Annotated in this window: 105 protein-coding genes and 1 riboswitch (1 of these 106 running past the window's edge); of the genes, 46 read left to right on the forward strand and 59 right to left on the reverse strand. The window is 64.9% G+C overall.

All coding sequences use genetic code 11. The annotated features are described in order from the left end of the window. The 4 genes from ACGYK7_RS00005 to ACGYK7_RS00020 all read left to right on the forward strand — a co-directional run. On the forward strand, positions 1–2,001 hold a 2,001-nt coding region (locus ACGYK7_RS00005), incomplete at its 5' end, for a DEAD/DEAH box helicase (RefSeq protein ID WP_394397827.1). A 201-nt stretch (positions 2,002–2,202) separates the two neighbouring features. After that, the gene (locus tag ACGYK7_RS00010) at positions 2,203–3,600 is read left to right on the forward strand and encodes an aspartate aminotransferase family protein (RefSeq protein ID WP_394397829.1); all 1,398 of its coding nucleotides are present in this window, start codon (positions 2,203–2,205) and stop codon (positions 3,598–3,600) included. Between the two features lie 206 nt (positions 3,601–3,806). Further along, positions 3,807–4,070 carry a glycine zipper 2TM domain-containing protein gene (locus tag ACGYK7_RS00015; protein ID WP_394397831.1) on the forward strand — a complete coding sequence of 88 codons (264 nt, stop codon included), beginning with the start codon at positions 3,807–3,809 and terminating at the stop codon, positions 4,068–4,070. 143 nt (positions 4,071–4,213) lie between these two features. Beyond that, positions 4,214–4,975: a sulfite exporter TauE/SafE family protein gene (locus tag ACGYK7_RS00020; protein WP_394397833.1), complete on the forward strand. Its 762-nt coding sequence runs from the start codon at positions 4,214–4,216 to the stop codon at positions 4,973–4,975. On the opposite strand, the gene nagA is transcribed toward ACGYK7_RS00020, so the two are convergent. Both nagA and ACGYK7_RS00030 read right to left on the reverse strand, forming a co-directional pair. Continuing rightward, entirely contained in the window at positions 4,972–6,102 is a 1,131-nt protein-coding gene (gene nagA, locus ACGYK7_RS00025; protein WP_394397835.1) for an N-acetylglucosamine-6-phosphate deacetylase, read from the reverse strand. The genes ACGYK7_RS00020 and nagA overlap by 4 nt on opposite strands. Further along, a complete protein-coding gene (locus ACGYK7_RS00030) occupies positions 6,102–6,989 on the reverse strand; it encodes a BadF/BadG/BcrA/BcrD ATPase family protein (RefSeq protein WP_394397837.1) in 888 nt (295 codons plus the stop codon). Before ACGYK7_RS00030 ends, nagA begins: the two co-directional genes overlap by 1 nt. A 118-nt stretch (positions 6,990–7,107) precedes the next feature. Here ACGYK7_RS00030 and ACGYK7_RS00035 point away from each other — a divergent pair, with 118 nt between their 5' ends. From ACGYK7_RS00035 to ACGYK7_RS00060, 6 genes are all read left to right on the forward strand, one after another. Next, positions 7,108–8,571, forward strand: a complete 1,464-nt coding sequence (locus ACGYK7_RS00035; protein ID WP_394397839.1) for a PLP-dependent aminotransferase family protein — start codon at positions 7,108–7,110, stop codon at positions 8,569–8,571. 96 nt (positions 8,572–8,667) lie between these two features. Further along, positions 8,668–10,443, forward strand: a complete 1,776-nt coding sequence (xsc, locus tag ACGYK7_RS00040) for a sulfoacetaldehyde acetyltransferase (protein ID WP_394397841.1) — start codon at positions 8,668–8,670, stop codon at positions 10,441–10,443. Positions 10,444–10,446: 3 nt separating this feature from the next. Then, entirely contained in the window at positions 10,447–11,541 is a 1,095-nt protein-coding gene (locus ACGYK7_RS00045) for an acetate/propionate family kinase (protein WP_394397843.1), read from the forward strand. Beyond that, complete coding sequence (locus ACGYK7_RS00050; RefSeq protein ID WP_394397845.1) at positions 11,538–14,354, forward strand: molybdopterin oxidoreductase family protein; 2,817 nt, start codon at positions 11,538–11,540, stop codon at positions 14,352–14,354. The genes ACGYK7_RS00045 and ACGYK7_RS00050 overlap by 4 nt, the downstream gene beginning before the upstream one ends. A gap of 40 nt (positions 14,355–14,394) precedes the next feature. Then, a complete protein-coding gene (locus ACGYK7_RS00055) occupies positions 14,395–15,153 on the forward strand; it encodes a 4Fe-4S dicluster domain-containing protein (RefSeq protein WP_394397847.1) in 759 nt (252 codons plus the stop codon). Continuing rightward, positions 15,153–16,028, forward strand: a complete 876-nt coding sequence (locus ACGYK7_RS00060; protein WP_394397849.1) for a dimethyl sulfoxide reductase anchor subunit family protein — start codon at positions 15,153–15,155, stop codon at positions 16,026–16,028. Before ACGYK7_RS00055 ends, ACGYK7_RS00060 begins: the two co-directional genes overlap by 1 nt. A 60-nt stretch (positions 16,029–16,088) precedes the next feature. Here the strand turns inward: ACGYK7_RS00060 and dapA are convergent, their stop codons facing one another. Then, positions 16,089–16,964 carry a 4-hydroxy-tetrahydrodipicolinate synthase gene (gene dapA, locus ACGYK7_RS00065; RefSeq protein ID WP_394397851.1) on the reverse strand — a complete coding sequence of 292 codons (876 nt, stop codon included), beginning with the start codon at positions 16,962–16,964 and terminating at the stop codon, positions 16,089–16,091. A gap of 124 nt (positions 16,965–17,088) precedes the next feature. On the opposite strand from dapA, the gene ACGYK7_RS00070 reads away from it, so the two are divergent. Continuing rightward, complete coding sequence (locus ACGYK7_RS00070) at positions 17,089–19,053, forward strand: transglycosylase SLT domain-containing protein (RefSeq protein ID WP_394397853.1); 1,965 nt, start codon at positions 17,089–17,091, stop codon at positions 19,051–19,053. Here the strand turns inward: ACGYK7_RS00070 and ACGYK7_RS00075 are convergent. Further along, on the reverse strand, positions 19,018–19,896 hold the full coding sequence (locus tag ACGYK7_RS00075) for a DMT family transporter (protein ID WP_394397855.1): 879 nt from the start codon (positions 19,894–19,896) through the stop codon (positions 19,018–19,020). The two genes, ACGYK7_RS00070 and ACGYK7_RS00075, sit on opposite strands and share 36 nt — an antisense overlap. Then, complete coding sequence (mnmD, locus tag ACGYK7_RS00080) at positions 19,893–20,567, reverse strand: tRNA (5-methylaminomethyl-2-thiouridine)(34)-methyltransferase MnmD (protein WP_394397857.1); 675 nt, start codon at positions 20,565–20,567, stop codon at positions 19,893–19,895. The genes ACGYK7_RS00075 and mnmD overlap by 4 nt, the downstream gene beginning before the upstream one ends. Before the next feature lie 57 nt (positions 20,568–20,624). On the opposite strand from mnmD, the gene ACGYK7_RS00085 reads away from it, so the two are divergent. Beyond that, positions 20,625–21,662, forward strand: a complete 1,038-nt coding sequence (locus tag ACGYK7_RS00085) for an NAD(P)/FAD-dependent oxidoreductase (RefSeq protein WP_394397859.1) — start codon at positions 20,625–20,627, stop codon at positions 21,660–21,662. 56 nt (positions 21,663–21,718) lie between these two features. On the opposite strand, the gene ACGYK7_RS00090 is transcribed toward ACGYK7_RS00085, so the two are convergent. Together ACGYK7_RS00090 and ACGYK7_RS00095 are read right to left on the reverse strand one after the other, a co-directional pair. Beyond that, positions 21,719–22,375 carry an OmpA family protein gene (locus ACGYK7_RS00090; RefSeq protein WP_067265672.1) on the reverse strand — a complete coding sequence of 219 codons (657 nt, stop codon included), beginning with the start codon at positions 22,373–22,375 and terminating at the stop codon, positions 21,719–21,721. A 98-nt stretch (positions 22,376–22,473) separates the two neighbouring features. Then, positions 22,474–23,376 (reverse strand): methylated-DNA--[protein]-cysteine S-methyltransferase, encoded by a 903-nt coding sequence (locus tag ACGYK7_RS00095; RefSeq protein WP_394397861.1) that lies wholly within the window; start codon positions 23,374–23,376, stop codon positions 22,474–22,476. A gap of 111 nt (positions 23,377–23,487) precedes the next feature. Here ACGYK7_RS00095 and nth point away from each other — a divergent pair, with 111 nt between their 5' ends. Genes nth through ACGYK7_RS00110 form a run of 3 tightly spaced genes read left to right on the forward strand, consistent with a single transcriptional unit; the run spans position 23,488 to position 25,714 of the window. Further along, positions 23,488–24,132 (forward strand): endonuclease III, encoded by a 645-nt coding sequence (gene nth / locus ACGYK7_RS00100; RefSeq protein ID WP_394397863.1) that lies wholly within the window; start codon positions 23,488–23,490, stop codon positions 24,130–24,132. Then, a complete protein-coding gene (locus ACGYK7_RS00105) occupies positions 24,129–25,118 on the forward strand; it encodes an adenosine kinase (RefSeq protein ID WP_394397865.1) in 990 nt (329 codons plus the stop codon). Before nth ends, ACGYK7_RS00105 begins: the two co-directional genes overlap by 4 nt. A gap of 2 nt (positions 25,119–25,120) precedes the next feature. Then, positions 25,121–25,714 carry a GNAT family N-acetyltransferase gene (locus tag ACGYK7_RS00110; RefSeq protein WP_394397867.1) on the forward strand — a complete coding sequence of 198 codons (594 nt, stop codon included), beginning with the start codon at positions 25,121–25,123 and terminating at the stop codon, positions 25,712–25,714. Positions 25,715–25,727: 13 nt separating this feature from the next. On the opposite strand, the gene ACGYK7_RS00115 is transcribed toward ACGYK7_RS00110, so the two are convergent. Continuing rightward, on the reverse strand, positions 25,728–26,210 hold the full coding sequence (locus tag ACGYK7_RS00115) for a hypothetical protein (RefSeq protein ID WP_394397869.1): 483 nt from the start codon (positions 26,208–26,210) through the stop codon (positions 25,728–25,730). Next, on the reverse strand, positions 26,207–26,689 hold the full coding sequence (locus ACGYK7_RS00120) for an RNA pyrophosphohydrolase (RefSeq protein WP_394397871.1): 483 nt from the start codon (positions 26,687–26,689) through the stop codon (positions 26,207–26,209). The genes ACGYK7_RS00115 and ACGYK7_RS00120 overlap by 4 nt, the downstream gene beginning before the upstream one ends. Positions 26,690–26,870: 181 nt before the next feature. Between ACGYK7_RS00120 and ACGYK7_RS00125 the strand changes: the two genes are divergently transcribed. The 4 genes from ACGYK7_RS00125 (at position 26,871) to zapE (ending at position 32,370) form a co-directional block, all read left to right on the forward strand. Continuing rightward, positions 26,871–28,898 (forward strand): FAD-dependent oxidoreductase, encoded by a 2,028-nt coding sequence (locus tag ACGYK7_RS00125; protein ID WP_394397873.1) that lies wholly within the window; start codon positions 26,871–26,873, stop codon positions 28,896–28,898. Between the two features lie 81 nt (positions 28,899–28,979). Continuing rightward, entirely contained in the window at positions 28,980–29,921 is a 942-nt protein-coding gene (locus tag ACGYK7_RS00130; protein ID WP_394398899.1) for a zinc transporter ZntB, read from the forward strand. A gap of 144 nt (positions 29,922–30,065) precedes the next feature. After that, positions 30,066–30,971, forward strand: coding sequence for a LysR family transcriptional regulator (locus ACGYK7_RS00135; protein ID WP_394397875.1), 906 nt, complete (start codon positions 30,066–30,068; stop codon positions 30,969–30,971). Between the two features lie 340 nt (positions 30,972–31,311). Next, positions 31,312–32,370 carry a cell division protein ZapE gene (gene zapE, locus ACGYK7_RS00140; RefSeq protein WP_394397877.1) on the forward strand — a complete coding sequence of 353 codons (1,059 nt, stop codon included), beginning with the start codon at positions 31,312–31,314 and terminating at the stop codon, positions 32,368–32,370. Between the two features lie 18 nt (positions 32,371–32,388). Here the strand turns inward: zapE and ACGYK7_RS00145 are convergent, their stop codons facing one another. The 4 genes from ACGYK7_RS00145 to ACGYK7_RS00160 all read right to left on the reverse strand — a co-directional run bounded on the left by ACGYK7_RS00145 (position 32,389) and on the right by ACGYK7_RS00160 (position 35,854). After that, positions 32,389–32,574, reverse strand: coding sequence for a hypothetical protein (locus tag ACGYK7_RS00145; protein ID WP_271688452.1), 186 nt, complete (start codon positions 32,572–32,574; stop codon positions 32,389–32,391). Positions 32,575–32,670: 96 nt separating this feature from the next. Then, a complete protein-coding gene (locus ACGYK7_RS00150) occupies positions 32,671–33,942 on the reverse strand; it encodes a bifunctional folylpolyglutamate synthase/dihydrofolate synthase (protein ID WP_394397879.1) in 1,272 nt (423 codons plus the stop codon). Next, on the reverse strand, positions 33,939–34,898 hold the full coding sequence (accD, locus tag ACGYK7_RS00155; RefSeq protein ID WP_394397881.1) for an acetyl-CoA carboxylase, carboxyltransferase subunit beta: 960 nt from the start codon (positions 34,896–34,898) through the stop codon (positions 33,939–33,941). Before accD ends, ACGYK7_RS00150 begins: the two co-directional genes overlap by 4 nt. Before the next feature lie 56 nt (positions 34,899–34,954). Beyond that, positions 34,955–35,854 (reverse strand): CPBP family intramembrane glutamic endopeptidase, encoded by a 900-nt coding sequence (locus ACGYK7_RS00160; RefSeq protein ID WP_394397883.1) that lies wholly within the window; start codon positions 35,852–35,854, stop codon positions 34,955–34,957. Between the two features lie 188 nt (positions 35,855–36,042). Between ACGYK7_RS00160 and ilvD the strand changes: the two genes are divergently transcribed. The 4 genes from ilvD to ACGYK7_RS00180 all read left to right on the forward strand — a co-directional run bounded on the left by ilvD (position 36,043) and on the right by ACGYK7_RS00180 (position 39,667). Continuing rightward, the gene (ilvD, locus tag ACGYK7_RS00165; RefSeq protein ID WP_394397885.1) at positions 36,043–37,809 is read left to right on the forward strand and encodes a dihydroxy-acid dehydratase; all 1,767 of its coding nucleotides are present in this window, start codon (positions 36,043–36,045) and stop codon (positions 37,807–37,809) included. Next, the gene (locus ACGYK7_RS00170) at positions 37,790–38,389 is read left to right on the forward strand and encodes a hypothetical protein (protein WP_394397887.1); all 600 of its coding nucleotides are present in this window, start codon (positions 37,790–37,792) and stop codon (positions 38,387–38,389) included. Before ilvD ends, ACGYK7_RS00170 begins: the two co-directional genes overlap by 20 nt. Before the next feature lie 120 nt (positions 38,390–38,509). Continuing rightward, complete coding sequence (locus ACGYK7_RS00175) at positions 38,510–39,283, forward strand: DUF6478 family protein (RefSeq protein WP_394397889.1); 774 nt, start codon at positions 38,510–38,512, stop codon at positions 39,281–39,283. Positions 39,284–39,292: 9 nt separating this feature from the next. After that, positions 39,293–39,667 carry a hypothetical protein gene (locus ACGYK7_RS00180; protein WP_394397891.1) on the forward strand — a complete coding sequence of 125 codons (375 nt, stop codon included), beginning with the start codon at positions 39,293–39,295 and terminating at the stop codon, positions 39,665–39,667. An 84-nt stretch (positions 39,668–39,751) separates the two neighbouring features. Here the strand turns inward: ACGYK7_RS00180 and ACGYK7_RS00185 are convergent, their stop codons facing one another. The 3 genes from ACGYK7_RS00185 to gpmI are packed head-to-tail and all read right to left on the reverse strand — an operon-like array spanning position 39,752 to position 43,746. Then, a complete protein-coding gene (locus ACGYK7_RS00185) occupies positions 39,752–41,092 on the reverse strand; it encodes a S41 family peptidase (protein WP_394397893.1) in 1,341 nt (446 codons plus the stop codon). Between the two features lie 3 nt (positions 41,093–41,095). Further along, complete coding sequence (locus ACGYK7_RS00190; protein WP_394397895.1) at positions 41,096–42,232, reverse strand: murein hydrolase activator EnvC family protein; 1,137 nt, start codon at positions 42,230–42,232, stop codon at positions 41,096–41,098. Beyond that, positions 42,229–43,746, reverse strand: coding sequence for a 2,3-bisphosphoglycerate-independent phosphoglycerate mutase (gene gpmI / locus ACGYK7_RS00195; protein WP_394397897.1), 1,518 nt, complete (start codon positions 43,744–43,746; stop codon positions 42,229–42,231). Before gpmI ends, ACGYK7_RS00190 begins: the two co-directional genes overlap by 4 nt. Before the next feature lie 168 nt (positions 43,747–43,914). Here gpmI and ACGYK7_RS00200 point away from each other — a divergent pair, with 168 nt between their 5' ends. From ACGYK7_RS00200 to ACGYK7_RS00215, 4 genes are all read left to right on the forward strand, one after another. Beyond that, a complete protein-coding gene (locus ACGYK7_RS00200) occupies positions 43,915–44,094 on the forward strand; it encodes a zinc-finger domain-containing protein (protein ID WP_394397899.1) in 180 nt (59 codons plus the stop codon). Between the two features lie 123 nt (positions 44,095–44,217). Then, positions 44,218–47,016, forward strand: coding sequence for a DNA polymerase I (gene polA / locus ACGYK7_RS00205; RefSeq protein WP_394397901.1), 2,799 nt, complete (start codon positions 44,218–44,220; stop codon positions 47,014–47,016). Further along, positions 47,016–47,225: a YdeI/OmpD-associated family protein gene (locus tag ACGYK7_RS00210; RefSeq protein ID WP_394397903.1), complete on the forward strand. Its 210-nt coding sequence runs from the start codon at positions 47,016–47,018 to the stop codon at positions 47,223–47,225. Before polA ends, ACGYK7_RS00210 begins: the two co-directional genes overlap by 1 nt. A 246-nt stretch (positions 47,226–47,471) precedes the next feature. Then, positions 47,472–48,089: a glutathione S-transferase gene (locus ACGYK7_RS00215; RefSeq protein ID WP_394397905.1), complete on the forward strand. Its 618-nt coding sequence runs from the start codon at positions 47,472–47,474 to the stop codon at positions 48,087–48,089. Here ACGYK7_RS00215 and ACGYK7_RS00220 read toward each other — a convergent pair. Then, the gene (locus ACGYK7_RS00220; RefSeq protein ID WP_394397907.1) at positions 48,078–48,842 is read right to left on the reverse strand and encodes a hydroxypyruvate isomerase family protein; all 765 of its coding nucleotides are present in this window, start codon (positions 48,840–48,842) and stop codon (positions 48,078–48,080) included. The genes ACGYK7_RS00215 and ACGYK7_RS00220 overlap by 12 nt on opposite strands. An 18-nt stretch (positions 48,843–48,860) precedes the next feature. After that, positions 48,861–49,436 carry a DUF1285 domain-containing protein gene (locus ACGYK7_RS00225; protein WP_394397909.1) on the reverse strand — a complete coding sequence of 192 codons (576 nt, stop codon included), beginning with the start codon at positions 49,434–49,436 and terminating at the stop codon, positions 48,861–48,863. Positions 49,437–49,506: 70 nt separating this feature from the next. Here ACGYK7_RS00225 and ACGYK7_RS00230 point away from each other — a divergent pair, with 70 nt between their 5' ends. From ACGYK7_RS00230 to ACGYK7_RS00245, 4 genes are read left to right on the forward strand one after another with little or no spacing between them, the layout of a single operon-like run. Further along, positions 49,507–50,514, forward strand: coding sequence for an AAA family ATPase (locus ACGYK7_RS00230; RefSeq protein WP_394397911.1), 1,008 nt, complete (start codon positions 49,507–49,509; stop codon positions 50,512–50,514). After that, a complete protein-coding gene (locus tag ACGYK7_RS00235; protein WP_394397913.1) occupies positions 50,511–51,398 on the forward strand; it encodes a DUF58 domain-containing protein in 888 nt (295 codons plus the stop codon). The genes ACGYK7_RS00230 and ACGYK7_RS00235 overlap by 4 nt, the downstream gene beginning before the upstream one ends. Next, positions 51,395–54,163 (forward strand): DUF4159 domain-containing protein, encoded by a 2,769-nt coding sequence (locus ACGYK7_RS00240; RefSeq protein WP_394397915.1) that lies wholly within the window; start codon positions 51,395–51,397, stop codon positions 54,161–54,163. Before ACGYK7_RS00235 ends, ACGYK7_RS00240 begins: the two co-directional genes overlap by 4 nt. Next, positions 54,160–56,202, forward strand: a complete 2,043-nt coding sequence (locus tag ACGYK7_RS00245; protein WP_394397917.1) for a hypothetical protein — start codon at positions 54,160–54,162, stop codon at positions 56,200–56,202. Before ACGYK7_RS00240 ends, ACGYK7_RS00245 begins: the two co-directional genes overlap by 4 nt. Here ACGYK7_RS00245 and ACGYK7_RS00250 read toward each other — a convergent pair. The 5 genes from ACGYK7_RS00250 to ACGYK7_RS00270 all read right to left on the reverse strand — a co-directional run bounded on the left by ACGYK7_RS00250 (position 56,199) and on the right by ACGYK7_RS00270 (position 61,064). Next, a complete protein-coding gene (locus tag ACGYK7_RS00250) occupies positions 56,199–57,080 on the reverse strand; it encodes a nickel/cobalt transporter (RefSeq protein ID WP_394397919.1) in 882 nt (293 codons plus the stop codon). The two genes, ACGYK7_RS00245 and ACGYK7_RS00250, sit on opposite strands and share 4 nt — an antisense overlap. Continuing rightward, positions 57,065–57,715, reverse strand: coding sequence for a DUF1007 family protein (locus ACGYK7_RS00255; RefSeq protein ID WP_394397921.1), 651 nt, complete (start codon positions 57,713–57,715; stop codon positions 57,065–57,067). Before ACGYK7_RS00255 ends, ACGYK7_RS00250 begins: the two co-directional genes overlap by 16 nt. Before the next feature lie 91 nt (positions 57,716–57,806). Further along, positions 57,807–58,586: a peroxide stress protein YaaA gene (gene yaaA, locus ACGYK7_RS00260; protein WP_394397923.1), complete on the reverse strand. Its 780-nt coding sequence runs from the start codon at positions 58,584–58,586 to the stop codon at positions 57,807–57,809. 30 nt (positions 58,587–58,616) lie between these two features. Further along, complete coding sequence (gene recQ, locus ACGYK7_RS00265) at positions 58,617–60,662, reverse strand: DNA helicase RecQ (protein WP_394397925.1); 2,046 nt, start codon at positions 60,660–60,662, stop codon at positions 58,617–58,619. 114 nt (positions 60,663–60,776) lie between these two features. Further along, complete coding sequence (locus ACGYK7_RS00270; RefSeq protein ID WP_067267829.1) at positions 60,777–61,064, reverse strand: YggT family protein; 288 nt, start codon at positions 61,062–61,064, stop codon at positions 60,777–60,779. A gap of 132 nt (positions 61,065–61,196) precedes the next feature. Between ACGYK7_RS00270 and ACGYK7_RS00275 the strand changes: the two genes are divergently transcribed. The 6 genes from ACGYK7_RS00275 to arfB all read left to right on the forward strand — a co-directional run bounded on the left by ACGYK7_RS00275 (position 61,197) and on the right by arfB (position 66,516). Next, complete coding sequence (locus ACGYK7_RS00275; protein WP_394397927.1) at positions 61,197–61,775, forward strand: acyl-CoA thioesterase; 579 nt, start codon at positions 61,197–61,199, stop codon at positions 61,773–61,775. Positions 61,776–61,877: 102 nt separating this feature from the next. Next, positions 61,878–63,251 carry an MFS transporter gene (locus ACGYK7_RS00280; RefSeq protein ID WP_394397929.1) on the forward strand — a complete coding sequence of 458 codons (1,374 nt, stop codon included), beginning with the start codon at positions 61,878–61,880 and terminating at the stop codon, positions 63,249–63,251. Then, positions 63,248–64,192, forward strand: a complete 945-nt coding sequence (mepA, locus tag ACGYK7_RS00285) for a penicillin-insensitive murein endopeptidase (RefSeq protein WP_394397931.1) — start codon at positions 63,248–63,250, stop codon at positions 64,190–64,192. Before ACGYK7_RS00280 ends, mepA begins: the two co-directional genes overlap by 4 nt. After that, positions 64,165–65,079 (forward strand): esterase-like activity of phytase family protein, encoded by a 915-nt coding sequence (locus ACGYK7_RS00290; protein ID WP_394397933.1) that lies wholly within the window; start codon positions 64,165–64,167, stop codon positions 65,077–65,079. The genes mepA and ACGYK7_RS00290 overlap by 28 nt, the downstream gene beginning before the upstream one ends. A gap of 63 nt (positions 65,080–65,142) precedes the next feature. After that, positions 65,143–65,763, forward strand: coding sequence for a queuosine precursor transporter (locus ACGYK7_RS00295; RefSeq protein ID WP_394397935.1), 621 nt, complete (start codon positions 65,143–65,145; stop codon positions 65,761–65,763). A 330-nt stretch (positions 65,764–66,093) separates the two neighbouring features. Further along, complete coding sequence (arfB, locus tag ACGYK7_RS00300; protein ID WP_394397937.1) at positions 66,094–66,516, forward strand: alternative ribosome rescue aminoacyl-tRNA hydrolase ArfB; 423 nt, start codon at positions 66,094–66,096, stop codon at positions 66,514–66,516. 3 nt (positions 66,517–66,519) lie between these two features. Here arfB and cobF read toward each other — a convergent pair whose 3' ends face one another. The 7 genes from cobF to cbiT are packed head-to-tail and all read right to left on the reverse strand — an operon-like array spanning position 66,520 to position 71,946. Continuing rightward, positions 66,520–67,269, reverse strand: a complete 750-nt coding sequence (gene cobF, locus ACGYK7_RS00305; RefSeq protein WP_394397939.1) for a precorrin-6A synthase (deacetylating) — start codon at positions 67,267–67,269, stop codon at positions 66,520–66,522. After that, a complete protein-coding gene (locus ACGYK7_RS00310) occupies positions 67,266–67,568 on the reverse strand; it encodes a DUF1636 family protein (protein ID WP_394397941.1) in 303 nt (100 codons plus the stop codon). The genes cobF and ACGYK7_RS00310 overlap by 4 nt, the downstream gene beginning before the upstream one ends. Further along, positions 67,565–68,290 (reverse strand): uroporphyrinogen-III C-methyltransferase, encoded by a 726-nt coding sequence (gene cobA, locus ACGYK7_RS00315; RefSeq protein ID WP_394397943.1) that lies wholly within the window; start codon positions 68,288–68,290, stop codon positions 67,565–67,567. The genes ACGYK7_RS00310 and cobA overlap by 4 nt, the downstream gene beginning before the upstream one ends. Further along, positions 68,290–69,612: a cobyrinate a,c-diamide synthase gene (locus ACGYK7_RS00320; RefSeq protein ID WP_394397945.1), complete on the reverse strand. Its 1,323-nt coding sequence runs from the start codon at positions 69,610–69,612 to the stop codon at positions 68,290–68,292. The genes cobA and ACGYK7_RS00320 overlap by 1 nt, the downstream gene beginning before the upstream one ends. Further along, a complete protein-coding gene (gene cobM, locus ACGYK7_RS00325; RefSeq protein WP_394397947.1) occupies positions 69,609–70,394 on the reverse strand; it encodes a precorrin-4 C(11)-methyltransferase in 786 nt (261 codons plus the stop codon). The genes ACGYK7_RS00320 and cobM overlap by 4 nt, the downstream gene beginning before the upstream one ends. Before the next feature lie 5 nt (positions 70,395–70,399). Continuing rightward, positions 70,400–70,768, reverse strand: a complete 369-nt coding sequence (locus tag ACGYK7_RS00330; protein ID WP_394397949.1) for a cobalamin biosynthesis protein — start codon at positions 70,766–70,768, stop codon at positions 70,400–70,402. Then, positions 70,765–71,946 carry a precorrin-6Y C5,15-methyltransferase (decarboxylating) subunit CbiT gene (cbiT, locus tag ACGYK7_RS00335; protein WP_394397951.1) on the reverse strand — a complete coding sequence of 394 codons (1,182 nt, stop codon included), beginning with the start codon at positions 71,944–71,946 and terminating at the stop codon, positions 70,765–70,767. Before cbiT ends, ACGYK7_RS00330 begins: the two co-directional genes overlap by 4 nt. Between cbiT and ACGYK7_RS00340 the strand changes: the two genes are divergently transcribed. Next, positions 71,945–72,694 carry a cobalt-precorrin-6A reductase gene (locus ACGYK7_RS00340; protein ID WP_394398901.1) on the forward strand — a complete coding sequence of 250 codons (750 nt, stop codon included), beginning with the start codon at positions 71,945–71,947 and terminating at the stop codon, positions 72,692–72,694. The two genes, cbiT and ACGYK7_RS00340, sit on opposite strands and share 2 nt — an antisense overlap. On the opposite strand, the gene cobJ is transcribed toward ACGYK7_RS00340, so the two are convergent. The 10 genes from cobJ to ACGYK7_RS00390 form a co-directional block, all read right to left on the reverse strand. Continuing rightward, a complete protein-coding gene (cobJ, locus tag ACGYK7_RS00345; protein ID WP_394397952.1) occupies positions 72,670–73,404 on the reverse strand; it encodes a precorrin-3B C(17)-methyltransferase in 735 nt (244 codons plus the stop codon). The two genes, ACGYK7_RS00340 and cobJ, sit on opposite strands and share 25 nt — an antisense overlap. Further along, entirely contained in the window at positions 73,401–74,132 is a 732-nt protein-coding gene (cobI, locus tag ACGYK7_RS00350) for a precorrin-2 C(20)-methyltransferase (protein WP_394397954.1), read from the reverse strand. The genes cobJ and cobI overlap by 4 nt, the downstream gene beginning before the upstream one ends. 2 nt (positions 74,133–74,134) lie before the next feature. Further along, positions 74,135–74,764, reverse strand: coding sequence for a precorrin-8X methylmutase (locus tag ACGYK7_RS00355; protein WP_067265689.1), 630 nt, complete (start codon positions 74,762–74,764; stop codon positions 74,135–74,137). Beyond that, on the reverse strand, positions 74,754–75,902 hold the full coding sequence (gene cobG / locus ACGYK7_RS00360) for a precorrin-3B synthase (RefSeq protein WP_394397956.1): 1,149 nt from the start codon (positions 75,900–75,902) through the stop codon (positions 74,754–74,756). Before cobG ends, ACGYK7_RS00355 begins: the two co-directional genes overlap by 11 nt. Next, positions 75,899–79,141, reverse strand: a complete 3,243-nt coding sequence (gene cobN / locus ACGYK7_RS00365; RefSeq protein ID WP_394397958.1) for a cobaltochelatase subunit CobN — start codon at positions 79,139–79,141, stop codon at positions 75,899–75,901. The genes cobG and cobN overlap by 4 nt, the downstream gene beginning before the upstream one ends. 6 nt (positions 79,142–79,147) lie before the next feature. After that, positions 79,148–80,182, reverse strand: coding sequence for a cobalamin biosynthesis protein CobW (gene cobW / locus ACGYK7_RS00370; RefSeq protein ID WP_394397960.1), 1,035 nt, complete (start codon positions 80,180–80,182; stop codon positions 79,148–79,150). Continuing rightward, positions 80,179–80,553, reverse strand: a complete 375-nt coding sequence (locus tag ACGYK7_RS00375; protein WP_394397962.1) for a DUF1636 family protein — start codon at positions 80,551–80,553, stop codon at positions 80,179–80,181. Before ACGYK7_RS00375 ends, cobW begins: the two co-directional genes overlap by 4 nt. A 73-nt stretch (positions 80,554–80,626) precedes the next feature. Then, a complete protein-coding gene (locus ACGYK7_RS00380; RefSeq protein WP_394397964.1) occupies positions 80,627–81,139 on the reverse strand; it encodes a hypothetical protein in 513 nt (170 codons plus the stop codon). Between the two features lie 11 nt (positions 81,140–81,150). Further along, entirely contained in the window at positions 81,151–81,834 is a 684-nt protein-coding gene (locus ACGYK7_RS00385; protein ID WP_394397965.1) for a CbtA family protein, read from the reverse strand. A gap of 214 nt (positions 81,835–82,048) precedes the next feature. Further along, complete coding sequence (locus tag ACGYK7_RS00390; protein WP_082849519.1) at positions 82,049–82,219, reverse strand: CbtB-domain containing protein; 171 nt, start codon at positions 82,217–82,219, stop codon at positions 82,049–82,051. A 33-nt stretch (positions 82,220–82,252) separates the two neighbouring features. Then, positions 82,253–82,470: riboswitch (cobalamin riboswitch) on the reverse strand. Positions 82,471–82,635: 165 nt separating this feature from the next. Between ACGYK7_RS00390 and ACGYK7_RS00395 the strand changes: the two genes are divergently transcribed. Then, positions 82,636–83,646 (forward strand): PAS domain-containing protein, encoded by a 1,011-nt coding sequence (locus ACGYK7_RS00395; protein ID WP_394397967.1) that lies wholly within the window; start codon positions 82,636–82,638, stop codon positions 83,644–83,646. Between the two features lie 3 nt (positions 83,647–83,649). Here the strand turns inward: ACGYK7_RS00395 and pncB are convergent, their stop codons facing one another. Continuing rightward, positions 83,650–84,942, reverse strand: coding sequence for a nicotinate phosphoribosyltransferase (pncB, locus tag ACGYK7_RS00400; protein WP_394397969.1), 1,293 nt, complete (start codon positions 84,940–84,942; stop codon positions 83,650–83,652). Between the two features lie 70 nt (positions 84,943–85,012). After that, positions 85,013–85,609, reverse strand: coding sequence for a bifunctional nicotinamidase/pyrazinamidase (gene pncA, locus ACGYK7_RS00405; protein ID WP_394397971.1), 597 nt, complete (start codon positions 85,607–85,609; stop codon positions 85,013–85,015). A 98-nt stretch (positions 85,610–85,707) separates the two neighbouring features. Between pncA and ACGYK7_RS00410 the strand changes: the two genes are divergently transcribed. Then, entirely contained in the window at positions 85,708–86,607 is a 900-nt protein-coding gene (locus tag ACGYK7_RS00410) for a rhodanese-related sulfurtransferase (RefSeq protein ID WP_394397973.1), read from the forward strand. A 9-nt stretch (positions 86,608–86,616) separates the two neighbouring features. Here ACGYK7_RS00410 and ACGYK7_RS00415 read toward each other — a convergent pair whose 3' ends face one another. The 5 genes from ACGYK7_RS00415 to ACGYK7_RS00435 all read right to left on the reverse strand — a co-directional run bounded on the left by ACGYK7_RS00415 (position 86,617) and on the right by ACGYK7_RS00435 (position 91,939). Next, on the reverse strand, positions 86,617–87,945 hold the full coding sequence (locus ACGYK7_RS00415; RefSeq protein WP_394397975.1) for an NAD(P)/FAD-dependent oxidoreductase: 1,329 nt from the start codon (positions 87,943–87,945) through the stop codon (positions 86,617–86,619). Then, positions 87,942–88,763 (reverse strand): ABC transporter permease, encoded by an 822-nt coding sequence (locus ACGYK7_RS00420; RefSeq protein WP_394397977.1) that lies wholly within the window; start codon positions 88,761–88,763, stop codon positions 87,942–87,944. Before ACGYK7_RS00420 ends, ACGYK7_RS00415 begins: the two co-directional genes overlap by 4 nt. Then, positions 88,760–89,635, reverse strand: a complete 876-nt coding sequence (locus tag ACGYK7_RS00425; RefSeq protein ID WP_394398903.1) for an ABC transporter permease subunit — start codon at positions 89,633–89,635, stop codon at positions 88,760–88,762. The genes ACGYK7_RS00420 and ACGYK7_RS00425 overlap by 4 nt, the downstream gene beginning before the upstream one ends. Positions 89,636–89,637: 2 nt before the next feature. After that, positions 89,638–90,765, reverse strand: a complete 1,128-nt coding sequence (locus tag ACGYK7_RS00430; protein WP_394397979.1) for an ABC transporter ATP-binding protein — start codon at positions 90,763–90,765, stop codon at positions 89,638–89,640. A gap of 88 nt (positions 90,766–90,853) precedes the next feature. Further along, positions 90,854–91,939 carry a polyamine ABC transporter substrate-binding protein gene (locus ACGYK7_RS00435; RefSeq protein ID WP_394397981.1) on the reverse strand — a complete coding sequence of 362 codons (1,086 nt, stop codon included), beginning with the start codon at positions 91,937–91,939 and terminating at the stop codon, positions 90,854–90,856. A 145-nt stretch (positions 91,940–92,084) separates the two neighbouring features. Here ACGYK7_RS00435 and ACGYK7_RS00440 point away from each other — a divergent pair, with 145 nt between their 5' ends. Further along, positions 92,085–92,786 carry a GntR family transcriptional regulator gene (locus tag ACGYK7_RS00440; RefSeq protein WP_394397983.1) on the forward strand — a complete coding sequence of 234 codons (702 nt, stop codon included), beginning with the start codon at positions 92,085–92,087 and terminating at the stop codon, positions 92,784–92,786. A gap of 75 nt (positions 92,787–92,861) precedes the next feature. Next, the gene (locus tag ACGYK7_RS00445; protein ID WP_394397985.1) at positions 92,862–94,256 is read left to right on the forward strand and encodes an aspartate aminotransferase family protein; all 1,395 of its coding nucleotides are present in this window, start codon (positions 92,862–92,864) and stop codon (positions 94,254–94,256) included. 33 nt (positions 94,257–94,289) lie between these two features. Here ACGYK7_RS00445 and ACGYK7_RS00450 read toward each other — a convergent pair whose 3' ends face one another. The 7 genes from ACGYK7_RS00450 to dapD all read right to left on the reverse strand — a co-directional run bounded on the left by ACGYK7_RS00450 (position 94,290) and on the right by dapD (position 101,358). Further along, complete coding sequence (locus ACGYK7_RS00450; RefSeq protein ID WP_394397987.1) at positions 94,290–95,588, reverse strand: lytic murein transglycosylase; 1,299 nt, start codon at positions 95,586–95,588, stop codon at positions 94,290–94,292. 101 nt (positions 95,589–95,689) lie between these two features. Then, the gene (gene rnr, locus ACGYK7_RS00455; protein WP_394397989.1) at positions 95,690–97,960 is read right to left on the reverse strand and encodes a ribonuclease R; all 2,271 of its coding nucleotides are present in this window, start codon (positions 97,958–97,960) and stop codon (positions 95,690–95,692) included. 32 nt (positions 97,961–97,992) lie between these two features. Next, entirely contained in the window at positions 97,993–98,562 is a 570-nt protein-coding gene (locus ACGYK7_RS00460) for a TIGR04282 family arsenosugar biosynthesis glycosyltransferase (protein WP_394397991.1), read from the reverse strand. Further along, positions 98,559–99,704: a succinyl-diaminopimelate desuccinylase gene (gene dapE, locus ACGYK7_RS00465; protein WP_394397993.1), complete on the reverse strand. Its 1,146-nt coding sequence runs from the start codon at positions 99,702–99,704 to the stop codon at positions 98,559–98,561. The genes ACGYK7_RS00460 and dapE overlap by 4 nt, the downstream gene beginning before the upstream one ends. Before the next feature lie 101 nt (positions 99,705–99,805). Further along, positions 99,806–100,144 carry a hypothetical protein gene (locus ACGYK7_RS00470; protein ID WP_394397995.1) on the reverse strand — a complete coding sequence of 113 codons (339 nt, stop codon included), beginning with the start codon at positions 100,142–100,144 and terminating at the stop codon, positions 99,806–99,808. 74 nt (positions 100,145–100,218) lie between these two features. Continuing rightward, positions 100,219–100,473 carry a GlsB/YeaQ/YmgE family stress response membrane protein gene (locus tag ACGYK7_RS00475; RefSeq protein ID WP_394397997.1) on the reverse strand — a complete coding sequence of 85 codons (255 nt, stop codon included), beginning with the start codon at positions 100,471–100,473 and terminating at the stop codon, positions 100,219–100,221. A 57-nt stretch (positions 100,474–100,530) separates the two neighbouring features. Beyond that, positions 100,531–101,358: a 2,3,4,5-tetrahydropyridine-2,6-dicarboxylate N-succinyltransferase gene (gene dapD / locus ACGYK7_RS00480; protein ID WP_067261075.1), complete on the reverse strand. Its 828-nt coding sequence runs from the start codon at positions 101,356–101,358 to the stop codon at positions 100,531–100,533. 173 nt (positions 101,359–101,531) lie between these two features. On the opposite strand from dapD, the gene ACGYK7_RS00485 reads away from it, so the two are divergent. Beyond that, positions 101,532–102,395 carry a TIGR00730 family Rossman fold protein gene (locus ACGYK7_RS00485; RefSeq protein ID WP_394397999.1) on the forward strand — a complete coding sequence of 288 codons (864 nt, stop codon included), beginning with the start codon at positions 101,532–101,534 and terminating at the stop codon, positions 102,393–102,395. 26 nt (positions 102,396–102,421) lie between these two features. Here the strand turns inward: ACGYK7_RS00485 and ACGYK7_RS00490 are convergent, their stop codons facing one another. From ACGYK7_RS00490 to ACGYK7_RS00500, 3 genes are all read right to left on the reverse strand, one after another. Then, entirely contained in the window at positions 102,422–103,387 is a 966-nt protein-coding gene (locus ACGYK7_RS00490) for an NAD(P)H-dependent flavin oxidoreductase (protein ID WP_394398001.1), read from the reverse strand. 3 nt (positions 103,388–103,390) lie between these two features. Next, entirely contained in the window at positions 103,391–105,004 is a 1,614-nt protein-coding gene (locus tag ACGYK7_RS00495; RefSeq protein ID WP_394398003.1) for a GMC family oxidoreductase, read from the reverse strand. Between the two features lie 66 nt (positions 105,005–105,070). After that, positions 105,071–105,439 carry a hypothetical protein gene (locus ACGYK7_RS00500; protein WP_394398005.1) on the reverse strand — a complete coding sequence of 123 codons (369 nt, stop codon included), beginning with the start codon at positions 105,437–105,439 and terminating at the stop codon, positions 105,071–105,073. Between ACGYK7_RS00500 and ACGYK7_RS00505 the strand changes: the two genes are divergently transcribed. The 3 genes from ACGYK7_RS00505 to ACGYK7_RS00515 all read left to right on the forward strand — a co-directional run bounded on the left by ACGYK7_RS00505 (position 105,434) and on the right by ACGYK7_RS00515 (position 110,677). Next, positions 105,434–108,487 carry a CHASE domain-containing protein gene (locus ACGYK7_RS00505; RefSeq protein WP_394398007.1) on the forward strand — a complete coding sequence of 1,018 codons (3,054 nt, stop codon included), beginning with the start codon at positions 105,434–105,436 and terminating at the stop codon, positions 108,485–108,487. The genes ACGYK7_RS00500 and ACGYK7_RS00505 overlap by 6 nt on opposite strands. A 153-nt stretch (positions 108,488–108,640) precedes the next feature. Continuing rightward, entirely contained in the window at positions 108,641–110,293 is a 1,653-nt protein-coding gene (locus ACGYK7_RS00510; protein ID WP_394398009.1) for an ATP-binding protein, read from the forward strand. 12 nt (positions 110,294–110,305) lie between these two features. Next, on the forward strand, positions 110,306–110,677 hold the full coding sequence (locus ACGYK7_RS00515; protein ID WP_067261066.1) for a response regulator: 372 nt from the start codon (positions 110,306–110,308) through the stop codon (positions 110,675–110,677). Between the two features lie 86 nt (positions 110,678–110,763). Here ACGYK7_RS00515 and ACGYK7_RS00520 read toward each other — a convergent pair whose 3' ends face one another. After that, positions 110,764–111,123: an Hpt domain-containing protein gene (locus ACGYK7_RS00520; RefSeq protein WP_394398011.1), complete on the reverse strand. Its 360-nt coding sequence runs from the start codon at positions 111,121–111,123 to the stop codon at positions 110,764–110,766. Continuing rightward, a protein-coding gene (locus ACGYK7_RS00525; RefSeq protein ID WP_394398013.1) for a PleD family two-component system response regulator crosses the window boundary here: on the reverse strand, positions 111,120–111,866 show its 3' portion. The gene runs 225 nt beyond the window's last position; only the last 747 of its 972 coding nucleotides appear in the window; its start codon lies off the right edge, out of view — the gene reads right to left on this strand; the stop codon is at positions 111,120–111,122. Before ACGYK7_RS00525 ends, ACGYK7_RS00520 begins: the two co-directional genes overlap by 4 nt.

A 111,866-nucleotide genomic window follows, 5' to 3' on the forward strand; every position in this document is an offset into this window, starting at 1 on the left:
CTGAACGATCAAGACCTTCTGGTTTCGGCCCAAACCGGGTCGGGCAAGACGGTGGGCTTCGGCCTTGCCATCGCGCCGACGCTTCTGGGCGAGGACACGCATTTCGGCCAAGCGGGCGCACCGCTGGCGCTGATCATCGCGCCCACGCGCGAATTGGCCATGCAGGTTAGCCGCGAGCTCACATGGCTGTACGGCAAGGCGGGCGCGGTGGTCACCACCTGTGTCGGCGGCATGGACAGCCGCACCGAGCGCCGCGCGCTGGAGCGGGGCGCGCATGTGGTCGTCGCCACGCCGGGGCGTCTGTGTGACCACATCAAGCGCAACAACATCGACCTCGATTCCCTGCGCGCCGTGGTGCTGGACGAGGCCGACGAGATGCTCGACCTCGGCTTTCGCGAAGACCTTGAGTTCATCCTGTCGGAATCCCCCGAGGAGCGCCGCACGCTCTTGTTCTCGGCCACCGTGCCGGCGGCCATCGCCAAGCTGGCGCAATCCTACCAGCGCGACGCGCAGCGGATCACCACCGTGGGCGAGACCAAGCAGCACAGCGACATCGAATACCGCGCGCTGAACGTGCATCCGCGCGACACCGAGAACGCAATCATCAACGTGCTTCGCTTCTACGAGGCCAAGAACGCCATCGTCTTTTGCAACACCCGCGCCGCCGTGGCGCGGCTGACCACGCGCTTCACCAACCGCGGCTTCTCGGTCGTGGCGCTCTCGGGTGAGCTCACGCAATCCGAGCGCACCAATGCGCTGCAGGCGCTGCGCGACGGGCGCGCCCGTGTCTGTATCGCGACGGATGTGGCGGCCCGCGGCATCGACCTGCCGAACCTCGAACTGGTGATCCACGCCGACCTGCCCAGCAACTCCGACACGCTGTTGCACCGTTCGGGCCGCACCGGACGCGCGGGGCGCAAGGGGGTCTCGGCGCTGATCGTACCGCCCAAGATGCGCAGCAAGGCGAACCGGCTTCTGGGCTGGGCCAAGCTGAAAGTGGAATGGGCCGCCCCGCCCTCCGCCGCCGAAGTGAACGCCGCCGATGAGGCGCGCCTGCTGGCCGATTCCGCATGGGTTGAGCCTGCCCCCGAGGATGCGGCGGAATTCGTCACCTCGCTGGTCGAGAAGTTCAGCGCCGAGCAATTGGCCACCGCCTTCGTCAACCTCTACCGCAAGCGGCAATCCGCCCCGGAAGAGCTGAGCGACCCCGGCGCGCCGGGCGAGGACAAGCCGCGCCGCGACTTTGGCCCATCGGTCTGGTTCTCGGTCTCTACCGGGCGCAAGGACGGGGCCGAGCCGCGCATGTTGCTGCCGATGCTCTGCCGCCGGGGCGACCTGACCAAGGACGACATCGGCGCGATCCGCGTGCAGGACAGCCACAGTTTCGTGGAGGTGGCCGAAGCCTCGGTGCCCGGCTTGCTCGACACGCTCGGCGGCGACATGAAGCTGGAAGACGGCGTGGTGCTGACCAAGCTGGACAAAGCGCCCGATCTGCCGCGCGGCCCCAAGCCCGGCGGCAAACGCGGCCCGAAACCCGGCGGCTTCAAAGGCGACCGCGGCCCCCGCAAACCGCGCGGCGATTATGACCCGGATGCCGCCCCCGCCCCGCGCAAACCCCGCGCGAAATCCAGCGATGGCCCCGGTGCCGCGTCTTTCGACAAGCCCAAATTCGACAAGCCCAAATTCGACAAACCCCGCGCGCCAAAAGGCGAACGCCCACCAAAGTCGCACAAGACTGAGCGTAGCCCGATGAAACCCGGCGCGACGCCCAAGCCCAAATCGGGCGGTGACACGAGCGGCAAGCCCAAGGCAAAGGCCGTTTGGAAAAAGGAAAAGCCCGCGGGCGCTGCGCCGCGCAAGGGCAAAGGCAAACCGACCACCTCGGCCACCACGCCGGGCGGCGAAAAGACCTACAAACGGGCCTCCGACCCGTCCAAACGTTTCACCCCGCCGAATAAGATCGGCAAACAGGGCGGCAAGGGCGGCCCGAAATCGAAATAAGATCAAACGCCGGGGCCTCACCCCGGCGTTTTTGCATCCCGCGCCATTTCCTGAAAGAAATCGCCCCCTCTGGCCTCACCGAAGGGGGCAAACTGGCACTACTGGATCCTATCCATTCGCGGTGTTCTTGGAACAGTATCTCCCGCCTTTGCGCGGGCTTCATTCGTGGGCTCGCCCCACCCGTAGAGAAAGGTTTGCCCCATGGACGGCAATTTCAACGAGAACGACATCTCCCGCGTTGTCGAAGCCGACCGCGCGCATATCTGGCACCACCTGAGCCAGCACAAACCCTATGAAACCACCGACCCGCGCATCATCGTCGAAGGCCGCGGCATCCGGGTCTGGGACCAAAAGGGCAAGGAACACCTCGACGCCGTCTCGGGCGGGGTCTGGACGGTGAACGTCGGCTATGGCCGCGAGAGCATCGCCAACGCCGTGCGCGACCAGTTGATCAAGCTGAACTATTTCGCGGGCTCCGCAGGCTCGATCCCCGGCTCCCATTTCGCCGAGAAGCTGCTCGACAAGATGCCGGGGCTGGACCGCGTCTACTATTGCAACTCGGGCTCCGAGGCGAATGAGAAAGCCTTCAAAATGGTCCGCCAGATCGCGCATAAGCGCTACGGCGGCAAGAAGCACAAGATCCTCTACCGCGACCGCGACTACCATGGCACCACCATCGGCTGCCTCTCCGCCGGCGGTCAGGACGAGCGCAACGCGCAATACGGCCCCTTTGCGCCGGGCTTCGTGCGGGTGCCGCACTGCCTTGAGTATCGCGCCTTCGAGCAGGACGGCGCCCCGCAGGAAAACTACGGCATCTGGGCCGCCGATCAGATCGAAAAGGTGATCCTCGCCGAAGGACCGGAAACCGTCGGCGCGCTCTGCCTTGAGCCGGTCACGGCAGGCGGCGGCGTCATCACCCCGCCCGAGGGGTATTGGGAGCGCGTGCAGGAGATCTGCCGCAAATACGACATCCTGCTGCATATCGACGAGGTCGTCTGCGGGGTGGGCCGCACCGGCACGTGGTTCGGCTACCAGCAATACGGCGTGCAGCCCGACATGGTGACCATGGCCAAGGGTGTGGCCTCGGGCTATGCCGCCATCGCTTGTCTGGTCACGACCGACGCCGTCTTCGACATGTTTAAGGACGATGCCAGCGATCCGCTGAACTACTTCCGCGACATCTCGACCTTTGGCGGCTGCACCGCGGGGCCGACCGCGGGGATCGAGAACATGCGCATTATTGAGGACGAGGGCCTGCTCGAGAACACCACCAAGATGGGCCACTACATGCTGGAGCAGCTTCACGCGCTGGCCGACAAGCATAAAGTAATCGGCGACGTGCGCGGCAAGGGGCTGTTTCTGGGGGCCGAACTGGTGACCGACCGCGACAGCCGCGCCCCGGTCGAGGAAAAGCGCATTCAGGCCGTCGTCGGAGACTGTATGGCCCAAGGGGTGATCATCGGCGCCACCAACCGATCCCTGCCCGGCAAGAACAACACCTTGTGTTTCTCGCCCGCGCTGATCGCCACCCGCGATGATATTGATGAGATCATCGCCGCTGTGGATGGTGCATTGGACCGGGTTTTCACTTCGGCGTAAAACCGCGCTTTCAGGCGTGTGACAGGCGGCATCGGTTGACCCGGTGCCGCCTTCGTCTATCTAAACCCCTGTCTTGCCCGAACATGACAACAGATGGAAAATTTCCGCGCATATCCGCGTTGAAAATTTTTCTTAACATCCATCGCTTTCGCGGGAACCTCTTCCAATCCCCCCGCGTTGGCAAATGAGTAACTTGGGAGAAAGACATGAAGAAATTCCTTATCGCCGTTCCGCTGGTCGCCACGCTTGCCGCTTGTAACGGCACCACGCCCAGCCAAGGCGCCCTGACAGGTGCAGCCCTCGGCGCAGCAACAGGTGCTGCTGTTTCAGGCGGTGACGACAAGGTTCAAGGCGCAATCATCGGCGGTCTCGCAGGTGCGGCAGCTGGCAACTACATCGGCCAGACACAATCCGGCAAATGCGTTTATCAGAACGCCAATGGCCAGCGCTACGTCGCGGCTTGCCCGTAATCGGCTGACATCGCGCGTTTTCGCGTTATCAGGGCTTCGACCATCGGTCGGAGCCCTTTTTCGTTTCCGCCTCTCCCCCATCTTGGCATCGGCATGATTTGATCCTAACAGGGGTCAAGCGCCCAAGGGCGTGGGGAGGAACCATGACCACATTAACCGATATCGCGATCCTGCTGATCGCGGCCTTTGGCGCGGGGGTGTTGAACACCATCGCCGGGGGCGGCACCTTTCTGACCTTTCCCGCACTGGTCTTTACCGGCATGCCCCCCGTGGCCGCCAATGCGACCAGCGCCGTAGCGGTGTTTCCGGGCTACCTTGCGGGCGCTCTTGGCTTTCGCCGCGAGCTTGGCTGCATCGACCGCCGCGCCCTGCTGCGGTTGTGCCTTATCACGCTGGCGGGCGGCGTGGTCGGCTCGGGCTTGCTTCTGATCTCTTCCAACGCGGCCTTTTCCGTCGTCGTACCTTTCCTGCTGCTTGCGGCGACGCTGGCGTTTCTACTGGGCGACCGCATCCGCGCCTTCGCCGCCGCCCATGCCCGCTCTGTGACGCCTCAGGGCGCGCTCGGCCTTTTCGTGGTTAGTGTCTATGGCGGCTATTTCAACGGGGGTTTGGGCATCGTTCTGCTGGCCCTCTTCGCGCTTTGGGGGATGACCGATCTACACGGGATGAACGGGCTCAAGACCGGGCTGAGCTTCGTGCTCTCCTCGATTTCCGTGGCGGTCTTTGCTCTGGCCGGTCTGGTCGCATGGCCGCAGGCGCTGCTGATGATGCTGGCGGCCACGGCGGGCGGCTATGCTGGCGCGCCCTTGGCGCGGGCCTTGCCGAAACAGACCGTCCGCTGGCTGATCGCCGCCATCGGGTTCGGCATGAGCGCGGTGTTCTTTTGGCGCCTCGTGGCGGGCTAGCCCACCACCCGCGCCGCGCCGCTTTCGGGATCGAAAAGCACCAAGGGGTGATCCGCCCGTTCGATCCGGCCCAGCCCCATGTCATTGCGCAACAGCGCGACCGGCCCCGAGGTGGCCCGCGCGAGCGCCCCCTCCAGCGGCTCCCCCACCGCATGGGTCAGCACATGCACCGCGCGGCCCATTTCAAGATCCGCCCCCGCCAGCGTGCCATCGGCCAAGGTCAACCGCCCCTCGGCACGGTAAACCTCCCGCTCGTTGAGGGTGAAGCCCGTGATATCCGACCCCGCCGTCGCCATCGCATCGCTGACAAGGAAAATGCCCGAAGGTTTGGCCGCCAGCGCGGTGCGCATGGTCGCGGGATGCACGTGGATACCATCGGCGATCAGCCCCGCATGGCCCCCCTTCCGAGACAGCGCCGCCCCGACCAGCCCCGGCGCGCGATTGCCCATCTGGCTCATCGCGTTGAACAAATGGGTCACGCAGGCCGCGCCCGCGTCGAAGGCCGCCATGCAAGTCTCGAAATCCGCATCGCTATGACCAAGCGAGACCATGACCCCCGCCTCGGCCATCGCGGCGATCTGCGCGGTGCTGGTGTTCTCCGGCGCGACCGTGACCATAAGGTTCGGCAGACGCGCGGCGGCGCGTAGGATCAGGGCGAGGTCCGCCTCACGCATCGGGCGGATCAGCGCCCCGTCATGCGCGCCCTTGCGCGAAAGCGCCAGATGCGGGCCTTCCAGATGCAGCCCAATGATGCCCGGCACCCCTTCTGCGATGGCATCGACAGCGGCCTCGATGGCCGCTTCGGTCTTCTCGGGCGTGTCGGTGATCAATGTGGGCAGCAGCGCCGCGACACCAGTGCTGCGATGCGCGTCGGCCATCCGCCGCAGGGTCGCCACATCGGGGCTGTCATTGAACATCACCCCGCCGCCGCCGTTGACCTGAAGATCGACGAAGCCGGGGCAGAGCACGCCGCCCGCACACCGCTGCTTTACAACGCCCTGCGGCACCTCTTCGGCGGTGAGGATGCGGCGGCTGCCGTCCTGCATCTGCGCCAGCACCTTGCCGGGGTGCAACCGCTTGCCGTCATGGATCTGCGCCCCGGTGAAAACCTTTGCGATCTCGCTCATCACAGAACCTCTTCCGCCGCGGCCTTGCAGGCCAGATGAAACGCCCCGTCCAGCGCCGTGCCCCGCGCCGCGATCCGGCCAGCCAAATGGTCTTCCGGCAGGAAAGGCGCGTAATGCGGGCCGACCCCGCCAAGCAGACAGAGCGGATCGCCGGGCGCAAAATCCAGCGCCTTCAACGCGCGGGTGTAATAGGCGGCACCCTCACGTATCAAGGCCTGCGCGTGATCGTCCCCGGCCTCAGCCGCCGCGATGACCTTGGGCGCGAATGCCGCGTAATCCCCCGGCTGCGCCGTCAGGCTGAAGGCCACGAAAACCTCAGGATCGTCTCCGAAATCCGCCATCAAGGCGCGGGTCAGGTCGCTATGGGGCAACACCCCATCATGACATTGCAACGCCAGATCCAGTGCTCCGCGCCCCAGCCAAGCGCCCGATCCCTGATCCGCCAGATGAAACCCCCAGCTGCCGACATAGCGAAACGCCGCGCCATCCGTGGCGGCGACGATCGTGCCGGTGCCGATGGCCAAGACCCAGCCCCTGGCGCCTTCGCCAAGCGCGCCGACCACGCAGGCGGGGCGGTCATCCTCCGCGATGATCCGGCCATAGGGCAGCGCCGCGCGCAGCCGCGCTGCGTCGCGGGCGACGTTCATCCCGGCGAGGCCGAGAAAGGCGGTGGCCCCGGCAAGCGCCGCGGCAGGCAGCCCAGCCGAGGCCGCCGCCGCTTCGACCGTGGCGCGGATATTCACAAGTGTCTGGTCCGGGTCATTGCCGATATTCGCCCGCCCGCCAGAGGCCCGGCCAAGGATACCGTCGCGCTGCGTGCCGATGGCCGCACGGCAACCGGTGCCACCGCCGTCCACGGCGATCAAAAGGGGGGCGGAAATGCTCATGCGATCGTTTTAGGCGAGGGGCCAAGCGAACGGAAGTGGGGCGCGGCCCCGGGGGATAAATTGGGCCAGCCGTAATGCCAGATTGAACTCCCCCTAAGGCCAGCTTAACCTCGGCCCCATGGCCCTGCCCGTCGAAACCTTTTTCCTGCGCCCCGATGCGCAAGGCACCCTGCAACAGCAGATCCAGCAGATGATCGCCCAAGGCATCCTCTCGGGCCGGTTCCAGCGGGGGGAGAAGCTGCCCTCGACCCGCAGACTCGCCGCGCATCTCGGCGTCAGCCGGATCACCGTGACCATCGCCTATACCGAGCTTTTGGCGAATGATTACCTCACCTCGCGCGGGCGGTCGGGGTATTTCGTCTCGGACAACGCGCCCGCTCCGCCCGCTTTCGCCCCCCGGGCCGAGGCGGATGACGCCATCGACTGGACCCGCGCCATCGGGCAGCGGTTCAGCGCCAACGGGCTGGCCGCCAAACCGCAAGATTGGGCCAGCTACCGCTACCCCTTCATCTATGGCCAAGCCGACCCGACGCTCTTTGACCATGCCAACTGGCGGCTTTGCGCCCTGCAAGCCCTTGGCCAGCGCGATTTCACCTCGATGACGACCGATTACTACGATCAGGACGACCCGCAACTGATCGAGTTCATTGCCCGCCATATCCTGCCCCGGCGCGGCGTCTCGGCCCGGCCCGAGCAGATCCTCATCACCCTTGGCGCGCAGAACGCGCTTTGGCTGACCGCGCAGGTGCTGCTGACCCAACGCCGCCGCGCCGTGCTCGAAGACCCGTGCTATCCGGCGCTGAGCGGTATTCTCGGCCAATCCCGCTGCCACATCACGCCCGTGCGGGTGGATCAAGACGGCCTCCCGCCCGAGGCGATCCCCCCCGATACGGATGTGATTTTCGCAACCCCAAGCCATCAATGCCCGACCAATGCGACCATGCCGATGGACCGCCGCCGCGCGCTGCTGTCCCGCGCCCGCGCGCTGGAGGCGCTGATCGTCGAGGATGACTATGAGTTCGAGATGTCCTTTCTCAAACCCGCCTCGCCCGCGCTTAAATCGCTCGATGACGAGGGGCGGGTGATCTATGTCGGCAGCTTTTCCAAATCGCTCTTTCCGGGGCTGCGGCTGGGGTATCTGGTGGGGTCCGAACCCTTCATCCGGGAGGCCCGCGCGCTGCGCGCCTCGGTCCTGCGGCACCCGCCGGGGCATATCCAGCGCACCGCCGCCTATTTCCTGTCGCTCGGCCATTACGACGCCCAGATCCGCCGCATGGGGCTCGCGCTGCACGAACGCCGCCGGGTCATGGACGCGGCGCTAGAGACCCATGGTCTGCGCGTGTCGGGCCGAGGGGCCTATGGCGGATCGTCCTTCTGGATGCGCGCACCGGAGGGCGTGGACACGGCGGAACTGGCCGAGAACCTGCGCGCGCAGGATGTGTTGCTGGAGCCGGGACATGCCTTTTTCGCCGGGGCTGAAAGGGCCACGAATTACTATCGGCTGGCCTATTCTTCGATCCCCGCCGCGCGGATCGAAGAGGGCGTCGGGCTGATCGCGCAAGAGATTGACCGCCTGCGCTGATCTGGCCTTAGGGCTGGCGCATTTCTGGCCCTAACCCCGGCCTGCACCTGCCCGTAATTTGCCGAGAGCTTTGCCCCATGCCCAAAGGATCACGCGATGAAAATGACCACCGAAGAAGCCTTCGTCAAAACCCTTCAGATGCATGGGATCGACACGGCCTTTGGCATTATCGGCTCGGCCATGATGCCGATTTCCGACCTCTTCCCCGCCGCCGGGATCACCTTTTACGACGGCGCGCATGAGTGCAATTCGGGCATGATGGCCGATGGCTACACCCGCGCCTCGGGACGGATGTCGATGATGGTGGCGCAAAACGGGCCGGGCATCACCAATTTCGTGACGCCGGTGAAAACCGCCTATTGGAACCACACGCCGCTTTTGCTGGTCACCCCGCAGGCGGCGAACAAGACCATCGGCCAGGGCGGCTTTCAGGAGGTCGAGCAGATGGCGCTGTTCCGCGACATGGTCGCCTATCAGGAAGAGGTCCGCGACCCCAGCCGCATCGCGGAGACGCTGAACCGCGTGATCCTGCAGGCCAAGCGCCACTCCGCGCCCGCGCAGATCAACGTGCCCCGCGATTTCTGGACGCAGGTGATCGACATCGAGTTGCCCGCCATCGTCGAGTTCGAGCGCCCCTCGGGCGGTGAATCGGCGATTGCCGAGGCGGCGGAACTGCTCTCAAAGGCAAAATTCCCGGTGATCCTGAACGGGGCAGGCGTGGTGATCGGCGGAGCCATCGACGACGCGAGGCAGTTGGCCGAGCGGCTCGATGCCCCGGTTTGCTGCGGCTACCAGCACAACGACGCCTTCCCCGGCTCGCACCCGCTCTCGGTCGGACCGTTGGGGTACAACGGGTCCAAGGCGGCGATGGAGTTGATCGCCAAGGCCGACGTGGTGCTGGCGCTTGGCACGCGGCTCAACCCCTTCTCGACCCTGCCGGGCTACGGCATCGACTATTGGCCGCGGGATGCCAAGATCATTCAAGTCGACATCAACCCCGACCGCATCGGCCTCACCAAGCCAGTGAGTGTCGGCATCGTCGGCGATGCGGGCAAGGTGGCCCGCAGCCTGCTCGACCAGCTGGGCGAGAGCGCCGGTGACGCGGGCCGCGAGGAACGCCGCAACTTGATCGCCCAGACCAAATCGGCATGGGCGCAGGAACTGACCTCGATGGACCACGAAGAGGACGACCCCGGCACCACATGGAACGAACGCGCCCGCACCCGCGAGCCGCAAAAGATGTCGCCGCGCATGGCATGGCGCGCGATCCAGAAGGCGCTGCCGACCGAGGCGATCATCAGCTCCGACATCGGCAACAATTGCGCCATCGGCAATGCCTACCCGACTTTTGAGGCGGGCCGCAAATACCTCGCTCCCGGGCTCTTCGGCCCCTGCGGCTACGGCTTCCCGGCGATCTGCGGCGCCAAGATCGCCTGCCCGGACACGCCGGTGGTGGGCTTTGCCGGCGACGGTGCCTTCGGCATTTCGATGAACGAGATGGTCAGCGTGAACCGCGACGACTGGCCCGCCGTGACCATGGTGATCTTTCGCAACTACCAATGGGGCGCGGAGAAGCGGAACACGACGCTTTGGTTCGACGACAATTTCGTCGGCACCGAACTGGCGCAGGAGGTGTCCTACGCCGGAATCGCCAAGGCCTGCGGGGTCGAAGGCGTTCAGGTCTCGACCATGGAGGAACTGACCGAGGCGCTCGACCGCGCGATCAAGGCGCAGATGACGGAGGGCAAGACCACCTTCATCGAGGTGCTGCTCAATCAGGAACTGGGCGAGCCCTTCCGCCGCGACGCGATGAAGAAACCCGTCTCCGTCGCCGGGATCAGCCGGGATGACATGCGCCCGCAACGGGTCTGAGCCATGGCGCTGGTGCTCGTCGTCAATGCAGGGTCGTCGTCGATCAAGGCGGCGGTCTTTGACGGCGGGCTGTTTGAAACCCTGCGGATCGAAGCGCAGGGCATCGGCCAGACCGGCGCGCTGCGTGTGGGAAAGGCTCCGCCAAAGCCGCTTGCGCTGCCCGATCATCGCACCGCCTTCACCGCCATTCTGGCGGGGCTGCGTGACGCGGGGATCGCCTCCGCTGACCTCAGCGCTGCCGCGCATCGCGTGGTGCATGGCGGCCCGGACTTGGCCAAGACGACGGAGGTCACCCCCGCCGTGCGTGCCGCCATCGCCGCCGCCGTGCCACTGGCCCCGCTGCACAATCCGCATCACCTCAGCGCCATCGACGCGCTGACAGCGCTGATGCCCGAGCTGCCGCAATTCGCGGCCTTCGACACGGGTTTTCACCGCACCAACCCGGCAGTCGCGCGGCGCTACGCGCTGCCCGAAAGGCCCGCGACCGCCGATCTGCGCCGCTACGGCTTCCACGGCATCAGCTACGAAAGCCTCGTGCGGAATTTCACCGCCCAAACCGGCGCCCCCCTGCCCGACCGCCTGCTGGCGCTGCATCTGGGCAATGGCGCCTCGCTTTGCGCGATCCACGAAGGGCAATCGATGGCCACGACCATGGGGTTCTCGCCCTTGGGCGGGCTGACGATGGGCACCCGCGCGGGTGAAATCGACGCGGGCGCGGTCCTGCATCTGGTGGGCGATCTCGGGCTGGAAGCCACGCAGCGATTGCTGCACCACGAAAGCGGGTTGCTCGGACTGTCAGGCCAGACCGCCGACATGCGGAAATTGGCGGAGAGCGACTGCGAAAGTGCCCGCTTCGCCCGCGAACATTTCTGCTACTGGATCACCCGTCAGGCCGGGTCGATGATCGCCGCCATGGGCGGGGTCGATGGCATCGCCTTCACCGGTGGCATTGGCGAGAACGATTCCGAGGTGAGGGAAAAGGTTCTTGCAAACCTTCGCTGGGCGGGAAATATTCCCTTATGGGTCCTCCCCGCCGCCGAAGAGAAACATATCGCGCGTCAAGCGCTTGCCCTGCTGAAAGCCCCCGCCCCCTCATGACGCATTCCCAGCCGCCGCTCGATCTGTCGCCAAAGGTCTCGGACGAGGTCCGCCGCACGACCTGCTACATGTGCGCCTGCCGCTGCGGCATCAACGTGCATATGAAGAAGGGCAAGGTCGCCTATATCGAGGGCAACCGCGACCACCCGGTGAACCGCGGCGTGCTCTGCGCTAAGGGCTCGGCCGGGATCATGCAGCACAATTCCCCCGCGCGGCTGCGCAACCCGATGAAACGCGTGGGCCCTCGCGGCTCGGGCGAATTCGAGGACATCAGCTGGGGGGAGGCGCTGCAGATCGCCACCGACTGGCTGGAGCCGCTACGCCATGAGGCGCCGGAGAAACTCGCCTTCTTCACCGGGCGCGACCAGTCGCAAAGCTTCACTTCGCTTTGGGCGCAGGCCTTCGGCACGCCGAACTACGCGGCACACGGCGGCTTCTGCTCGGTCAACATGGCCACGGCGGGGATCTACACCATGGGCGGCGCCTTCTGGGAGTTCGGCCAGCCCGATTGGGACCATACCAAGCTTTTCATGCTGTTCGGCGTGGCCGAAGACCACGACAGCAACCCGATCAAGATGGGGCTGGGCAAGCTGAAGGCGCGCGGCGCGCGGGTGATCGGGGTAAATCCCATCCGCACCGGCTACAACGCCATCGCCGACGATTGGGTCGGCATCACGCCGGGCACCGACGGGCTGTTCATCCTGTCGCTGATCCATTGCCTGATGAAGGCCGGGCGCATCGATCTTGACTACCTCGCGCGCTACACCGACGCGCCGGTGCTGCTGAACGGCGACCCGAAGTCGCCCGAATTCGGCCTGCAACTGCGCGACGCGGAGGGCAAGGCGCTGGTGATCGACCGCAAGACCCGCAAGCTCACCCCCTTCGACCAGCCCGGCGTGCGCCCTGACCTGTCGGCCACCTACCGCGCGGGCGGGATCACGCATCGCCCGGTGTTCCACCAGATGGCCGAAGAATACCTCGGCGAGACCTACACCCCCGAGGCCGTGGCAGATCGTTGCGGCATCCCCGCCCCCCGCATCCGCGCCATCGCCGCCGAACTGGCGCGGGTGGCCTTCGACGAGGCTTTCGAGATCGACCAGCCCTGGACCGATTTCCGTGGCGAACGCCATGAGAAGATGACCGGGCGCCCGGTGTCCTTCCACGCCATGCGCGGCATCTCGGCCCATGCCAACGGGTTCCAGACCTGCCGCGCGCTGCATGTGTTGCAGATCATCCTCGGCACCGTGGAAGTGCCCGGCGGCTTCCGCTTCAAACCGCCCTACCCCAAGCCCGCCACGGCGCATCCCAAACCCCATTGCAAGGCCACGCCGGGCGGGCCGCTCGACGGGCCGCATCTGGGTTTCGTGCAAGGCCCCGAGGATCTGGCGCTGTGCCCTGATGGCAGCCCCGCGCGGATCGACAAGGCGTTTACATGGGAGAACCCGATGTCGGCCCATGGGCTGATGCATATGGTGATTTCCAACGCCCATGCGGGCGATCCCTACAAGATCGACACGCTGTTTCTCTATATGGCCAACATGTCGTGGAACTCCTCCATGAACCCCGGCGGGGTGATGGAGATGCTGACCGATACGGATGAGAACGGCGACTACGTGATCCCGCGCATCATCTATTCCGACGCCTATTCGTCGGAAATGGTCGCCTATGCCGACCTGATCCTGCCCGACACGACCTATCTGGAGCGTCACGACTGTATCTCGCTGCTGGACCGCCCGATCAGCGAGGCCGACGCCGCCGCCGACGCGATCCGCTGGCCGGTGGTGGAACCCAACCGCGATGTGCGCGGCTTCCAATCGGTGCTCTGCGACCTTGGCGCGCGGCTGGACATGCCCGGTTTCGTGACCGAGGATGGCAGTCAGAAATACCGCGACTACGCGCATTACATCACCACCCACGAACGCCGCCCCGGTGTCGGACCGCTGGCCGGTTTCCGAGGGGAAGACGGCAGTCAAAGCGGCCGCGGCGCCCCGAACCCCGAGCAGATTGACCGCTACATTGAGAACGGCGGCATCTCGACCCATCATATTCCCGCCGAGGCGCAGTACTACAAACCGTGGAACGCCGCCTATCAGGACTGGGCCGTGGGCATGGGGATTTACGACGCGCCGCAACCCTATCTCTTCTCGCTCTACGTGGAGCCGTTGCGCCGTTTCCAGCTCGCCGCCGAGGGTCACGGCGACCGCCAGCCCCCCGAGTATCTGCGCGCGCGCATCAAGCAGTTCATGACGCCGCTGCCGCATTGGTACGAAAGCGACCCCGAGGGCACGCAGGGCTACGATGTTCACGCCCTCACCCAACGCCCCATGGCGATGTACCATTCATGGGGCAGCCAGAACGCTTGGCTGCGCCAGTTGCATGGGCGCAACCCGCTCTACCTGCCCACCGCGATCATGCGGGCAAAGGGTCTGAAGGACGGCGATTGGGCGCGCGTGACCTCGCCCCATGGCGGGATCACCGTGCCGGTGATGGAGATGGCCGCACTGAACCCCCATACCGTCTGGACGTGGAACGCCATCGGCAAGCGCAAGGGGGCTTGGGCGCTGGACCGCGACGCGCCAGAGGCGACGAAGGGCTTCCTGCTCAACCACCTGATCCACGAGCTTCTGCCGCCCAAGGGCGATGGCCTGCGCTGGTCCAACTCCGACCCGATCACCGGACAGGCCGCGTGGTTCGACCTCAAGGTCCATATTGAAAAGACCCCGGCCCCGGCGGAGGCTCAACCAGAAATCCCGCCGCAACGCTCCCCTGTGCCGCCTGCGCCGCGCGACATCGCGTGGAAGGTAGGCAAATGACAACCCACGCCGCGAGAACGGCCCTTCAGGACCGCCAGAGATGACGACGCTACCGCAACAGACCGACCGCAAACTCGGCCTCGTGATCGACCTCGACACCTGCGTCGGCTGTCATGCCTGCGTGATCTCCTGCAAGGGCTGGAACACCGAGAATTACGGCGCACCCCTGTCGGACCAAGACGCCTATGGCAGCGATCCTTCGGGCACCTTCCTCAACCGCGTGCACAGCTACGAGGTCCAACCCGAGGCGGGCGCGGCGCAGCTGGTCCATTTCCCCAAATCCTGCCTGCATTGCGAGAACGCGCCCTGCGTCACCGTCTGCCCCACGGGGGCGAGCTACAAGCGGGTCGAGGATGGCATCGTGCTGGTCAATGAAAGCGATTGCATCGGCTGCGGCCTCTGCGCTTGGGCCTGCCCCTACGGCGCGCGCGAGATGGATCAGGCCGCGGGCGTGATGAAGAAATGCACCCTCTGCGTCGACCGTATCTACAACGAGAACCTGCCCGAAGAAGACCGCCAGCCTGCCTGCGTGCGCACCTGCCCCGCCGGCGCGCGGCATTTCGGCGACCTGGGCGATCCCGACAGCGCGGTCAGCCAGTTGGTGGCAGAGCGTGGTGGCGTGGACCTGATGCCCGAACAGGGCACGAAACCGGTCAACAAATACCTCCCGCCGCGGCCGCGCGACACGCTTGGCCCACCCGAGGGCGAGATCGACGTGCTGGCCCCCTTCCTCGCCCCGATCGACAGCGGCCCCAAGGGGTTCCTCGGCTGGCTCGACCGCACTTTGGAGAAGCTCTGATGCATCCGGCGCCTTCCGTTATCCTGTTCAGCAGCCTGTCGGGCATGGGCTTTGGCCTGCTGGCGTGGCTCGGGATCGGCCTGCCTGCGGTGACCGGCTGGGTCGCTTTCGTCTTCTTCGCGCTGGCCTATCTCTTGGCCGTGGGCGGGCTGATCGCTTCGACCTTTCACCTTGGCCACCCGGAGCGTGCGCTCAAAGCCTTCACCCAATGGCGCAGCTCTTGGCTCAGCCGGGAGGCTTGGGCCTCGGTCGCGGCCTTGCTGACCATGGCAGCCTATGGCACGGGGTTGGTGTTTTACGACACGCAGCTCTGGCCCTTGGGGGTGATCGGTGCGGCGCTGTCGCTACTGACGGTGCTGACCACGGCAATGATCTATACCCAGATGAAAACCGTGCCGCGCTGGCATAGTGTCATGACGCCGCTGAATTTCCTATCGCTCAGCATCGCGGGCGGTGCCTTGCTGGCGGGGCAGGTGACGGCGGCGATGGTCCTGCTGGCGCTCGCCGGGGCGGTGCAGATCGCCACATGGTGGCGCGGGGATCGGGCGTTTGCCGCCTCCGCCAGCGATATTGCGAGCGCGACGCGGCTGGGAGCGCGGGGCAGCGTCCGCGCCTTTGAGCCGCCCCATACCGGCACCAACTACCTGTTGCGGGAATTCGTCTATCAGATCGGGCGCAAACATGCGCTGAAACTGCGGGTGATCGCGATTGCGCTGATGGTGCTGCTGCCGCTACTGTTGCTCTTGTCGCCCGTGTTTCACCACCTTGCCGCCGGTCTTGCGGTGCTCAGCCATGTGGCAGGGGTGCTGACCGCGCGCTGGCTGTTCTTTGCCCAAGCCGAACATGTGGTCGGCCTCTACTACGGCAAACGCTGAACGCAAAAGAGGGGGTGTCTCCACCCCCTCTTCGTATCGGCCAGCCCGTTTAGATTAGGCTTAATTCATCAGACCCGCATGGCGCAGGGCCGCATCGACCAGTTCCTTGGTCGGGTCGGTCAGCTCCGTGAGCGGCAGGCGCACCTCGTCCGAGCAGAGGTCGAGACGCGACATGGCGTATTTCACGCCCACGAGCCCCGGCTCGGTAAAGATCGCCTTGTGCAGCGGCATCAGACGGTCCTGCAATTCAAGCGCCTTGGCATAGTCGCCCGCAAGGCAGGCGGCCTGCATCTGCGCCACAAGGCGCGGCGCGACATTGGCGGTGACCGAGATGCAGCCGACGCCGCCTTGAGCGTTGAACCCATGCGCCGTGGCGTCTTCGCCGGAGAGTTGGCAGAAATCCGGGCCGCAGGCGAGGCGCTGATCGCAGACGCGCGCCAGATCGCCAGTCGCGTCCTTGACGCCGACGATGCGCGGCAACTGGGCCAGTTCGCCCATCGTTTCGGGCATCATATCCACCACCGAACGGCCGGGGATATTGTAGATGATGATCGGCAACTCGCAGCAGTCATGCACGGCGGTGAAATGCGCCACCAGCCCGCGCTGCGTCGGCTTGTTGTAATAGGGCGTCACCACCAACAGCGCATCCGCGCCGACTTTCTCGGCATGGCGGGCAAGACGGATGCTTTCGACCGTGTTGTTCGACCCGGCGCCCGCGATGACCGGAATGCGGCCCGCGACGGCTTTGACCACCTCTTCGACGACGGTCTCATGCTCGGCATGGCTCAGCGTTGGGGATTCGCCGGTGGTGCCGACGGGGACAAGCCCGCTCGACCCTTCGCCGATGTGCCATTCGATAAGTTTCTTGAGCGTATCCAGATCCAGCGCGCCGTTGCGAAACGGCGTGACGAGGGCAGGCAGAGAGCCTTTGAACATGTGCACGCTCCTTAAGTGCTGGCCGGCGGAAACCGGACTGGATGAGGGCTTTTGCGGGCGCTACCGTTTGATAAACGGTGCCCAAGCCATATGTTGCAAGGCTCTAGCCTCGGAGACGTAGGAAATGCAAGCGATGACGCGCCTGATGGCGATCCTCATGAGTGTTTTTGTCCTGACCGTGCCTGCGGAGGCGCAGCGGCCACGGCCTTTGGGCTGGGCGATGGATGCGATGCGCAGCGGCAATTGGGACGCCGCCGCGGCACTGGCCGCCCGTGATGGGCAGGTCGCCGCCGATGTGATCGAATGGCACCGGCTGCGCGCCGGGCGCGGCACCTACGCCGACACGCGCGACTTCCTGAACCGCAGACCCGATTGGCCCGGTGAGGCATATCTGCGCAAACAGACCGAAGAAGCGGCCATCGAACAATCCGAAAGCGATATTCTGGAGTTCTTCTCGGCCATGGCGCCACAGACCCCGCGCGGCGTGCTGGCCCATGCCGCGGCGCTGATCAACAGCGGCCAGCGCGGTGAGGCCGAGGCGAATCTCGTGTTGGCGTGGCGCACCATGCCGATGAACGCCACCAGTCAGGCGCTGTTTGTCGAAGCGCATGGCAGCCTATTGGCCCCGCATCACGCGGCTCGGCTGGAAGAGATGCTCTGGCAGCGCGAGCATTCCGAAGCGCGGCAGATGTTCGATCTGGTCTCAAGCGCCGATAAGGCGCTGGCCGAAACCCGCATCGCCCTGCAAAAGCTGGAAAGCGACGTGAACGCCAAGATCGACGCGCTCCCCGCCTCCAAAGCCGATGCACCGGGGTTGGCGCATGACCGCTTTGAATGGCGCATCCGCAAGGGGCTGCGCGAGGATGCCAAGGATTTGATGCTGGCGCGCTCGACCTCGGCTGCCGCTCTGGGCCAGCCCCCCAAATGGGCCAACCGCCGCCGCGCCTTGGCGCGGGATGAAATGCGCAATGGCGATGCGCAGAGGGCCTACCGGCTCGCGTCGCAGCATTTCCTGACCGATGGCTCGGACTATGCCGATCTCGAATGGCTCTCCGGCTATATCGCGCTGCGGTTCTTGGACGATCCCACCACCGCTCTGGGCCATTTCCAGAGCCATGACACTGCCGTGGACTCCCCCATCAGCCAAGGCCGCGCAGGCTATTGGCAGGGCCGCGCGTTGGAGGCGATGGGCGATGCCGAAGGCGCGGCTCAAGCCTATGCCATGGGAGCCAAATACCAAACCTCCTTCTACGGGTTGCTGGCCGCCGAACGGGGCGGCATTCCCTTTGACGAAAAGCTCGCAGGCGCGGCACCTGATCAGGACTGGCGCAGCTCCCCGCTGGCCCGTGCGCCGCTGTTCGAGGCTGGATTGCTGCTTCAAGCCTCGGGCGAGCTTTCCACCGCCGAACGGTTCTGGACCCATCTGGCCGAGCAACTCGTCCCGGAAGACATCGCCCTGCTGGGGCAAGCCGCCATCGACGTGGGCCAGCCTCATATCGCAGTGATGATCGGCAAACGCGCGGCGCAGCGCGGGCTGGAGGTGCCCGCCCCCTATTATGCGCTGCACAGTCTGGTGGAGAAAGACCTGCCAATGGCGACCGAGATGACCCTCGCCATCGCGCGGCGTGAAAGCGAATTCGACCCCAATGTGCAAAGCGGCGTCGGCGCGCGGGGTTTGATGCAGATCATGCCGGCCACGGCGCGGGACGTGGCGCGCGATCTGGGCATCTCAGGCCAGCACACGACGGACCGGCTGACCGCCGACCCCGATTACAACGCGCGGCTCGGCGCGACCTATCTGTCGCAGATGGCCGGACTTTTCGACGGCAATGTCTCCATGATGTCGGCGGCCTATAACGCCGGCCCCAGCCGCCCGCGCCGCTGGATGTCGACCTATGGCGACCCGCGTAAAGGCGAGATCGACATCGTCGATTGGATCGAGATGATCCCTTTTCGAGAAACGCAGAACTATGTCATGCGGGTGACCGAAAGCCTGCCGGTCTATCGCGCCCGTCTGGGCAAAGACCCGCTGCCGATCCCCTTTAGCGAAGAGTTAACCGGGTCGACGTTGAAGGCGTTCGCGCCATAGGGTGAACAGCCCCGCCGCCACGATCATGCCCGCGCCCAGCACCACGCTGGGGCGCAGCACCTCGTTGAAGACCGACAGTCCGATGATCACGGTAAAGATCAGCTGCGTATAGGCAAAGGGCTGCACCGCGCTGGCCTCGGCCACCTCGTAGCAGCGGATCAGCAGCCAATGGCCCGTGACCCCGGTGATGCAAAGCGTGCCCATCAACAGCCAGTTGCCCGGCGTCATCGGCTCCCAAAACCAGATGCCCACCGCCGTCATGACCGCCGCGCCGGTAACGCCGGTCCAAAAGAAACTCGTCGCCGTCGTGTCGCGCCGCGCGACATAGCGGGTCAGCAGGCCATAGACCGCGAACATCGCCGCCCCAGCCAGCGGGATCGCGGCGGCCGGTTCCACCACCCGAAGCCCGGGTTGCAGGATCACCAGCACCCCGACAAAGCCCACACCAATCGCCGCCCACCGCCGCCAGCCGACTTTCTCGCCCAAGATCGGACCAGAAAGCGCCGCCACCAGAAGCGGGTAGCAGGTAAAGACCGCATGGCTCTCGACCAGCCCCAGAATGGTGAAGCCCAGCACCATCGTGCAAATCTGCGCCGAAAGCAGCACGCCGCGCAGGATTTGCACCGCAGGCTGTGTCGTGGCGGCGGCGCGGCGGATGCCACCCGCCTTGCGCAGCGCCAGCGCGATGACGAAGGCCGCGAAAAACCAATAGCGGATCATCACCACCATCAGCACGTTGTAATTCTCGGCCAGATGGCGCGACAGCCCGTCTTGAACGGCAAAGACCATCGTCGTGGCGATCATCAGCATGATGCCGAGCGGGATGTTGTTGGACTGGCTCATGCGGGCATCCGCGCGCGGGTCATATGGCGTTTGCGGCCATAGCCGGGGATGCGGGCAACCTCGAAACCGCCCGCGGCGAGCGCCCGGCGCACGAAGCCTGCGGCGGTATAGGTCGCCGCACTGCCGTCCGGTGCGGTATGGCGTGCCACCTCGGCCATCAGTTCATCGCCCCACAGTTCCGGGTTCTTGGCCGGTGAAAACCCATCAAGGAACCAAGCATCGGCCAGACCCTGCCACGCAGGCAGGGTCTGGCGTGCGTCTCCGATGATGATCTCGGCCCGCAGGCCGGGCAGTTCCAACACGCCACCCGTGCCATCCCACGCCGCCGTCAGCGCATCGCGCCGCCCGTCGAGCGCGGGAAAAGCCGCATGGGCCTGCGCCATATCCTCAGGCCGCATCGGGTAGGCTTCGAAACTTGTAAAATGCAGCGGCCCGTCATGGCCCGCCCGCCTCCAAGCATCCCAAGCCAGCAGCAGGTTCAGCCCGGTGCCAAAGCCAAGCTCGGCGATGTGAAAGCCGGGGCGGAACCTTTCAGGCAGGTCATTGCCCGCCAGAAAGACATAGGCCGTCTCAGCCGCGCCATCCTCCAAGCTGAAGTAGGGGTCATCGAACTGGGTCGAGACGGGCACTTGGCCCGCGCGCCACGTGATTTGGGCATTCTGGTCTGGCACGGCACGTCCTGCTAGAGGGGGAAGAAGTCGCGCAGACACTGCGCAAGCTGGCGAGGAATGGCAATGGTGGATGTAACCGTAAGAGGGGCCGGGATTTTTGGCCTGTCGGTGGCTTGGGCCTGCGTCCAACGCGGCGCGACAGTGCGGGTGGTCGATCCGTCAGGACCGGCGGCGGGGGCGTCGGGCGGGATCGTGGGCGCGCTGGCGCCGCATGTCCCGGAAAATTGGAACGCCAAGAAAGCCTTTCAACTGGAAAGCCTGCTCAGCGCCGAAACCTTCTGGGCCGAGGTCGAGGCCGTGGGCGGTCGCGCGCCCGGCTATATCCGCAGCGGGCGGTTGCAGCCGGTGGCAGATGACGCAGCCCTCGCGCTGGCGCGGCAGCGGCAGGACACGGCAGCCGAGCTTTGGCAAGGCCGCGCCCGGTGGGAGCTGATCCGCGCCAAGGGCAGCGACTGGGCCCCGCAGAGCCCCACGGGCTGGCTGATCCGCGACACGCTAAGCGCCCTCGTCCACCCGCGCCACGCCTGCGCGGCACTGGTCGCGGCGCTGGCGGCCAAAGGCGTTGAGATCGTGGCCGAGGTGCCCGAGAAGGGTCTGACCCTCTGGGCCACTGGGGTCGCGGGGCTGGAGGCGCTGAATGCGGGACATCCGCGTTTGGTCGGCGCGGGCATCAAAGGGCAAGCCGCGCTCTTGCGGCTGGACCGGAGCGGCGCGGCGCAGCTTTTTGCCGATGGGGTCCATGTGATCCCGCATCTGGATGGCACGTTAGCCGTGGGCGGCACCACTGAGCGAGAATACGACAGCCCCGACAGCACCGATGCACAGCTCGACGCGGTGATCGCCAAGGCCCGCGCGGCGGTCCCCGCATTGCAAGACGCGCCGATCGTCGAACGCTGGGCCGGGCTGCGCCCGCGCAGCCGCAGCCGTGCGCCGATGCTGGGGGCGTGGCCGGGCAAGCCGGGGCATTACATCGCCAACGGCGGCTTCAAAATCGGCTTCGGCATGGCCCCGAAAGTGGCAGGGGTGATAGCCGATCTTCTGCTCGAAGGGCGCGATGCCATCCCCGAGGGTTTCAGGGTCGAGGACAACCTTTAGGCCAACAAAAAACCCCGGCCAGTGGCCGGGGTTCTCTGTCACTCGCAACGTGCGGTTTAGCGCGCGTTGGGCAGGATCACGATCTCGACCCGGCGGTTTTGCGCTTTGCCAGCGGCGCTCAGGTTGCTTGCCACGGGCTGGCTTTCGCCACGGCCAAATGTCTGCAAACGCTGCTGCGGCACACCGTTGGACAGAAGGATGTTTCCCACGGCCTGCGCGCGACGCTCGGAAAGCTGCTGGTTATAGGCCGCTTCGCCATCGCTGTCGGTGTGGCCGACGACTTGCAGGGTGGAGTTTTGATAGATGTTCACGTTCTGCGCCAGCGCGGCCAGATCGTCGCGCAGGGCGGGCGATACGCTGGTGCTGTCGGTCGCAAAGAGGATGTCTTGCGGCAGGGTTACGATCAGACGGTCGCCGGTGTTGGTGATCACCACACGGCTGTCCATCGCGGCGCGCAGCTCGGCCTCTTGTTTATCGAGCGAATAGCCGACGCCTGCACCGATGGTGCCCCCGATCAAAGCGCCCTTCAGCGCGCCTTTGCCGTCACCTTCGGAAATCGCACCGGCAAGGGCCCCGACGCCCGCACCGATCAAAGCGCCATTCTTGGTCCGCTGGTTGGGATCGCCATTGCCGGGTTGCATCGGCTGCGTACAGGCACCCAGTGTCATCGCGCCAGCCAGAGCGGCGGCCAAAGTCATCTTCGAAGAAATCATGTCTACTGCCTTCATGTTTGCGGCCCCGTTCGGGCGGGGCATCTTGACGTGAACGCAATATAGGCACGCAAAGTTCCCACGAACATTACATATAACCGTTATTCGGCAGAAACCCGCCCAGAGGGAGCCGTTTGCGCCTCTGCCCGCGCCGCTTCGAAGGCGAGCATGGCGCGTTTCACCGGCAAGCCCCAGTGGTAGCCGCCCAAGCCCCCGCTTTTGCGCAGCGCCCGGTGACAGGGGATCAGCCAACTGACCGGATTGCGCCCAACTGCCGTGCCCACGGCGCGCACGGCGCGGGGGCTGCCGATGCTCTGCGCGATTTCGGAATAGGTGGTCACCTGCCCCGAGGGAATGCTCAGCAACGCCTCCCAGACCTTGATCTGAAAGGGCGCACCGATGAGGTAGAGCGGCGCCTTCGCCACGGGGTCTTTCCGCCGCCCAAAGGCCGCGTCGACCCATGCCTGCAACCGCGCGGGAGCCTTCACGAAATCGGCGAGCGGCCAGCGGCTGCAAAGATCCGCCATCGCCGCATCCTCCCCCACTTCCGACGACAGCGCGAGCCCGCAGATGCCCTTGTCGGTGCCCATCACCAGTGTCGGACCGAAGGGGCTGTCGAACCAACCCCAGTAGATCGTCAGCCCCGCGCCCTTGCGGGCAAACTCACCGGGGCTCATCGCCTCCCAGCGCAGGAAGAGGTCATGCAACCGCCCGCTACCCGAGAGCCCCAGTTCATGCGCCGCCGCCAGCGTGGTGAAACGGTCGCGCAGCATGACCTTGGCCTGATCCAGCATCAGATACTGCTGGTAACGCTTGGGCGAGACCCCCACCCAGCGCGAGAACAGCCGTTGGAAATGCGCGGCGGACATGCCCATTTCGCCCGCGATCCAATCGAGTTGCTTGGGGTCTTCGGCCTCGTCGATCAGGGCGATGGCGCGGCGCATCACCTGATAGTGGTATCCCTGATCTTCGGGCGCGGGAGAGAGTTTTGCGATCTGTGTCATGCCGCAAGATTAGCCGCGCCCCTGCCTCCGCGCGACCCGTTTCTTGCGCCATCGCAGCCCAAGCCCCGCCGCCGCTTGCCCTGCCGCGCCATTCATCGCATACCCTGAGCCATGGCCCGCCAACTTGATTATCATACCATCCGCGAGATCTTTGCACGTTTCCAACAGGCCGAGCCTGAGCCCGAGGGCGAGTTGGAACATGTGAATGTCTATACGCTTGTCGTCGCCGTGGCGCTGAGCGCGCAATCGACCGACGCGGGCGTTAATAAGGCGACGCGCGAGCTGTTCAAAATCGCCGACACGCCGCAAAAGATGCTCGATCTGGGGCTCGAGGGGCTGATTGACCATATCAAGACCATCGGCCTCTACCGTCAGAAGGCCAAGAACGTCATCAAGCTGAGCCAAATCCTTGTGGATGACTATGGCGGCGAGGTGCCGAACTCCCGCGCCGCGCTGCAATCGCTTCCGGGCGTGGGGCGCAAAACGGCGAATGTGGTGCTCAATATGTGGTGGGGCCAGCCCGCGCAGGCGGTGGACACGCATATCTTCCGCGTCGGCAACCGCACCGGGATCGCACCGGGCAAGACGGTCGACGCGGTCGAGCGCGCTATCGAAGACAACATCCCCGCAGACTTCCAGCGCCATGCCCATCACTGGCTGATCCTGCATGGCCGCTATCATTGCAAAGCCCGCAAACCCCTGTGCCGCACCTGTATCATCCGTGACCTGTGCCAATACGAGGACAAGACAGAATGACCCAATACGAAGTGGTTGGCATCGGCAACGCCGTCGTCGACGTGATCTCCCATGCTGATGACAATTTCCTTGCCGAGAACGGTATCGAGAAAGGCATCATGCAGTTGATCGAACGTGACCGCGCCGAAGACCTCTATGCCGCGATGCAAGACCGGGTGCAGACGCCGGGCGGCTCGGTCGCCAATACGGTCGCGGGCGCGGGCGCGCTGGGCCTCAAGACCGCCTTTATCGGGCGGGTGCGCGATGATGAGTTGGGCCAGTTCTATGCCAAGGCGATGACCGATATCGGGATCGACTTCGTCAATGCCCCCGTGGCCGAGGGGGAGAACCCAACCTCGCGCTGCATGATCTTCGTCACCCCCGATGGGGAGCGGTCGCTGAACACCTACCTCGGCATCTCGACCGGGCTGACCTCGGCAGACGTGCCGCAGGCGGTGACGGAGAAGGCCAAGCTGATGTTCCTCGAAGGCTACCTCTTCGACCACGCGGCGGGCAAAACCGCCTTTCGCGAGGCTGCCCGGGCGGCGACGGCAGGCGGCGGCATGGCGGGTATCGCCATCTCGGACCCCTTCTGCGTGGAGCGTCACCGCGACGACTTCCTCGCGCTGATCGAAAACGATCTAGGCTATGTCATCGGCAATGAAGCCGAGATTCGCGCCCTCTGGGAAACCGACGATACCGAAGCGGCACTGGCCAAAACCGCTGAGATTTGCCCGCTGGTGGTCTGCACCCGGTCAGGCGACGGGGTCACATTGGTCCGGGGCGCGGAACGGGTCGACGTGCCGGTCGAAAAGGTCGTGCCGGTGGATGCCACGGGCGCGGGCGATCAATTCGCGGCGGGCTTCCTCTATGGCCTCGCCACGGGCCGCGACCTGGAGACCTGTGGCCGCATGGGCAACATTTGCGCAGGCGAGGTGATCCGCCACATCGGCCCCCGCCCCCAGACTGACATCATGGCCCTGTTCAAGGCCGAAGGGCTGGTCTGACCATGATCGAGAACGGTTTTCACGATGTCCCCCCCGGCAAACTCGCCGTGGTGGTGACGCATCTTGAGATGGACGCCAAACCCAGCCTGCGGGAGGTGCCCCTGTCTGAGGGTGTCGCCTTTCGGAAGGTCACACCGACGCCCGACTGGTTCCGCGACATTTTTCGGCGCGTCGGGATGGATTGGCTCTGGTACGGGCGGCTCAAGCTGGATGACGCGGCACTTACCGCGCTGCTGCAAGACCCGGCGCGGGACTTCTATACGCTGACCCGCGATGGCAAGGATGAGGCGCTGCTCGAATTGAACTTTGCCGAAGACGGCAGCTGCGAGTTGGCCTATTTCGGGCTGACCTCTGCGCTGATCGGCAGCGGCGCGGGGCGGTATCTGATGAACCAAGCGATCACGCTGGCATGGGAAAAACCAATCACCCGGTTGCATCTGCACACTTGCACCAACGACAGCCCGCAGGCGCTTGGCTTTTATGTGCGCTCAGGTTTCACCCCGGTGCGCCGTCAGGTCGAGATTGACGACGATCCGCGCCTTACGGGGTTGTTGCCGCGCGACGCGGCACCGCAAGTGCCTCTTATCGAGGCATGAGACTGCCGCCGGATCACCGAACCGGCGTGCACTCCGCCCCTTGGAAACAGGCGATCACCTTATCCACCACGGCAGGCTTCGGAGAGCCGAAGAGGTCGCCCCCACAGGGGTTGCTTTCCAGCGCATAGGCCCCATCCGGCTTGCGTTCGAGAAAGGCCAAAACATCCCCCTCTTCGGCAGAGCCGCACCACGGGCCGAAACACTGTACGTTGAGCGTCAAGGGCTGGTCAAAGGGCACGTCAAAGCCCCCTTCCGACAGTGCCTTGCAACTGATCTGTGCCCGGATCGGCGTCTCTTCGGGTGGGTTGATCCCAATGGAGCCACCCTTTGGCAGGGCGCTGGCATCAAAGGTCAGACGCCCCTGCACCACGACATAACTTTCCTCGGCTTTGGCCGCGCGTTGATAGGTCGCCTCGACCGAATGGGGCAGGCAACTGAGCGCAAGCGCGGGCAGCGGGGCCAAAGTGGCGAGGGTGCAGGCGATAATCCGTCTCATAACTTCTCCTCAAACTCTTCAAGAACCGCCGCATAGACCGCGCGTTTGAACGGCACGATATTCGCAACCAGTTGATCTGCGGGCATCCAGCGCCATTCCGAGAATTCAGGTTCGGCCGTCTGGATATTGACCTGATCGTCCTGCCCCAGAAAACGCATGAGGAACCATTTCTGTTCCTGCCCCCGGTAACGGCCCCTCCAGATGTTGGGCACCAGATCATGGGGCAAATCATAGGGCAGCCAGCTTGTCGTCTCGGCTTCGATCCGCACCAGATCGCGCGGGATGCCGGTTTCCTCCTCCAACTCGCGCAGGGCCGCATCGCGCGCGGCCTCGCCCTTGTCGACCCCGCCTTGGGGCATCTGCCACGCGTCCTGATCCCGGTCGCGCCGCTGGCCGACAAAGACCTCCCCCTCGGCATTCACCAGCATCACGCCGACGCAGGGGCGGTAGGGCAGTTTGGCAATCTCTTCGGGGGTCATGAAGGCTGGTCTCCTAAGTGGTGTTCATGACGGAGTTAGCACGACCACGGGGCGGCTCAAAGCGATCACATTGCGGCTTTGACGTTTCGGCAGCCGCATCCTTGACGCGGCGTTTCGCGTGACTTGCCCTGCCGTTTCCGATGGTGTCACAGTGACCCAGCCCACCCAGAAAGGTAAAGCCATGTCCGACTATCCCCACCTGCTTGCCCCGCTCGATCTGGGTTTCACCACGCTGAAGAACCGGTTGCTGATGGGCTCGATGCACACCGGATTGGAAGAGACTGGCGACTGGAACCGCGTGGCCGAGTTCTACGCAGCACGGGCGCGGGGCGATGTGGGGCTGATGGTCACCGGCGGCATCGGGCCGAACCGCGAGGGCGCCGTGGCCCATGGCGCAGCGATGATGGTCAGCCAGAAGGACGTGGACAACCACAGCATCATCACCCGGCGGGTGCATGAGGCGGGCGGCAAGATCGCCATGCAGATCCTGCACGCGGGCCGCTACGCCTTCACCCCCGAATGCGTGGCCCCGAGCGCGGTAAAATCCCCGATCTCCATGTTCGCGCCCAAGGAGTTGGACGAGGAAGGCATCGAGAAACAGATCAGCGACATCGCCGCCTGCGCCCTGCGCGCCCGCGAGGCGGGTTACGACGGGGTCGAGATCATGGGGTCCGAAGGCTATTTCCTGAACCAGTTCCTCGTCACCCATACCAACAAGCGCGAGGACCGCTGGGGCGGCTCCTACAAGAACCGCATGCGCCTGCCGCTCGAGGTGGTGCGCCGGGTGCGCGAGACGGTGGGCGAGGATTTCATCCTGATCTACCGCCTGTCGATGATCGACCTCGTGCCCAACGGCTCGACCTTCGAGGAGGTCGTGCAACTGGCGCAAGAGGTCGAAAAGGCGGGCGCCAATATCATTAACACCGGCATCGGCTGGCACGAGGCGCGCATCCCCACGATCGCCACCTCGGTCCCGCGAGCGGCCTTTGCTTGGGTCACGAAAAAGCTGATGGGCAAGGTGGGCATCCCGCTCATCACCTCGAACCGGATCAACACGCCGCAAGTGGCCGAGGAGGTGCTTGCGACGGGCTGCGCCGACATGGTGAGCCTCGCCCGCCCGATGCTGGCCGATGCCGATTTCCTCGCCAAGGCGAAGGCGGGTAGGTCCGCCCAGATCGCCCCCTGCATCGCCTGCAACCAAGCCTGTCTCGACCATACTTTCGGCGGCAAGATCTCGACCTGCCTTGTCAACCCGCGCGCCTGTTACGAAACGGAACTGCGGATCGAACCCGCCGCGAGCCCCAAATCCATCGCCGTTGTCGGCGCCGGGCCTGCCGGTCTCTCGGCAGCCATTACGGCGGCGGAGCGTGGCCACAAGGTCACCCTCATGGACCGCGCCTCCGAGATCGGCGGTCAGCTCAACCTCGCCAAACAGGTGGCGGGGAAGGAGGAGTTCTGGGGTCTGGTCGATTGGTACCGCACCATGCTCGACGTGCATGGCGTGACCGTGCAGCTTGAGACCGAAGCAACGGCCGAGGCGCTGTCGGGTTTCGACGAGGTCATCATCGCCACCGGCGTCATGCCGCGCGATCCGCAGATTCCCGGTCAGGACCGCGACAACGTGGTCAGCTACATCGACGTGCTGAACGGCTCGGCGAAGGTCGGCGATCGGGTCGCCGTGATCGGCGCGGGTGGCATCGGCTTCGATGTTTCGGAGCATTTGGTCCACGACGGCGAGAGCAGCACGCTGAACCTGCCCGAGTGGATGCGCGAATGGGGCGTTACCGATCCGGGCGCGCACCGCAGCGGCCTCGCCCCCGAAGGGCCGCAACCCCCGGCGCCCGCGCGGCAGATCACCATGCTGCAACGCAAGACCAGTAAGCCCGGCAAGGGTCTGGGCAAGACAACGGGCTGGATTCACCGCGCCTCGCTCACCATGCGCAACGTCAAGATGATCGCGGGTGTGAACTACGAACAGATCGACGACGCGGGCCTGCATATCTCCTTTGGCGAAGCGCGCGAGAACCCCACGCTGATCGAGGCCGACACCATCGTGCTCTGCGCCGGGCAGTTGTCCGAACGCAGCCTTGCCGATGCACTGGAAGCGCGGGGCCAGACCTGCCACGTGATCGGCGGCGCGGATGTGGCGGCGGAACTCGACGCGAAACGCGCGATCAATCAGGGCACACGTCTGGCCGCGACCCTCTGACCTTCGCTCTGCGCGCGCCCTTGCACCCGGCGCGCGCAACCCGCAAAATCACCTGACCGCTTTGCCAGCCGATAGGTGACCATGCCCCTCTGCGTCTTTGACATATTCGATGACGGCACGACCACGGTGCCCGAAGATACCCAGCTTACCGGGCCTGCGCGCTACCGTTGGTGGCATTTCGACATGGCTGACCCGGCGCTGGAACCATGGCTTGCCGAACATCTGCCCGAGATCCCGGCGGGCGCATTGCTCCAACCCGAAACCCGCCCGCGCTGCGACGAATATGACGACGGGCTGATCCTGAACCTGCGGGGCATCAACCTCAACGAGGGGCAACAGGCCGACCAGATGGTCTCGGTCCGGATGTGGGTGACGGATGCGGTGGTGATCACCGTGCGGATGCGCCGGGTCTTTGCCATAGATGAGCTGCGCGCGCTGGCCGCCGAAAGCAACGCGCCGTCCCGGCCTTCGGCCTTTGTCGAGGCGCTGGTCTCTCGGCTGACCGCGCGGGTGCAGATCGAAGTGGCGCGGCTGGCGGACCGGACGGCCTTTTACGAGGCCGATCTGGAGGACCATAGCACACCGCCCCCCAAAGACCTGCCCGTCACCCGCCGCAGTGCGATTCGGCTGGAACGCTACCTCGCGCCGCAGCGCCATGCGCTTGAGCGGCTTGCCACGCTGGACCTGCCGCTGGTGCCGGACGTGGACGCGATGAAGCTGCGCGAACTGGCCAACCGCACCGCCATCGTGGTCGAGGAATTGGACGCCCTGCAAGAACGCATCGTCACCGTACAGGACGAACACGACAACCAAGTCGCGCAGCGACAGGCGCGGCATGGCTACGTATTGTCCATCGCTGCCGCCGTGTTCCTGCCGCTCGGGTTCTTAACGGGGCTCTTCGGTGTAAACGTCGGTGGGATGCCGGGGGTGGACGACCCGCGCGCCTTCGCGATCCTGTGCCTTGCCATGGTCGGCCTCGCCGCCATCATGCTGGCCGTGCTGAAATGGCTGCGCTGGCTGTGACGGGCGGGGAAACGGATTGTTCTGCCGTTTCCATGCCATGAACGATCCCCGCAAAGACCACGGGACTGTCTTGCCTCCGCCCCGATCCTGCCCGAATTGCCGCCCATACCTGAACGCAACAAGATCAATGCGAAGGGACAGGCAATGGACCGCCTTACGGAAATGGAAGCGTTTGCCACTGTGGTGGATCAAGGCGGCTTTACCGATGCTGCCAAGAAGATGGGGATCTCAAAATCCGCCGTCTCAAAGCATGTCTCCTCGCTTGAGGCGCGCTTGGGCGCGCGGCTGCTGAACCGCACCACCCGCCGCGTCTCGCCCACCGAGATTGGCCTTGCCTATTACGACCGCGCCCGCCGGGTGCTGAACGATGCAGGCGAAGCGGATGCGCTGGTCACCTCGATGCAATCCGCGCCTTCGGGACTGTTGCGCATTTCAGTGGCGACGGATTTCGGGGTCAATCACCTCTCTCCCGCGCTGTCGGACTTTTTGCAGGACTTCCCGGACATCACCGTGAACATGGTGCTGAACAACCGCTACGTCGAGTTGATCTCCGAAGGCTTCGACATGGCCGTGCGGATCGGGGAGCTGGAAGACAGCACCCTGCGCGCGCGCAAGCTGACCGAGACCACCAAACGTATGATCGCCAGCCCGAAGTATTTCGAGCAATACGGGCGGCCGGAAAAGATCGACGATCTCAACAATCACAAGCTGCTGCATTACTCGAACCAGTCGTCGGGCAACGTGTGGAAACTGACCGCCCCCTCGGGTGAAAAGCGGCAGGTGCGCACGGCGGGCTGGCTGTCGGTCAATGACGGGCAGAGCCTTTTGAACGCCGCGATTTCGGGGCTGGGGATCGCCTATCTGCCAAGCTTCCTCTACGCCGATGCGATGGAGAAAGGGTTGGTCGAGGACGCGATCCCCGATCTGCCGCTGGAAACGCAGGGCATTTACGCCGTCTATCCGCCGGGCCGGTTCACCCAGCCCAAAGTCCGGGCATTTATCGACTTTCTAGTGCATGAGTTCGCCGAGAAGGGGCCTGCGGCCTGGTAAGGGTAGCGCGTGCCACCCGGCCGGAACGAGTAGCAGGCGCCGGGCCATCACATGACTGCCCCCCCGGCCGATATTGCCACCCGGCCCGGAATCAAGCCGCAGGCGCCGGGCCATCGCCTGCCCGCCCGTCACGCCAGAGGCGTGCCAGAATATGCTGGGCGCACCTTTGGTGCGACCGGGTAGGCGTTTGGGTGAGGCCGGGTCTGCCTTCGCGAGCGCAGATCACGGTTGCACCATAAAGTGGCCCCCCGCACCGCCTGATCGCCAACCCGCGGGCAGGCGATGGCCCTCTCACAAGACCACCTTTCCTCTCCCCCACCAGCACGCTATCTCTCCCGCCATGAGCAACATGCGCGAAACCTATGCCCGGCTTGTCGCCGGGGGTAAACTACAGGCCGACCCGGCCCAAGAAACCGTCATGGCCGAGTTCGACCGCATCCGCGATGCGCTGGCCAACCCGCCGAAGAAAAGCTTCTTCCGCAAGGCTCCAGAGCCGCCCAAGGGCCTGTACCTATGGGGCGGTGTCGGGCGCGGCAAATCCATGCTGATGGACATGTTCGTGGCGCATCTGCCCGACGTGCCTGCGCGGCGGGTGCATTTCCACGCCTTCATGCAGGAAATCCACAACGCCATGCATGAAGCCCGCAAGACCGGCGTTGACGATGCCATCGCGCCCGTGGCCCGGGACGTGGCGGAAAGCGTGCGCCTGCTTGCTTTCGACGAAATGCAGATCACCGACATCACCGATGCGATGATCGTGGGCCGCCTGTTCGAAGCGCTCTTTGCCGCGGGCGTCGTGGTGGTCACCACCTCGAACCGCCTGCCCGATGACCTCTATAAAAACGGCATCAACCGCGAGGTTTTCGTGCCCTTCATCGACCTTATCAAAGAGCGGATGGTGGTGCATGAACTGGCCAGCCCGACCGACTACCGCCAGGACCGGCTGGCAGGGTCGCAGGTCTATTTCACCCCCGTCAACGCCGAAAGCCGCGCCGCGATGGACGCGGTCTGGGACGATCTTGCAGGCGTCGAGGGCGAACCGCTGACCTTACACGTCAAGGGCCGCGAAGTGACCATTCCACAGTATCACAACGGCATGGCCCGCGCGGGTTTTCACGCGCTCTGCGGCCAGCCCTTGGGCGCGGCGGACTACCTCGCGCTGGCGCAGGCCGTGCGGGTGCTGCTGCTAGACAACATCCCCACCCTTGGCCGGTCGAACTTTAACGAGGCCAAGCGTTTCGTCACCCTGATCGACGCCCTTTACGAGGCAAAGGTGCGGCTGATCTGTTCCGCCGCCGCCGCGCCGGAAATGCTCTACCTCGAAGGTGAAGGCACCTTTGAATTCGAGCGTACAGCCTCCCGCCTGCGAGAGATGCAAGGTGAAGACTGGGGGCGCTGACCGCCCCCTCCTGCCCGATCAGGAATCACTGACCGGCTGCATATGCAGGTCATTGCCCTGCAGGAAAGGGTGGTAGGGCCGTTCGACCTCATAGAGCCACCACAGGCCGCCCGCGATAATGGCGAGACCTACGGCCATGAAGATAAATTGAAATTTCCGTGCATCGTCCTGATCGTGACGCGCGGACCGGCTGAAATTGCGCATGGGGACACCTCGGTCAAATTCGAAAGGGGAGACTTCCGTGGACCAAGATACACCACATCTGCACCTCGCAGCAGCGGCACACCCAAATATGGTTAATTAGACGTTTTCACGCAACACGCTACCGGCCAGGTAGAGCGAGCCACAGATCAGCACACGCGCATGGGGTTCGCGGGCGATGATCGCCTTAAGCGCCGCCGTGACGGTCTCGGCCGCTGCCGTCTCAAACCCCACATCGCGCGCCGCTTTCGCCGTCGCCTCGGCGGGCAGGGTCGCCGCCTCGCCGGGGATCGACACGGCGGTAAGGCTAGCCGCCTCTGCCGCCAACGGGCGCAGGTATCCGGCGATGTCCTTGGTGTTCAACATGCCGCATATCAGATGCGTGGGGCGCTTCGGCAGGGTGGCCAGTGTGGCCGCCAAAGCCGCCCCCGCCGCGGGGTTGTGGCCGCCGTCGAGCCACAATTCACCCTCGGGCGCCATACGGGCAAGCGGGCCGTCTGACAGCCGTTGCATCCGCGCGGGCCACTGCGCCTGCGTCACGGCAGCCTCACAGGCCTCTGCATCGACGCCAAGTTGGCGCAGCGCGGCCAGCGCGGCTCCGGCGTTCATGATCTGGTGGTCACCGGGCAGATTGGGGCGCGGCAGATCAAGCAGGCCGCGCTCATCCTGATAGACCATGCGCCCGGCTTCGGGTGCGACATGCCACTGCTGACCATAGGCCAAGAGCGGTGCGCCAAGTTTCGCAGCGCGGTCTTCCATCACCTCAAGCGCGGGGTCTTCCTGCGGGCCGACCACACAGGGCACGCGGCGCTTGATAATGCCCGCCTTTTCGCCCGCGATTTCGGCCAGAGTTTCCCCAAGATACTGCTGGTGATCGACCGACACCGGGGTGATCACGGTCAGGGCGGGATCGACCACATTCGTCGCGTCGAGCCGCCCGCCAAGACCCACCTCAAGAAGCGTGTAATCGGCAGGCACCCGCGAAAAGGCAAGGATCGCGGCGCAGGTCGTGATCTCGAAATAGGTGATCTCTTTGCCGCCATTGGCCGCGTGACATTCGTCCAGCACGGCGGCGAGGTCGGGCTCCGAGATCAATGCCCCCGCGACCCGGATACGCTCATGAAACCGCGCGAGATGCGGCGAGGTATAGGCGTGCACCGTCTTTCCCGCCGCCTCCAGACCTGCGCGGATCATCGCTTGGGTCGAGCCTTTGCCATTGGTGCCCGCGATATGGATCACCGGCGGCAGGTCATTCTGCGGATTGCCCAGAGCATCAAGCAGCCGCCACATCCGGTCAAGCGTCAGGTCGATGATCTTGGGGTGCAGCGCCATCATCCGTTCAAGGATGACATCGGATGAAGGCGTGCTCATTTCTTCTTGGGCGTCTCGGCGGGCAGGTCCGCTGCGGCCTGAACGGCGGCGGCGGCTTCGGCCACCTCAAGCTCTTCGGGGGCGGGCAGGTCGCCGCGCACGACAGGCGGCAGGCCCATCAGCATACGGATGATGGTGATCAACTCATCGCGCATCTCGGTCCGTTTGGTCACCCGGTCGAGCATCCCATGGTCCAGCAGATATTCCGCCCGCTGGAACCCCTCGGGCAGTTTCTCGCGGATGGTCTGTTCGATCACGCGCGGCCCGGCAAAGCAGATCAGCGCATTCGGCTCGGCGATCTGCACGTCGCCCAGCATCGCATAGGACGCGGTGACGCCCCCGGTGGTGGGATGGGTCAGCACGACGATATAAGGAAGCCCCGCCTCTTTCAGCATCTGCACGGCGACCGTGGTGCGCGGCATCTGCATCAGGCTGAGGATGCCCTCCTGCATGCGCGCGCCACCGGCGGCAGAGAACAGCACCAGCGGGCGTTTCAGCTTCACCGCCTCTTCGGCGGCGGCAATGATCGCATTGCCGACATACATGCCCATCGACCCGCCCATGAAGGAGAAGTCCTGCGCGCAGGCGACGACCGGCGTGCGGCCAATATCGCCGGTGACGACCAGCATCGCCTCATGCTCACCGGTCTGCTTCTGCGCGGCCTTCATCCGGTCGGGGTAGCGCTTCTGGTCTTTGAAATGCAGCGGGTCGGGCGTGGGCGCAGGGACCTTTACCTCGGTAAAGATGCCACCGTCGAACAGCGCCTTGAAGCGCGCGCGGGGGCTGATGTGCATGTGGTGGCCGCAGTTGGTGCAGACGTTCAGATTGTCCGCCAACTCGCGGTGAAACAGCATGGTGCCGCATTCGTTACACTTGGTCCACAGATTGTCCGGCGTCTCGCGGCGCGAGAAGATCGAGTTGATTCGCGGGCGGACGTAGTTCGTGATCCAGTTCATTGGCAGGCCTCTGCTGTGGTTCCGTCCCAGATAATCCCCGCATGGGGAAATTGCAATCAGCGGCGTATCGCCAGCCGCGCCGCCAGCCATGAGACCAGCATCAAGGCGAAGTCCACCGGCAACCATGAGCGCAACGCCGCGGCGTCATCCATCGAAAAGGGCGTAAGATAGAGCGCCAGCCCCGAGAGATCATCCGGCAGAGAGACAATGAGAATGGCCGAGACATTGTTCCACAGATGCACCGCGATGGCCGGCCCAAGCGAGCCGGAGCGCGCGGTAAGGTCCGCCATCAGGATGCCGAAGACCCCGGCCCAAAGCGCCACCATCAGCGCATTCTCCCCCGCCTCGGCAGGCAGGTAATGGCCCGCCGCGAACAGCGCCGACGGCAGCACCATCCAGATTAGCGGCGAGTTGAACCGCGCCGCCAGTTGCTGTTGCACATAGCCGCGAAAGACGATCTCTTCGGCGCTGACCTGCACCAGCACGCCCAGCAGCGACAGCGGCAAAAGCAGCAACCAGCGGCTTAGGGGCAGGTTCGGCGTCAACTCGCCGCCCATGTCCCAGGGCGGCAGGACCGCCAGCGCAACGCCCAGCAGCAACATGGCCCCGGAGACCGCGCGAAAGCTGGGCCAGAGCCGCCCCGGGAGACCAAAAAGGCTCCCTGCGTGGCGTTGGTGCACGATCCGCAGGGTCACGGCAACGGCCATCGCCATGGTGCCAAAGCTGAACAACAGCAGATACATGGCCTGCGGCGTAGCGCCTTTCAGCAGGTTGCCATGCAGCGAGGGGGCCGCCGCCCCCGCCAGCGCATAGACCGTCTGAAAGTAAAGCTCGTTCAGCGCGACATAGGCCACCACCGCCACGAAAAGCCCCAGCAAAAACCGCCACAGTGCCGAGGCGCTCCGCGCAGGCGCGACAAAGGCCGCGTGAGCGCTGTAATCGGGCCGCCAGTTCATCAGCAGCGCCGTTCAGATCGGGGGTGGTGCTTGCAGAGCATATGCCGGGCCTTCACGCTTGCCAGAAGGTCAGAACCTATGCCCTAACACGCTGCAATACAACAGTTCCCCCGCCTCATACGCGCCAAAGCCTTGCAGCATAGCCGCCGCCCCTCTATTCCATTCGAGACGTTTCAAGGAGCCCACCGATGTCCACCACGCCCCGCTTCGACAAATCCCGGCTGCCCAGCCGCCATGTGACCGAAGGCCCGGCCCGCGCGCCGCACCGGTCCTACTACTATGCCATGGGCATGACCGAGGAAGAGATTCACCAGCCGCTGGTGGGCGTCGCCACCTGCTGGAACGAAGCTGCCCCCTGCAACATCGCGCTGAACCGTCAGGCGCAGGCGGTGAAGGTCGGTGTACATTCCGAACAGGGCACCCCGCGCGAGTTCACCACCATCACCGTCACCGACGGCATCGCGATGGGGCACGAGGGCATGCGCTCTTCGCTGGCCTCGCGTGAGGCGATTGCCGACACGGTGGAACTGACCATGCGCGGCCATTGCTATGACGCCATCGTCGGGCTGGCGGGCTGCGACAAGTCGCTGCCGGGGATGATGATGGCGATGCTGCGGCTGAACGTGCCCTCGGTCTTCCTCTATGGCGGCTCGATCCTGCCGGGCAAGGCGCCTGCGGGCGCCGACGTGCCGGAAGATTTCGCCTCTCGCGATCTTACGGTGCAGGACATGTTCGAAGCCGTGGGCCGCTTCCAGAACGGCTCCATGTCGCAGGCAGCACTCGATGTGCTGGAACGCGTCGCCTGCCCCTCCGCCGGGGCCTGCGGTGGCCAGTTCACTGCCAACACCATGGCCTGCGTGTCCGAGGCGATCGGCCTTGCGCTGCCGAACTCCTCCGGCATGCCCGCGCCCTACGAGAGCCGCGACGCCTATGCCGAGGCTTCGGGTGCCGCGGTGATGAACCTGATCGAGAAGAACATCCGCGCCCGCGACATCTGCACCCGCGAAGCCTTTGAAAACGCGGCGCGCATTGTCGCCTGCACCGGTGGCTCGACCAACGCGGGCCTGCACCTGCCGGCGATGGCCCATGAGGCCGGGATCGACTTCTTCCTCGAAGACGTTTGCGAGATCTTCCGCGACACGCCTTACTTCGTCGACATGAAGCCGGGCGGCCAATACGTGGCCAAGGATCTTTACGACGCCGGCGGCGTGCCGGTGGTGATGAAGGAACTGCGCAAGGCAGGGCTTTTGCACACAGACTGCCTGACCGCCACCGGCCGCTCCATCGGCGAGGAGCTTGACCGCATCGACCGCGAGGCCGACGGCAAGGTGATCCACTCGGTCGCCACCCCGATCAGCAAGACCGGCGGCGTCGTGGGCCTGAAGGGCAACCTCGCCCCCGAAGGCGCCATCGTGAAGATCGCAGGCATGGCCGAGGAGGACATCGTCTTCACCGGCCCGGCGCTGGTCTTCGAATGCGAGCAGGACGCTTTCGAGGCGGTGCAGAACCGCGCCTATTCCGAAGGCGATGTCTTCGTGATCCGCAACGAAGGCCCGGCAGGCGGCCCCGGCATGCGCGAGATGCTGGCGACCACCGCAGCCCTTTCGGGTCAGGGCATGGGCAAGAAGGTGGCGCTGATCACCGACGGGCGCTTCTCGGGCGCGACGCGTGGCTTCTGCGTCGGCCATGTCGGCCCCGAAGCGGCCCATGGCGGCCCCATCGCGCTGCTGAAGAACGGCGATATGATCACCCTCGACGCGGTCAAGGGCAGCATCACCGTGGACCTCACGGACGAGGAACTGGCCGAGCGCCGCAAGGCGTGGACCGGGCCGCGCGCGACCAATTACGAAAGCGGCGCGCTGTGGAAATACGCGAAACTCGTCGGCCCCACCTACCTTGGCGCGGTAACACATCCCGGCGCCAAGGCGGAGACCCATGATTACATGGACCTCTAAAAGCCCGCTTGCGGCGCTTGCCATGCTCACCCTGTCCGCCTGCGAAGGCGGTCAGGGTTTTTCCTTTGGCGGCAGAGCCGCCACCCCCGAGAAACCGCTGCTGCAAACAGCTTTGGCCGGGGGCGCGGTGCAGGTGGTGCCGCCGCAGGGCTATTGCATCGACCCCAAAAGCCTCAAACGCCGCTTTGCGCTGATGGCGCGCTGCGATGCGCTTGGCCTGCCCGATGTGGTCAGCGCCGCGCCGCGCGGCATTCTCACCCTCGCGCTGATCGAAGCCGAGGCCGAGGCGCCCCTGCCCACACCGCAACAGGTGGCCGAGGCGGCGGGGCTCAGCCAGTTGCAAGAGGCCGGTAGCATCGAGGGGGCGTCGATCTTTGTGGCCCAAGGGCCGGCGCCCGCCGAGGGCATGTCCCCCCGCCATTGGCGCGGCATGGCGCGGATCGGCGGCCATGTCGCCAGCGTCACCCTCTACGGCGCGCCGCAAAGCCGGGCCATTTCCGAAGAGGGCCGCGCGCTGGTGGCAGAGCTGATCCAGCAAAGCCGCAACAAAAGCGCGACCCCCGCAGACGCGGGCAGCTAACCCGGCTCGCTGTTTCCATATCGGCAACACTGCCCGGGGCCGTAAACAATCACGGGGGCTATTCATTTGAACGAACTCCCCGCCTTGCATAGACTGCCGGCAAACGAAAGGCGCAGCTCCATGGTCAACTTCCGCCGCGGATATCTTGACGGCAAGCTCTTTGCCCGCGCGCTGCAACGCTGGGCGGTTGCGGCCCGCACAGCGGCCACGGCTGACCTCGCCACCCTACGCCGCCAACGCAGCCGCGCCCGACTGCTGCGCGCTGAACTGAACCAACTGATCCACCGCGCCGAAGACCGCCTTGCCCTGCCCGCCATCGAGGCCAGCGGGTTCCCGAAACCACATAACGCCGATTGGGCATGGCGGCCCGAGTTGTGGCGTGGCCCGCTTGCCACGCCGGGGCTGTCCTCGGTCGCGACCAAATCCAAACTGGGCGAAGAGGTGACCCTGTTCCACGATTGCGCGCAGTCGGAACTGACCCTGCGCCAGTTGCGTAACCTGCGCGAGACCGATCTGGCCCCCTTTGGCCTGCAACTCGACGTGTTCAAATTCGACGGGTCATTCCTGTCGCTGGTGGTCGATCTGCCGCCCGAGGCCACCACCGGATTGAAACGCCGTCACCTGATCCGCATGGATACGATCGTGCAATTTGAGCACCCGTTGGAGATCTTTGCCCGGCTCAACATCCGCCACGGGCCGAACACAGAACAGATCGTCCGCGAACTGCCCGTCGGTCAGGAACAGATCAGCGTCGAATTCGATCTGGCCTATAGCAAGCTCAACGAAAAGCGGATCGAGGCGGCATGGATCGACCTGATCTTTGAAGGGCCGGAAATGAACCAAGTCGTGCTGCGCGACCTCACTTTTTCCCGCTCCCCCCGCGCCCAGATCTAGGACCCCGTGATGAGCCGATATGACCTGACCAAAACCGTGCTGCGCCAAGGCGTCTGGCAGGGCGTGCTGACCGCCGAAGAGGGCGCAGAGACGCCGCAGATCAGCGTGACCCATGAGGGCAAGGAGGTGACGGATATCACGTTAGAGGCCGAAGGGTCCGAAGGGCGCTGGCATCTTTCCTTCCCCGTCCCGGCAGAGGCGATTGCCGATGGGGTGCAGACCCTCGTCATCGCCGAAACGGCCAGCGGGGCGCATTTGGGTCATGTGACCCTGATCGCGGATGAAGCGCTTGGCGATGACATACGGGCCGAAATGGACCTGCTGCGCGCCGAACTCGATTTGCTGAAACGCGCCTTTCGGCGGCATTGCCGCGAGACGAAATAAGCGAAACGCCGCCCCGCAGGCACCGCGCCCGAACACAAAGCCCCGCTGTCTCCAGCGGGGCTTTGTGCATTTATGTGAAAGACATCACTCGTTCGGACCCAGAGCCGACAGCCCTTTGAGGATGTCGATGGCATAGGCCAGTTGGTAATCCTCTTCGCGCAGCTCTGCCGCCTTGCGGGCCTTTTCGCGGTCATCTTCGATCTGTTTGATCTGATCGTCGGTCAGGCTGTCATTGTTCAGCCGGCCCCGCAGATCGGCTTCGGAGCGGAGGGGGCGTGCCGACAATGCGTCATCGTCTTCCTCGGTCTCGGGTGTCGCCGGGGGCTGGGCCACGACGATATCGGGCGATACGCCAAGCGCTTGGATCGACCGGCCCGAGGGCGTGTAGTAACGCGCCGTGGTCAGGCGCATGGCCCCTTCCCCGCGCAGCGGCATGACGGTCTGAACCGAGCCTTTGCCGAAGCTCTTGGTGCCGATGACGATGGCCCGGCGGTGGTCCTGCAAAGCGCCCGCGACAATCTCGGAAGCCGAGGCAGAGCCGCCGTTGATCAGCACGACGATCGGCTTGCCCATCGCCAGATCCCCCGGCGTGGCGTTCACCCGGTCACCGTCTTCGATGTCACGGCCCCGGGTGCTGACGATCTCGCCCTCCTCAAGAAAGGCATCCGACACGGCAATCGCCTGGTTGAGCAGACCACCGGGGTTGTTGCGCATGTCGATGACGATGCCGTTAAGGTTCTCGATGCCGCCCGCCTCTTCGATCTGCTGCTCAAGCCCTTCCTTCATCTTCGGATAGGTCTGCTCATTGAAGGTGGTCAGGCGCAGCACGGCGGTATCGCCCACAGTGCGGGCCCGCACGGCGGTCAATTGGATCGTGTCGCGCACGATGGAGACATCAAAGGGCTCAGGCTCCCCTTCCCGCACCACGGTGATCAGGATCTCGGACCCCACCGGCCCGCGCATCATCTCGACCGCGTCATCGAGGCCAAGCCCCAGCAGGCTTTCACCATCGACATGGGTGATGAAATCCCCCGCTTCGATCCCCGCTTCGGCGGCAGGCGTGCCGTCGATGGGCGAGACGACTTTGACAAAACCCTCCTCTTGGGTGACTTCGATGCCAAGACCGCCAAACTCACCGCGCGTCTGTTCGCGCATCTTCTCGGCGTCTTTCGGCGACAGATAGGACGAATGCGGATCAAGCGAGGTGAGCATGCCGTTGATCGCGGCTTCGATCAGGTCGCCGGGATCGACATCTTCGACATATTGGGCGCGGATGCGTTCGAAAATATCACCGAAAAGATCAAGTTGTTCGTAAACATTGGTCGTCTTCTCGGCCTCTTGCGCCAGCAGCGGCCCGGCGATCTGAGTGGTGGCGACCACTCCCGCCACCGTGCCTGCAACGGCTGCCATCACGAATTTCTTCATCTGCTATCCATCCTTGTCGGTGCGGAACCAGTCTGCCGGATCCTGAGGTGTGTTGTCTTGCCTGACTTCTATATAGAGCGTTTCCGTCCGGTCAGTGCCAGTGGCTTCACCATTTGGTGACATCTGAGATGTTGTGCCGCTTTCCGGCCCGCCCATCAACCCGATGGGCGTGCCACCGGCAATCACCTGCCCGGCCTGACCGTAAACCACATCGAGCCCCGCCAGCACGAAAAGCGTGTCGACCTGCGGCTCAAGGATCACGACATTGCCCAGATCGAGCAGCGGCCCAACATAGCGGATCGTCGCTGCCGAAGGGCTGGTCACGATGGCGCGCGGGCGGGTGGCAAGGATCATCCCGGGCCGTGTCACACCCGCCGAATCCGTCTCTCCGGCCTTGCGGATCACAAGCCCCTGCGCGGGCAAGGGCAGCTCACCCACCTGCCCATCGAGGTTCACCGGCGCAGGCTCAACCGCGCCGGTGGTGATCTCGGACAGGCCGCTGGCAAAACCATCCAACGTCTCGGTCGAGGCGATGAGGATCGCGGTGCGCACCGGGTCTTCGGTAAAGCGCATCGGCAGATCGGTGCGGTTGGCCATCGCCTGATTGAGCGCGGCGCGCGCGGCCTGAAGCTCGGTCAGCCCGTCTTGCAGGCGCTGCGCCGCGTCGGTTTGCAACGCGCGTAAGGTCTTGATGTCCTCATAGTCCTGCCGCAGCGCATCGGCGCGGGCGTTGAGCGCAGGCGTCAATTCAGCCAGCAACATCCCGGCACGCGCAGTGCCCATCGGGCCGTCGGGGTGCAGCAGCACCACGGGCGACGGGTCACCGCCGATGCTTTGCAAGACGCCCAAGAATTGCGCCACCTCGCCCTCGCGCGCCTGAAGCTTGCGGCTGAGCTGCGCCTCGTGGATCGCGGCCTGCCGCAGCCCGGCCCGCATCGCCGCGAGCCCCGCCTCGAAGGCCTGAATCGTCTCGGTCAGCGCCTTGACCCGGTCGCGCGCACCATCGGCTTGATCCAACCGCGCCGATGCGGCCTCCAGGGCGGTTGCGGCCGCGCGTGCTTCCGCGGCGGCCTCATCGGCCTGCGCCTGTGCCATCAGGGGCAGACAGGCAAAAAGGACAGCCGCGGCAAGATGTTTCATGAAAGCAGGCTTTTCCCGGTCATTTCTTCGGGCTGCGGCAGGCCCATCAGATCGAGCACCGTGGGCGCCAGATCGGCCAGCCGCCCATCGCGCAGCGCCGCCCCTTCGGGCGCGCCCACCGCCACCACCGGCACGGGGTTTAGCGTATGGGCCGTATGTGCGCCGCCGGTCTCGGGGTCGATCATCATCTCGCAATTGCCGTGATCCGCCGTGACGATCATCGCGCCGCCTGCGGCCTCCAGCGCCTTGAGCACCCGGCCCAGCCCCGCATCCACCGCCTCACAGGCTGCAATCGCCGCCTCCAGATCGCCGGTATGGCCGACCATATCGGGATTGGCGTAGTTCACCACGATCAGGTCATAGCCCGCCTCGATCGCCTGTACGAACTGGTCCGTCACCTCGGCAGAGGACATCTCGGGCTGCAGATCATAGGTTGCCACGTTCGGCGATTTGGGCATGTTGCGGTCCTCCCCCGTGGCCGGGGTCTCAACCCCGCCATTGAGGAAGAAAGTCACATGGGGATATTTCTCGGTCTCGGCCAGCCGGAACTGTCGCAGACCCTGCTGCGCCACCCAATTGCCAAGCGTGTTCTTGATGTCCGGCTTGGGATACATCGTGGTCATATAGGCGGCGTGGTCTTTGGAATATTCCGCCATGCCCATCAGCGCTGCCCAATCGGGGCGCGGGCCGGTGTCATAGGCGTCAAAGCCCGGGTCGCCCAAGGCCGCCATGATCTCCCGCGCGCGGTCGGCGCGGAAGTTGAGGCAGAAGAGCCCGTCGCCGGATGCCGCCCCCGCGTAGCCCTCGATCACGCTGGCGGTGATGAATTCATCCGTCTCGCCCCGCCCATAGGCCGCCTCAACCGCCGCGCGAGGATCGGGAAACCCCTCCCCTTCGCCATGCAGGATCGCCGCCGAAGCCTTGCCGACCCGGTCCCAACGGGTGTCGCGGTCCATCGCGAAATAGCGCCCCGTCACGGTGACGATCTTCACGGCCTCGGGCAGCGCCGCCTCCAGCGTCTCGAAAAAGCCAAGGGCAGAGGAGGGCGCCACGTCGCGCCCATCGGTCACCGCATGGATCACCACCGGCAGCCCCGCCGCATCCAGCGCGCGGGCGGCGGCGATCATATGGCTGAGATGCCCATGCACCCCCCCGTCCGAGACGACGCCCATCAGATGCGCCGTGCCCCCGGTTTCCTTGAGCTTGGCGATGAAATCTTGCAGGCGCTCATTCTCGGCAAAGCTGCCCTCTTCGATGGCCAGATCGATCTGCCCCAGATCCATCGCCACCACCCGGCCCGCGCCGATATTGGTGTGGCCAACCTCGGAATTGCCCATCTGCCCGCGCGGCAGCCCCACATCGGGGCCATGGGTGATCAACTGCGCCTTTGGCCCTGCCTGCATGATCCGGTCGAAATTCGGCGTCTTGGCCAGCAAGGGCGCGTTGCCTTCCCGCACCTCGCTCAGGCCCCAACCGTCAAGGATGCACAATACGACAGGTTTGGGGGCGCTCATCAGACTGCTGCTCCGGCTTGGTGGCTGTTCAGCGCCTTTTACCCCTTGTGGGCTGGCACTTGAACCACTTTGTGCACAAGCCTTCCATTCCCGCGCTGAGCCCTTGCCCCGCGCGCCCGCTTTGGTCATAACGAGTGGCAACTTTCGCCTGAGCCGAGGACCAACTCCATGACCCTGCAAGCGCCCGAAACCCGCATCGTGAACACTTGGCGCGTGGCCTGCGACGGCAGCGAAGGCGCGCTTGGCCACCCGCGCGTCTGGCTGCAAATCCCCCAGGAGCGCGGCTGGGTCGAATGCGGCTATTGCGACTGCAAATTCGTCCACGCGGATTTCGAAGGCAAAGTCTGAACCTTTCCGGCCCCCATCTGAACATCTGAACCGACGGCACGAACCTGCCCGCGCGGCGCAATGGCGTCTGGCCGTGGGCCATGCTTCGTGGCAAAAGGGTCGCCAATCCAGCGGAGCATTCCTATGACATTCGGCAAAGGCCACCACCTGCATCTGATCGACGGCTCTGCCTTCATTTTTCGCGCCTATCACGCCCTGCCGCCGCTGACGCGCAAATCCGATGGCCTGCCCATCGGCGCGGTCGCCGGGTTCTGCAACATGCTGCACCGCTATGTCGAGGGCAACACCGGCCCCAACGCGCCCACCCACGTCGCCGTGATCTTTGACAAGGGCAGCCACACCTTCCGCAACGACATGTACGACCAGTACAAGGCCAACCGCGATGCGATGCCCGAAGACCTGCGCCCGCAGATCCCGCTGACCCGCACCGCGACCGAAGCCTTCAACATCGCCTGCAAAGAGCTTGAGGGCTATGAGGCCGATGACATCATCGCCACCCTCGCCGTGCAGGCCCGCGCCGCCGGGGGGCGCTGCACCATCATCAGCTCCGACAAGGACCTGATGCAGCTTGTAGGCGACGGGGTGGAAATGCTCGACGCGATGAAGAACAAGACCATCGACCGCGATGGGGTGTTCGAGAAGTTCGGCGTCTACCCCGAACGCGTGGTCGACGTGCAAGCGCTGGCGGGCGATTCGGTCGACAACGTGCCCGGCGCGCCCGGCATCGGGATCAAGACAGCCGCGCTTTTGATCAACGAATACGGCGATCTGGATGCGCTGCTTGAGCGGGCGGGCGAGATCAAACAGCCCAAGCGCCGCCAGACCCTGATCGACCACGCCGAGCAAATCCGCCTGAGCCGCAATCTTGTCCTGCTGGATGAAAACACGCCGCTCGACTTCACCATCGACGATCTCGAAGTGCGCGACCCCGATGCGGACCGCCTGCTGGGCTTCTTGTCCGAGATGGAGTTCCGCACCCTGTCGAAACGCGTGGCCGAGGTGCTGGGCCGCGAGGCCCCCGCCATCCCCGACGCGCCCGCCCCCGCCGTGGCCGATGCGCCAAAGGTGGCCGAGGTGGCCTTTGACCACAGCCAGTACGAACAGGTCAGCGACGCCGAAGCGCTGCGCGTCTGGCTCAACCGAATTTACGAGCGGGGCTATGTCGCGGTAGACACCGAGACCACCGGCCTCAATGAGATGACTGCGGAACTGGTCGGCGTTTCGCTGGCCGTGGAGCCCGGGCAGGCCTGCTACATTCCGCTGACCCATAAAGCCAGCCGCGACGATGACCTCTTCGGCGGAGAGGGGCTGGCCCCCGGTCAGATGCCGGTCGAAGAGGCGCTGCAACTGCTGACCCCGATGCTGGAGGATCCCGCGATCCTCAAGATCGGGCAGAACATGAAATACGACAGCAAGATTTTCGCCCAACTGGGCATCGCGGTTACACCCATCGACGACACCATGCTGATGTCCTACGCGATGCACGCGGGCCTGCACGGGCATGGGATGGACACGCTTTCCGAGCGCTATCTCGGTCACACACCGATGCCGATCAAGCCGCTTTTGGGCAGCGGCAAATCCGCAGTGACCTTCGACAAGGTGCCGCTGTCCGATGCCGTCGCCTATGCCGCCGAGGATGCCGATGTCACCCTGCGCCTTTGGCAGCTTTTCAAACCGCAGCTGCACCGCGCCGAGGTCACCAAGGTCTACGAAACGCTGGAGCGCCCGCTGGTGCCCGTGCTGGCGCAGATGGAGCGGGCGGGCATCGAGGTCGACCGCGATACGCTCAGCCGCATGTCCAACGCCTTTGCCCAGAAGATGGCCGGGCTGGAGGCGGATATTCACGAGTTGGCGGGCGAGAGTTTCAACGTCGGCTCACCCGCTCAGCTTGGCGAAATCCTCTTTGGCAAGATGGGGCTGCCGGGCGGCAAGAAAGGCAAGACCGGGAAATATTCCACCGGCGCGGATGTGCTTGAGGATCTGGCGACCGAACATGACCTCGCCCGTCGGGTGCTGGACTGGCGGCAGTTGTCGAAGCTGAAATCGACCTATACCGACGCGCTGCAAGACCATGTGAACGCCGAAACGGGCCGCGTGCACACCTGCTATTCCATCGCCGGGGCGGCAACCGGGCGGCTGGCTTCGACCGATCCGAACCTGCAGAACATCCCGATCCGCTCTGAGGAGGGCCGCCGCATCCGCGAGGCTTTCGTCGCCCCCGAGGGCAAGGTGCTGGTGGCGCTGGACTACAGCCAGATCGAGCTGCGCATCCTTGCGCATATCGCCCAGATCGACGCGCTGAAGGAGGCGTTTCACCGCGGCGACGACATCCACGCCATGACCGCGTCGGAGATGTTCGACGTGCCGATGGATCAGATGACCCCTGAGATTCGCCGCAACGCCAAGGCGATCAACTTCGGCGTGATCTACGGCATCTCGGGCTTCGGCCTTGCCCGCAACCTACGCATCCCCCGGGCCGAGGCGCAGGGTTTCATCGACCGCTATTTCGAGCGTTTCCCCGGCATCCGGACCTATATGGACGACACCAAGGCTTTTGCGAAAGAGCATGGCTACGTGCAAACGCTCTTTGGCCGCAAGATCAACACGCCCAACATCGGCGCCAAGGGTCCGCAGGCCGGGTTTGCCGCCCGCGCCGCGATCAACGCGCCGATCCAAGGCACCGCCGCAGATGTGATCCGCCGCGCCATGGTGCGGATGCCCGAGGCCATCGCCGATCTGCCCGCGACCATGCTGTTGCAGGTGCACGATGAACTGCTCTTCGAGGTCGAAAAGGGCGCCGAAGACGCGCTGATCGCCGCCGCGCGCGAGGTGATGGAGAATGCCAATGATCCGGTGGTGAAGCTCGACGTGAAGCTGATCGTCGATGCCGGTGTGGGTGCCAATTGGGCCGAGGCGCATTGATGAGCAGCGAATTGCACCTGCCCGACGATCTCGCACAGGCGCTGGAAGAGACCGGGGCACAGGCGGGCTGGGCCGCCTATAGCCCAACCCTCAAGGCCGACGCGCTGGCGTGGATCGACGCGGCGCGGACCACGGCGGCGCGGTCAAAGCGGGTGGATGACGTGGCGCGCTTTGCTGGGAAGGGACTGCCGCCGACGCCGTTTCAGTGATGGGTTGAGGGCCAGCGCCTGCCCGCGGGTCGGTGAGACAGGCCACCCGGGCCCGGAATCAAGCCGCAGGCGCCGGGCCATCGCCTGCCCGCCCCCCGGGTAGGCGATTTGGTGAGGCTGGGCCCGAGCTTGCGGACGCACATCATGGTTAAGCCATAAAGTGGCACGAGGCCATGTCAGATCGCCCACCCGCGGTCAGGCGATGGCCCTTTGTACACCCGTCCCCCTTGCGCTAGATCATCTAGCATGACCCCGATCCTATACTCCTTCCGCCGCTGCCCCTACGCCATGCGCGCCCGCCTCGCCATTGCTGCCGCGCAAACCCCCGTCCGCCTGCGCGAAGTCGTGCTGCGGGACAAACCGCAGGCCTTCCTCGATGCCTCGCCCAGTGCCACCGTGCCCTGCCTCGTCACCAAAACCGGCCCCATCGACGAAAGCCTCGACATCATGAAATGGGCGCTGGCGCTGAACGATCCCGAAGGTTGGCGCGACATGCCGCCCGAGGGGCACGACTGGATCGCCCGCGCCGACGGCCCGTTCAAAGACGCGCTGGACCGCACCAAATACGCCACCCGCTATCCCGAGGTGGACCCCGAAGAGCAACGCGCCAAGGCGGCAACCTTCCTCCGCGCCCTCGATGCGCAACTGGACGATTGGATTTTCGACCGCCCCACGCTGGCGGATTACGCGATCCTGCCCTTCGTCCGGCAGTTCGCCTTTATCGACCGCGCTTGGTTCGACGCACAGGATTGGCCCGCCCTGCGCGGCTGGCTCGACCGGTTTCTGGCCTCGCCCCGCTTCGAAAGCGTGATGGATAAATACCCCCAGTGGCAGCCCGGCGATACGCCGGTGTCATTCCCCTAAAGCAGTCACCCACCCCAAGGTCTGCTCTGTCGGGCCGCCCGGACTATACTCCCCGCTGACGAAACCGTCATAGCCCGCCCGCAGCGCGGCAAAGAGCCCGTCGAAATCGACATCACCGCTGCCGGGCGCGGCGCGCTCTGGCGCATCACCTAGCTGCACATGGCGGATCAGGGGGCGATACTCTTGGAAAACCGCCACGGCATCGCCATGGATCATCTGCGCGTGAAAACTGTCGAATTGCAGCGCCACATTGGGCGCATCCACCGCCGCCAGCAGATCCGCCGCCTGCGCGTAGCCATTCAAGAAATATCCCGGTTTGGCTTGCGGGCAGAGCGGCTCGATCATCAGGGTGACCCCCGGCGGCGCCTCTGCCGCGGCATGGCGCAGGTTTGCCACGAAAGCCTTTGCCGCCGCTGGCCCTTCGGCCTCCCCGGCCATGACATGCACCATCCGGGGCCGCAGCGCGTCGACATAGCGCCAGACCCGGCGCATATCATGGGCGAAACGCGCCTCCCCTCCCGGCAGGGCGGCGAAACCGGGCAGACCGCCCGTATAATTCGGCGGCGGCGCGTTGATCAGGGCGAGCGTGAGCCCATTGCGCAGCAAGGCGCGCTGCGTCTCTTTCGCGGGCATGTCATAGGGAAACAAGACCTCGACTGCGCCAAACCCCGCCTCTGCCGCCGCGTCGAACCGGTCCAGATAGGGCAGTTCGGACCAAAGCAGCGACAGATTGGCGGCGGGGGTGATCGGCATTCGGGTCTTTCGGTGAACTTACGGCAGGTCTTCCGAAGGGATGATGCCAAAGAATTCCCCACCCGACCAGACACCAAACCAGCCATCGCGGTGCTGGCCCAGATCGACCAAGCGGTAAAAGCTCTTGCGGTCGATCAGCGCCTCCAGATTGCGGCGCACCAGCACATAGGGCGCAGGTTCGCCCGTCTCTTCATCGCGGACCACGCGGATCGGATGGGCTGGCCCCGCCTCGGCCACGTCGCCCAGATTGGTCAAAAACCGCAACTGCTGCGCCGCGCCCGCGCCCTCGGCCTCGAAATCCACGGCGACGAAGGGGGCGTCTTCGACGGTGATGCCCACTTTCTCCACCGGGGTTTTCAGGAAATAGTCATCCCCCTCGCGCCAGAGAATCGATGCGAACAATTTGACCATTTCGATCCGGCCAATGGGCGTGCCTTGGTAGAGCCACGTCCCGTCGCGTTTGATCTGCATGTCCAGATCGCCGCAAAATTCTGGGTTCCACTTCTCAAGCGGCGGGGTTCCGCGCGCTTTTGCGGCCTTGGCGGCTTCGATCAAACTGTCTGCCGTGGGTGTCACGGTATTTTGTCCGCTCATTGCTTTTGCCATTCCCTTTGGTCGCGATACACTTACACCTGAAAGATATAACTCCGGGGAAAGAAATGTCATGGCCGAAGCGGATGATCTGATCGCGCAAATCGAAGCGCTGAGCGAAAGGCTGGCCGCGGCGAAACAGTCGATCACCGGGCGTTTCGTCGGGCAGGAGCAGGTCGTCGACCTTGCGCTGACGGCGCTGCTCTGCGGCGGGCACGGCCTGCTGATCGGCCTGCCCGGCTTGGGCAAGACGCGGCTGGTTGAGACGTTGAGCACGGTTATGGGCCTGCATGGCAACCGCGTGCAATTCACCCCCGATCTGATGCCCGCTGACATCTTGGGCTCCGAAGTGCTTGACACCGCGCCAGACGGCAGCCGCGCCTTTCGCTTTGTCGAAGGGCCGATCTTTTGCCAACTTTTGATGGCCGATGAGATCAACCGCGCCAGTCCGCGCACCCAATCCGCCCTGCTGCAGGCGATGCAGGAAAAGACCGTGACCGTCGCAGGGCAGGACCGCGCGCTTGGGCAGCCTTTCCATGTGCTCGCCACGCAAAACCCGATCGAGCAGGAAGGCACCTACCCCCTGCCCGAAGCGCAGCTTGACCGTTTCCTCGTGCAGATCGACGTGGCCTACCCCGACCGCGCGACAGAGCGGGACATTCTGCTGGCCACCACCGGTGTCAGAGAGGGCACCGTGCGCCCGGTCTTCACCACCGAAGACCTGATCACTGCCCAGACCCTGCTGCGCCGGATGCCGGTGGGCGACAGCGTGGTGGAACTGATCCTCGACCTTGTCCGCGCCTTCCGCCCCGATGAGCCTGAGGCGACCCATGCCGTGCGCGACAGCGTCGCTTGGGGCCCCGGCCCCCGTGCCGCGCAAGCGCTGATGCTGACCGTGCGCGCCCGGGCGCTGCTGGAGGAGCGGCTGGCTCCTTCGGCCGAGGATGTGCTGGCCATGGCCCGCCCGGTGCTGAGCCACCGGATGGCGCTGAACTTTGCCGCCCGCGCGCGGGGCGAAAGCCTGCAAAGCCTGATCGACGCCACCGCCGGTCAATTGATCGGGAAAAAGGCCGCCGCGTGACCCATAGCCCCCTGTCCCTCAGAGCCAGCGCCGAGGGCGAAGCGGCCCGGCTGCCCGCCCTGCTGGCGCGGGCCGAGCATTTGGCCGGTGCGGTGCTGCCCGGCGCCCATGGCCGCCGCCGCGCGGGAACGGGGGATGATTTTTGGCAATACCGTCCGGCGCAGATCGGTGACAGCCGCCGCATGGTCGACCACCGCCGTTCGGCCCGTGGCGATCAGGAATTCGTGCGCGAGCGCGAGTGGCAGATCGCGCAGTCCGTCATGCTTTGGGTCGATCAGGGGGCGTCGATGCGCTTTGCCTCGGACAAGGCGCTGCCCGACAAGGCCGATCGCGCCCGCCTTTTGGGCCTTGCGCTGGCGATCTTGCTGCTGCGCGGGGGGGAGCGGGTGGGCCTGACCGGCACCGCCCTGCCCCCACGGCGCGGCAATCCGCAGGTGCTGCGGCTGGCCGAATGGCTCTGCCAAGAGGATGGCCGAGACTACGCCCCGCCCGAACATCGCGGCATGATCCCTCATGCGCGGGCGGTCTTCATCTCGGATTTCATGGGCGATCTCGACCCGGTGCAGACCGCGCTGGCCAAGGCCGCCGACCGCGGCGTGCGCGGCGTGCTCTATCACCTGCTGGACCCGGCGGAGGAGGCTTTTCCCTTCGCGGGCCGCACCGTTTTCGAAAGCGTCGGGGGCAGTCTGCGACATGAGACGCTCAAGGCAAACGACCTGCGCGACCGCTACCTCGACCGGCTGGCGGCGCGCAAAGACGCCTTGCAGCAACTCTGCGCCCGCACCGGCTGGCGCTACGGGCTGCACCACACCGATGCCACGGCGCAGTCGGCGCTGCTCTGGCTCTATGGCGCGCTGGACGCGCGACAGGGGAGCGCGGCATGAGCGTTTTCGGCGGCATCGGTTTCACCGCGCCTTGGCTTCTGCTGGCCCTGCTGGCGCTGCCGATCCTATGGCTGATCCTGCGGGCCGTGCCGCCCGCCCCGGTCCGCCGCCGTTTTCCCGGTGTGGCGCTGCTCTTGGGGTTGGCGGATGACGACAGCACCAGCGACCGCACCCCGTGGTGGTTGCTTTTGCTGCGAATGCTGGCCGTGGCCGCGATCATCATCGGCCTTGCCGGGCCGGTGCTGAACCCGCAGGCAAAGACGGAACAGGGCAGCGGCCCCTTGCTGATCCTGCTCGATGGCTCATGGGCCGGGGCCAGCGGCTGGGACCGGCAGATGGCCGCCGTTGACGCCCAACTCACCCGCGCCGGACGGGCCGAGCGGACGGTGGGTATCCTCAGCCTCACCGACCCGCAGGTGCCGACCTTCCAATCCGCCGATGCGTGGCGCAGCCGTCTGGCCGGGTTCACCCCCGCGCCATGGCAACCGGCCCCGGCAGAACTGACCCGCGCGACCGAGATCATGGCGACCCTGCCTGCCTTCGATACCCTGTGGTTCAGCGATGGGTTGGATTATCCGGGCCGCGATGACCTGCTTGCCGCGCTGCAATCCAAAGGCGCGGTAGAGGTGCATCAACCCGCGGGCAATGTCATCGGCATCGCCCCCGCAGTCTACCAAGACGGCGCGATCGACCTGACCCTGCGCCGCGCCGCGCCCGGACCGGAACGCGCGGTGGTGGTGCAGGCCCATGGCCGCGATCCGGCGGGCAACGCCCGGGTGCTCGCCACCGCCAGCGCGACATTCGCGGCGGGCGCGACCGAGGCCAGCACCTCCCTCTCGCTGCCTGCCGAGATGCGCGCGCGGCTCACCTCTTTCGACATCGCGGGGCAACGCTCCGCCGGGGCGCGCACCTTGGTCGATGACGGGCTGCGCCGCCGCGAAGTCGCGCTGATCCGAGGGCGCGGGGCGCAGGAGGGGCTGCAACTGCTCTCGCCGCTGCATTACATCGAACAGGCGCTGGCCCCGAGCGCCGATCTGATCGACGGCACCCTGACCGAGGTGCTGCCCGCCAACCCCGATGTGATCGTGCTGGCGGATGTGGCCACCCTCGCCCCCGCCGAGGCCGAGCCGCTGCAAGAGTGGATCGACGCGGGCGGCATGCTCATCCGTTTCGCCGGACCGCGCGTGGCGGCAAGCGATGTCAGCCGCATCGACGAAGACCCGCTGATGCCCGTGCGCCTGCGCGCCGGGGGTCGCAGCGTCGGCGGCGCGATGTCTTGGGGCGAGCCCAAGGCGCTGGCCCCTTTCCGCAACGGGTCGCCTTTCTTTGGGCTGACGGTGCCCGATGACGTGACCGTTTCGGCCCAGGTCGTGGCGCAACCCGACCCCACTTTGGCCGACCGGGTGATCGCCGCGCTTAGCGATGGCACCCCGCTGGTGACGCGCAAAGCCGTGGGTCAGGGGCAGATCGTGCTGTTCCACGTCACCGCCACGGCGGAATGGTCAACCCTACCTCTGTCGGGTCTTTTCGTGCAGATGATGGAACGGCTGGCCGTGTCATCGGGTGCCAGCGCCCCCGAGGCCCAGAGCCTTGAGGGCACCACATGGACCCCGCTGCGGGTGATGGACGGTTTCGGCAGTCTGTCCGACGCGGGCACACTGCCCGGCGTTGCGGGGCCGGACCTGATCTCGGCCCCTGCAGGGCCCGCCCTGCCGCCCGGCATCTACGGCACCGAAGACCGGCGGCTTGCGCGCAATGTGCTAACTGCCGAGACCGCCCTCACCCCCGCCACATGGCCCGCCGATGTGCCGCTGCGCGGCCTTGCTCTGCCACCGGAACAACCGCTCGCCGGGGCGCTTCTGAGCCTCGCTATCCTGCTGCTCATGGCCGATGTGCTGGCCTCCCTCGCCCTCTCAGGGCTGCTGCTGCGCCGCTCCACCGCCAGCTTGGCGCTGGCCTTGGGGCTGATCATCGCCCCCCAGATGGGCGACGCGCAGGAGACCGACCCCGAAAGCTTTGCCATACGCTCGGCCTCGGAGGTGACGCTGGCCCATGTGCTCACCGGCAACAGCGACGTTGACGAGATCGCCCGCGCCGGGCTGATCGGCCTGTCGGACACGCTTTATTTCCGCACCACGGTCGAGCCCGACCTGCCCACCGGCGTTGACCTTGAGCAGGACGAACTGGCCTTCTTTCCGATCCTCTATTGGCCGGTGACACCAGACCAACCGCAGCCCTCGTCCGAGGCCTATGGCAAGCTGAACGACTACCTCCGCTCGGGCGGGCTGATCCTGTTCGATACGCGCGACGCGGATATCGCGAGCTACGGTGCCGCCAGCCCGGATGGGCGCAAACTGCAAGAACTGGCCGCACCGCTCGACATTCCGCCGCTGGAGCCGCTGCCCGGCGATCACGTCCTGACGCGCACCTTCTACCTGCTGCAAGACTACCCCGGCCGCTACAGCAGCCGCGATGTCTGGGTGGAGGCCGCGCCGCCCGATGCGGAACGCATCGAGGGGATGCCCTTTCGCAACCTCAACGACGGGGTGACGCCGGTGGTGATCGGCGGCAATGACTGGGCCGCCGCTTGGGCCGTGCGCCGCGATGGCGCGCCGCTTTTGCCCATCGGGCGCGGCTTTGCCGGAGAGCGGCAGCGCGAACTGGCCTACCGCTTTGGCGTGAACCTTGTCATGCATGTGCTGACCGGCAACTACAAATCCGATCAGGTCCATGTGCCTGCACTGCTGGATAGGTTGGGCCAATGACCGGAACCGTGCTGTTCGACCCGCTGATCCCCCTGCCGCTGCTGATCGGCCTTGCGGTGCTGGCCGGGCTTGGCCTGCTGCTGGCGCTGTGGCGCGGCCTGTCGGGCTGGGCTCTGAGGGGCTTGGCGGCGGCAGTCGTTCTGGCCGCGCTCGCCGGGCCATCCTACCAGACCGAAGACCGCGCGCCGCTGTCGGACATCGTGCTGCTTTTGGAAGACGAAAGCGCCAGCCAGCGGCTTTCGGACCGTGCCGCCCAGACCAACGCGGCGGCAGAGGCGCTCACTGCCCGCATCGCCGCGCGACCCAATACCGATCTGCGCCGGATCACCGTGCCCGATGGGGCCGAAGATGCCGGCACCCGGCTGATGACCACGCTGGCAGACGCGCTGGCCGAAGAGCCGCGCGCGCGGATCGCGGGCATTCTGGCGCTCAGCGATGGCCGGGTGCATGACGCCGATCTGCCGCTCGACCTGCCCGCGCCGCTGCATCTGCTGCAAACCGGCCGGGCCGAGGACTGGGACCGCCGCCTGACCGTGCGCAACGCCCCGGCCTTTGCCATCATCGGAGAGCCGGTGACCCTGACCCTGCGCATCGACGATCTGGGGGCCGCGCCCGAGGGCGGCGGGCTGACCCAGCTTGATATTTCTGTCGACGGGGAAGAACCGCAGAGTTTCAACGTGCCGATTGGCCAAGACCTCGAACTGCCCGTGGCTCTGCCCCACGGCGGGCGCAACGTGATCCGCTTCTCCCTGCCCGAAGCCGAAGGGGAGTTGACCGACCGCAACAATGCCGCGCTGATCCAGATGAACGGCGTGCGCGACCGGCTCAGCGTGCTCTTGGTTTCAGGCGAGCCGCATCCCGGCGGGCGCACGTGGCGCAACCTGCTGAAGTCCGACAGCGCGGTCGATCTTGTGCATTTCACCATTCTGCGCCCGCCCGACAAACAGGACGGGGTGCCGGTGAACGAGCTGTCGCTCATCGCCTTTCCGACGCGCGAATTGTTCATGGAAAAGATCGGCGACTTCGATCTCATCATCTTTGACCGCTACCAACGGCGCGGCATCTTGCCGGCGCTCTACCTCGATAATGTGGCGCAATATGTGCGCAAGGGGGGTGCGGTGCTGGTCGCCGCCGGGCCGGATTTCGCCAGTGCCGACAGCCTCTACCGGTCGCCGCTCGGCACGGTGCTGCCCGCCACTCCCACCGCGCGGGTCTTGGAGGAAGCCTTCCCCCCGGTCGTCACCGACATCGGCCAGCGCCATCCCGTCACCTCAGACCTGCCCGGCAGGGGCGATTGGGGCCGCTGGCTGCGCCAGATCGACGTGAACGCTGACAGCGGCGACGTGGTGATGACCGGCGCGGACGACCGCCCGCTTCTGGTACTGGACCGGGTGGATGAGGGGCGCGTGGCCTTGCTCGCGTCCGACCATGCGTGGCTGTGGAACCGTGGCTATGAAGGCGGCGGCCCGCAGTTGGAATTGCTGCGCCGTCTGGCCCATTGGATGATGAAGGAACCCGAGCTTGAGGAGGAGGCGCTGATGGCCACCGCCCAAGGCCGGACCATGCGCATCACCCGACGCACCTTAGATGAAACCGTGCCCCCCGTCACGATCACCGCCCCCGATGGCAGCACCGTCGAATTGCCCCTCACCCCCGCCGGGCCGGGCCGGTTCGAGGCGGAGTATACCGGCGAAGAGATCGGCCTCTACCGGCTGGAGAACGGCGATGAGGTCACCGTCATCGGCCTCGGCCCCGCCGCCCCGCGCGAGTTTGTCGAGACCATTGCCAGCGATGCGGCCCTGCGTCCGGCGATCGACAGCCTGCGCGGTGGGGTGGCACGGGTGGAGGATGGGCTGCCGCGCCTGCGTGATGTGCGCCTTGGCCGCCCCGCCGCCGGGCGCGGCTGGCTGGGGCTGACCCCGCGCGGCGCTTACGAAACGCGCGATGTGCGGCAAACGCCGCTGCTGCCAGGGTGGCTGGTGCTCGTGCTCTCGGCGCTCTTCATCACTGCCGCATGGCTCCGCGAGGGCCGCCGCTAAAGCGCGCGCAGCAGCAAGCCGCCCGCCAGTGTCACCACGACCAGCCCCGCCGTCAGCTCGGCCACCGCTGCGGCTTGGGCCAGCCTCGGCGATCCGGCCAGCCCGCCCAAGACCCCGGCGCGCAGCCCCGTCGCGGCCAAGCCGGTGGCGATGGTGATCAAGCCGGTGCCGAGCGCCATGACAAAGGCCCCCAAGATGCCGACCCCGCCGATCCCCATATGCCAAGTGATCACCAGCACGAACAGCGCCCCGGTGCAGGGCCGTATGGCAATCCCCCCGATCAAGAGCAGCGCGTCGCTCAGCCTGCCCGCGCGCTGAACCTGCGCCAGACTGGGCCCATGGGCATGGCCGCAATGGCTGCATATTTCGTCGGAACGCGCCGATCTGTCCTGCCGCGCATGGCGCAGCCCGCGCCAGATCAGCCAAAGCCCGATGAGGGCGATCGCGCCATAGCTTGCCGGGGCCATGATGTCTTCGGTCACGCCGACGAGCGCTTCACGGCCAAGACCCAAGAGGAGGATCCCCGCATAGACCAGACCCACGGCGGTCACCGCTTGGCCCAGGGAGGCCGCCAGCGCAATCAGCGAGAGCCGGAGCACCGGCACCGCCCGCGCCAGCCCGTAGCCGCCGATCACGATCTTGCCATGCCCCGGCCCCGCCGCATGGACGACGCCGTAGGCAAAAGACGCCAAAAGCACCGTCCAGAACGCCGCCGTATCGCCGCCCCGCGTGGCGCGCAGCCCGCTGGCAATGCTGTTTTGAAACCCGCGCTGCTGCCCTGCGGCCCAATGGGCAAGGGCGTTGAACCCGCCCGACCACCACAGCGCCGCCAGCGCCAGAAGGGTCGCCAATGCTGCCAGCGCTATGATGCGTCGCATGTGATCACCACTTCATTGGCCAAGGCTTCGCCGATCTCCGGCAGGCCCACATCGCTTGGGTCGGTATTGGCATCCAGCGCGCTCAAGTCCTGCTGAAGGGCGCGCAGGTCGGCGCTCATATCCGGCATCTTGACCCGCGCGCGGCAGGTGTCACTGCCTTGGATGGTCACTTTCTGGGTCACCTCATAGGCGGTGTAATAGGTCGGGTCATAGGGTTTGATGACCAGCCCATCCGCCGCCGGTGCCGGGCCTTCGACCGCGCGCAGATGGCTGGTGATGATCCGCCCTTCGGCAAAGCGGGTTTCCACGTCCTGCGGCCCCGAGAGCGCGATCTCTTCGCCCCCCTCCAGCAAGACCGTATCGCCGTTGAACCCTTCGATCCACTGCATGTCGAACCCGTTGAGAGAGGCGACTTCCGCCTGCGTCAGCACGCCATCGTAATCGGGATCGAGGCCGCGATCCTCGGTCACCAAGAGAGAGTAGAATTCGTCATAGGCCCATGTGATCCGCAGATGGGTCAACCGCCCCTCGGCATCGACGATAGCTTCGAACCCGGTATCGACGAAGATATGCGGATGCGCGCCAAGCGGCGTGGCGCAGGCGAGGAGAATGGCGGTGACGAGCGGGTATTTCATGGCGCCAGGTCTACGCTCCTTCGCCAAGCGCGGCAATCGCCCGGTGGGCGGCGCAAGGCGGGAAGGCGCGCATCGCCGCCCCGCCCGCGGATCAGGTCGACGGGTAGGGCCGGACAAAGACCGGACGCTCGGGCGTCGAGGCATCGGGCTGATAGGCATAGCCGCCGCTGTCGAAATCCTGCAAACCTTCCGGGTCGTTCACCCGGTGCTGCACGATATAGCGGGCCATGGCACCGCGCGCCTTCTTGGCGAAGAAGCTGACGATCTTGGGCCCTTTGCCGTCGCCCTTATCTTCCGTGAACTGCGGGGTGATCACCCGCAGTTTCAGCGCCTTGAGGTCCACCGCGCCAAAGTATTCCTGACTGGCGCAATTCACCAGAACATCGCTGCCGGTCGCCTCGGCCTGTGCGTTCAACGCCTTTGACAGGCTGTCGCGCCAATAGTCATAGAGGGTGCCGCCGCGGCGGGTTTTCAACTTGCTGCCCATCTCCAGCCGGTAGGCTTGGATCGCGTCCAGCGGGCGCAGCACGCCGTAAAGACCCGACAGGATGCGCAGGTGATCTTGGGCATAGGTCATCTCATCGGCATCAAGGCTCGTGGCCTCCAGCCCCTGATAGGTGTCGCCGGCGAAGGCCAGCGCGGCGGGGCGGGTGACTTCGGCTGTGGGCTCAGCCTCGAACGCCTGAAAGCGGTCGCGGTTGAGGCGGGCCAGATCGTCGCTCAGCCCCATCAGGCCCTTGAGATCGCCCAAGGTGAGATTGCGCGCCCGTGTCGCCAGCCGCACGGCGTCTTCCTGAAAATCAGGCTGCGTCAGGGCGACATCGCGCTCGGCCCAATCAAGGCGTTTGGCGGGGGAAATAACGACGAGCATGGCAGTCTCCTTGGGGCGTTTCGGGGTGATCTAGCCCGCGTCGCGCAGAACGTCCAGAAAGGCGGGGCCAAAGCGTTCGGCGCGTTTGTCGCCGAGCAATCGTTCGATGGCCGAAGGGTCCGCGCTGCGCAGTTGCGCCACTTTCGCCAGCATCGCGGCAGAGCAACTCAGCGGCTTTTCGGTGCCCTGCGCGCCGCGCGCCAGATCGGCCTGCACCTGCAAGAGTTGGTCATAGACATTGCCCGCCTCACGCCCCGCCAACTTGCGCCGCGCCTTATGCATCGGCTGCGCCTCCCCGTTGATGACTTCGAGGAAGGCCGCACCGTAATTTTCCAGCTTCTTGGCCCCCACCCCGCCGATCCGCGCCATGGCGTCGAGGTCGGCAGGCCGCGCCTCGGCCATCTCGATCAACGTCCGGTCGGTGAAGATGATATAGGCGGGCACGCGCGCCGCCTCGGCCAGCGCACGGCGCTTGGCCTTGAGCGCCGACAGGAGCGGCGCGTCCTCGTCGCTGACCATGGCCTTGACCGCAGGCCGCCGGTTCGCGCCCGCCGCCTTGATCGTATCACGGCGCAGGTTGATGCTGGCCTCGCCGCGCAGGATCGGCAGGGCCGCGTCGGTCATGCGCAGGGCGCCGTGGCGTTCGGCGTCGGGGCGCACGAGGTCATGGCCCATCATCTGCCGGAACACCGCCTGCCATTCGTTGCGGCTGTATTCGCCGCCGACGCCGTAGGTCGGCAGCGATTGATGCCCGCGCTGGCGGATCTTGTCGGTCTCGTTGCCCAGAAGGATGTCGATCAGATGGCCCGCGCCGAACCATTCGTCGGTGCGCAGCATGGCCGAGAGCGCCTTGCGCACCGCCGTGGTGCCGTCGAAAACCTCCGCCGGGGTATCGCAGAGATCGCAACGCCCGCAGGTCACCTCGGCCTCGTCGAAATAGCCCAGCAGCGTCTTGCGGCGGCACTCCAGCGCCTCGGCCAACCCCAGCAGCGCGTTGAGCCGTCCGTGATCGGCGGCGCGGCGTTCGGGCGGGGCCAGCCCCTCGTCGATCTGGGATCGGCGCAGGCGGATGTCGTCGGGGCCGAAAAGTGTCAGCGTCTCGGCCGGGGCCCCGTCGCGCCCGGCGCGGCCGATTTCTTGATAGTAAGCCTCGATCGACTTGGGCAGATCGGCATGGGCGACCCAGCGGATGTCAGGCTTATCGACCCCCATGCCGAAGGCCACGGTGGCGCAGACGATCAGCCCGTCCTCCTGCTGGAAGCGGCGCTCGGCGATGCGGCGGTCCTCGGCCTCCATCCCGCCGTGGTAATGCAGCGCCTCCTGCCCCTGATCGCGCAGGGCTTTGGCCAGCCCCTCGGTCTTGGCCCTTGTGCCGCAATAGACGATGCCCGATTGGCCGCGCCGCGCTCCGGCGAAGGCGAGGATCTGGTCGCGCGGCTTGTTCTTGGCGGCAAAGGCGAGATGGATGTTGGGCCGGTCGAAACCGCGCAGGAAGGCGCGCGGCGGGGTGCCGTCAAACAGCTTTTCCACGATCTCGGCCTGCGTTTCGGCGTCCGCCGTGGCGGTGAAGGCCGCGAGCGGTACGTCGAGCGTGCGGCGCAGCTCACCAATGCGCAGGTAGTCCGGGCGGAAGTCATGGCCCCATTGGCTTACGCAATGCGCCTCGTCCACGGCGATGAGGGTGACGCCAACGCGCCGCAGCATCCCCATGGCAGAGCCTGCCGCGAGCCGTTCCGGCGCCATGTAGAGCAGTTTGAGCGTGCCCGCCTCAAGCGCCTCCCAGACCGCATCGGTCTCTTCGGGCGTGTTGCCGGAGGTCAGCGCCCCTGCCGCCACGCCTGCTTCCTGCAGGCTGCGGACCTGATCGCGCATCAGGGCAATCAGCGGCGAGATGACCACCGTCACCCCGTCGCGCATCAGGGCAGGCAGTTGGAAACACAGGGATTTGCCGCCGCCCGTGGGCATGATGGCCAGCACGTTCTCGCCCTCGGTCACGGCCTCGACAATCTCTTGTTGGCCGGGGCGGAACCCGTCGAAACCAAATACATCACGAAGAAGCGTGGCAGCGCCTGTCATGGAGAACCTGTAAGATTGTCTGCTCTTTTTATGCAGACTCCCACACTAACAAAGCGTGAACAAGGCCAGATAGGCGCGACATCGGCGCGCGGGCGGGCCGGGGGGGGGGACAGGTCAGTAGAAGGCCGCTGCGTTATTGGTCAGTACGATCCGCGCCATGGCGACGGCGATCAACACGATCAGGGGGGCGAGGTCCAGACCGCCCATCGGAGGGATCACATTGCGCACGCGGCTATAGACCGGCTCGAGAATGCGGTTCAGCCCGTCCCAGATCTGCGCCACCAGCGGTTGGCGCAGGTTCAGCACCTGAAAGTTGATCAACCAAGACATGATGACATGGGCGATGACGATGAACCAAACGATGTTCAAAAGCAGCATCAGGATCTGAAACAGCGACGTCATGGAATATCCCCTTGGTTTGACGCAAGACAGTTAAGCGCCCCGCCCTCAAAGGGCAAGAGTGCCGCGACGTATATGCTTGACCGCGCAGCGCTTCCGCCGCAGATCCGCGGCGTCACGACAAAGGAAAGCCCCATGTTCCCGATCATCCGCATGGTCAAAGACGTCATCGTCGCCGCGCGGCAGGCGCCGCTGGACAATCTGACCGACACCCATGTCAGCCACCACATCTGCTGGCCGCATGACCTCGATATCTGGATGGAGTTGAACAACGGGCGGGCGCTGTCGCTTTATGATCTGGGTCGCACCGCCATGGCGCAGCGGGCCGGGCTGATCACGCTGCTGCGGCAAAACAAATGGGCGATCACCATCGCAGGCTCCAGCACGCGGTTCCGCCGCCGCATCCGCATGTTCGAGAAGTTTGAGATGCGCAGCCGGACCCTGTGTTGGGACGACAAATTTATCTATCTAGAGCAATCCATGTGGAAGAAGAACGGCGACTGCGCGAGCCATGTGCTCTACCGTTCCGCCGTGACAGATCGCAATGGGCTGATCCCGCCGGAAAAGGTCTTGCAAGCGATGGGGCGGCGGCAAGCTTCGCCTCAGATGCCGAGCTGGGTGGCCGAATGGATCCGCGCCGATGCGCACCGCCCCTGGCCGCCGATGCAGGACGCGGCAGCGGCCCCCGGAGCGGCAGGGCCGCTTTCGGCCTGAGCCGACCGCCCTCCCCTGCCTCACCCCCGCCCTTACTGACGCTTGCGCCTTGCGCCCCGCCCTGCTCTAACTTGAAAAAAGCAGGCCGCGAGGGGGCGCAACATGGCACAGACAGGCGGGCGCAAGCGCATCTGGGGATGGTATTTCTTTGACTGGGCCAGCCAGCCCTACAATACCCTGCTTCTGACCTTTATCTTCGGCCCCTATTTTGCCCAGACCGCGACCAATGCGCTGGTCGAAGGCGGGATGGAGCTTGGCGCCGCCAAAGCCCAAGCGCAGGCATACTGGGGCTATGGTCTGGCGCTGGCGGGCGTCGCGATTGCGGTGCTGGCCCCGATCTTGGGCGCGGTGGCGGATTCCTCGGGGCGGCGGATGCCTTGGATCTGGCTCTTCTCGGCTATGTATGTGGTCGGCGCGGGCGCGCTGTGGTGGACGGCTCCGGCAAATTTCTCTCTGCTTTGGGCGCTGTTCTTCTTCGGCATCGGCCTGATCGGGATGGAGTTCGCGACGATCTTTACCAATGCCTATCTGCCCGAACTGCACCCCGACCCGGGTGAACGCGGGCGCATTTCCGGCGATGGCTGGGCCTTTGGCTATGCGGGCGGGGTGCTGGCGCTGATCGCGATGATCGCCCTGTTTCAAAGTGGCGCGAATGGGCGGACCATGGCGGGGCTGACGCCGCTTTTCGGGCTGGACCCGGCAACAAAGGCCGACACCCGGTTCGTCGGGCCGCTTGCGGCGATCTGGTACGCGGTCTTTATGATCCCCTTCTTTCTTTATGTGCGCGACAGGCCAAGACCCGGTGCCGTGCGGTATCGCGTGGGCGCGGGCCTTGCGGATCTGGCGCGCACCCTGCGGGGCTTGCCGAAGCATCCGTCGCTCCTGGCCTATCTCGGCTCGTCGATGTTCTACCGCGACGCGCTGAACGGGATGTATACCTTTGGCGGGGTCTATGCGCTTGGCGTGCTGGACTGGTCGATCCAAGAGATTGGCATCTTTGGCATCCTCGCCGCCATCTCGGGCGCGGTGTTCTGCGTGTTGGGCGGGCGGATCGACCGGCGGATCGGGCCGATGCCTGTGATCGTGGCCTGCTGCGTCATCCTCATCGCCACCGCCTGCCTGATCATCTCTCTGGGGCCGAATTCGGTCATGGGCGTTTCTTTGCCTGAGGGGTCTGCCCTGCCCGATATCCTCTTCTACGTCGCCGGTGCCTCCATCGGGGCGGCGGGCGGGGCGCTTCAGGCGTCATCGCGTAACATGCTGACACGGCAAGGAAACCCTGAGCGTATGACCGAGGCTTTTGGCCTTTACGCGTTGTCGGGCAAGGCCACCTCGTTCCTCGCGCCGGCGCTGATTGCCCTGAGCAGCGACCTCACCGGCAGCCAACGGCTGGGGATCACCCCCGTCGTGGGGCTTTTCATCGTCGGTTTGATCCTGTTAGCCTGGGTCAAACCCAAGGGAGATTTCGCCACATGACGCTGCTTCGCACCCTGACCTCCGTGGCGCTGGCCTTTGCGCTTGCCTCTTGCGGGGGCGGCCGGACCGAGACCGACATCAGCGGTGAGAAGGTCGCCCTGCCGACCATCGGCTCTTCGGGCGGCGCCTTGAGCACGGTTGCCGCCAAGCGGCTTTTCGGGGCCAAGAGCTTTGCCTCAACGCAGTCTCCCGCGGCTTTCGGCAGCTACTCCAAAGGCTGCCTTGCCGGGGCCGAGCAATTGCCCGAGACGGGGCCGACATGGCAGGCCATGCGCCTGTCGCGCAACCGCTACTGGGCCCATCCCGAGATGGTCGACATGGTCAAGAAACTCAGCCGCAAGGCGGCACAGCAGCCGGGTTGGGAAGGCATCTATGTCGGCGATATGAGCCAGCCGCGCGGCGGGCCGATGCTGACCGGTCACGCCAGCCACCAGATCGGGCTGGATGCCGACATCTGGATGCTGCCGCCCAAATCCCTGAACCTTAGCCGGGCGCAGCGCGAGAACATCTCGTCGATCTCCATGCGCCGGGCCAGCGGAGCCTATGTCAATTCCTCCTGGACCCCTGCGCATCACGAGGTGATCAAGGCCGCGGCCCAAGACCCCCGCACCGCGCGTATCTTCGTCTTCCCCGGCGCCAAGGTGCAGATGTGCGCCGATGAGAAAGGCGACCGCAGCTATCTGCGCAAAATCCGGCCTTGGTACGGGCACCACTACCATTTCCACATCCGTATTGCCTGCCCCAAGGGCGCGCGCGGCTGTGTGGATCAAGCCCCGCCCCCGCCCGGTGACGGCTGCGCCGATGCGCGCCAGTGGCAGGCCAATATCCTGAACCCGCCAAAGCCCGATCCGAATGCGCCCAAAGTCAAACCGAAGCCCAAGCGCGACATTCTGCTTGCGGACCTGCCTGCCCAATGCAACGCCGTTTTGAACGCAAACTGATCCGCGCCTGCCTCCCGTTCTTCCTGCTCATCGCCTGCGTGGCCCCCGCCGCGCAGACAGGGCCGGTGGTGCAGGTGGACAGCGTGCTGACATGGCACCATCCTGCGCCGTGGTTCGGCGGCTTTTCCGGGGTCGAGGTGAATGCCGATGGCACCCGCCTCACGGCGGTGTCGGACCGGGGCCGCGTGGTGCAAGCGCGCATGCTGCGCGAGGCGGGGCGTCTGGTGGCGCTTGAAGTTGAGGAGAATGCTCCGCTGAAAGGGGCCGACCGCAAGCCCCTGCGCGATAAGATGCGCGATGCCGAAGCGCTGGCGCGTGACGGCAGCGGGCAACTCTACGTCTCGTTCGAGCACGACCACCATGTCGCGCGGCTGTCGCCCGAGAGCGGCGTCACCACCCCGCTGCCCAGACATGACGACTTTGCCAAGTTCGAGCCGAACGCGGGGATGGAGACTTTGGCCGCCCACCCCGATGGGCGGCTCTTTGCGACTCCCGAAGGCGGCGGCCCGGGCTCGGGTGATTTCCCGCTCTATGCCTTTGACGGCAACAGTTGGACGATCACCGCAGAGATCCCGCGCCGGGGGCCGTTCCTGCCGGTAGATGCCGATTTTGCCGAGGACGGCACGCTTTACCTGCTGGAGCGGACGATCACCCCACTGGGCTTTCGCAGCCGCATCCGCCGCTTCAACCTCACCGCGCCCGGGCTTGGCGAAGAGACGCTACTGACCTCCGGCCCCGGTCAATATGACAACCTCGAAGCGCTCAGCACGTGGCAGGATGCGGCGGGGCAAACCCGGCTGACCCTGCTGTCGGACGACAATTTCTTTGTCATGCAACGCAATGAGGTGGTCGAGCTGATCCTTGCCAAACCGGGTTCCGAGGGCTAAAGCCGTCCGGTCTGCGATCCCCGCAGGCCAAGTCGCCGCACCCTTGCACAAAACGGTTCACATATGACACGCACCTATCTTCCCGGCATTCTTGCCATGGCCGCCATCGTCGTGGCCTCGAATATCCTTGTTCAGTTCCTCTTTGGCCAATGGCTGACTTGGGGGGCTTTCACCTATCCGCTGGCCTTCCTCGTCACCGATGTGATGAACCGTCTCTACGGCGCCTCTGCCGCGCGCCGGGTCGTTTTGGTGGGCTTCGTCGTGGGCCTGATCTGCTCGCTCATTGGCACGCAGATCATGGGCGAATTCGGCCCGCTTGTGACGATCCGCATCGCAGTCGCTTCGGGCACCGCCTTCCTCGTCGCGCAGCTGTTGGACGTGACGATCTTCAACCGGTTCCGCGAGGGCGCATGGTGGCGCGCGCCTTTGATCAGCACGCTGATCAGCAGCGCGATCGACACGGCGCTGTTTTTCTCCATCGCCTTTTCGGCCAGCCTGTCGTTCATTCACCCCGCCACCGATGTGGCTTGGGCGGGCGAGACGCTGCCGCTTTTGGGTGCCGGTCCGCTCGCGCCGCTTTGGGTCTCGCTCGCCGTGGCGGATTGGTCGGTCAAACTGGCCATCGCGTTGATCGCGCTGATCCCCTTCCGGCTGCTGACCGCACGGCTGACCGCCCGCGCATGATACCGGCGCAGGGGGCCGCCCCCTGCCGCCGCACCCCTCCTAAAAAAACGCTTTGCGAATTTCAAAACCTGTGCAACGCTCAGGGTGAGTTCAACAAATGTAAAGGAGGTGATCCAGTGTCAAGAAAGGTATTGGAGCGAGGTGTCGGAACAGCCAGCGGGGTTTCCTGCTAGGGCAGCCCCTGGCAATGCAACCACCTGGTGGACGTCGGTCTAACCGACCCCCCTCCTGAAACCATTCGATTGGGCCGCTCCGCAAGGGGCGGCCCATTTCGCATTCCCCCTTCACCCTCACCGCGAGGGCTGGCATGTTGCGGGGCAAGGAGAGCCCATGCTGCATATCAACGATGACATCGCCATTCAGGATTGGGAGCTGACGGAAAGCTTCATGCGCGCCTCCGGCCCCGGCGGGCAGAATGTGAACAAGGTCTCCTCGGCGGTGGAATTGAGGTTCGAGGCCGCCACCTCGCCCTCCCTGCCGCAACCGGTCAAGAACCGGCTGCGCCGTCTGGCCGGACGGCGCTGGACGACCGAAGGCGCATTGGTGCTGCAATGTGACGAGACCCGCAGTCAGGCCCGCAACCGCGAGTTGGTGCGCGAGCGTCTGGCCGAGTTGGTCCGCCGCGCCCTCACCCCGCCGAAACGCCGCATCGCCACCCGCCCGACGCTGGGGTCGAAAAAGCGCCGCCTCAAGGCCAAGAAGGTGCGCGGCGAAGTCAAGGCGATGCGCGGTAAGGTCGATCCCGACGGTTAAGGATCAGCCGCGCCGCAGCAGGTAGATATCCATGATCCAGCCATGCGCCGCGCGGGCGGCGGCACGGGTGGCGATGATGTCTTCGGCGACCTCGGCCAGCGGGCCGTGGCGGATGATCTCTTCGGCCATGCCGACATAGGCGCCCCACCAGATCGTCACCCCCGCAGGCGGCAAGGTCTGAAAGGCGCAATCACCATCGAGCATGATCACCAGCGTATCGACCCCTTCGGGCCAACCGTGATCGCGCAGTTGCCGCCCGGTAGTCACTAGGAAGGGCGCGCCGATTTCATTCAGCGGGATCGCATGGGCCGCCGTCAGACCTTGTAATGAGGTGATGCCGGGGATCACGGCGATGCGCGGCGCAGGTTCCAGCCGCGCGGCGATGCGCAGGGTGCTGTCATAAAGCGACGGGTCGCCCCAGACCAGCAGCGCCACCCGCCGGGCGGTCGGATGCTGGGCCATCGCCCCGCGCCACGCCTCGGCAATCGCATCGTGCCAGTGGTCGACGCGCGCCCGGTAATCTTCGATCGCCGGGTCACGCACGGGCAGATCGAAGCCGACGATCTGCACCGCCTCATTGGTCAACACCTCGTCGCAGATGCTCCGCCGCAGCCCCGCCAGATCATCCTTGCCCGCGCCCTTTTGCGGGATCAGGATCAGGTCTTGCGCATTCATCGCCCGGATCGCTTGCAGCGTCAGATGCTCAGGGTTTCCGGTGCCGATGCCAATCAAAGTAAGTTCAAGCGCGCTCATCCCGGTATCCTTGCAATCGCTTTCAGCCGCAGCCCGCCGAGCACCCTCGCATCGGGGAATGTGCCATCCGGCGACGCGCGGTAGAGCACCACGAAACGGCGCAGGTCATCCATATCCGCCTCGGTGATCTCTCCAAACAGATAGGCCACCTTGCCTGGCGCGCGAAACGCCACCGTCTGCGCCCGCGTGCAGCCTGACATACAGTCGATGCCTTCGACCTCCACCTCGGACAGACCCGCGCGGACCACGTCCAGAAAGCCGCCATCGGCAGTGCAGGAGGTGCAGACGAACGCCTTCACGTCTCGAACTCGGCCAATGGTCCGTAAAAGATCAGCGCGGGCGTGGTGCTGCTGGTACTCTCCAGATGGCGCGCCAGCGTTTCGATCGTGAAGCGCTGCACCTTCTCCGCCGGGGTCGAAACCGCCTCGGCCAGCAGCGCGGGCGTGGTGCCGGGCAGCCCGTGTTCGATCAAGCGCGCGGCGAGGCCCGCAAAGGTGCGTTTGCCCATATAGACCACGGTGGTCGCCATCGGATCGGCCAAGGCGGCCATGTTCACGTCGCGCGGCAGTTCGCCGGTCACATCCGCGCCGGTGATGAATTGCACGCGCCGCGCGGTCATGCGGCGGGTCAGCGGGATGCCCGCGGTGGCGGCGGCGGCAGAGGCAGCAGTCACGCCCGGCACGATCTCGAAAGGGATATCCGCCGCGCGCAGGGCGATGATCTCTTCCTCCAGCCGTCCGAACATGCCGCTGTCGCCGGATTTCAACCGCACGACCTTCAGCCCGGCCTCAGCATGATCGACCAGCACGCGGCTCACATGGTCTTGCTTGGGCGAGGCGCGCCCGGCCCGTTTGCCGACCCCGATCAGGTCCGCATCGGGCCGCGCGTGCTCCAAAATCGGGCCCGCGCTGAGGTCATCGAAGAGCACCACATCCGCCGCTTGCAACCGCGCCACGGCCTTGACGGTCAAAAGCTCCGGGTCGCCGGGGCCAGAGGAGACGAAGGAAACAAAGCCCGCCATCACAGCGCCGCGATCATGTGAAAGAACGTGCCCGTGGCACGCCCGCCCCCGGCGAAATCACGGACCGAGCCGGTCTCGGGCACCTCAAGGTCATTGGCGTCTGTGATCCGCGCCAGAGGGGCATCCGGCTCGGCAAGGATCGTGGCATAGTGGAACTCATGCCCCCGCAGTTCGGCCCGCGCCGAATGGCCGGGGATCGGCGCGTTGAGATCGGCCTGACGGTAGCCCAGATGCATCTTGCGCTTGGCGAAAGAGGTCTCCAACCCCAGAAGCCCCGCCATCTCATGCCGGGCGCCTTCCTTGTCGATGAGCCCCGCGCCCATCGCCATATAGCCCCCGCATTCGCCGTGCACGGGGCGGGTCTCGGCAAAGGCGCGCAGCCCGTCGCGGAAGTGCGCGGCGGCGGCGAGCCTGCCGGCGTGAAGTTCAGGGTAGCCGCCCGGCAACCAGCAGCAATCGGCGCTGGCGTCTGGCGCTTCATCGGCAAGCGGGGAAAAGGGCAGAACCTCTGCCCCCGCCGCGCGCCATCCGGCCAAAAGATGCGGATAGACAAAAGCGAAAGCGTTGTCCTGCGCCAGCGCGATGCGCTGTCCGGGCGGGGTGATCTGCGCCGGAGCGGGCGGGTTCTGCAACGTGCCCCGCGCGGCGTCCCGCAGGGCGGGAACATCGACATGGGCCGCGACGAAGGCCGCCGCCTGCCCCAACAGATCGGGCAGGTTTTCCTGCTCCCCGGCCTGCACCAGCCCGAGGTGACGCTCGGGCATTTCGATCTCGACCCGGCGCGGCAGCGCGCCGAAGACTTTGATCCCGACAGCCTCCATCCCCGCGCGCACCAGCGTCTCATGCCGGGGGGAGGCGACGCGGTTCAACACCACGCCCGCCAGTTCCACATCGGGCCGCATCTCGCGAAAGCCGAGCGCTGTGGCCGCCACCGATTGCGCCGCTCCCGACACGTCGAGCACCAGCACTACCGGCCAGCCCAGCAGCGCCGCGATATCAGCGCTGGCGCCATTGCCACAAGCCCCAGGTTTGGCCACCCCGTCAAACAGCCCCATCGACCCTTCGCCGAGGATCAACTCGGCCCCATCGGCATTGCCGACCAGCCCTTCGATCCGCGCGCGGTCCATCGACCAACTGTCGAGGTTGAAAGACGCCCGCCCCGAGGCCGCCGTGTGAAAGGCCGGGTCGATGTAATCGGGGCCGCTTTTGAACGGCTGCACCGCGACACCTTCGGCGCGCAGCGCGGCCAGCAGCCCTAGCATCAAGGTTGTCTTGCCGGTGCCGGAGGCCGGGGCGGAGATCAGCAGGCCGGGGGGGATCATGAAGAAGTCTCCGGAAAGCGCGGCGCGGCCCCGACGGGGCGGAAGCGGCGGTCGTAATCGGCGGCGTAAAGGCGGCTCTCGCCGAAATCCTCGGCCCCGATGGCATGGCCCACGAGGATCAGCGCGGTGCGGGCCATTTCCTCGCCCACTTCGGTGCGCAGGGTCGCAAGTGTCGCCTTGACGATGCGCTGATCGGGCCAGCTCGCACGCCAGACCACGGCGACGGGGCAATCGGCGCCGTAATGCGGGGTCAGTTCTTCGACGACCTTATCGAGCACATGCACGGACAGGTGGATGGCGAGTGTCGCCCCGGAGCGGGCGAAATTGGCCAGCGTCTCGCCTTCGGGCATCGCCGTGGCGCGGCCCGAGGTCCGGGTCAGGATCACCGATTGCGCCACGCCCGGCAGGGTCAGCTCGGCCCCCAGTTCCGCGGCGGCGGCGGCAAAGGACGGCACCCCCGGCGTCACGTCATAGGCGATGCCCATCTCGCGCAGGCGGCGCAGCTGTTCGCCCATCGCCGACCAGACCGACAGGTCGCCCGAATGCAGCCGCGCCACGTCATGGCCCGCGGCATCGGCGGCGGCGATTTCCTCCATGATGTCATCCAGCGACAGCCGCGCGGTGTTGACGATCCGCGCCCCCTCGGGGCAGTGGCTCAGCAAGGCCTCGGGCACCAGCGATCCGGCATAGAGACAGACCGGGCAGGCCGCGATCAGGTCGCGCCCGCGCAGGGTGATGAGATCCGCCGCCCCCGGCCCGGCCCCGATGAAATGTACAGTCACGGTATCTATCCTTTCCTCTCGGCAATCGCCGCGGTGGCCATGGCATCGCCCGAAACGACGCGTTCGGCAACCAATACCGCCCCCGGCCCGGCGGCGGCCAATGCCGCAGCCTCGGACAGGGAGCCGGTGCCGAAACGGTCTTCGATCCGGGCCGATTGCGTGGGGGTTATCATGCGGGCCAAGTCTTCGGTGGTGATGCCCAGCCCCGGCACGCCCAACTCCTGCGCAAAGTCGCGAAACACGGTGGCGCGGGCCTTGGCGGCTTCGGTCACCAGCGCGTCGATCTTGAGGCCTTCGGGGTTGGCCCGCGCCAGCGCATCGCGCAGCGACGCGACGCTCGCCGCGCCCCGAAATCCGATCCCGGCCATCCTCATATTGTCACGCTCCATTGTACCACGGGCCGCAGCGGCTGCCAGCCGCGCATCCGGCCCAAGGGCGCCGCCTGTGCCAGTTCGATCCGCAGCAGGGTGCCGCCATGCGCCGCCTGCAACTGCGCCAAAAGCGCTTCGGTTTCCAGCGTCACACCGTTGGCGACCAGCCGCGTCCCCGCTGGTAGCGCAGGCAAGAGGGCGTCGTAAAGCGCCGCGTTGCCACCGCCGCCAACAAAGACCACATCCGGCAGAGGCTGCCCCGCCCAGACCTCTGGCGCGCGGCCATGAATTGTTTGCATACGCGCGTTCAGGCCATAGTCCGCGATGTTGCGGGCGATATTCTCGACCCGTGCGGCGTGCTGCTCAAAGGCAATGGCATGCCCCCCGGCGAGGCAGAACTCGACCGAGACCGAGCCGCTCCCCGCGCCGATGTCCCACAGCAAGTCGCCGGGCCGGGGGGCGAGGGCCGATAGCGTCAGCGCCCGCACCGGCGCCTTGGTGATTTGGCCGTCGCTGGCAAAATGGTCATCCGGCAGGCCGGGGGTGCGCGGCAGGCCGATGCCCTTGGGCAATTCCACCCCAACCGCCACCGGCGCTTGCACATCTGCCAGATCGAAGCCATCCGCACGCACCGCGCGGACCCGCGCATCGGGGCCGCCAAGCCGTTCGGCCACATGCATTTGCGCCGCACCTGCGCCTTGTTTGCAGAGAAACTCCGCCAGCGCCGCAGGGGCCTCCCCATCGCGCAGCAGGCAGATCATCCGCCCCTTAGGGCGCAGCGCCCCGCGCAGCTGCGCCAGCGGTGCGGCGTGTAGCCCGTGGCAGGTGACCGCCTCCAACCGCCAGCCAAGCGCATTGGCGACCAACGAAAAGGTCGAAGGCGCGGGCAGGCTGTGCCATTCGTCGGGCCGCAATGCGCCGATGATGCTGCCCCCCGCGCCGAACCAGAAGGGATCGCCCGACACCAGCATCGCCACGCGCTTGCCGCGCTCGGCCAGCACCGGCGCGACTGAGAAAGGCACCGGCCAAGCCCGACCCCGCGCACCTGCGCCTGCCCGCTCCAGATGCCGCGGCCCGCCAAAGATCACCTCGGCCTCTGCCAGCGCCGCGCGGCTTGCTGCGGGTAAGGTATCCGCGCTATCGTCGGGTATTCCGATGATGCTGAGCCAAGGATCACCCATCATGCGCGTCCTTCTTTTGGGTGGCACCACCGAAGCCAGCGCCTTGGCCCGCGCCTTGGCCAAAGCCGGGATCGACGCGGTGTTTTCCTATGCCGGGCGCACCGACAGCCCTGTGGCCCAGCCCCTGCCCACCCGCGTCGGCGGCTTCGGGGGCGTGGCGGGGCTGGTGGCCTATCTCGATGCCGAGGCGATCACCCATGTCGTCGACGCCACCCATCCTTTCGCCGCGGGGATGAGCCACAATGCTTTCGTCGCCTGCGCCCGGCAAGACCTGCCGCTGGTGCGGTTCGAGCGCCCCGCGTGGGAGCCGCAGGAAGGCGATGACTGGACCTTCGTGCCCGACCTCACCGCGCTTCCCGCCGCCCTGCCCGACAGCCCGGCGCGGGTGTTTCTGGCCATCGGCAAGCAGCAACTGGCGCTTTTCGCCACAAAGCCGCAGCACCGCTACCTCTTGCGCCTCGTTGACCCTCCGCAGGGTCCGCTGCCGCTGCCAAGGGCGACGGTCGTGCTGGCGCGCGGGCCTTTCGACGTGGCGGGGGATACCGCGCTGATGCAGACCCATGCGATCACCCATGTCGTCGCCAAGAACGCCGGCGGCGCGGGCGCACGGGCCAAGCTGGATGCCGCCCGCAGCCTTGGCCTGCCGGTGATCTTGGCTGAGCGGCCGAAACTGCCGGGCGAAGTGGCCGCCAATGATGTGACCGAGGTGATGCATTGGTTACATCATACCGCGCTGCGCGGCGTATAGACATAGCGCCCGACCCGCCGCGTCGCGGCATTGCCGACGATCACCACAGTGCGCATATCCGCCATCTCGGGCGTCGCCTCGCCCAAGGTGACGGTGTTGAACGCCTCTTCCGGCGTGGTCACGGCGCGGGCGAAGGTGATCAGCCGGTCCGGCCCGTATTCGGCGCGCAGGATGTCCAACGCCTCGGCGAATTGATGTGGGCGGGATTTGCTGCGGGGGTTGTAGAAGGCCATGGCGAAATCCGCCCGCGCGGCCATCCGCAAACGGTGCTCCACCATCGCCCAGGGCTTGAGGTTGTCGCTGAGGTTGATCGCGCAGAAATCATGGCCCAAGGGCGCCCCGAGTCGCGCCGCCGCCGCCAGCATCGCCGTGATGCCGGGCAGCACGCGGATGTCGACGCTTTCAAACGCCGGATCCCGCTCCACCGCTTCGAACACGGCCGAGGCCATGGCAAAGACGCCCGGATCACCCGAAGAGACCACCACCACGCGCGCGCCCGCCTGCGCCAGTTGCAGCGCATGGGTCGCGCGGTCCAACTCCACCCGGTTGTCGCTGGGGTGCAGGGTCAGCCCGTCGCGCGGGGCGACGCGGGCGACGTAAGGGATATAGCCGATCACGTCGGTGGCCTGCGCCAACGCCTCAGACACCTCGGGCGTGACCAACGCATCGTCACCGGGGCCAAGCCCCGCGATATGGAGAATACCGCTCATCCCTCCGCCTCCGGCCTGCGGCCTTGGCCATGGACCAAGACGATCGCGAAATAGGGGCAGTCGTCATCCGCCACGTCAGATAGCCGCGCCACCCGCTGGTCGGGCATGGTGCCGCGTTCGACAAGCCAAGCGTCCTCCAACTTGCCCGCCGCCGCCAGCGCGCGGCGCACGGTGGGCAGGTTGCGGCCCGTCTTCATCACCACCAACGCATCGGCGCGCCTCATGTGGTCGGTCAACTCGGCCTCTGGCAGTGTGCCCATCAAGACGGACACCACGTCGTCACCCCAAGTGAAGGGCGTATCCAGTGCGTTCCAACAGCCCACCATGCCGGGGATCGCAGGCAGCACCTCAACCTCGGCGCGACCCTGAAGCCGGGTGTGCAGATGCATGAAGGAGCCGTAGAAGAAGGGATCGCCCTCGCAGAGCACAACCACCTCGTGATCGCGCGCCAGTGCTTCTAGCCGGTCGGCCCATTCCTCGTAAAAGGCGACCATCTGGGCGCGATACTCGGGCGAATCAAAGCGCAACTCAGTGGTGACGGGATATTCCATCGCATATTCCACCACGTCGTCGCGCAGCATCCCCTCGACGATGCGGCGCGCTTGGCCCGCGCGACCTTTCTTGCGGAAATAGGCCAGATGCCGCGCGCCGCGAATGGCACGGTCGGATTTCACGCTCATCAAGTCCGGGTCGCCGGGGCCAAGGCCCGCGCAGATAACCTTGCCCATCGTCATTCCACCCTGCTGGCCAAGGCGTTCACCGCCGCCACGGTGATCGCCGAGCCGCCCAAACGTCCCTGCACGATCATCGAGGGCACCGGCAGATCCTGCATCAAAGCCTCTTTCGATTCCGCCGCGCCAATGAAGCCCACCGGGCAGCCGATGATCGCCGCCGGGCGCGGGCAATCGGGGTCTTCGAGCATGTTGAGCAGGTGAAACAGCGCCGTGGGCGCATTGCCGATGGCCACCACGGCACCTTGCAGATGGGGCCGCCACAGTTCCAACGCCGCAGCAGAGCGGGTGTTGCTCATCTTCGCGGCCAGTGCTGGCACCGAAGGGTCGCGCAGGGTGCAGATCACCTCATTCTCGCGCGGCAGGCGTTTGCGGGTGATGCCTTCGCTGACCATATAGGCGTCGCAGAGGATCGGCGCGCCGTCCTCCAGCGCCGCCCGCGCGGCCACGGCCATGCCTTCGGAAAAGCGGATGTGCTCCTCCAGCCCGACCATGCCCGCGGCGTGGATCATGCGCACGGCGACGATCTCTTCCTCCGGGGTGAATCGCGCCAGCGCAGCTTCGGCGCGGATGGTGGCAAAGGACTGGCGGTAAATCTCGGCACCGTCGGTGATATAGCTATGGGGCATCGGCGGACTTTCTAAGGTGAGAGGCGATGGCGGCGGGGGTCAGCCCGCGCAGATCAGGCGGGGCATCGGCGCGGCCCTCTTGGATGAGGTCATAGCGCGCTGGCGCGGTGGCGGACAGGGTGAGGTCGGTCGCGCGCGGCGCGGCACAGCCCTTGGCGCAGCCCGAGACATGCAGGCGTTGCCCCTTTGGCACCATGGCGGCAAGGTGGCGCGCCAGCCCGCGCGTCTCACCCCGGCCCTGTGCACAACCCGGCGCGCCAATACAGGCAACCACGCGCAACAGCGGGTCATCGGCGGCGGTGATGAGACCGGGCAGTTCGGGCAGGCGCGGGGCACCTTCGATCAGCACCCGTCGCCACGGGGTCAGGCGCAGCGGGCCAAGCGCGGCAAGTGCGGCCAGCGTCTCGGCCTCCATCTGCCCGAAAGCGCAGGCGACAAGCACCCCGGAGGGGTAGAGGCCGGGGGCGGGTGTGCCCTGCCCCGCCTGACGCGGGCAGTCAAAACCGGCGGGAAGCGGCGCCCCCGTGGCCGTGGCGCGCGCAGCGCGGGTCACCCCCTGCGCGCGCACCCATTCGGCCAGTGTGATGGCCTCGGCCACCGCAGACGCGCGGGTCACAGGCTTGCACCGCATTGCCCCTTCGACGCAGAGCAGCAGTTGCCCCTCTGCCGACCGCTCGAACCGGATGTCGGCGGGATCGGCCTGCAACACCGGCTGCGGCCCCGCATCGACCGCATAGCCGAATTTGGCGGAGACATCCGGCAGCGCATGGGCCTGCGCGGCGGCAGAGAGGGCTTGGCAAAGGAAATCCGTATCATCGCCCGCCTGCCAAAAGGGGCTGACCATGATGTTGCGCCGCCGCTCCGTCCGCTCATCCACGTCGATCAGTGCCAGCGCGCGCAGCGCGTCGATCAGCCCTTCGTGCCGCGCGGGATCGACACCGCGCAGTTGCAGATTGCCCCGGTTCGACAGGTCGAGCATACCGTTGCCATAGCGCGTGGCCAACCCTGCCACGCCGCGCGCTTGGGCCGGGGTCAAACGCCCCTGCGGCACCCGCAGACGCACCACCAACCCATCGCCCGACAGCATCGGGCGCAGCGCGCCGGGACACCAGCCCTTGATCGCCGGGGCCGCGCTCACGTCACCCCGTCCAATGTGGCCGAGATCGAGTTGCGGCGGGTCAACCAGAGGCCGGACTCGCGCAACGCCGCGAAACGGTCGCGCATGGCCTGCAAGGCGGCGGGGTTCTCGGCCTCCATAAAGGCAACGAGATCATCACGCCCCAATGTAGCATCGAAATAAAGGTCGAAGAGATGCGCAGGCACCTCGCGCGTCAGATGCGCAAAGGCAGCAAGGTTGTCGAGCGTCGCCGCCACCTCTGCCGCGCCGCGGAAACCGTGGCGCATCATGCCGCTGGCCCAATTGGGATTGGCCGCACGAGCGCGGACGACGCGGGCGATCTCTTCGGGCATTGAGCGCGCGCGGGGGCTGCCCGCACGGGTGTGGTCAAGGTGGTACATCGCCGGTTTCTGCGCGCCCAGATGCGCCATCGCGGCGGCAAAGCCGCCTTCGTGGCTGGCATAGTCCGAGGCGAGCAGGATATCGCTTTCGGCCAAGTCCTGCACATGAGCAAAGCCATCGGCGCGCTGCAACTGTGCCTCCAGCGCGGCACGGTCCTGATGCGCCTCGCCTTGGGCGTTAATCGCCCATTCCGACCCCGCCAGCCACGCCTCTCCCGCCGCGGCGCGACCGGCATCGGAATAGTCTTGCAAGGCCGCTTCCATATTCACGCCGTAAAGGCCCGGCTTGGGGCCAAAGACACGGGGGGTGCGGGTGAGGTAGGGGTTCATATCCGGCGCTTCTTCGCGCTCGGCCAGCGCCGCCGCCCCGGCTTCGAAGAGCTGTGCGAGACCGGGAAAGACATCGCGGAACAGGCCCGAGATGCGCAGGGTCACGTCGATGCGCGGGCGGTCCAGCAGGGTCAGCGGGATCACCTCGAAGCCCGACACCCGCTCACTGCCTTGATCCCATTTCGGCGCGAGTCCGGCGAGATGCATCGCCATGGCGACCTCTTCGCCCGCCGTGCGCATGGTGGCCGAGCCCCAAAGGTCGATCACCAGCCCGCGCGGCCAGTCGCCATTGTCTTGCAGATGCCGCCTGAGCAATTCCTCGGCCAGTTTCACCCCCTGCGCATGGGCGGCCCGGCTGGGCACCCCACGCGGATCGACGGCATAGAGGTTGCGCCCCGTCGGCAACACGTCGGACCGCCCGCGATAGGGTGAGCCGGAAGGCCCGGAGGTGACGCGCCGCCCCGCCAGCGCGGTCAGCAAACCGTCCCATTCGCCCGCCCCCGCGCCAAAGACGTGCAGACCATCGCCGTATTGGCTTTCCTTGATGTCGCAAACAAAGGCGTCGATCCGGGTCAGCGCCTCGGCCGAGGAACTGGCGGCGTCGAGACCAAGGTCATCTTCCACCCCCGCCGCCTGCGCCTCGGCCCGGATCGTATCGACCAGCCGGTCACGGCGCGCGGGGTCGAGCCCGTCGGCGGTGGAATATTCATCCAGCAGCCGCTCCAGCCGCAACAGCCCATCGGGTGTTTCACTGTCTTTCAGCGGGGGCGGCAGATGGCCCAGCGTCACCGCCCCGATGCGCCGCTTGGCCTGTGCCGCCTCCCCCGGATCGTTGACGATGAAGGGGTAGATCACCGGCAGATCGCCGGTCAGCGCCTCGGGCCAGCACTCATCCGACAGGGCCACCGCCTTGCCCGGCAGCCACTCCAGCGTGCCATGCGCGCCGATATGCACCAGCGCGTGATGCCCCTGCGCCCGGAGCCAGAGGTAGAAGGCCACATAGGAATGCCGCGGCGTGCGGGCGAGGTCATGATAGCTGTCTTCGCGGTCTTGCAGATCGCCCCGCTCGGGTTGCAGCGCGACCAGCGCGTTGCCGCAGGTTTGGGCCGCGAAGTGAAAAGCGCCATCCTGCACCAGCGGATCATCCGCCGCCGCGCCCCACGCGTCGCGAAGATCATCGCGCAGCGCCTGCGGCAGAGCGGCCAGCGCCGCCTCATAGTCGGCAAGGGGCCAAGTGATGCGCTGTTCGGTCAGGCTGCGGCCAAAGCCAATCTGCGGGGTCACGCCATAGCCCTCGCCCGCCAGCCGCATCAGCATGTCTTCGACGCTGGCCAGCGCATCGAGGCCGACCGCATGGGCCAGTTGATCGTCTCGGCCCGGATAGGTCGAGAGCACCAGCGCCAGCTTGCGCGTGGCCGCCGGGGTCTGCGCCAACCGATGCCAGCCCAGCACGCGGGCGACGACAGCCTCGATCCGCGCCTCTTCGGCGCGGTGGGCAAAGCGGGAATATTGCAGATCGGGGTCGCGCTTTCCGGGGCTCTTGAAGCTGACGACGCCGCCAAAGATGCGGCCATCGACCTCGGGCAGGACCACATGCATCGCCAAATCGGCAGGGGAAAGGCCGCGCTCGCTTTCGTCCCAGTCGCGCCGCCGGGCGGTGGAGAGGGCCACCTGAAACACCGGACAGCCCGCCGCGTCGAGCGGGGAGGTGCCGTCATCCCCGCGGCCCGAAAAGGCGGTGGCGTTGACGATGGCCACGGGTTTCATCGCCGCCAAGGCATCGTCCAGAAAGCCCCGCGCAGGATCGGATTTGAGCGAGGGCACGAAAAGCCCGATCGCGTTTAGCCCCGCCGCCCGCAACGCCCGGATCAGCGCATCGACCGGCGCGGTATCGGCAGCCAGAAGATAGCTGCGGTAAAAGGTAACCGCGACGGTCTCCCCCGCCGCGTCGGCGAGGGGGAGCACCCCTTGATCGGGGTCGTAATAGCCGCAATCCGGCACCGTTTTCGTGCCCATGACCGGCCCGGCGTAAAAGCCCGCCGCCAGCGCCATCTGCGCCAGCGCGGCCTGCGCCGCCACCGGCCCGCCCGCGTCACAGAGGTGCGCAAGACGGCGCAGCGTGGAAACCGGCAAAGTCGAATGCGCATCGAGCCCCGGATCCTCGCGCCCATCGGCGGGCAAGATGGCCAGCGCGATGTCATGGCGGCGGGCGAAGTCTTGGACCTGCATGATGCCGTAGGGCCAGTAATTCTCCCCCCCGATGAGGCGGATCAGAATGCCCTTCGCTCCGGTCAGCGTCTGTTCGATATAGTTGTCGACCGAGGCTGGGTGCCGCAGCGCCACAAGGTTGCACAGCCGCAGCGAGGGCAGCTTGCCCTCCTTGCCGCCGCCGCGATGCCAGCCTGCCGCGAAAGCGCCGAGGTCACTGTCGGAAAACGACAGCACCACCAGATCGGCGGGGGTTTGACCCGGATCATAGGGGGTGTCGGTATCCTCCAACCCGTGGCTTTCGCGAAAGACGACATGCATGGGCGGTCAGGCTCCCAAAGTCTCGCGGATTTTGGCAAGATCGATGTCGTCATGCTCGGCGATCACCACCAGATGCCCGGCGCGCGTGTCGCTGCCCCAAGGGCGGTCGAACTGCTGGCGCACCCGCGCGCCCACGGCCTGCACCAACAGGCGCATCGGCTTGCCCTCAACCGCGACATAGCCCTTCACGCGCAGGATGTTCTGCTCGCGCGCGAGCCGCTCGATCGAGGCCACAAGCGCATCTACATCCGACACTTCCGGCATCGGGATCACCACGGTTTCGAAATCGTCATGCTCGTGATCGTCGTGGCCGTCATGGTGCGAGGGGCGCGCGGCAAGGTCGTCTTCGGCGGCGGCGTTGAGGCCCAGCACGACCTTGGGGTCGATCACGCCTTCGGTCATCTCAAGGATCGGAATCTCACGCGGGCTTTCCGCTTCGATCACCTTGCGGGCCTTGGCGAGGCCATCGGGACCGGCCAGATCGGCTTTGGACATCAGCACGATATCGGCGCAGGAAATCTGATCTTCGAACACTTCGGAGAGCGGTGTTTCGTGGTCAAGGCTGTCGTCGGCCAGACGCTGCGCGTCCACGGCGGCGACATCGGCGGCGAAAGTGCCCGCCGCCACGGCTTCGGCATCGGCCAGCGCAATGACGCCGTCGACGGTGATCTTGGACCGGATCGCGGGCCAGTCGAAGGCTTTGAGCAGCGGTTTCGGCAGGGCCAGACCGGAAGTTTCGATCAGGATGTGATCGGGGCGGGTGGGCAGCGCCATCAGCGCTTCGATGGTGGGGATGAAATCATCGGCCACGGTGCAGCAAATGCAGCCATTCGCCAGCTCGACGATATTCTCCGCCGGGCAGTCGTCGATGGCGCAGGATTTCAGGATGTCCCCATCCACCCCCACGGTGCCGAACTCATTGACCAGAACGGCAAGGCGGCGCCCGCCTGCATTGGTCATCAGGTGGCGGATCAACGTGGTCTTGCCCGCGCCGAGAAAGCCGGTGATGACGGTAACGGGGATTTTGGCGAGATCGCTCATACGGTAGGCTCCTGCGGCAGGGTCAAAGGGGGGATACGCGCAATGCTTTGCTTGCGAAAGATGACCGGGCGTTCGCGCCATGGCACCAGCCCGTCTTGGGTGGCGGCATAGGCGGCGGCTCCGGCAAGGATGTCGGTGGCGTCTTCCTTGGTCAAGCGGCCATAGACATAGGACCATTTGCCCGGCGCAGACAGTGCCACGGCGGCCCCCTGCGAACAGGCGGAAAGACATTGCACCGGCACGATGGTCACGCCCTCGGGCGCGCCTGCGGCGTCGAGGGCGGCATGAAGCTGCGCGCCGGGGCGCGGGGCGTCTTCCTCCAGCACTTCACCGGCGCGGCAGGTCATGCAGACATGTAGGGTTGCGCTCATTGATCTTGTTCCATCGGGTTTGTGCGTGCCGGGTATGCGCTCCGGCCCGCCATGAAAAGGGGAGGCGGGGCGATTATTCAACCGTCAGCACCTCGCGGGCCGTAATTGGCGCACCGTTCACCGCCAAGGGGCGGTGATCATTGGCGTTAAGCGTGACCTCTACCGTGACCTCACCCTTGGGCAGATTGGCCAGATGCAACCATGGGCTGTAAAGCCGCCCGATCTTGGCGCCGTTGACATAGACATGGGCATGGCCCTCGCCCGGTTGATTTTCGCCGCTGGCGTTCTGGGGGGCAAAGGCGAAGCCTTCGGTCTCGACAAAAAGGTTGTGGCCCGACATCGGGTCGGGGGTTACGCGGATGGCAAGGCTGGGGGCCACTTCAGCGGCCAGTGTGATGGGCTGGCCATGCATGCGCGCGTGATCCGCGCCACCGTGATCCATGGCCGTATGCCCGCCGCCGCCATGGGCGGCAGGGTCGCCGTGATCATGGCCGTCGAAGGTCACCCCGTTGCTTGCGGCGATGGCAAAACCGATGCCACCGCCAAAGACCAATCCAATGGCGAATAGCGCCAGTGATCTGTCCATCTCGACCTCCCTCAGGCGCTCTGCGCGCCTTCACGTTGCCAAAAGAACCCGGCGAAACTGCCCAGCAGAACCCAGGCTGCAAGGCCGATGCCAAGCGCACGGGCAGCGAAAAGCGCGCCGATCTCGGTCGGCACCGGGCCGCTGAAGCTGTCGGGCTCGGGCGCGCCGATGACGTGCGGAGCCATCAGCAGAACCGCCGCCCCGATCCATGCGCCCCACCCCTTGCCAAAGGCCAGCAGCCAGAGCGCCACCAGCGCCGCCCCAGCGGTGGCGAACCACCAGATCTGCCGCGCGGTGATGTCTGCGGCGGCGACACCGGGTACTTCCGGCGCAAGGCTGAACCCCGGTGCGAGGTGAAAAGCGACGAAGCCCGCAACGCCCCAAAGGATGCCCCAGCGGCCATCGATCACCGCGCCGCGCTCTTCGCCAAAGCTCATCGCGGCCAAAAGGATCAGCGCATAGGCGGTATAGGTCAACATGGTGAAAATCAGGCTCAGCCCATCGCGGACGGCATCGAAACCGGGCAAATCGGGATGTGCACTCACGGGGTCGGCCCCGAAATGCACCAGCGCGCCGGTCTCATAAAGCTCGGCATGAAGCAGCACGGGCTGCACGAAATAAAGTTGCAGCAAACCGGTCAACAAGCCGGCAGAGGCCCCGGCGAACAGGGCGGAAGTCAGAAAACGTGAAAACATCGCAATGATCCTTGGATGCGAAATAACACCCGGCGCCGCGCCAATAGCGAGCCGAGCCATCAGCCAGCCTTAGGATGCGCCAAAACCCTGCCCACACGGTGAAAGGCAGACGCGGGCGAAACGGCAAGAGGCGGGCATGGAAAGAAAGCCAGAATCACCGACAGCCGGACTGCGGCATGGCAGCCCGGACCCCCTGTGATACCGAACGCGGCGCTTAGTGGCAGGGAAAGCCTGTCGCGTGGCGCACGTCATGGGCGGCATCATGCAGTGCTGCGGCCTGCACATGGCCGGTCAGCGCCATCAGAGCCACACCCAATACGGCGGCAAACAGCGCCGGTACGAGTTTGCTGCGCGTGGCACCGGCGGTCTTAATCATCGTCGTCATATTCAATCTCCTTACCGTCACACCCGACGGCATCTAGCGTTTCATTTGCCTGGCAGGTCTCCTGGCTCGCGGGTCGTGGCCTTTGCCCGCCTTCCCCGCCCGAATGGACAAGTGGCACGAGGGGCATTGGCTTACCGCTTACAGTCGCGGGGGCGGCTTCGGCTTCGGGGTCTGGCGACCCCTTACTGAATTCCCTTTTCGGTCCCACACCAACAGGCGCTTTTCGGGACACCAAGCGCCCTCAATTACGCATTTTCGACCCTTCCTGACAAGCCGCATTTATCGAACCTCGCGAAACCTTATGGCTCACACAGCATTTAGTGTATAAATCTAACCCAAACCCCAGTATGCGGGTTGACCCAAAAGCCACGCGCAAGGCACATTGACGGCTAGTTTCGATCGAAGGGCGGCAATTCATGAACGACAATTCGGTCTCGGCCGCTCGACAGACCCTGACCGATGACGTTCTAGGCAAGGTCGTGCGCTATGCCCGTCTGCCGCTGTGTATCACCGACCCGACCCTGCCGGACAACCCCATCGTCTATGTGAATGACGCTTTCACCGATCTGACCGGCTATGCGCTGGACGAGATCGTGGGCCAGAACTGCCGCTTCTTGCAAGGCCCTGAAACCACGCCCGAGAGCGTCGATGCGGTGCGCGAGATCCTACTGGCCCGCCGGGTCGATACGGTCGAGATCGTGAACTACCGCAAGGATGGCAGCCGTTTCCTGAACGCCCTGCAACTGGGGCCGATCAACGACGAAGACGGCAATCTGATCTATTTCTTCGGCTCGCAGCTCGACGTTTCCGAACGCCGCCGGGTCGAGCGGGAGCACCGGCAATTGGCCGATGACGAATTGCTGCACCGGCTGCGCAATATCGTCAACGTCATGACCGCCATGGTCCGCATGACCGCCCGCGAAGAGCCGAGCCCGGCGGCCTTTGCCGACAAGGTGATCGAGCGGCTGGCCGCCTTGGGCGCGGCGCATTTCGACACGATTGGCCGCAGCGACCAGCATGAAGTGGATTTCGAGACGCTGATGGGGCCGATCATGCGGGCCTATACCTCGGCCTCCGAGGATCAGATCAACCTCACCGGGGCAAACCCGCTGATCTCGCATCGCCTCGTCTCGCCCCTGACGCTGGCCTTACATGAGTTGGCAACGAATGCGGTGAAACACGGCTCGCTGAGTTCCAGCGCCGGGCGGGTATCGTTGGATATCACTATCCTGCAGGAGCCTGCGCGTCTGCGGTTTGTCTGGCGCGAAACCGGCGGGCCGGAGGTCATCAAATCTCCGCGCAACAGCGGCTCGCGGATCATCCAGTCCTTGACCCGCGCGGTCGGCGGCACCCTGCACTACGATTGGCAGCCCGAAGGGTTGATCGCCACGGCGGAGTTCCCCGTGGCCGCCCTTAGCAAAGACTGACCGTCAGACGATCACCTGCTGCGCGGCCTGCTCTCCGACCCCGAAAACACGCTTGTAACGCGCGATCTCATCCGCCGGACCCATCGCCTTGTTAGGGTTGTCCGAGAGTTTGACCGTGGGCCGCCCATTGGCACTCACCGCTTTGCAGACCAAACTAAAGGGCGCCAGCGCATCATTCGGCACCAGCCCGCGGAAGTCATTGGTCAGCAACGTCCCCCAACCGAAAGAGACCTTGGCCTTGCCCGCAAACTGCGCGTGCAGTTCCTTGATCTTGTCCACGTCCAGCCCATCGCTGAAGATCACCCGCTTGGTCGTCGGATCCTCGCCGCGCGCGCGCCACCAGTCGATGGCCGTCTGCGCCGCCGTGGCCGGATCGCCGCTGTCGACCCGGATGCCGGTCCAGCCCGCCAGCCAATCCGGCGCGTGATCCAGAAACCCCTTCGTGCCGTAGGTATCGGGCAGGATGATCCGCAGATTGCCCTCATGCTCATCATGCCAATCCGACAGCACGTCATAGGGCGCGCGGGCAAGGGCGGCGTCATCCTCGGCCAAAGCGGCATAGACCATGGGCAATTCATGGGCATTGGTGCCAATCGCCTCAAGCTCGCGCATCATGGCGATGCGACAGTTGGAGGTGCCGGTAAAGGCGTCGCCCAGCCCCTCATGCATCGCCTGCACGCACCAATCCTGCCAGAGGTAGGAATGCCGCCGCCGGGTGCCGAAATCCGCGATAGAAAGGTTGTCGACCTCGCGCAGCGCCTCGATCTTTTCCCAGACGCGGGTCATGGCGCGGGCGTAAAGCACCTGAAGCTCGAACTTTCCCATCGGGTCGAGCGCCGCGCGGCTGCGCAGCTCCATCAGCACCGCCAGCGCGGGGATCTCCCAAAGCATGACCTCATGCCACCTGCCCTCGAAGGTCAGCTCGTATTGATCGCCCTTCCGCTCCAGATGATAGGGCGGCAGGCGCATCCCCTCGAACCACTCCATGAAATCGGGGCGGAACATCTGGCGTTTTCCGTAGAAGGTATTGCCGCGCAGCCACGTGCTTTCCCCCCGGCTGAGGCTGAGCGAGCGGATGTGGTCGAGTTGCTCGCGCAACTCCCCCTCGTCGATCAGCTTGGCCAGCGGGTTATGGGTGGAGCGGTTGATCAGGCTGAAGGTGACCTGCGTGTCCGGCTTGTTGCGGAACACCGACTGGCACATCAAAAGCTTGTAGAAATCCGTGTCGATCAGTGACCGCACGATGGGGTCGATCTTCCACTTGTGGTTATAGACGCGGGTGGCGATGTCGACCATGGAGACGTTCCTTATTGGATGCCCCTTCATGCCAAGGGGGCGAACAGATGGGCAAGATAAAAGCGGCGGATCAGGCCAGCGTCACCCCCGCCGCGCGCATGCCTTCGCGGGCCTTGGCAAGCGATCCGTCCAGATCAATCGCGCGGCACAGGTCTTCGCGCACGTCGACCTTGAACCCCAGCTTGGCCGCGTCCACCGCCGAGAAGTTCACGCAGAAATCCAGCGCCAGCCCGACCATGGTCAGCCGCTCGATCCCGCGCGTGCGCAGGTAGCCTTCGAGCCCCGTGGGGGTGCGGTGGTCATTCTCGAAAAACGCCGAATAGCTGTCGATCTCGGGGTTATAGCCCTTGCGGATGATCAGATCGGCGCGGTCGGTTTGCAACTCGGGGTGGAACTGCGCGCCGATGCTGCCTTGGATGCAGTGATCGGGCCACAACACCTGCGGGCCGTAGGGCATGGTGATGACCTCGAAAGGCCCGTTGTTCTTATGCGATGAGGCGAAAGACGAATGCCCCGCCGGGTGCCAATCCTGCGTCAGGATCACCGCGTCGAAGTCGGGCATCAGCGCATTGATGCCGCGCAGAACCTCATCGCCCTGCGGCACTTCCAGCGCGCCGCCGGGACAGAAATCATTTTGAACGTCGATCACGATCAGGGCATGGGTCATGGGCATTCTCCTTAACCAAAGGGGTAGGGCTGCGGATGGGGTAGGTCAATGGCACGCGCCGGATTGAGCTTTGCCGCCGAAGCGCTTATTTGACGCTCATGTATACAATCGCCGCGCTATATCACTTCACCCGCTTCGACGATCCCGCCGCGCTCAAACCCGCGCTTTTGGCGCTTTGCGAGGCGCACTCGGTCATGGGCACGCTTCTGCTGGCCCCCGAAGGGGTGAACGGCACCATCGCGGGGCCGCGCGCCGGGATCGACGCGGTGATCGCCCATCTGCGCGCCCTGCCCGGCTGCGCGGAACTGGAGTGGAAAGAAGCCACCAGCGACAAGCCGCCCTTCGGCAAGATGAAGGTGCGCATCAAGCGCGAGATCGTGACGATGGGCCAGCCCGATGTCGACCCGCGCGCCAAGGTGGGCCATTATGTCGACCCGAAGGACTGGAATGCGCTGATCCGCTCCCCCGATGTGGCGGTGATCGACACGCGCAACAGCTACGAAGTGGCGATTGGCACCTTCGAAGGCGCAGTCGACCCCGAGACCGAGAGCTTCGGTGAATTCCCCGCGTGGTGGGAGGCGAACAAAGACCGCTTCCACAACAAGAAAATCGCCATGTTCTGCACCGGCGGCATCCGGTGCGAGAAATCGACCAACTATCTGATCGGTCAGGGGGTCGAGGATGTGTTCCACCTCAAAGGCGGCATCCTGAAATACCTCGAAGAGGTGCCCGAACAGGAAAGCACATGGGAAGGCGACTGTTTCGTCTTCGACAACCGCGTCAGCGTCGGCCATGGGCTGCGCGAGGGGCCGCATATGCTCTGCCACGGCTGCCGCCGCCCGATCCTGCCCGAGGACAGGCAGCACCCTGCTTACGAGGCCGGAGTGTCCTGTCATCAATGTGTGGATGAGACCTCGGCAGAGGATAAGGAACGGTTCCGCGAACGCCAGCGCCAGATGACGCTGGCAAAGGAACGCGCGGCGCGGGAAGAGGGCTGACCGCCGCCCTCAGCGATCCGACAGCGCGAAGCCCGCATAGGCAAAGGGCATGACCGCCCGGCGAAAGCGGCCCAATTCGAACCGCGCAAGCGGGGTGCGCATGGGGGCGGGATAGGGCCGCTCAGGCGATATGCCGCGAACCAAATCGGCCAAGAGCGCACCGGAATAGCTGCCCATCGCCACGCCATTGCCATGGTAGCACAGCCCCGCGAACATCCCCGGCTGATCCGGCACCGGCCCGACGAAGGGCATTCGGTTGCGTGCGATACAGACCATGCCGGACCAGCCATGCGGCGTTTCGACATGGCGCCACGCGGGGAACATCGTCTCGAAATCCGCCCGGGCCCGGGTCAGCGCGCGCCGCTCGGAACTGGGGTTGGACATCAGCCCGCCGCGCACGCCGAACAACATGCGATTGTCGGGCATCAGCCGAAAGTAATGCAGCAGACGGCGGCTGTCATAGCAGGCCTGTTGACTGGTCCAGCCTTGGGCGGAAAGCTCTGCCTCGGTCATCGGGCGGGTCACGATCACGCTGGATTGTGTCGGCATGTAACGCGCGGCCAACCATGGCGGCAGGTCTTCGGAGGAATAGCCGTTGGTGGCGATGATCACCCGCTCGGCCCGAATGCGGCCCCGAGGCGTCGTGACCTCGAACGCGCCCTCGCGCCCCGTCACCCCGCAGGCCGGGCTGTTGTGATAGATCGCGGCCCCCGCCTCTTCTGCGGCCTGCGCGAGGGCGGTCACATATTTGCGGGGGTTGAGGCCAAAGCCGATCGGCACGGTGATCGCGCCCTCGAACCCTGCGTTCAGCCCCTCGGCGGCCAGATCGGCCTTTTCGGTCAGCCGCGCCGTGACGCCGTAATTCTCCGCATAGTAAGCCAGCCTGCCGCGCATCTGTTCGAAATCACGCGGGCGATGGGCAAGCTGGGTTTCCCCTTGGGAATGCCGGTCGACATTGATGCCGCGGGTGGCGATGAAATCCTCCACCTGTCGGATCGCCGCCACCTCGGCCTGCCGCCAGCCAAGCCGCTCTGCCCGCCCGAATTGCCGGTCGAGCGTCGCGTCATCCAGCATCCCGCCGCCCAAGCAGCAAAAGCCCCCGTTGCGGCCTGATGCGCCGAAACCCACACGCTCGGCCTCCAGCACAGTGGCCCCGACCCCGGCCTGCGCCAGATGCAGCGCGGCGTTAAGGCCGGTGAAACCGCCGCCGATGATCACCACATCGGCCTGCGCGTCGCCTTGCAGTGCCGCACGCTCCGGCGCGCCTTGGGTCTGATCCCACCAACAGCCCGCACGCGGCGCTTCGGAATAGGCGAAATCTGCGTAGATGCGCTTCATGCGGCGGGCCGTTCCGCCGCGCGGGCCTCCTCCTGTGCACGCAGGCTTGAGCGTTTGCTGACCAGCGAGGCGGTGATGACCCCCACGGTCACGATGGCGATCATGATCGTCGACAGCGCGTTGATCTCGGGCGAGACGCCCAAACGCACGGCGCTGAAGATCTTGATCGGCAGCGTCGTGGCCGAGGGCCCGGCGGTGAAGGAGGCAATGACCAGATCGTCGAGGCTGAGCGTAAAGGCCAGCAGCCAGCCCGAGATCACCGCAGGCGCGATGATCGGCAGGGTCACGAGGCGGAAGGCTTCCCACGGGGAAGACCCGAGATCGAGCGCGGCCTCCTCTAGCGAGCGATCAAAAGTCACCAGCCGCGAGGAGACAACGACCGAGACATAGCACATCGCAAAGGTCGTATGCGCCAGCACGATGGTCAGCACGCCCCGGTCGAGACCGATGCCGATGAAAAGCAGCAGGAGCGACAGGCCGGTGATCACCTCGGGCATCACCAGCGGCGCGTAGATCATGCCGGAGAACAACGTCCGCCCCATGAACCGCCCGCCGCGCACCAGCACATAGGCCGCCATCGTGCCCAGCACCGTGGCGATGGAGGATGAGATCACCGCGACCTTCAGGGTGACCCAGGCGGCGCTCAGGAAGGCCTCGTTTTGCAACAACTCGCCATACCAGCGGGTCGAGAATCCGGCCCAGACCGTGACCAGTTTCGAGGCGTTGAAGCTGTAGATCACAAGGATGATCATCGGCAGGTAGAGAAAGGCGAACCCCAAGGTGAGCGAGGTCACGTTGAACCATGTCATCCGCTTCATTGTTCGGCCTCCGCCTGTTTCTGCTGGTTGCGCTGGAAGAGGATGATCGGGATGATCAGGATCAGCAGCAGGATCACCGCCACCGCACTCGCCACCGGCCAATCGCGGTTGTTGAAGAACTCTTCCCACAGAACTTTGCCGATCATCAGCGTGCCCGACCCGCCCAAGAGCGAGGGGATCACGAATTCACCCAAGGCGGGGATGAAGACAAGGAAACTGCCCGCCACGATGCCATTGCGCGACAGCGGGATCGTCACCAGCCAGAAGGCTTGCAAACGCGAGCAGCCAAGATCCTCCGCCGCCTCGTTCAGGGATTCATCCAGACGGTCCAGCGCGGCATAGATCGGCAGGATCATGAACGGCAGGTAGGTATAGACGATGCCGATGTAGACTGCCGTGTTGGTATTAAGGATCTGTAAAGGCTCTGCCGTTAGACCCAACCCCATCAAGAGTTGGTTCAGCAGCCCTTCGTTGCTGAGAATGCCCATCCACGCATAGACGCGGATCAGGAAGGAGGTCCAAAACGGCAAGATCACCAGCATCATCAAGGTGGCGCGCCACTCTTCGGGGGCGCGGGCCATGCCGTAGGCGATAGGATAGCCAACCAAGAGCGTCAGCGCGGTCGACACCACGGCGATGCGCAGCGAGCTAAGGTAGGCTTTCCAATAAAGATCGTCGGAGGCGAGGAAGGTGAAATTCTCGAAATCCAACTGGGCGATCAGGGCGCTGATGCCGTCCTTCATGGTCGGCGTATAGGGCGGGATCGCCAGCGCCGTATCGGAAAGGGAGATTTTGAAAACGATCAGGAAGGGCACCAAAAACAGCGCCAGCAACCAGAGGTACGGGACCGCGATCAGGGCGAAGCGACGCATGTTCATTGCGCCAACAAAACGCCTGCGGTGGCGCTCCATGAAATCCAGACCGGGTCTTCCCATGTGATGTCACGGCGCGCGATGCGGCGGGTGTTGGCCGTCTGCGCCTTGATCACCTGCCCGCCGGGCAGTTCGACGTGATAGGTGGAGAGGTTCCCAAGATAGGCGATGTCGAGCACTTTGCCCTGAAGCGCATTGGGCGCATCCTCGGGCCGCTCGGTCGAGATGCGGATCTTCTCGGGCCGGATCGCCAGATGGGCCTGCTGCCCCTCGCTGAACGGCGCGGCAGAGGTGGCGGTCAGCGGCGGCTGCCCCTCGATCCAGTTCAGGTGGTATTGTTCTTGGCCGATGGCCTTGGTGCTGGCTTCGATGATGTTCACGTCACCGATGAAGTCGGCCACATAGACGGAATTCGGCGCCTCATAGATCTCGGCCGGGGTGGCCACCTGAATCACGCGCCCCTCGTCCATCACCGCGACGCGGGAGGCGACGGTCATCGCCTCTTCTTGGTCGTGGGTCACGATGACAAAGGTGGTGCCGGTGGATTCTTGAATGTCCATCAACTCGAACTGAGTGTCTTGCCGCAGCTTCTTGTCGAGCGCGCCCAAGGGTTCATCGAGCAGCAGAAGCTTCGGCGCTTTGGCCAGTGACCGCGCCAGCGCGACGCGCTGCCGTTGACCGCCGGAAATCTGATGCGGTTTGCGGCGGGCGAATTTCTCAAGCCGGGTGAGCTTAAGCATCTCGGCCACGCGGGCGGCGATGGCATCCTTGTCCATCTTGTCGCGGCGCAGGCCGAAGGCGATGTTGTCCCAGATGCTGAGATGCGGGAAGAGCGCGTAGGATTGGAACATCATATTCACCGCGCGTTTGTTCGGCGGCACCGGGGCGATGTCTTGCCCGGCCAATTCGATGCGTCCGGTGGTCGGGCTTTCGAACCCCGCCAACATGCGCATCATCGTCGTCTTGCCACAGCCCGAAGGCCCAAGCAGAGCAAAGAATTCCTGTGCGTAGATGTCCAACGACAGATCGTCGATGGCGACGAATTCACCAAATTTCTTGGTCACATTCTCAAAGCGAATGAGCGGTTTTTCGTCGGGGTTGTTCCAAGGGGCGAAGACGGTTGGGCTCACGGTTGAGAGTTCCTCTGCTCGGGCTTTGATCGGGTCACGGGGCAAGAAAAAGGGGCGCGACCGGACTGGCCGCACCCCCTGTCTCAGATCAGGTACCGGATTTGATCTTGGTCCAGAGCCGGGTCACCACGCGCTGTACTTTCGGCGGGTAGGGTGTGGTGGTGAACAGGTTGTTCAGCGCCGCCTCAGAGGGGTAGATTGCCGGGTCGCCGATCACATCCTCGACCAGATGCTCTTGCGAGGCTTTGTTGCCGTTGGCGTAGTACACATAGTTCGACGCGGCGGCCATATTCTCGGCGTCCATGATGAAGTTCAGGAACTTATGCGCGCCCTCGGGGTTTGGCGCGTCGACCGGGATGGCCATCTGGTCAAACCACATCTGCGCACCTTCGGAGGGGGCGTTATAGGCGATTTCGACACCGTTGTCGGCTTCAGCCGCGCGGTCACGGGCCTGCAGGATATCCCCCGACCAGCCCACCGCGACGCAGACGTCACCGTTGGCCAAGGCGTTGATGTATTCCGAAGAATGGAACTTCTGGATATAGGGGCGGACCGGCATGAAAACCTCTTCGGCCTTCGCGATCACATCGGGGTCATGGCTGTTGGGGTCTTCGCCGATGTAGTTCAGCGCGGCAGGTATCATCTCTGCCGGGGCGTCAAGGAAATGCACGCCGCAGTCAGCCAGCTTTTCCATATTGGCCGGGTCGAAAACCAGATCCCAAGAGTCGATCGGGGCATCGTCGCCAAGAAGCTCTTTCACCTTGCCGACATTCACGCCGATCCCGGTGGTGCCCCACATATAGTTGATCGAATGGGCGTTCTCGGGATCATATTGTTCGGTCCGCGAGGAAACCACGTCCCACATGTTTTCGAGATTGGGCAGTTTGGAGGTGTCCAGCGGCTGGAATGCACCGGCCACGATCTGACGTTGCAGGAAGGTGCCCGAGGGAACGACCACGTCATAGCCTGACCCACCGGCAAGCATTTTGGTCTCCAGCACCTCGTTGCTGTCGAACACGTCATAGACCAATTCGATGCCGGTCTCTTCTTCGAATTTATCCAGCAGGGATTCGTCGATATAGTCGGACCAGTTGTAAACCCGAACCGTTTCGGCAGTGGCGGCACCTGCCATCAAGGTGGCAACGGCGACGCTGCTTAGTAGCACATGTTTCATTTCATACTCCCGTTAGACAGGTCGGGTTGATCCCCACCTTTCGTCAATTTGATCAAGTTTTGCCTCTTCGGGCAAGATGGTTTATGCTTTCATGCAGGATGAAATGCTGCAAGACACGGCAAAACAAGACGGAAAGACCGCTCCCATGGGTTCAGAAAAAACCGATTCGAGATTGCTTCCCGCCGCCGATGCGGCGGTCAAGACACCGATCCATCAGCATGTCTACGAACGCCTGCGCAAGATGATTCTCTTCGGCGATCTGGCCCCCGGACAGGGGGTCACGATCCAAGGTCTGACGACCGCTTTGGAGGCGGGCATGACGCCGGTGCGCGAGGCCATCCGCCGCCTGATATCCGAAGGGGCGCTGACCCATTTGGGCAACCGCCGGGTCACCGTGCCGGAACTGACCCATGCGGGGCTGGAAGAGCTGGGATTCATGCGGGAAACGCTGGAGCCGGAACTGACGAAACGTGCTGCAAACCGCATGACGGAAGAGCGTTTGAACGCTTTGAAAGATTGCGACAGCGCGCTGAACCTTGCCATCGACCGGGGCGATGTCGGTGGCTATTTGATGCAGAACTACAGCTTTCACCGGATGATTTACGACCTTGCCGAAGCGCCGATCATGGCCGCGACGGTAGACCGTCTTTGGCTGCGTTTCGGCCCCTCGCTTCGGGTGGTTTGCGGGCGCTATGGCACCAGCAATCTGCCCGACAAACACGCCGAGCTTTTGGCGGCCTTTGCCGAGGGAGACGCCGCTTTGGCGGGTGAGGTCATGGCGGGCGATGTTGCCCAAGGAATGACCCAAATTCGCGCAGCCCTCGATGGGCTGCCGGTTCCGCGTTGATTCGATTGACATACTATAATTTGATCATATTCTGCGGCTAAGCTCATTTTTCATGCAAATAGAAGGTGCACAGCCATGCCGCCCATCACGAATCACCTCCCCACCGCAGACCTTCAGGCGCTGGATGCGGCGCATCACATGCATCCTTTCACCACCAATGATGAACTGGGTGACAAGGGCGCGCGCATCATCACAAGGGCCAAGGGCATCTACCTGACCGACAGCGAAGGGAATGAGATTCTCGATGCGATGGCGGGGCTGTGGTGCGTGAACCTTGGCTATGGCCGCGAAGAGATGGGCAAGGTCGCCGCGCGGCAGATGAACGAACTGCCCTATTACAACACGTTCTTCCAGACGACCCATGTGCCCGCCATCGCGTTGGCCAAGGAACTGGCCGATCTGGCCCCCGGTAATCTGAACCACGTCTTTTTCGCCGGTTCGGGGTCAGAGGCGAATGACACCAACCTGCGCATGGTCCGCACCTATTGGGCGCAAAAGGGCAAGCCCGAGAAGAGCCATGTCATCAGCCGCAAGAACGCCTATCACGGCTCTTCGGTCGGTTCGGCCAGTCTGGGCGGCATGACCTATATGCATGAACAAGGTGGCCTGCCGATCCCCGGCATCCATCACATCGGTCAGCCCGATTGGTATGCCGAAGGTGGGGATATGTCGCCCGAAGACTTCGGCCTGAAACGCGCACAGGAGCTGGAAGCGAAGATTAATGAGCTGGGCGCAGACAAGGTCGCCGCCTTCATCGCCGAACCGGTTCAGGGCGCGGGCGGGGTCGTCGTGCCGCCCAGCACCTATTGGCCCGAGATTCAGCGCATTTGCGACAAACACAACATTCTGCTGATCGCCGACGAGGTGATCTGCGGCTTTGGTCGGACAGGCAATTGGTTCGGCTCGCAAACCATGGGCATCAAGCCGCATATCATGACCATCGCCAAGGGGCTGAGCTCGGGCTACGCGCCCATCGGCGGGTCGATTGTCTGTGACGAAGTGGCCGAGGTCATCAACGCCTGCGAGTTCAACCACGGCTACACCTACTCCGGCCATCCGGTCTGCGCCGCCGTGGCACTGGAAAACCTGCGGATCATGCAGGAAGAGAACATCGTCGAGCATGTGCAAAACGTCGCCGCCCCCGCGCTGAAAGAGGCGTTGGACAAGCTGGGTGAGCATCCGCTGGTGGGCGGGGTGAACGTATCGGGCCTGATGGCCTCCCTCCCGCTGACACCGCATAAGGAAAGCCGCGCGAAATTCGCCGATAGCGGCACTGCCGGATACATTTGCCGCGAACATTGCTTTGCCAACAATCTGGTGATGCGCCATGTCGGCGACCGTATGATCATCTCTCCGCCGCTGGTCATCACCCCGGAAGAGATCAAGATCTTCGCCGAACGGGCAACCAAGGCGCTCGATGCGACCTATGCCGATCTGAAAGACAAGGACATGCTTAAAGCCGCGTCCTAAAACATCGGGCTGCCCCCTACCGGGGGCGACCCCTCACTCTTTGCGCAGTCGGGCCAGCAGACGGGGCGAGGCATAGCCGTCCGGCGCGATCCCCTTGGCCTTTTGATAGCTGCGCACGGCATTGACGGTCAGCGGGCCGATCTTGGCGTCGATCTTTTGCGTGTCAAAGCCCGCATCGGTCAGCAGGGTCTGCAGTTCGATCCGCTCATCAAAGCTCAGCGCGCGGTCTTCGCGCGGCCACTCTTGCTGTATCTCCCCCGCCCCGCCGATACGGTCGGCCAGATGGCCCACACCAATGACATAGGCATCCGCCGTGTTATAGCGTTCGATCACCGCGAAATTGGGGAAGATCATAAAGGCGGCCCCCTCTGCGCCCGCAGGCAGCAAGATCGACGCGGGCCCATGATCCGGCACCGCCCCACCTTCGCGCGCGGTGACGCCAAGGTCGGCCCATTCCGCCGCGGTCTTGGTCACCGCGCGGTCGGCTAGCAGATAGTCGAACCCTTCCGGCAAGGCCACTTCGACCCCCCAAGGCTGCCCCTCGGTCCAACCGAAATGCTTGAGATAGGCGGCGGTAGAGGCCAGCGCATCGCTGGGGTTATCCCCCCAGATGTCGCGCCGTCCGTCGCCATCCCAATCGACCGCATGGGCGTGAAAGGACGAGGGCATGAACTGCGTATGCCCCATCGCGCCCGCCCAAGAGCCGCGCAACTGTTCGGCATCGGTATCGCCCGCCTGTAGGATGCGCAGAGCGTCGAGCAATTCGCCTTCGAAAAATTCCGCCCGCCGCGCGTCATAGGCAAGGGTGGCCAGTGAATCCAACACCCGATCCCCGCCCCGGAAGCTGCCATAGGCGCTCTCCAGCCCCCAGATCGCGGTGACGATCTCTTTCTCGACCCCATATTCCGCTTCGATTTCTTCCAGCGTGCGCTGCCATTGCGCGAGCGCCTTCTGCCCGTTCTGCACCCGTAGGTCCGAGGTAGCGGTGTCGAGGTAATCCCAAATCGTTTTGGTGAATTCCGACTGGTTGCGGTCGCGGCGGATCACCTCCGCATCGTAGCTGACCGTATCCAGCGCGCGGTCAAAGACATCCGGGTCGATGCCCTGTTGCAGGGCGCGCGGGCGAAACTCTTTCACCCAAACGCGCAGTCCGGCATCGTCACCACTGATCTCTGCCGCGGGTTCCTGCGGCGCTGGTGTCACGGAGGCCAGCACCGCCTGCGGCGCCCGCGGCGCGGGACGCAGGGATTCAGCCGGGCCAGACGCAAAGGCCGGCGCCCCCATGCCAGCGGTCGCCAGAATGCCTGAAATCATCGCGTAATGCCGGATCATAATCGCCTCACCTCATAGAGTTGCGGCAAATTCTATGCCCGCCCCGCCCCGGTGGAAAGGGAGGGGAGCGGCCATCCGCGAAGCTCCGCCGGTTTGCCGCTTCAGCGACGGGTGCGGGTCACTTTGCGCTTGATCTTGTCCTTCTTGCGCTTGGCCTTCACGGCCTTGCCGCGCGGCTTGCTACGGCCCGCCGGGCTGCGGCGGCCCCCACCCCCGCCCTGTTTGACCTTTTGGTCTTCGATCTCGAGCAGTTCCAGCGCGATGCCCCCGGTCACGGGGACCGCCTCGGCCAGCCGCACGGTGACCCGCTGGCCGAGGCCGATGGTCATGCCGGTGTCCGAGCCCATCAGCGTCTGCGCCTCGGCGTCGTGGTGGAAATACTCCCGCCCGAGCGAGCGCATCGGCACCAGACCGTCGGCGCCGGTCTCGTCAAGCTTCACGAAGGCGCCGAAACGCGCGATGCCACTGATCCGCCCGGTGAACTCATTGCCCACGCGCTCCGACAGGAAAGCCGCGAGGTAACGGTCGGTCGTGTCGCGTTCGGCCACCATCGAGCGGCGCTCGGTGTCGGAGATATGCGCGCCGGTCTGCTCCAGCCCCTCGATCTCTTCGGTCGTCAGCCCGTCCTTGCCCCAGCCATGCGCCGTGATCAGCGCGCGGTGCACGATAAGGTCGGCATAGCGGCGAATGGGCGAGGTGAAATGCGCGTAGGAGCGCAGCGCGAGGCCGAAGTGCCCGATATGCGCCGGCCCGTAATAGGCCTGCGTCATCGAGCGCAGGGTGCTGAGGTTGATCAGCTCCGCGTCATTGGTCCCCGCCGCCTGATCCAGCAGCCGGTTGAGATGCGCGGTTTGCAGCACCTGCCCCTTGGCCAGCGTGAAGCCCGCCGCCTGCGCGGTTTCGCGCAGGGATTCGAGCTTCTCCGGCGAGGGTTCCTCGTGGATGCGGAACAGCAGCGGGGTTTTCTTTTTGATCAGCGTCTCGGCGGCGGCGACATTGGCCAAGACCATGAACTCTTCGATCAGCCGATGCGCGTCGAGCCGGTCGCGGAAATTTACCGACTTTACCTTGCCGTCCGCGCCAAGCTCGATCTTGCGCTCCGGCAGGTCCAGTTCCAGCGGCTGGCGCTCGGCCCGGGCCTGTTTCAGCGCGCCATAGGCGGCGTAAAGCGGCTGAAGCACAGGCTCCCGCAGGGGGCCGGTGCGGTCGTTCGGATTGCCGTCGATGGCGTCCTGCACCTCCTCGTAATGCAGCGAGGCGGGCGAGCGCATGAGACCCCGGTGGAACGTATGACCGATCTTGTTGCCCTTGGCATCCAGCACCATGCGCACGGCGATACAGGCACGCGGTACGCCCTCGTGCAGAGAGCAAAGATCCCCCGAAAGCCGATCCGGCAGCATCGGCACCACGCGGTCGGGGAAATAGGTGGAGTTGCCGCGCTTGCGCGCCTCGCGGTCCAGCGGCGAGCCGGGCGTCACATAGGCGGCGACATCGGCGATGGCGACCCAAAGCACATGGCCGCCCTCGTTCTTCGGGTCGTCGTCGGCATGGGCATAGCAGGCGTCGTCATGGTCGCGCGCATCCGAAGGGTCGATGGTGATGAGCGGCAGGTCGCGCAGGTCTTCGCGGCCCTTCAGCCCCTGCGGCTTGGCGGCGTCGGCCTGCGCGATCACGTCGTCCGGGAAATCGTCGGGTATGCCGTGCTGGTGGATCGCGATGAGCGAGACGGCGCGCGGCTCGGACGGGTCGCCCAGCCGCTCGACGATGCGCGCGCGGGGCGACCCCATGCGCGCCTTGGGCCCGGCCTGCTCGGCCTCGACCAACTCACCGTCTTTCGCGCCATGTGTATGGTCGGCACCGACGCGCCATTCGCGATCTGTGCCCTTGTCGATCGGGACGATCCGCCCGCCTTCGGCAGCCTTGCGGAAGATGCCCAGCACCTTGCGCGGGTTGGAGCCGATGCGGCGAATGAGCCGCGCCTCATAGTGATGATCTTCGCCTTTTACCAGCGTCAGCCGCGCCAGAATGCGGTCGCCTTCGCCAAGCGCCGGGTCGCTGTCGCGCGGGATCAGCAGCACGATGGGTTCTTTCCCCTCGCCATGCCACTCCATCGGCTTGGCAAAAAGATCGCCATCGCTGTCCGGCCCCGTGACCAGCAAGACCGAGACCGGCGGCAGGCGGTCGGGATCCTGATAGCTGCGCTTGCGCTTTTCCAGATGGCCCTCGGCCTCCAGCTCTTTCAGCACGCGCTTCAGGTCGATCCGCGCCGCGCCTTTGATGCCAAAGGCTTTGGCGATGTCGCGCTTGGCGGTCAGCGTGGGGTTCTGTTCGATCCAGTCGAGGATCTCGGATTTGCTGGGTATCTTGCTCATAGCTCAGCAGGTAGCACGCAGCCCCCCTGTCGTCATGGCAAATCGTGAATTTCGTCCACGTCCCGCAGGGTGGAGACTTCGGCGATGCGGTAGCCCGGCAAGGTCGCGCGGCTGCCGGCCAGCGCATGGGGGCCGGACCAGCGCACCCCGTCAAACAGGCTGGGCGGCGCGCGGCGGGGGTGCTTCAGCCCCACGAGCCAATAGCCGCCATCGGGCGCAGGTCCAAACACCGCGTCATGGTTGCCAAGCGCATCGAAGGCCCGTGACAGTTCCCTGCGGGTGATGCCCGGGATATCCGCCCCGATCACGCAGGCCGGCCCCGGCGTGTGGCGCAACATCCGCGCCATCCGATCACCAAGGTTGCCCCCGCCCTGCGGCCAGCGCGGCAGATGCGCGGGCCAGACCCGGCTTTGCACCCCTTCGACATCGGGCGCGACGGCCAGCACCACCTGCCAACGCGGGTCTTCGATCCGACGCAGCAGGCGGCGGGTCTGATGGCGAAACCACCACGCCGCGCCAACCATGCCGATGTCGCGGCTCAGGCGGGTTTTCACCCGGCCGGGGCGCGGCTCTTTCACCATGACGATGAGCGTTGGTTTCACGTGAAATAATTCCGCAGCACGCGCGCGTAGATGGATTTGAGCTGTTCGATATGTTCGACCCGCACATGCTCATCGACTTGGTGCATGGACTGCCCCACCAGACCGAATTCCACCACCGGGCAATGCGCCTTCACGAAACGCGCGTCCGAGGTGCCGCCGGTGGTGGAAAGCTCTGGCTGCACGCCCGTCTCAGCCTCAACCGCGCCCGCGACCAGATCGGACAGCGCGCCCGGCGGGGTGATGAAACTCTCGCCCGAGATGGTGATCTCCACCTCCACTTGCAGACCGAACTCCTCGGCGATTTTGTCCGCCTCGCCCCGCAGCCAGTCGCTGAGGCTCGCGCCCGAATGGTGGTCGTTAAACCGGATGTTGACCGCGCCACGGCATTGCGCCGGGATCACGTTGGTCGCTTTATTGCCGGTGTCTACAGTGACCACGGCCAGCGTCGAAGGGTCGAAGTGATCGCTGCCCTGATCCAACTCATGGCTGGCCAGACGATCCATCAGCCGCACCATTGCGGGCAGCGGGTTGTTGGCGCGGTGCGGATAGGCGGCATGGCCCTGTTTGCCCGTCACCTTGAAATGCGCGTTCATCGAGCCGCGCCGCCCGATCTTGATCATATCGCCCATGGTCTCGGGGCAAGTCGGCTCCCCCACAAGGCAGACATCCATCCGCTCGCCGTTTTCGGCCATGTAGTCCAATAGCGCCGTGGTGCCGTCGAGGGCATCGCCCTCCTCATCCCCGGTGATCGCCAGTACGATGGAGCCGTCAGGCGGTGTGTCCTTCGCGAAATCCACCGCTGCCGCGACGAAAGCCGCCACGCCCGATTTCATATCCGTGGTGCCCCGGCCATACATGATGCCGTCTTTGATCTCGGCCCCGAAGGGGGGCATCGACCAATCGGCCTCATCCCCGATGGGCACGACATCGGTATGGCCGTTGAAGCCGAAAGACTTGGTGTCGCCCTTGTTGCCCCAGCGGGCAAAAAGGTTGCAGATGCCGCCCCGGTCGACGCGCGTACAGTCGAAACCCGCCGCGTCCAACACCTCTTCGAGCACTTCCAACGCCCCGTCGTTCGCAGGGGTGACAGAGGCGCAGCGCACCAGTTTCGCGGTGAGATCAACAGGGTCGAGACCGGACATATCGGCTCCTTTTCAGGGGTTATCGCTTGTCCGGTAACTTGTGTGGGCAAATCGCGCCGATGCCAAGGGGGCGCATTGCAATTCCCCGTGTGGGGCGCGGGTCAGTCGTAAAAGGGGGTCATTTGCGCGACGATAACCGAATTCTCCTCAAGCGCGCGCTGCATCAGGGCGCGCTCCTCGGCGTCGATTTCCTGACCTTCCGCTTCGCGCTCTTCCAGCGTGCCATAGCCGGTCACGTCCAGCGGGTTGGTATCGGCCTGTTTGAGGATTGCCACCGTCTCGCGCACAGCTTCGGCCTCATCAATGCCGGAGGCGAAACACATCAGCGCAGCACCGGTGGCCTTGTCGGGCAGGCCATCACCCTCCTTGCGGCCAATCTGAACCAAAAGGGTAAAGACCTGCTGGCGCGAGGGTTTCTTGGTTTTCTTGGGTTCAGACATGATAAGGGCCGCCGATTGCTTTCGGCAGCCCTAACCTTTTCGCTCAGACTTGGAAAGGGGCCACGCCCCTACCCTTAGGTCTTGCCGCGGACCAACCGTGTGACCCAGATCAGCAGGCAGGCACCGATGACACCCACCACCAACTGACCGAACCAACCGCCGAGCGTGCTGCCGACGATCAGCATCAAGAGCCAGTTCGCGACCAAGGCACCCACGATGCCGAGGATGATGTTCATGATCAGACCCATGTCCGATTTCATGATCTTTTCCGCGATCCAGCCCGCAAGGCCGCCCACGATGATTGCGGCAAACCAACCGATACCCGTCATGTCGTCAATCTCCTTTGAATTCAGGTCTCAACGCCATGACGGGGCATTTGGTTCCGATCAGTCGCGCAGCAACTCATTGATCGAGGTTTTGGAGCGGGTCTTGGCATCCACCCGCTTTACGATCACGGCGCAGTAAAGGTTCACGTTGTTCTTCGACGGCATGGTGCCCGCCACAACGACAGAGCCTGCAGGCACTTCGCCATACATGATCTCACCGGTCTCGCGGTCGACGATCTTGGTCGACTGGCCGATGAAGACGCCCATGCCCAGCACCGAGCCTTCGCGCACGATGCAGCCTTCGACGACTTCCGAGCGCGCGCCGATGAAGCAATTGTCTTCGATGATGGTCGGCCCGGCCTGCATCGGCTCCAGCACGCCGCCGATGCCGACGCCGCCCGACAGGTGCACGTTCTTGCCGATCTGGGCGCAGGAGCCGACGGTGGCCCATGTGTCGACCATGGTACCAGAGTCGACATAGGCGCCGATGTTCACGAAAGACGGCATCAGCACCACGCCCGGCGCGATATAGGCCGAACGGCGCACCACGCAGTTCGGCACGGCGCGGAAACCGGCCTCTTTCCACTCGGCATCGCCCCAACCCTTGAACTTGCTGTCGACCTTGTCCCACCAGCCGGCGCCCTGTGGGCCGCCTTCCTGGTGCTCCATGTCCTTGATGCGGAAGCCCAGCAGCACGGCCTTCTTGGCCCACTGATTGACGTGCCACTGACCGTCGTCCTGCTTTTCCGCCACACGCAGCTTGCCGCTGTCGAGCGCGTTCAGCGTCTCTTCGATGGCGTCGCGCACTTCGCCAGTGGTGGCGGATGTGATCTGATCGCGGGTATCCCAAGCGGCTTCGATGGCGGTTTCAAGTTGGGCGTTGGACATGGGGCAAGTCTCCGAATGATGAAAAGGCCTTTTGAGGGCTATAGCCTTGCACTGCCTAGGGTGCAATTGCCGGGCGATGAGGGGCGTGGTCATTCACCGAACAACAGGGCATCTTGACCTAAGCGGCCATCGCGCCACCTGAGCCAAGCCCCAGACCAAGGAAAGACCCGAGGATGACCGACGAACACCGCCACCCCCTGCGCCGCGCCAATGTAGACCGTGCCAAAGCCCAAGACGCCCCCGACACGCCGCAAACCCGCGCGCCGGCCTATCGTCTGGCCTTTACCGACGATGACTTCATGTGCCGCGACGAGTTGCGCCCGGTGCGTCTGCAACTGGAACTGCTCAAGCCCGAACTGCTGCTGGACGCCCATGGCATCCAATCGACCATCGTGCTCTTTGGCGGGGCGCGCATTCCCGAACCGGCCGAGAAACACACCGCCCGGACCAAGACGCTGGCCGATCTGTCGCGCTTTTACGACGAGACGCGCACCTTTGCCCGGCTGATGACCGAAAAGTCGATGGAAAGCGGCGGCACCGAGAATGTCATCGTCACGGGGGGCGGGCCGGGTGTGATGGAGGCGGGCAACCGCGGCGCGCTGGACGCGGGCGGCCATTCCATCGGGCTCAACATCGTGCTGCCGTTCGAGCAGGCGCCCAACGAATATGTCACGCCCGAGCTTTGCTTCAACTTCCACTATTTCGCGATCCGCAAGATGCATTTCCTAATGCGTGCCCGCGCGATCTGCGTCTTCCCCGGTGGTTTCGGCACTATGGACGAGCTTTTTGAGGCGCTGACGCTGATCCAGACCGGGCGGATGAACCGGGTGCCCTTCTTGCTGTTCGGGCGCGCATTCTGGGAAAAGATTATCAACTGGGACGCGCTGGCCGATGCGGGCACGATCTCGCCCGAAGACCTCGACCTGTTCCGCTTTGTCGAGAGCGCGGATGAGGCGATGGAGGTGATCGACAAATGGGAAACCGCCCCCGCCCGCGAACATGTGCCGGGCCGCGAAGAGGTCGAAGATCACGGTTGAGCCGCCTTTCCCCGCCCCCAGCCCCGTCACCGGGTAAAGGTCTGATCCAAGGCCGCTTCGGCCCCTCGGACGATATCGTGCAGGATATCAGCGGCGGGGCTGACCGCGCCGATCAACCCGGCCACCTCTCCGACAAAGGCGTTGGCGGTGCGCGCATCGCCCGCTGCCACTGCTGCCTGCCAGCGCGGCAACTCCTGCGCCAGTGCGGCGCGCAGCCCGTCGGGGTCGTCATGCCAGCGATCGGTGAAATCGTTGCGCAGAACACGACCCGTGTAGCGTTTGGGCCAATCATAGCCGCGCATGATGTCGGTCACGGTGCTGCGCAGCGTGTCGTCGCCGCTGGCCTTGATCGCGGCCTTTAGCATCGCGGGATGCACCAGCGCCTCTGCCGAGGCCCAGAAGCGCGAGCCAACGACCACGCCGTCGGCCCCCAGCATCAGCGCCGCCGCCAATCCGCGCCCATCCGCCACGCCGCCTGCGGCGCAGAGCAGCACCTCGGGCGCATGGCGGGCGATGTGATCCGCGACTTCGGGCACAAGGGTAAAGGTCGCGCGTTTCTCGCCGTGGCCGCCAGCCTCGGCCCCTTGGGCCACGATGATCTCGGCCCCCAGATCAATCGCATGGGCGGCATCGCGCAGGGTTTGCACCTGACAGATCAACGGCACCTTCGCTGCGCGGATCGCGGGGATGAACTCTGCCGGGTCGCCGAAGGAAAGGAAGATCGCTGCCGGATCATGGTCGAGCGCTTGTTCCAGCGCGTGCGGATGCTCCCGCAACTTCCATGTGATGAAACCGCAGCCGACCGATTGGTTGCCCGCCATATCCATCTGCTCGGCGATCCAATCGCCTGCGTCATAGGCGCCGCCGATCATCCCCAAACCGCCCGCACCCGAAACCGCCGCGGCGAGCCGCCCGCCGGCGGCGAAGGCCATCGGCGCTTGGACAATCGGATGGTCAATCCCCAGCCGTTTGGTCAGCCGCGTGGTCAGCATCGCCTACCGCCCCGCCAGAATAGCATCGGCAGCCTTCTCGGCGATCATCACCGTCGGCGACGCCGTGTTGCCCGAGACGATCTTGGGCATGATCGACGCGTCAACCACACGCAGGCCGCCCAAGCCATGCACCCGCAGATCGCTATCGACCACCGCCATCGGATCGCTGCCCATCTTGCAGGTGCCGACGGGATGGAAAATCGTCGTGGCGATGTCGCGCGCCTTGTCGAGCAGGTCTTCGTCGCTCTGAACGGCGGGGCCGGGCAGAATTTCCTCGGGCGCATAGGGGTGCAGCGCCTTGGCTGTCATGATGTGCCGTGCCTGTTTCATCGCCGTGACCGCCACGCGTTTGTCGTTCTCGGCGGAAAGGTAATTCAGCCGGATATCGGGCTGCACCGCGCTGTCGCGGCTGGTGAGATGGCAAAAGCCGATGCTTTCGGGGCGCAGGTTACAGACCGAGACGGTGATCGCCGGGAAAGGGTGCAGCGGATCACCCAGCTTGTCGGTCGACAGCGGCTGCACGTGATACTCCAGATCCGGCGTTTCCAGCGCGGGGTCGGATTTGGTGAACATGCCGAACTGGCTGGGCGCCATCGCCAAGGGACCGCTGCGGCGCAAGAGGTATTCCAACCCCATCCGGCCCTTGCCCCAGATCGAATGGGTCATCGTGTTGAGCGTTTTGGTGTTCTGCACCTTGTAGACAGTGCGGATTTGCAAATGGTCCTGAAGGTTCTCCCCAACGCCGGGCAGATCATGCAGCGTGTTGATCCCCATGCCGCTCAAAAGGTCACCCCGCCCGATCCCCGAAAGCTCAAGGATCTTGGGCGAATTGATCGCCCCTGCCGACAGCAACACCTCGCCCTCGGCCTCGGCGCGCATCGCGCGGCCCTGATGGGTGAAGCGCACACCGCTGACGCGCTTGCCGTCCAAGACCAGCCCATCGGTATGGGCATGGGTGATCACGCGCAGGTTGGGCCGCTTCATCGCAGGGCGCAGGAAACCGCGCGCCGTGTTCCAACGCACGCCGCCCTTCTGGTTCACCTCGAAAAAGCCCGAACCTTCGTTGTCGCCATCGTTGAAATCGGCCCGCGGCTCGATCCCTAACTCCCGCGCGCCGTCTTGCACGGCCTCCAGAATATCCCACCGCAGGCGCTGCTTGCTGACCTTCCACTCGCCCCCCGCGCGGTGCATCTCGCTGCGCCCGCCATGGTGATCCTCGGATTTCAGGAAATAGGGCAGCACGTCGTCCCAGCTCCACCCGGCATTGCCCAGTTGCCGCCAGTGGTCATAGTCCGCCGCCTGCCCGCGCATGTAAATCATGCCGTTCACCGAAGAGCAGCCGCCCAGCACCTTGCCCCGCGGATAGGCCAGCGAGCGCCCGTTCAACCCCGCCTCGGGCGCAGTTTTCATCATCCAATCCGTGCGCGGGTTGCCGATACAGTAAAGATATCCCACCGGCACCTTCACCCAGTGATAATTGTCATCCCCCCCGGCTTCGAGCAGCAGAACCCGATTGGCCGGATCGGCGCTGAGACGGTTGGCCAAGACACAGCCCGCGGTGCCCGCACCTACAATGATATAATCATAGCGGCCCTCTAGCTGGGTCTCGTCATTCATGCTGCTCTCTCCCGATAATCTGTCCCGCCTCCCCGGCCCGTCATTGGTAGAGCGCGCGGCGACGGGTCACAATCCCTGCCGTAAATCGCCCCCCGCTTCTACGGCTTTTGCCGCAAAGCCACATTCACCGCGCTTTGCATGTGCGGCGAATCCGTTTGTTGATTTTTTCGACCCATGAGTGAATATGGCCGGATTGGACATATTCCTCCCGCGATGCGCGACGTTCATTTCGGGGGAAAGACTTTGCCGCCAATTGGTGGCCAGAAACAAAGGCTTGAACTGGTGCGGCGACCCGAATTCATACTCTTTCTCGGATGTCTCGCCATCACCTTTGGGGTGTTCCTTTACGGCAATCGCAGCAATGATGCCGCCGCCGAACGGGCCTTTGACCGCATCGCCGAGGAAAGCCTGCAAAGCCTTGATGCGCGGATGCATACCTATCTGCAAAGCCTCAATGGCATCGCCGCCTTCATGAACGCCTCGGACGAGGTGACGGCAAATGACTTCGCGCATTACGTCGACACGCTTGAGATCGACAGCTTTCTGCCCGGCATCAACGGCATCGGCTTTGTCGCCCCCGTCGCCCGAGGCACCGAAGAGTCATTCATCGAAAAGGTCACCGCCCTCGGGATCGAGGATTTCCGCATCCACCCCGACACCGGCAATGCCGAGAAGATGGTGATCCAGTACATCTACCCCCAAGGCCCGAATGCCGAGGCTGTGGGCCTTGATATCAGCTTTAACGAAGACCGCCGCCGCGCCGCCCTGCGCGCCCGCGAGACGCGAGAGCCGAAGCTGACGCCGCGCATCCTGCTGGTGCAGGACAAGACGCGCCAGCCCGGCTTCCTGCTGCTGCGCCCGGTCTATGCCGCCGAGAACAGCCCGGCGCAGGAGACCGCCGGTTTCATCGGTTGGGTCTATGCGCCCTTTGTCGGGGCGAACCTGCTGTCGGGGCTGACCCCGGCTCAGGGAGAGTCCTATGACATCCAAGTCTACGATGGGCTGACCACGGCCCCCGAAAGCCGAATCTTCGACAGCACGCCCGAAGGCGTCGCCTCCGGCCACCACAGCATCACCCAGACCATCGAGCGCTTTGGCCGCCCTTGGACCGTTGTCCATATCAGCACCGCCAGCTTCGATCGCGCCACCCATAGCGCGGTGCCGGAAATCCTGCTGATCTCGGGCATCCTGCTGGCGATCCTGTTCTTCGTGGCCTTCCGCAGCCTGCGCCAGCGCAGCGCCGCGCTGAGCGAGCTTGCCGTGCTGCGCGAACGCCAGATCGACGCCCATGAAGAGGAAAACCGCGCCGTTATCGAGAATGCGGTCACGCCCATCTTCTTGCTCGACAGCGATGACCGGGTGCTCTTTGCCAACCAAGCGGCGCTGGTCTGCTTTGGCTATGGGCATGAGGCGCTCAAGGGGATGGAGTTCGGCGACCTCGTCACCGATCTGGTTGAGGATCACGACCACGAACAGGTCAACGCGGCGGGCAAGACCTGCTTTGGCCAAGACCTCAAGCTTGATCTGCAACGCAACAATTGGACCACCCACACGGGCGACCGGCGGGTGACCGCAATCGTGCGTGACCTGACCTCGGAACTGGCGGTGCAGGATGAGCTTGCGCGGAACAAGGCACTTTATGACCTCGCCCTCGAAGGCGCGCAGATCGGGGTTTTCGACATCGACCTGCGCACCGGCAAATCCGAGGTGTCCGACACATGGCGGCGCATTCTGGGGATGGCGGATTTCGAGCGGCTGCCCGACCCGCAGGGGGAATTCCTCAAACGCGTTCACCCCGATGACCTTCCCCTGCTGACCCAGACCGATCAGGCCTGTATCTCGGGGCAGCAACAACGTTCCGTCACCGAATACCGGCTGAAAATCGGCACCGGCGAATGGCGCTGGATGCGCTCCGACGCGGTGGTGACCGAACGCGATGAAAACGGCACCGCCCTGCGGATGGTCGGCACCCAGACCGATGTGACCGACATCGTCCACGCCCGCAACGCGCTTGAAACCAGCGAGCGGCGGTTTCGCCAAGTGCTGGCCGCGGCCCCGGTGGGCATGGCGATCTTGGGCGAAGGCGGCGTGTTCAACAGCGTCAACAGCGCGCTTTGCACCCTCTGCGGCTATAGCGAAGAAGAGCTTTTGTCGAACACCAAACTGGGCGATCTCATGCCCGAGGGCGATCTGAAAAAGCTCTACGGTGAGGTGCGCGGGCTGGTCGATTCCCGCAGTTCGCAGAACTATCAGGCCGAATACCGCATCACCCACAAGCTGGGCTATGAACGCTGGGGCCTGTTCAACGTCTCATGGACCTTTGACAAGAACACGCGCGGCTATGTCTTTATCGTGCAGATCAACGACATCACCGACCAAAAGAAGCTGGAGCAGATCAAGAGCGAATTCGTCTCGACCGTCAGCCATGAGCTGCGCACGCCGCTGACCTCGATCAAGGGCGCTTTGGGGCTGATCGACACTTCGGACGACAGCCGCTTCCTCCCCGCGCATATCCGCCTGATCGACATTGCGCGCAGCAATGCCGACCGGCTGTCGCATATCGTGAACGACATTCTCGACCTTGAAAAGATTTCATCCGGCGAGGTGCAGTTCGACTTCCACGATGTCGATCTGAACAAGGTGATCGCCGACTCGGTCAACGAAATGTCGCCCTTTGCGATCACCCATAACAACACCTTGGGCCTGCAACTGCCCGACAAGCCGCTGACGGTTCGGGTGGATGAAAGCCGCACCCGGCAGGTGCTGGCCAATCTGATCTCGAACGCCTGTAAATACTCCGATGCCGAGAGCGAGGTGCAAATCCGCGCCGAGCGGCTGGGGGACCGGGCCATCGTCTTTATCCAGAATACCGGCCCCGGCGTGCCGGAAAACTTCCGGCCGCGCATCTTTCAGGCTTTCTCGCAGGCCGACGGCTCTGACACCCGCGCCAAGGGCGGCACCGGGCTGGGGCTGAACATCACGCGGCAGATCATCAAGCGCCAAGGCGGCACCATCGGCTTCGAAAGCATCCCCAACGGCGTCACCGTCTTTTGGTTCACCTGCCCCATCGCCGAGGCGCAGACCGCGCAAACGCCCGCCAGCCCCGACGCGGAAGCAGAGGAGCGGGACACCAAGCTGCGCGTGCTGCATATCGAAGACGACATCGACTTTGCCGAGGTGATCCGCACCGGGTTGGACAGCGTGGCAGAGGTGACCAATGTCACCAACCTCGCCCAAGCCCGACAGTTGATCGGCCAAGACGAACTCGACGTCGTGATCCTTGATTGGTCCCTGCCCGACGGCGACGCACGCTCTTTGCTGGAAGACATCATTCGCCTGCATCCTGCTGCCAAGATCATCAGCCTTTCCGCGGACAACAACCGCGAACCCGACCCCCGCGTGGAGATCAACCTTGTCAAATCACGGAGCGGGATCAGCTCGGTGGTCAACTCAATCACAGGAACAACTGCGCGCGCTTCCTGACCGGCGCATCATAAACCGTGGCATTTTGGCGAAGTGACGCTAAAGTGCGACATGCCATATTATTGCCAATATGCTCTGGCATTTTGATTAAATTACAACGCACAAGTCATGCTATAGTTTGAAGCATGTCCGCTTCGGGGCGAGGAATTCCAAGTGTCGTCAAAGCCATTTACCAAGCGTACCGCCGCCACATTTCTTCTGGGCACTGCCATTTCCGGCAGCTGGTACACCGCAACATCCGCACTTTTCGCGGGCCAAATGGGGGAGGTTATCCCCGTCGTCGGTGCGATCATTCTGGCGGGGCTTACGCCCTTTGCCGCGACCGCATTGCAACCGAACTCACAGACTCCTGCCGATAATTCAGATATCGAACAAAGGCTTAGAGTATTCGACAGCCATGCCATTGTGAACATCGTGGATACGGGCGGGATGCTGGAACAGGTCAACGACCGTTTCATCGAACTGACGGGCTACACCCGCGACCAATTGATCGGCCAGCCTGTGTCGATGCTTTACCAAGAAGAGTTCCGCGAACTCGCCGCAGAGATCCGGGCCGCCTTGATGGCAGGCAAGACGTGGCAGGGCGAAACCCCGCTGCGCTGCGCCGATGGCCGGGTGATCCAGACGCAGTGCACCGTGATGCCACTTTTCGACAGAAAGGGCGCTTGGACCGGGTCGATCTCGGCCCGTACCGATGTGACCCACGCCAAGGAACTTCTGGCCGAACGCGACACGGCGGAAACGCTCTATGAGTTGCGCGACGATATCTGGATCGTCGACGCCGAGACAGAGCGGTTCAGCTACATGAACCGCGTCGCGATGGGCCACACGGGTTGGAGCAAGGACAGCTATCGTAGCAAAACGCTCGAAACCCTGACCGAGGAAAGCGACAACCCGGCCCTGATCGACGCCTGCCGCGCGCTGAAAAAGTCGGGCAAAGCAATGACGCAGTTCGACACGCAACTGTTCGGCAACCATTTCCAAGTTACGATCAAGCTGCTGCCCACCGGCGGCTCGGCGGGGCGGTTCTTGATCATGCTGCATGATATTTCGGATATCATCGACGAAGAGCGGATGAAGTCGGAGTTCATCTCGATGGTCAGTCACGAGCTACGCTCGCCTCTGACCTCGATCAAGGGCTCCATGGGGCTGCTCTTGTCGCGGGCGGCGGGCGAATTGCCCAGCAAGGCGCGTGCCTTGCTTGAGATTTCTCACCGCAACGCCGACCGGCTTGTGCTGATCATCAACGACATCCTCGATCTTGAGAAAATCTCGAACGGGCGGCTGGAATTTAATCTTGAGGAAGTCGACATCGCGGAACTCCTGCACGAGACCAGCGCCGCCAATGCCTCACTGGAACAGCGCCATGGTGTGCGCATTCAGGTCGAAGGGACGGAGGACTTGAACAAGGTCACCACGGACCCGAACCGGGTCATTCAGGTGCTGACGAACTTCCTGTCGAACGCCGCCAAATTCTCCAAACCCGGGGAGCGCGTGACCATTCGCGCCGAAGAGAATGACGACGAATTGCGCGTCTCCGTGGCGGACCGTGGCCCCGGCATTCCGGCTTCGGAGCAGCACAAGGTGTTCCAGCGGTTTGCCGATCTGTCCAATTCCAACCGGGCCGACAAAGGCGGCACCGGGCTGGGCCTTAGCGTTTGCAAAGCCATCGTCGAGAATCTCGGCGGCAAAATAGGTTTTGACAGCCGCGAGGGATTTGGTACGACATTTTACTTTACCCTGCCGAAGAAAAATTCTCAGGTAGCGGCAGAGGAACCGGCTGCGTTGCTGCGCGAAGCCTCCTAGAGAGAGTATGGAATGATCAAACTGCTGCACGTCGAGGATGACGCCGATATTCGTGAAATCGCGCTGATGGCGCTTGAGCTGAGCGGCGATTTCGACGTCGTCCAATGCGAGACCGGGGAAGCGGCGCTGAATCAAGTTCAGTCCTACACGCCCGACGTGATCCTGCTCGATATGATGATGCCCGGCATGACCGGTCGCCAGACGCTTGAGAAAATGCGCGAGATGGAAAGCCTGCGCGACGTGCCCGCGATCTTCATGACCGCCCGCGCCCAGCACAATGAGATCGAAGAGCTGCGCGATCTGGGGGCGGCTGACGTGATCAGCAAACCCTTCGATCCGATCTCGCTGGCGGATCAGGTCAAGGCGGCAATGCAGGCAGGCTGAGCCAACTTGCCTTTGGCCTGCCCTGCCGGTCGGGTTTGCGATAAATTGTCAGTAAGTTTTGGATCGACCCACCGGTCGCCGCGCCCTTAGGCGTGGGTGTCGATTTCCTGCCGGCAATGGGCGACGAACCCATCCAGTTCCGAGATGATCTCGATCGGGCAATCCGCGTGGTTGGCGCACGGCCCGGCCAGATGCTCGACAATCTGCGTTTCGCATTTGCGCGCCAGACGGCCCAACTCTTCAAAGCCGAGCGACCCGGCGCTGCCTGCGATCTGGTGTAAAATGGCCTGTGCGCTGGCCAGATTGCTTTTGATTTCGTCTACGGTGGTCCCGTCCCAGGCGGCCAACCCATGGGTTGCGATCAGCGTCTGACGCTCGTCCAGCATTTCGACAAAGCGCTGCCTGATGCGCTCTATGCCGGGAAGTTCCGCTAACATTTTAGTCATGCCTGTTGATCATTCTGCCAAAAGTCATTGAGCGATCTGGTATGCGCCTCACTGGCGGCTTCTGCACTCGCATGGGCCTGTGCCAGCGCATCCATGACGGAATTGCCGCTCTTCCAGATCAGCCGCACGGCCTCTCCCGCGCTGACACGCGGGTGAACACGCTCGCCATTATTGTCGAACAATTCGGTTTGAGACAACTCAAAGTTAACCGCATCCATCAAACCGCCCATATTCGGACGCCAGCCGCTCTCGGTGACACAAACGAAGGTGCCATTGCCCGCGTAAGACATCAGCACCTGATGATCGACGAGCGTGTCGGCCAAGATCTCGGCCACATCGGAGACAAGACTATAGAACTCGAAAGAGGTCATCGTCGCGTGGAAAGCGTCGACCTCGCGGATGGTGAAGGCAAAGGCGGTGGAGCCGAAAAGCGCGCTGCGCGACAGTTGGGCGACGTAGTTCTCCATCGCGGTATAGTCGATCACATTGTCCACGTCATAGATCGGGACCGGCTCGAACAGCTCCATATGCGTCGCCTGATCGGCGATGGACTTGGCGGCGAAGATCTTTTTGGTCCGCTGCTGACGCTCTTTCACCATGCCTTCGACCAGCCCGATGCGGGCTTTGAGTTCGGCAATCTCGAAAGGCTTGGTCACATAGTCGGTTGCCCCGGCGGCAAAGGCCGCGTCGATATAGCGCTTGTCGGACATCGCGGTGAGCATCAGGATCGGCGTATCGGCATG

Origin of the sequence: Sulfitobacter sp. 1A15299, from assembly GCF_043556915.1 — a bacterium.
GTDB lineage: Bacteria > Pseudomonadota > Alphaproteobacteria > Rhodobacterales > Rhodobacteraceae > Sulfitobacter.

What these genes read in the sequence shown, in the direction of transcription:
- ACGYK7_RS00010 (WP_394397829.1), top strand. Translation starts at nt 2,203, where the DNA reads ATGGACGGCAATTTCAACGAGAACGACATCTCCCGCGTTGTCGAAGCC.
- ACGYK7_RS00015 (WP_394397831.1), top strand. Translation starts at nt 3,807, where the DNA reads ATGAAGAAATTCCTTATCGCCGTTCCGCTGGTCGCCACGCTTGCCGCT.
- ACGYK7_RS00020 (WP_394397833.1), top strand. Translation starts at nt 4,214, where the DNA reads ATGACCACATTAACCGATATCGCGATCCTGCTGATCGCGGCCTTTGGC.
- nagA (WP_394397835.1), bottom strand. Translation starts at nt 6,102, where the DNA reads ATGAGCGAGATCGCAAAGGTTTTCACCGGGGCGCAGATCCATGACGGC.
- ACGYK7_RS00030 (WP_394397837.1), bottom strand. Translation starts at nt 6,989, where the DNA reads ATGAGCATTTCCGCCCCCCTTTTGATCGCCGTGGACGGCGGTGGCACC.
- ACGYK7_RS00035 (WP_394397839.1), top strand. Translation starts at nt 7,108, where the DNA reads ATGGCCCTGCCCGTCGAAACCTTTTTCCTGCGCCCCGATGCGCAAGGC.
- xsc (WP_394397841.1), top strand. Translation starts at nt 8,668, where the DNA reads ATGAAAATGACCACCGAAGAAGCCTTCGTCAAAACCCTTCAGATGCAT.
- ACGYK7_RS00045 (WP_394397843.1), top strand. Translation starts at nt 10,447, where the DNA reads ATGGCGCTGGTGCTCGTCGTCAATGCAGGGTCGTCGTCGATCAAGGCG.
- ACGYK7_RS00050 (WP_394397845.1), top strand. Translation starts at nt 11,538, where the DNA reads ATGACGCATTCCCAGCCGCCGCTCGATCTGTCGCCAAAGGTCTCGGAC.
- ACGYK7_RS00055 (WP_394397847.1), top strand. Translation starts at nt 14,395, where the DNA reads ATGACGACGCTACCGCAACAGACCGACCGCAAACTCGGCCTCGTGATC.
- ACGYK7_RS00060 (WP_394397849.1), top strand. Translation starts at nt 15,153, where the DNA reads ATGCATCCGGCGCCTTCCGTTATCCTGTTCAGCAGCCTGTCGGGCATG.
- dapA (WP_394397851.1), bottom strand. Translation starts at nt 16,964, where the DNA reads ATGTTCAAAGGCTCTCTGCCTGCCCTCGTCACGCCGTTTCGCAACGGC.
- ACGYK7_RS00070 (WP_394397853.1), top strand. Translation starts at nt 17,089, where the DNA reads ATGCAAGCGATGACGCGCCTGATGGCGATCCTCATGAGTGTTTTTGTC.
- ACGYK7_RS00075 (WP_394397855.1), bottom strand. Translation starts at nt 19,896, where the DNA reads ATGAGCCAGTCCAACAACATCCCGCTCGGCATCATGCTGATGATCGCC.
- ACGYK7_RS00085 (WP_394397859.1), top strand. Translation starts at nt 20,625, where the DNA reads ATGGCAATGGTGGATGTAACCGTAAGAGGGGCCGGGATTTTTGGCCTG.
- ACGYK7_RS00090 (WP_067265672.1), bottom strand. Translation starts at nt 22,375, where the DNA reads ATGATTTCTTCGAAGATGACTTTGGCCGCCGCTCTGGCTGGCGCGATG.
- ACGYK7_RS00095 (WP_394397861.1), bottom strand. Translation starts at nt 23,376, where the DNA reads ATGACACAGATCGCAAAACTCTCTCCCGCGCCCGAAGATCAGGGATAC.
- nth (WP_394397863.1), top strand. Translation starts at nt 23,488, where the DNA reads ATGGCCCGCCAACTTGATTATCATACCATCCGCGAGATCTTTGCACGT.
- ACGYK7_RS00105 (WP_394397865.1), top strand. Translation starts at nt 24,129, where the DNA reads ATGACCCAATACGAAGTGGTTGGCATCGGCAACGCCGTCGTCGACGTG.
- ACGYK7_RS00110 (WP_394397867.1), top strand. Translation starts at nt 25,121, where the DNA reads ATGATCGAGAACGGTTTTCACGATGTCCCCCCCGGCAAACTCGCCGTG.
- ACGYK7_RS00115 (WP_394397869.1), bottom strand. Translation starts at nt 26,210, where the DNA reads ATGAGACGGATTATCGCCTGCACCCTCGCCACTTTGGCCCCGCTGCCC.
- ACGYK7_RS00120 (WP_394397871.1), bottom strand. Translation starts at nt 26,689, where the DNA reads ATGACCCCCGAAGAGATTGCCAAACTGCCCTACCGCCCCTGCGTCGGC.
- ACGYK7_RS00125 (WP_394397873.1), top strand. Translation starts at nt 26,871, where the DNA reads ATGTCCGACTATCCCCACCTGCTTGCCCCGCTCGATCTGGGTTTCACC.
- ACGYK7_RS00130 (WP_394398899.1), top strand. Translation starts at nt 28,980, where the DNA reads ATGCCCCTCTGCGTCTTTGACATATTCGATGACGGCACGACCACGGTG.
- ACGYK7_RS00135 (WP_394397875.1), top strand. Translation starts at nt 30,066, where the DNA reads ATGGACCGCCTTACGGAAATGGAAGCGTTTGCCACTGTGGTGGATCAA.
- zapE (WP_394397877.1), top strand. Translation starts at nt 31,312, where the DNA reads ATGAGCAACATGCGCGAAACCTATGCCCGGCTTGTCGCCGGGGGTAAA.
- ACGYK7_RS00145 (WP_271688452.1), bottom strand. Translation starts at nt 32,574, where the DNA reads ATGCGCAATTTCAGCCGGTCCGCGCGTCACGATCAGGACGATGCACGG.
- ACGYK7_RS00150 (WP_394397879.1), bottom strand. Translation starts at nt 33,942, where the DNA reads ATGAGCACGCCTTCATCCGATGTCATCCTTGAACGGATGATGGCGCTG.
- accD (WP_394397881.1), bottom strand. Translation starts at nt 34,898, where the DNA reads ATGAACTGGATCACGAACTACGTCCGCCCGCGAATCAACTCGATCTTC.
- ACGYK7_RS00160 (WP_394397883.1), bottom strand. Translation starts at nt 35,854, where the DNA reads ATGAACTGGCGGCCCGATTACAGCGCTCACGCGGCCTTTGTCGCGCCT.
- ilvD (WP_394397885.1), top strand. Translation starts at nt 36,043, where the DNA reads ATGTCCACCACGCCCCGCTTCGACAAATCCCGGCTGCCCAGCCGCCAT.
- ACGYK7_RS00170 (WP_394397887.1), top strand. Translation starts at nt 37,790, where the DNA reads ATGATTACATGGACCTCTAAAAGCCCGCTTGCGGCGCTTGCCATGCTC.
- ACGYK7_RS00175 (WP_394397889.1), top strand. Translation starts at nt 38,510, where the DNA reads ATGGTCAACTTCCGCCGCGGATATCTTGACGGCAAGCTCTTTGCCCGC.
- ACGYK7_RS00180 (WP_394397891.1), top strand. Translation starts at nt 39,293, where the DNA reads ATGAGCCGATATGACCTGACCAAAACCGTGCTGCGCCAAGGCGTCTGG.
- ACGYK7_RS00185 (WP_394397893.1), bottom strand. Translation starts at nt 41,092, where the DNA reads ATGAAGAAATTCGTGATGGCAGCCGTTGCAGGCACGGTGGCGGGAGTG.
- ACGYK7_RS00190 (WP_394397895.1), bottom strand. Translation starts at nt 42,232, where the DNA reads ATGAAACATCTTGCCGCGGCTGTCCTTTTTGCCTGTCTGCCCCTGATG.
- gpmI (WP_394397897.1), bottom strand. Translation starts at nt 43,746, where the DNA reads ATGAGCGCCCCCAAACCTGTCGTATTGTGCATCCTTGACGGTTGGGGC.
- ACGYK7_RS00200 (WP_394397899.1), top strand. Translation starts at nt 43,915, where the DNA reads ATGACCCTGCAAGCGCCCGAAACCCGCATCGTGAACACTTGGCGCGTG.
- polA (WP_394397901.1), top strand. Translation starts at nt 44,218, where the DNA reads ATGACATTCGGCAAAGGCCACCACCTGCATCTGATCGACGGCTCTGCC.
- ACGYK7_RS00210 (WP_394397903.1), top strand. Translation starts at nt 47,016, where the DNA reads ATGAGCAGCGAATTGCACCTGCCCGACGATCTCGCACAGGCGCTGGAA.
- ACGYK7_RS00215 (WP_394397905.1), top strand. Translation starts at nt 47,472, where the DNA reads ATGACCCCGATCCTATACTCCTTCCGCCGCTGCCCCTACGCCATGCGC.
- ACGYK7_RS00220 (WP_394397907.1), bottom strand. Translation starts at nt 48,842, where the DNA reads ATGCCGATCACCCCCGCCGCCAATCTGTCGCTGCTTTGGTCCGAACTG.
- ACGYK7_RS00225 (WP_394397909.1), bottom strand. Translation starts at nt 49,436, where the DNA reads ATGAGCGGACAAAATACCGTGACACCCACGGCAGACAGTTTGATCGAA.
- ACGYK7_RS00230 (WP_394397911.1), top strand. Translation starts at nt 49,507, where the DNA reads ATGGCCGAAGCGGATGATCTGATCGCGCAAATCGAAGCGCTGAGCGAA.
- ACGYK7_RS00240 (WP_394397915.1), top strand. Translation starts at nt 51,395, where the DNA reads ATGAGCGTTTTCGGCGGCATCGGTTTCACCGCGCCTTGGCTTCTGCTG.
- ACGYK7_RS00245 (WP_394397917.1), top strand. Translation starts at nt 54,160, where the DNA reads ATGACCGGAACCGTGCTGTTCGACCCGCTGATCCCCCTGCCGCTGCTG.
- ACGYK7_RS00250 (WP_394397919.1), bottom strand. Translation starts at nt 57,080, where the DNA reads ATGCGACGCATCATAGCGCTGGCAGCATTGGCGACCCTTCTGGCGCTG.
- ACGYK7_RS00255 (WP_394397921.1), bottom strand. Translation starts at nt 57,715, where the DNA reads ATGAAATACCCGCTCGTCACCGCCATTCTCCTCGCCTGCGCCACGCCG.
- yaaA (WP_394397923.1), bottom strand. Translation starts at nt 58,586, where the DNA reads ATGCTCGTCGTTATTTCCCCCGCCAAACGCCTTGATTGGGCCGAGCGC.
- recQ (WP_394397925.1), bottom strand. Translation starts at nt 60,662, where the DNA reads ATGACAGGCGCTGCCACGCTTCTTCGTGATGTATTTGGTTTCGACGGG.
- ACGYK7_RS00270 (WP_067267829.1), bottom strand. Translation starts at nt 61,064, where the DNA reads ATGACGTCGCTGTTTCAGATCCTGATGCTGCTTTTGAACATCGTTTGG.
- ACGYK7_RS00275 (WP_394397927.1), top strand. Translation starts at nt 61,197, where the DNA reads ATGTTCCCGATCATCCGCATGGTCAAAGACGTCATCGTCGCCGCGCGG.
- ACGYK7_RS00280 (WP_394397929.1), top strand. Translation starts at nt 61,878, where the DNA reads ATGGCACAGACAGGCGGGCGCAAGCGCATCTGGGGATGGTATTTCTTT.
- mepA (WP_394397931.1), top strand. Translation starts at nt 63,248, where the DNA reads ATGACGCTGCTTCGCACCCTGACCTCCGTGGCGCTGGCCTTTGCGCTT.
- ACGYK7_RS00290 (WP_394397933.1), top strand. Translation starts at nt 64,165, where the DNA reads ATGCAACGCCGTTTTGAACGCAAACTGATCCGCGCCTGCCTCCCGTTC.
- ACGYK7_RS00295 (WP_394397935.1), top strand. Translation starts at nt 65,143, where the DNA reads ATGACACGCACCTATCTTCCCGGCATTCTTGCCATGGCCGCCATCGTC.
- arfB (WP_394397937.1), top strand. Translation starts at nt 66,094, where the DNA reads ATGCTGCATATCAACGATGACATCGCCATTCAGGATTGGGAGCTGACG.
- cobF (WP_394397939.1), bottom strand. Translation starts at nt 67,269, where the DNA reads ATGAGCGCGCTTGAACTTACTTTGATTGGCATCGGCACCGGAAACCCT.
- cobA (WP_394397943.1), bottom strand. Translation starts at nt 68,290, where the DNA reads ATGGCGGGCTTTGTTTCCTTCGTCTCCTCTGGCCCCGGCGACCCGGAG.
- ACGYK7_RS00320 (WP_394397945.1), bottom strand. Translation starts at nt 69,612, where the DNA reads ATGATCCCCCCCGGCCTGCTGATCTCCGCCCCGGCCTCCGGCACCGGC.
- ACGYK7_RS00330 (WP_394397949.1), bottom strand. Translation starts at nt 70,768, where the DNA reads ATGAGGATGGCCGGGATCGGATTTCGGGGCGCGGCGAGCGTCGCGTCG.
- cbiT (WP_394397951.1), bottom strand. Translation starts at nt 71,946, where the DNA reads ATGGGTGATCCTTGGCTCAGCATCATCGGAATACCCGACGATAGCGCG.
- cobJ (WP_394397952.1), bottom strand. Translation starts at nt 73,404, where the DNA reads ATGAGCGGTATTCTCCATATCGCGGGGCTTGGCCCCGGTGACGATGCG.
- cobI (WP_394397954.1), bottom strand. Translation starts at nt 74,132, where the DNA reads ATGGGCAAGGTTATCTGCGCGGGCCTTGGCCCCGGCGACCCGGACTTG.
- ACGYK7_RS00355 (WP_067265689.1), bottom strand. Translation starts at nt 74,764, where the DNA reads ATGCCCCATAGCTATATCACCGACGGTGCCGAGATTTACCGCCAGTCC.
- cobN (WP_394397958.1), bottom strand. Translation starts at nt 79,141, where the DNA reads ATGCATGTCGTCTTTCGCGAAAGCCACGGGTTGGAGGATACCGACACC.
- cobW (WP_394397960.1), bottom strand. Translation starts at nt 80,182, where the DNA reads ATGAGCGATCTCGCCAAAATCCCCGTTACCGTCATCACCGGCTTTCTC.
- ACGYK7_RS00375 (WP_394397962.1), bottom strand. Translation starts at nt 80,553, where the DNA reads ATGAGCGCAACCCTACATGTCTGCATGACCTGCCGCGCCGGTGAAGTG.
- ACGYK7_RS00380 (WP_394397964.1), bottom strand. Translation starts at nt 81,139, where the DNA reads ATGGACAGATCACTGGCGCTATTCGCCATTGGATTGGTCTTTGGCGGT.
- ACGYK7_RS00385 (WP_394397965.1), bottom strand. Translation starts at nt 81,834, where the DNA reads ATGTTTTCACGTTTTCTGACTTCCGCCCTGTTCGCCGGGGCCTCTGCC.
- ACGYK7_RS00390 (WP_082849519.1), bottom strand. Translation starts at nt 82,219, where the DNA reads ATGACGACGATGATTAAGACCGCCGGTGCCACGCGCAGCAAACTCGTA.
- ACGYK7_RS00395 (WP_394397967.1), top strand. Translation starts at nt 82,636, where the DNA reads ATGAACGACAATTCGGTCTCGGCCGCTCGACAGACCCTGACCGATGAC.
- pncB (WP_394397969.1), bottom strand. Translation starts at nt 84,942, where the DNA reads ATGGTCGACATCGCCACCCGCGTCTATAACCACAAGTGGAAGATCGAC.
- pncA (WP_394397971.1), bottom strand. Translation starts at nt 85,609, where the DNA reads ATGACCCATGCCCTGATCGTGATCGACGTTCAAAATGATTTCTGTCCC.
- ACGYK7_RS00410 (WP_394397973.1), top strand. Translation starts at nt 85,708, where the DNA reads ATGTATACAATCGCCGCGCTATATCACTTCACCCGCTTCGACGATCCC.
- ACGYK7_RS00415 (WP_394397975.1), bottom strand. Translation starts at nt 87,945, where the DNA reads ATGAAGCGCATCTACGCAGATTTCGCCTATTCCGAAGCGCCGCGTGCG.
- ACGYK7_RS00420 (WP_394397977.1), bottom strand. Translation starts at nt 88,763, where the DNA reads ATGAAGCGGATGACATGGTTCAACGTGACCTCGCTCACCTTGGGGTTC.
- ACGYK7_RS00425 (WP_394398903.1), bottom strand. Translation starts at nt 89,635, where the DNA reads ATGCGTCGCTTCGCCCTGATCGCGGTCCCGTACCTCTGGTTGCTGGCG.
- ACGYK7_RS00435 (WP_394397981.1), bottom strand. Translation starts at nt 91,939, where the DNA reads ATGAAACATGTGCTACTAAGCAGCGTCGCCGTTGCCACCTTGATGGCA.
- ACGYK7_RS00440 (WP_394397983.1), top strand. Translation starts at nt 92,085, where the DNA reads ATGGGTTCAGAAAAAACCGATTCGAGATTGCTTCCCGCCGCCGATGCG.
- ACGYK7_RS00445 (WP_394397985.1), top strand. Translation starts at nt 92,862, where the DNA reads ATGCCGCCCATCACGAATCACCTCCCCACCGCAGACCTTCAGGCGCTG.
- ACGYK7_RS00450 (WP_394397987.1), bottom strand. Translation starts at nt 95,588, where the DNA reads ATGATCCGGCATTACGCGATGATTTCAGGCATTCTGGCGACCGCTGGC.
- rnr (WP_394397989.1), bottom strand. Translation starts at nt 97,960, where the DNA reads ATGAGCAAGATACCCAGCAAATCCGAGATCCTCGACTGGATCGAACAG.
- dapE (WP_394397993.1), bottom strand. Translation starts at nt 99,704, where the DNA reads ATGTCCGGTCTCGACCCTGTTGATCTCACCGCGAAACTGGTGCGCTGC.
- ACGYK7_RS00470 (WP_394397995.1), bottom strand. Translation starts at nt 100,144, where the DNA reads ATGTCTGAACCCAAGAAAACCAAGAAACCCTCGCGCCAGCAGGTCTTT.
- ACGYK7_RS00475 (WP_394397997.1), bottom strand. Translation starts at nt 100,473, where the DNA reads ATGACGGGTATCGGTTGGTTTGCCGCAATCATCGTGGGCGGCCTTGCG.
- dapD (WP_067261075.1), bottom strand. Translation starts at nt 101,358, where the DNA reads ATGTCCAACGCCCAACTTGAAACCGCCATCGAAGCCGCTTGGGATACC.
- ACGYK7_RS00485 (WP_394397999.1), top strand. Translation starts at nt 101,532, where the DNA reads ATGACCGACGAACACCGCCACCCCCTGCGCCGCGCCAATGTAGACCGT.
- ACGYK7_RS00490 (WP_394398001.1), bottom strand. Translation starts at nt 103,387, where the DNA reads ATGCTGACCACGCGGCTGACCAAACGGCTGGGGATTGACCATCCGATT.
- ACGYK7_RS00495 (WP_394398003.1), bottom strand. Translation starts at nt 105,004, where the DNA reads ATGAATGACGAGACCCAGCTAGAGGGCCGCTATGATTATATCATTGTA.
- ACGYK7_RS00505 (WP_394398007.1), top strand. Translation starts at nt 105,434, where the DNA reads ATGCATACCTATCTGCAAAGCCTCAATGGCATCGCCGCCTTCATGAAC.
- ACGYK7_RS00500 (WP_394398005.1), bottom strand. Translation starts at nt 105,439, where the DNA reads ATGCATCCGCGCATCAAGGCTTTGCAGGCTTTCCTCGGCGATGCGGTC.
- ACGYK7_RS00515 (WP_067261066.1), top strand. Translation starts at nt 110,306, where the DNA reads ATGATCAAACTGCTGCACGTCGAGGATGACGCCGATATTCGTGAAATC.
- ACGYK7_RS00520 (WP_394398011.1), bottom strand. Translation starts at nt 111,123, where the DNA reads ATGACTAAAATGTTAGCGGAACTTCCCGGCATAGAGCGCATCAGGCAG.